Source organism: Nocardia sp. NPDC004340, assembly GCF_053602575.1.
In genome coordinates this window covers 112,961-227,119 of record NZ_JBSGDW010000010.1, presented here as the reverse complement: position 1 = coordinate 227,119, position 114,159 = coordinate 112,961, and the positions used below count along the sequence as shown (strand labels likewise).

The following is a 114,159-nucleotide window of genomic DNA, read 5'->3' as shown; positions in this document are numbered from 1 at the left end:
GGACCATCTGGTGGCGACCATCGACGCCTATCGCGGCATGTATCGCTGACTCTCCCACCGGCCCGGTTGCGGCGTGGATGCGGGCGACCGCGGTCACATCGGGTTGCGAGGCGCGGCGCGGAGGTGTTTACTCGCTGACGCAAGGTGCCGTCGTTAGCTGAGGCTCCTTCACGGATACAGGCCGGCGATCCCGAACGTCGAGAGACGCCCCGGATCAGGACAGGCTTCCCCGAGCTAAGGGGATGCCCCGACCGGCTCCCGCCCTGGTGGCGGGTTACGCCGTGGAGTGCTGAAGGTCTTACGAGGGGTGGTACCCGTGCCGGCGATTCCCCGCCGGTCCCACTCCCCCGGCATGTACGCGACCTGGTGGTCGCGCTGCGCCTGTGTGTCGAGGAGGTGGTGGTCGTGCCCGATGGACCGGACCGAGTTCCGTTAGCCAATCGTTCACCAGGCGACACTCCATTAATCCTCCGGCCGCTGCCGCACACCCGGTAGCGTCCGACTTCGAGTGCGCCGTCATCCGCTGGGAGATCGAGATGACCACCTGGGAAATGCTGCTCCGCCTGGCCACCGGTGTCGGGTTGGGCGCGATCATCGGATTCGAGCGCCAGTTCCGGGCTCGCATGGCCGGGCTGCGCACCAACGCACTGGTCGCCGCCGGTGCGACCCTGTTCGTGCTGCTGTCCGCGCACGGCTTCAACGGCGCCACCGCCGACCCGACTCGCGTTGCGGCGCAGATTGTTTCGGGTATCGGCTTCCTGGGCGCGGGCGTGATCCTGCGCGACGGGTTCAATATCCGCGGCCTCAATACCGCTGCCACGCTGTGGTGTTCGGCCGCGGTCGGCGCGCTGGCGGGTGCGGGCATGTACTCGACGGCCGCGGCGGGCACGGTCGCGGTGGTGGTGGTCAATACCGCGCTGCGCACGGTCGCCCGGTCGGTGGATCGTCCGCTCGCCGACGGCACCGACGCGCAGGACGCTCTGTACGCCTTCCACGCCGACACCGACGACGCGCACGAGGCACAGGTGCGGGCGTTGCTGGTGCAGTCGTTGACGCGCACCGACTTCCGGCTGGTGTCCATCTCCAGTCATGACACGTCCCCGGGGCGGGTGCAGGTGCGGGCCGAGCTCACCGGCGATCGTCGCGACGATCGCCAGATGGAGTCCGCGGTGAGCCGTCTGAGCCTGGAGCCGTCGGTGACCAGCGTCGGCTGGCGCACGGTGCCGCGGCCGGTGGAAGCCGAGCAGTGAGCTCAATCGAATTCGACAGTGTCCCGACGCGGGATTCATCTTGTCGTACAGGAGGTTCGGCACCCATCGGGCCAAACCAGAAACCGGAGGTTCTATTTCCCCTTCCAACATATAGCGCACCCGGGGGCTTGCCGCAAGGCCGGGGGCATGCCGCAGAATCGCTGCTCGTAGTCGATCAACCGCGGAAAACAGGAGTGTGGATTGCGAGTCATGGACACCGATGTGATCATCGTCGGCGCCGGCCCGACCGGGCTGATGCTGGCCGGTGAACTGCGCCTGGCCGGAGTACGGCCGCTGGTGCTGGAGCGGCATCCGCAACTCTGGGATGTGCCGAAGGCCAGTGGGATCGGTGGCCGGATTCTGGATTTGCTGCGGTATCGCGGATTGCTGGATCGGTTCGAGGCCGCCAGCGCCGATCCGTATCCGCCGTTGCGGTTGCCGTTCGGCGGGATGCACATGGACTTCACGCGGATGGCGGAAGCGCCGATGAAGGTGCTGCCGATGGCACAGATGGAGATCGAACGACTGCTCGCTGAACGCGCCGGCGAATTGCGGGCGGAGATCCGGCGTGGGCATCGAGTGGACGTGGTGCGGCAGGACGATGAGACGGTGACCGCGGAGGTGACCGGGCCGGACGGGGCGTACACGGTGACGGCGCGGTATCTGGTCGCTTGCGATGGTGGGCGCAGCCGTATTCGCGAGATGGCGGGAATCGTTTTCTCCGGCACCACTTATCCGGAGGTCGTGCGGCTGGCTCAGGTGTCGGTGGGCGACGGCGTGACCGTGTACGAGAACGGCGACCTCGAGGTGCCCGGATTCGGGCGGGTCGCAGCGGGATTCACCCGGACCGAGAACGGTCAGCTGGCCTTCGCGAGCACGCCGGACGGAGCGCTGCACCTGTCGACCACCGAGGACGAGACCGCGGAATACGACGACGATGTACCGATGACCCTGGACGAACTGCAGGACAGCGTTCGCCGGGTGCTGGGTGCGGAGATTCCGATGAGGGACGCGAAGCGGTTGTCGCGCTTCACCTTCAAGGATCGGCAGGCCGAACAGTACCGGGCCGGGCGGATCATGGTAGCCGGTGACGCCGCGCATCTGTTCCCATCCACCGGTGTCGCGCTCAATGCGGGCATGCTCGACACGGTGAACCTGGCGTGGAAGCTGGGCGCCGAGATCAATGGCTGGGCGCCGGAAGGTCTGCTGGACACCTACCACGAGGAGCGGCACGCGGCCGGTGCGCGCACCCGCATGCAGGCTCGGGCGCAGGTGGCGTTGCGGCGTGGGCAGGATGCCGCGTCCGAAGGCCTGCGGCAGTTGTTCCAGGAACTGACCACCGACGAGCCGGCGTTGCGGCGGGTGGGTGACCTGATCGCGGGCAACTGCACCCGGTACCCCCAGTCCGGATCCGACCGGCACGCCCTGATCGGCGCTTTCGCGCCCGATCTCGTGCTGCACACCGAGCAGGGCGAGAGCAGCGTCGCCGTGCTCATGCGCACCGCCCGGCCGATTCTGCTGATCCTCGCCGAGCGCCCGGAGCTTCGGGAGATCGCCGAAGCCTGGCAGGACCGCGTCGAAATCCACACCGCCACAACGGAGGAGCGGCCCGAGGCCGCGCTGCTCATCCGCCCGGACGGCCACATCGCCTGGGCCGCGCCCATCGAGGAACCCGCCGGATCTGCCGCGGAATCGCTGCGCGAAGCGCTCGGAGGTTGGTTCGGTGCACCGCTGACGGCGGCCGTTCAGTAATCCAGAATCGGCGGCTGCGATCCTGAACGCCGCATCGCAGCCGCCGCAGCGGCGATCTCAGCAATAGCGGATGCTCTGCACCACACCAGGTTCCGGCCACCGGGCCAGGTTCAGACCATGGCCGAGGGGATGACGGAGGTGAGCCCGCCGTCCACAAGCAGATCCTGGCCGGTGATGTAGGAGGCGTCAGCGGAGGCCAGGAACGCGACCGCAGCGGCCACATCGCCGGAGGTGCCGATGCGACCGAGCGCCACCCGCGAAGCCGCCTCAGCTTGGGTCTCCGGCGTGGTCTCGGCACGGAAGGCCGGGGTATCGGTGTAGCCGGGGCTGATGGAATTCACCCGAATCCCCTTGGGCGCCAACTCCGCCGCGAGCGTACGCGCCAGCGAATCGATCGCGGCCTTGGTGGCGGTATAGAGAGCGGTACCAGGCGCACCCCGATAGGTGGCGAACGAGGCATTGATGACGATCGCACCACCCGCCGACATCAACGGCAGCACGTGCTGGATGGTGAAGAACACCGACTTGAAGTTGAGCGCCACAATCCGATCGAACTCATCGGGAGTGACGCCGGTGAACGACTGAAACGCCCCAACCCCCGCATTCACGAACGCCACATCCAGCCGCCCGAACCGCTCTGTGGCAGTATGGGCCAGCGCAGCAAGATCCTCGCTGCCGGTCACATCGCCAGGGACGGCGATGGCACGCTCCCCCAGCTCAGCGACAGCTGCGTCGAGCCGGCTCTTGTCCCGCCCAGTGATGATCACCTCCGCACCTTCGGCAATGAGGCGCTGCGCCGTGGCCAGCCCCATGCCACTACTACCCCCGGTGATGAGTGCGATCTTGTTCTCGAAGCGGGATCCTTTGTGCGTCATGCCTTCAGCGTGCCGGGCGACGCAGTGGGCAAACAGTGCGTGCTTATCGTGGGTGTGACACCACCACCTTCACGTGGCTGCGCTCCTGCTGGATGGCCCCGACGCGCCAACAGCGAGTGAGTCAGAGCCAGGGTGAGGGTGTGCCGCGGCCTCCGTGTCCGCCGGTGGGTGCGATGTCGGTGATTCGGGCGAGGTCCGCGGCGCTGAGGTTGAGGTCCGCGGCCGCGATGTTGTCGGTGACGCGGTCGGGATTGCGAGAGCCGGGGATCGGGACGATGTAGTCCTTCTGCGCCAGGAGCCAGGCCAGCGCCAGCTGGGACACGGTGGCGCCGTGGGATTTCGCGAGCTCGGTGAGCTGCTCGACGATGTCGATGTTGGCGGCGTAGTGCTCCGGGCTCCACCAGGGCAGTCGGCGGCGGAAGTCGGTGGGGTCGTAGTCGTCGATCGGTTGCACGGCGCCCGTGAGGAAGCCGCGGGCGAGCGGGGAATAGGCGACGAATCCGATGCCGAGTTCCTCGAGCAGCCCGAACAGCGGTTCGGCGTCGCGGGCGAAGATCGAGTACTCGGTCTGCAACGCCGAGATCGGGTGCACCGCATGGGCTTTGCGGATCTGTTCGGGCCCGGCCTCGGACAGTCCGAGGTATTTCACCTTGCCCGCCGCGACGAGCTCGGCCATGGCGCCCACGACGTCCTCGATCGGGACCGCCGGGTCCACGCGGTGCTGATACAGCAGATCGATGCTGTCCACGGCGAGGTTGCGCAGACTGTTCTCCACGACCTCGCGGATGTGCTCGGGGCGCGAATCGGTGCCGAACTCGCGAGTGAACCCGAATTTGGTGGCGATCACCACCTCGTCGCGCACCGGGGCCAGGGCGCGGCCCAGCAGCCTCTCCCCCTCACCCCACCCGTACATCTCGGCGGTGTCGAAGAAGTCGACGCCGAGCTCGTGTGCTCGCCGAATCGCGGTGACCGACCGCTCGTCGTCGAGAGCTCTACCGCTTCATCGCCGCTCAGGAACTCGACGCCGTCGCCGAGGCCACCCGCCTGGACCCGACCGACCTACCGGGCTACGCGGGCCGCATCCACGACTACTTCACCGCCCACCGCGAGAACCTTCTCCTGATGCGCTGGGGCCAACTCGAATTCGCCGGCACCGATCCCGACGACGCCACCCGCGACACCGTGATCCGCAAGACCGCGCAGATCCGCCGCGCACAGCAGGATGGACACCTCGATCCGTCCTGGGATCCACTCGACATCCTGATGTTCGTCAATCAACTCGCCATGGCCTGGGCCGACCAGCCGGGCCTGAACAACTCCGCCGCCACCGGTACGCCGTCGGAGTTCGCCCTCGCGCGCCGCGCGGCCATCGTGACCGCTGTCGAAAGACTTTTCCCCGCAACCCGTTCCACCACAGACGACCGCCCGGACCCCTAGACGTTCATCCAGGGCGCGCCAGTCGACATGCCCGTCACGCGGGTGGTGCCAGGCGGAGGCGGTGGAGGTGGTCGAGGGCTTCGGCGGTGCCGGTGCTCGGGCGGGGGTTGTAGAGGACCATGTGTTGGCCGGGGCGGTCGGCGAGGGTCAATGTGGTGGTGTCGAAGTGGAGTTCGCCTACTTCGGGGTGTTGGAGGGCGTTGACTGCTTGGGTGGGGGTGCCGACGTCGTGGCGGGACCACAAGGCCGCGAATTCGGGGCTGCGGTGGGCCAGGTCGGTGATGATGGCGTCGAAGCCGGGGTCGTCGGGGCAGGGGGCGGTGTCGGCGCGGTAGGCGGCGACGACGGCGGGGGCGGCCTGCTGCCAGTGGTCGGTCATGGCCAGGTAGCGGGGGTTGGTGAAGTAGGTGATGAGGCAGTTGTGGCCGGGGCCGTCGTAGCCGAAGACGGCGCGGGCGGCGTCGTTGTAGGCCAGGACGGTCCAGTAGCGGTTGCGCAGGACGGCGGGGCGGGTTCCCCAGGCGTCGAGCAGGTTGCGGGTTTCGGGGGTGATGTCGCTGCCGGTGTCGCCGCCGCGGCAGGGCGGGTTGAGGCCGGAAAGGATATAGAGGTGGGCGCGTTCGGTGTCATCGAGGAGCAGGGCGGCGGCGATGGCGTCGAGGACGTCAGTGGAGACGGTGATGTCGCGGCCCTGTTCGAGCCAGGTGTACCAGGAGACGCCGACTCCGGCGAGGAGGGCGAGTTCTTCGCGGCGCAGGCCGGGGGTGCGGCGGCGGCCGGCGGTGGGGAGTCCGACCTGGTCGGGGGTGATGCGGGCGCGTCTGTCGCGCAGGAACTCTCGCAGTTGGTCGCGGCGCGCACCCGGGGTGGTCATATCTCACGCTAACAATCACGGGGGCCCCTTTCGTTCCGGCGGCGGTTAGCATGTGACCGGATTTCGGGTTTCGAGGGGGTGCGATGCGGCAGATTCTGGTGGCGGCGCTGGTGGCGCTGGTGGTGTCGATCACGGTGACGCCGTTGCTGATTCGGCTGTTCACGCGGCAGCGGTGGGGGCAGGCGATCCGCTCGGACGGCCCGTCGAGTCATCTGTCCAAGCGGGGCACCCCGACCATGGGCGGGGTGGCGATCCTGGTCGCGATCTGGTGCGGGTACGGGGCGGCGTCGCTGGTGGGGCGGCATTTCGACGGGCGGGGCGCGTCGGCGTCGGGGCTGCTGGTGCTGGGGTTGGCGACGGCGTTGGGCGCGGTGGGGTTCGCCGATGACGCGATCAAGTTGTCGCAGCGGCGCTCGCTGGGGTTGACGGCGTCGGGCAAGATGGTCGGGCAGTTGTGCGCGGCGGTGGTGTTCGGGGTGCTGGCGTTGCGGTTCCGCGGCGGGTCGGGGCTGACGCCGGGCAGCAAGCAGATCTCGATCGTGCGCGACATCTCGACGGTGTCGCTGGCGGTGGCGGGGTTTCTGCTGGTGGCGTGCATCATCGTGGTGGCGTGGTCGAACGCGGTCAATATCACCGACGGTCTGGATGGTTTGGCGGCCGGTTCGGTGGGGTTGGCGCTGGGTTCGTATGTGCTGATCACGTTCTGGCAGTATGCGCACGCGTGCGCGACCAGGGCGGTGCCGGGCTGCTACACGGTGCGTGATCCGCTGGATCTGTCGGTGGTGTGCGCGGCGGGCGCGGCGGCGTGCGTGGGATTCCTGTGGTGGAACGCGGCTCCGGCGAAGATCTTCATGGGCGACACGGGGTCGCTGGCATTGGGCGGACTGCTGGCCGGGTTGTCGATCACCACGCGCACCGAACTGCTGATGGTCGCGGTCGGCGCGTTGTTCGTGGCCGAGATCGCGTCGGTGGCCTTGCAGATCGTCATGTTCCGCACCACCCGCACCCGGGTGTTCAAGATGGCCCCGTTCCATCATCATTTCGAGCTGACCGGCTGGCCGGAGACCACGGTGATCATCCGGTTCTGGCTGCTGGCGGCGATTTCGGCGGCGACGGGGCTGCTGTTCTTCTACGCCGAGCACCTGGCCTCGTCGGGGCCGCGGCGCTGAGAAACGCGAAAGCCCACCCGGGACAAGGGTTTCCGGGTGGGCTTTCGACGGTGTCAGCTCAGTGCACGACCGCGGGTGCGTCGGCCGCGGCCGGGGTCGCCGGTTTGGTGCGCGGCAGGAAGAACGCCGGGATCAGCGTCGCCAGCAGCAGCACGGTGGCCACCACGAAGGTGTGGGCGAACGCCTGGGCGGCTTGATCGAAGCCGTCGGCGAGGACCTGCGGCGGAACCTGCTGGGAGATGCGCGGATCGTAGTTCGATCCGATGGCCATCTTGGCTTCGGGCCGGTGGTTGAGCAGGGTGGTCAGCACCACGGAAATGGTTGCGGTGCCGATGGATCCGGCCGTCTGGTTGACGATGTTCATCAGGGTGGAACCCCGCGCGACCTCACCGTGGGTGAGGGTCTGGATGGCGGCGGTCATGGTCGGCATCATGGTGCAGCCCATGCCCAGACCCATGATGAACAGCACCCCGCACAGCATCGGGTAGGGGGTGTCGGCCTTGACCTGCGTCAGCGCGGCCATCGACAGCGTCATGATCGAGATGCCGGTGAGCACGATCTTGCCGGGCCCGATCTTGTCGACCAGGCGGCCGGCGATCGGCATGGTCAGCATCGCACCCAAGCCTTGCGGTGCGATGAGCAGACCGGCGGCCAGGGTGGATTCACCGCGCACCTGCTGCAGATACGAGGGCAGCAGCAGACCGGAGCCGAAGAACGCCATGGCGAACAGGGTCATGGTCATGACCGCGTAGCGCAGCGATTTGTTCTTGAACAGCCGCAGGTCGATGAGCGGGTGTTCGGTGCGCAGCGCGTGGAAGACGAACGCGATCAGCAAACCCGCGCCGACGATGGCGGGGATGAGCACCTTGGCCGACTTGATCGTGCCTTCACCGGGGATCGAGGACACACCGAACAGGAAGGCGGCCAGACCGGGCGAGGCGAGCAGCATGCCCAGGAAGTCGAAGCTCTGCGACGGTTCGGGATTGTCGCGCGGGAAGATCGTGTAGGCCAGCACCAGGGCGATGATGCCGATGGGCAGGTTGATCAGGAAGATCCAGTGCCAGCTGAAGGAGTCGATGAGCCAGCCGCCCAGGATGGGGCCGCCGATGGGGCCCAGCAGCATGGGCACGCCGAGCACGGCCATGACGCGGCCGATGCGGGTGGGGCCCGCGGCGTGGGTCATGATCGTCATACCCAGCGGCATGAGCATGCCGCCGCCGAGACCCTGAATGACGCGGAAGGCGATGAGGGACTCGATGTTCCAGGCCGTCGAGCACAGCACCGAGCCGATCACGAAGAACACCAGCGCCATCATGTAGAGGCGTTTGGTGCCGAATCGGTCGGCGGCCCAGCCGGTGAGGGGGATGACGGTGGCCAGCGCGAGGGTGTAGCCGGTCATGGACCAGGCGGCGATGGCGTAGGTCGTGTTGAAGTCGTGCTGGAAGGTGGGGATGGCGACGGTCACGACCGTGACGTCGAGGATCGACATGATGGCGCCGAGCACCACGACACCGGCGATTTTGAAGACGCCGATGTCCAGCTTGTCGTCGGCGGAGTCGGCCGCCTTGGTATCCGGAGGGGTGGTCACCGCTTCAGCCTGCCAGCCGGTCGGCCGTGAAACCAGCACATTTTTCTCTCGGTGCCCATGCGCAGGTCCTCTCTACCGCGGACAGGTCGCTTCGGAGTCGGATTCCCAAAGCATACCGAGCAGTAGCAACCTTGGAGCAAGTTCGTGGCGGACCGCCGAACCCTACGCGCACCGCGCGTACCCTGGCGTTCTCAGCGAAGTACGGCGAGGAGAACACTCTCGATGACCGACCCGGTAGTGGGCCTGACCGGTACGCTGACCTCGCCGATCCGGGGCGAGGGAGCTCTGGGTGAGGTGCAGGTCGCCATCCGAGGGGGAACCGAGCTCTACATCGCGCGTGCCCGCGAGCCGCTGTCCGCCGGTGCGTCGGTGCTGGTGGTCGCCGTTCATCCCGGTCGTGTCGTCGATGTTGTTGCGTGGGTCCCGCTTCCGGGCGATTGATTGTTCGGAAATGGTTCGAACCACGTTCGAGGGGAGTCACACACGATGCTGGGTTATCACGTACCCGATCCCGATGAGGCAATGCTGGTCAGCGGTGGCCGTCACGGCAAGGACGGCGGCGCGCCGTTCCGGGTGATCATCGGTCACGGCGCCTGGGTGGTGCCGTTGTTCCGCAAGGTGCGGTATCTGTCGCTGGCGATGTTCGAGGCCGAGATCGGGGAACGCTGCGTCACCAAGCAGGCCATCCAGCTCGATGTGCGGGCGGTGATCGCGTTCAAGGTCGCCAATGACGAGCAGTCGATCGTCAATGCGGCGCAACGGTTCCTGTCCGAGCAGGAGAAGGAGATGAGTGTGCTGACCGGGCGCATCTTCTCCGGTCATCTGCGCTCGATCGTGGGGTCGATGACGGTCGAGGAGATCATTCGCGAGCGCCAGAAGCTGGCCGACGAGGTGCTGGTGGCCTCGAAGGTGGAGATGAGCAATATCGGGTTGTGGGTGGACTCGTTCCAGATCCAGCACATCGACGACGGCAATCTGGGCTACATCACCGCCCTGGCCGCCCCGCACAATGCCGCGGTGCAGCGGGACGCGCAGATCGCGCAGGCCGCCGCCGCCCAGCTGGCCGCCCAGGCCGAGCAGGAGTCCCAGCGCAAGCAGGCCGAATACCAGCGCGAGACCGCGATCCTGCGCGCGCAGTATCAGCGCGATATCGACAAGGCCAATGCCGAAGCCGCGCAGGCGGGCCCGCTCGCGCAGGCCACCGCCATGCAGGAGGTGCTCGCCGCCCAGGCCGAGCAGGCGCGCAAGCAGGCGGAGCTGCGGGAGCAGCAGCTGCAGGCCGAGGTGGTCAAACCCGCTCTGGCAGAGGCGGATCGGGTGCGCATTCTCGCCGAGGCCGAGGCCGATCGCACCCGGATCCAGGCCGAGGCGGCGGCGTCGAACAATCGGATCGCGCTCGATCAGCTGTTGATCGAGCAGTTGCCCGAGATCGTCAAGCAGGCCGCGGGCGGGCTGTCGAAGGCGAACCTGACGGTGCTCAATGGTCCCGACGGGGTGTCGGAGATCGTCAACGGGATGGTGGGCCAGGGGTTGACGGTCTTCAATTCGTTGCAAAAGGCACTTTCCTCCAACAATGATCAGCCCGCGGACTAGAGTGACCGCCAGAGGGACGCGGCGACGAGGAGCGGGTGTTTAGGTGTCCATCGGGAAATTGGTGTCGTTCGACAGCTCTCGGGGTTTCGGGTTCATCCGTCCGGAAGACGGCGGCCCGGATGTGTTCGTGCATGTCAACGACATCGGGTTGGATGAGGACGAGCTGCGCCAGGGGCGGGTTTTCGAATTCGATGTGACCGAGGGTGATCGGGGTCCGAAGGCGATCAATCTGGCGGTGGTGCCCGGTCAGGCGGCCGCGCCGGTGCGGCACAAGGCCAAGGAGCATCGCGCGGCGGGCCAGATGACCGCGGCCGAGCATCGCCGGTTGATCACCGAACTGCTGTTGGACGCCTCGCCGCAGCTGACGGCGGCGGAGATCATCACGATTCGGGATCGGCTCACCTCCTTTGCCGACGCGCACGGGTGGCTCGAAAACTGACCGGTTCGCATTACGATCGGTCTCGGATCCGCCGCGAACCGAGGAGGCCGTGTGCTGTTGCCCGTCATGCCGCCGGTGAAACCGATGCTGGCCAAATCGGTGTCGGAGCTGCCCCGGGATCCGGGGCTGCGGTTCGAACCGAAATGGGACGGCTTCCGCTGCATCGTGTTCCGCGACGGACCCGAGATCGAGCTGGGTTCCCGCAATGATCGGCCCCTGACCCGGTATTTCCCCGAACTGGTGGAACTACTGGGTCAGGCGCTGCCGCCGCGGTGCGTGGTGGACGGGGAGATCGTGGTCGTCACCGAGAACGGCCTGGATTTCGACACGCTGCAGCAGCGGCTGCATCCGGCGGCGTCGCGGGTGAAGAAGCTGGCCGCGGAGACCCCCGCCAGTTTCGTGGGCTTCGACCTGCTGGCGTTGGGTGACGAGGATCTGACCGGGCGGCCGTTCGCCGAGCGGCGCGCACTGCTCGAGACGGTGCTCGACGGCTCACATCCGGGCACGCATCTGACGCCGATCACCGATGATCCCGATGTCGCCGCGGACTGGTTCACCCGGTTCGAGGGCGCGGGGTTCGACGGGGTGATGGCCAAGGCGTCGGATCTGGCGTATCTGCAGGACAAGCGGGTAATGCTCAAGATCAAGCATGAGCGGACCGCCGACTGTGTGGTCGCCGGGTTCCGCTGGCACAAGGACGGCCAAGGGGTGGGATCGCTGCTGCTGGGCCTGTTCGACGGCGAGGGCAATCTGCATCATGTCGGGGTGGCGTCGTCGTTCACCGCGGCCCGGCGCAAGGAACTGGTCGACGAGCTGGCCCCGCTGCGGGAGAACGCCCTGGAGAACCATCCGTGGCGTTCCTGGGCCGATGCCGCCGCCCAGGCCAAGGCCGACGGGAAGATGCCGGGCGGGGTGAGCCGCTGGACCGGCGGCAAGGATCTGTCGTGGGAGGCGTTGCGGCCGGAGCTGGTGGCGGAGGTGCGCTACGAGCATGTGATGGCCGGGCGGTTCCGCCACGGCGGGCGGCTGGCGCGGTTCCGCAGTGACCGCACCCCCGAATCGTGTACCTACGCTCAGCTCGACGAGGTCGCGCCCGCCGAGCTGGCCGATATCTTCGCCGAGGCCAGAAACTCGAAAGGGACCGCGCGGTGAGTGATTCGGTGCAGATCGAGGTCGCCGGGCGCACGGTGCCGGTGTCGAATCCGGGCAAGGTGTATTTCTCCAAGCGCGGGGACACCAAGCTGGATCTGGTGAATTACTATCTGGCCGTTGCCGATCCGATCATGCGGACCATCGGCGGGCGGCCGGTGCTGCTGGAGCGCTACCCGGACGGGGCGTCGGGCAAGTCGTGGTTCCAGAAGCGGGTTCCGTCCTCGGCGCCGGACTGGTTGCAGACCACGGTCGTGTCCACCCCCAACGGCACCACCAGTGACGCGCTGGTCGCGGTCGATATGGCGCACATCGTGTGGGCGGTCAACCTGGGCTGCTTGGGTTTCCACGTCTGGCCCACCCACGCCGGCGCCGAGGCGGCGTCCACGTTCCCGCCGGTGCTCGACGCGGCGGGGAATGTGCTGCCGCCCACCGGTGTCACCGATGAGCTGCGCATCGATCTGGATCCCTCCCCCGGCATCGGTTTCGACGATCTGCGGGCCGCGGCGTTCGCGACCCGCGAGCTGTGCACCGAACTGGGTATCGATGTGCGCGTGAAGACCTCCGGTTCGCGGGGCCTGCACCTGTACGCGATGTTGAAGCCGGAATGGGACGGCTACCAGGTTCGGGCGGCGGCGGTCGCGCTGGCGCGTGAACTCGAACGCCGCCACCCCGACGACATCACCGCCGCGTGGTGGAAAGAGGAGCGCGGCTCGCGGGTGTTCGTCGATTTCAACCAGAATGCCCCGCACAAAACGGTTTTCGGCGCGTGGTGCGCGCGCCCGAAGGTCGGCGCGCAGGTCTCGACCCCGATCTCCTGGGACGAGCTGGCCACGATCGTGCCCGATGACCTGACCATCGCCACCGTCCCGGCCCGTGTCGCCGAACTGGGCGATCCGTGGGCCGACCGCACCCCGCAGTCGCTGGCTCCGCTGTTGGAGATGTCGGACAAGGACATGGCCGCGGGCTTGATGGACGCCCCGTGGCCGCCGGTGTATCCGAAGATGCCCAATGAGCCGCCGCGCGTGCAGCCGAGCAAGGCCCGCAAGGACGCCGACTAGCTTCCGGGCGGCTCGTCACAGCACCGCCGCGGCCGTCACCGCCGATCCGACGAGGAACAGTGCCCACCCGCGGGCGCGACGCCGACGGGTGGCGGGCATGGGCTAGGCCGAGAGTGTCTGCGCGGGTGCGTGTTCGGTTCCCGCGCACCAGATCGTGCGGATGGCGCGGGTGGCGGTGATGTCGGCGAGGGGGTCGGCGTCGAGCAGGACCAGGTCGGCGCGCAGGCCCGGGGTGATGGCGCCGCGGTCGGTGAGGCCGAAGTGGCGGGCGGGCAGCGCGGTGGCGGCGTTGAGGGCGTCGGCGGGGCTGAGGCCGGCCCGGACGAGGAGCTCGAGTTCGTGGTGCAGGCTCGCGCCCTGGGGTGGGTGGACGGGGATGCCGGTCATCTGGTTGGCGTCGGTGCCGGCGAGGATGGGGACGCCCGCGGCGTGCAGGACGCCGACGGTCTTCAGTGACGCGGGGAAATACTGTGCGACGCCGTGGATGTCGGCGACGCCTTCCATCATGACGAGGGTGGGGATCACCACGTGGGCGCCGGTCGCCAGGCGATCGATGTCGGCGGCAGGCAGGCGGGCGCCGATGGGGACGTGGGTCAGGGCGTCGACTCCGGCGTCGATCGCCATGGCGTACGCGCCGGGGGTGGAGGTGTGGGCGACGACGGTCAGGCCGCGGGCGTGGGCGGCGGTGACGACGGCCTTGGTGGTGTCGGCGTCGGGCCCGCCTTCGCCGGGGGCTTCCAGGACCAGCTTGATGTAGTCGCTGCCGGTCGAGACGCGCTGCGCCACCATGGCTTCGGCGTCGTCGGGGTGAGCGATGCCGGCGACGTCGGCGATGCCGGGGACGTGGGCGTGCACGCCCGCGGAACCGATGATCGGCGCTCCGGCGCAGCGCAGGGTGGTCGTGGCGGTGCGGGCGCGCGCCTGCTCGATCAGGGCGGTGTCGACCGATCCCATGTCGAGTGCGGTCGTGACGCCGTGGGCGGCATAGGTATCCAGCGCGTGCGGACTGTCGAGGTGGATGTGGGCGTCGATGAGGCCCGGGATGAGGATGGCCCCGTCGGCGTCGAGGTGTTCGGCGCCGACGGGGTCGGTTCCGATGACGGTGCCGTCGATGACGACCGTGGTCGGTGCGGTGATGGTGTGGCCGTCGAAGATTCGGACGTTTCGGATGGCCAGCTTGTGGTTCGACTCCCCCTGCATGCAGCCAATCTAGAACCCGTTGCAGCAGTGGGCAAGATCGACTCGCGGGTCAGGCGGCTCCGGCGGTGCGCTCGACGGCGAGTGCGGCGGGTTGGCGGGCGCCGCGCAGGATCAGGTGCAGCAGGGCCACGAAAAGGGTTTGGTCGACCGGACTCCAGCCCGCGGACATGCGGTTGTGCACGAATCCGACGGCCACACCGGAGTCGGGGTCGGCCCAGCCCATCGATCCGAACAACCCCATGTGCCCGTAGCCGCGCGGGGCGTGCGGGGACGGGAAGCTGTGGTAGCCGACGTGCCAGAACGGGATGACCAGGGCGCGGTCGAGCTGGTAGGTGCGGATTCGTTGCAGGCCCCGAACGGTTTCCGGCGACAGGTAGGTGCGGCCGTCGACGGTGCCGCCGCCTGCGAGGGCGCTGTACATCTTGGCCAGGGCGGGCGCGGTGCACACGGCATTGCCGGCGGGCAGGGCGGTGTCGAGGATGGTGGGGCGGTCGCCGCGGAAGATCGATTCCAGGCCGGGGACGTAGATGGAGGAGATCGGGGAGCGCAGCAGGCGCGGCAGTTGCGGGACGGCGGTGGCGACCGGGCCCGGAATGGTGTGCTCGGCCAGGTTTTTCAGCGATCCGACCAGGTCGGCGGGGCGGGTGCGGGATCCGGCGGGTGGGCGGCCCAGGTGGATGCCGTCGACGCCGAGGGGTTCGGCGACCTCGCTGCGGTAGAGGCGGGTCATGTCGTGGCCGGTGATGGCGCGGGCGAGGCCGGCCATGAGCCAGCCGATGGTGAGTGCGTGGTAGATCGGTTTGCCCAGCAGGTGATCGGGTTTCGCGGCCGCGAGGCGTTGTTCCATGAGTTCGTGGTCGAGGACTTCGTCGGGGGTGACGGCGGGCAGGCCCGAGAGTCCGGCGCGGTGGCTGAGCAGTTCGGTGACGGTGATCCGGCCTTTGCCGTTGGCGGCGAATTCGGGCCAGTACTCGGCGACGGGGGCGTCGTAGTCGAGCAGGCCACGATCGGCCAGGCGCGCGAGGACGGTGGCCGAGACACCTTTGGACGCGGAGTACACCATGGCGCCGGTGTCGGCGGTCCAGGGTGTGCCGTGGGCGTCGGCGGCGCCGGCGTGGATGTCGACGACCAGTTCGCCGTCCTGATACACCGCGAGTGCGCCGCCGTTGCCGCGGCGTCCGGCCAGGACGCGGGCGAATGTCCGTATGGCGGAATCGAATCGGGGGTCGGCGGCGCCGTGTACTCCGGCGGGCAGTCCGGCAGCGGTGGCGGAGCTGTGGGTCGTCATCGATCCACGGTAGCGGCGCCACCACCACCCCGGCAAGGTGTGTCTGGGACAATTTTGGCGCGGGATTGGGGGTTTCGGACCTGGCGAAGTGGGAACCGTTATGCGCCCGGTGAACCCAGGGCGGTGCGCAAGGTGTCGCGGAGCCAGCGTTGGGCGGGGTCCGCGTCGAGGCGGGCGTGCCAGCGTAGCCGGATGTCGACTTCGGGCAGGGGCGCGGGGATGTCGAACCAGCGCAGGCCCAAGGTGTCGCCATAGTGGGTGGCGAGGCGGTGCGGGACCAGCCCGACGTAGGGGGTCTGTGAAACCAGCAGGGCGGCAAGGGCGGAGGTGGGCACGACGGCGGCGACGTGGCGGCGCAGACCTTCGGCGGTGAGCGCGTCGTCGAGGGGGCCGCGGGCGCGGCCGCGCCGCGACGCGGACACGTGCGGGTGTTTGCAGAGTTGGGCCAGGGTGGGGCGGCGGCGCCGGCCCAGCGGGTGCTCGGCGCGGACGATGCCGACGAGGTGTTCGCGGTAGAGCTCGGCGGTGTGGATGTCGGGGGCGGCGGCGGTGTCGACGCCGATGTCGAGGTCGATGGTGCCGTCACGTAACGCTTCGAGGCTTTCGTCGCCTTCGGGGACGAAGCGCAGGACCACGCCGGGTGCGGCGGCCGCGGTGGCCGCGACGGCGGCGGTGACCAGGGTCGCGGCGACGCCGTCGTTGATGCGGATGGCGAAGGTGCGCTTCAGTGCCGCGAGGTCGACGGTGCGGTCGGCGCTGATGAGGGCGGAGGCCTCTTCGAGGAGGGACCGGACGCGGGGTGCGGTGCGCAGCGCGAACGGGGTGGGGGCCATGGCGCGCCCGGCTCGCACCAGGATGGGGTCGCCCATGGCGCGGCGCAGTCGACCCAGGGCGCGGCTGGTGGCGGGGATCGACAGGTGCAGGCGTTCGGCGGCCGCGGTGACGCTGGCGTCCTGGAGCAGGGCGTCGAAGACGCGCAACAGGTTCAGGTCGAGCTGCTCGGTCATTGTTGCATCGTATGCAACTCTGGGTTACCGAAGTTGCGTCGCGCGGATGTAAGCCTGGTCCATAGCGTGCACTGTATGCAAACAAACCTTCTCCCCCAGGCCGTGACCGCGCCCAATGCGGTTGTCCGGCGGGGGCTCGTGTCGTTGATGTGCGCGTGTGTGGTGTTGGTCGTGGGGATGGTGGCCGCGATCAATCTGGCCGTTCCGATGCTGGCGGCGAGTCCGCTGCGGCCGTCGGCGTCGTCGCTGGTGTGGATCGTGGACACCTACGTGATCGTGTTCGCCTGCCTGGTGATTCCCGGTGGCGCGGCCGGTGACCGGTTCGGGCGCAAGGGGGTGCTGCTGGCCGGGCTGGGATTGTTCGCGGTCGGCGCGCTGGTCTCGGCGCTGGCGCCGTCGGTGGGCGTGTTGCTGGCGGGCCGGGCGATCACCGGCGCCGGGGCGGCGGCGGTGTTGCCCAATACGTTGGCGGTGTTGTTGCACGCGGTGCCGGCCGATCGCAAGCCCGCGACGATCGCGACGTGGGCGTCGATGACCGGGATCGGCGGCGTGCTGGGCAATGTCGGTGGCGGCGCGGTCCTTTCGGGCGGATCGTGGCGGTGGCTGTTCGTGGCCGCGGCACCATTGGCGGGGGTGCTGGCCGCGTTGGTGGCATGGGTCGCGCCGGTGTCGGGCCGCCACGATCGCCGTTTGGATCCGGTGGGCACGGTGTTGCTGGTCGCGGCGTCGGTGGCGCTGCTGGTCGGGATCGTGGAGGGTCCGGTCGCGGGTTGGGGCAGTGTCGTGGTGGTCGCCGGATTCGGGTGCGCGGCGGTGCTGTTCGCGGTGTGGACGGTGGTCGAGTTGCGGGTGGAGCATCCCTTGCTGGATCCGCGACTGTTCGCGTCGCCGGGGTTGCGCAGCGCTTGCCTGGGCATGACCGCGGTGTTCTTCGGGATGTTCGCGCTGTTCTATGTGAACGCGTCGTTCCTGCAGTACGCCAAAGGGTTCGGGGTGCTGCGCACCGGGCTGGGCATCATTCCGTTGACGGTTCCGGTCATCGTGGGCGCGCGCCATGTCGGACGGCTGTCGGGCCGGATCGGGGTGGATGCGACGATCGCGATCGCGTTCGGTTTCGTCGGCGGCGGCCTGCTGGGTCTGTCCACCACCGGCCTGCACACCTCCTACCTGGTGTACGCGGTGTGGCTGGTGGTCACCGGAATCGGTGTGACGCTGGCTCTTCCGACCTTGTCGGCGGCGATCACCGGCGCGTTGCCGCAGTCGCTGGCCGGGGTGGGTGCGGGATTGCAGGCCACGACCCGCGAGTTCGGGAGCGCGTTGGGTGTCGCGGTGATCGGCACGGTCCTGACCTCCCGTTTCGTGGCCGCTCTCCCGTCGGAGGTCCGCGCGGGTGGCGCGCACACCGTGGCGCAGGCTCGCGCGTTCGCGCCCGAGCGTGCCGATGCGATTGTCGCGGCGTTCGTTTCGGGCGCGGATGCCGGATTCCGGGTGGTCGGGGTGGCGGTGCTGGTGTCGGGTGTGCTCGTGCTCGGGCAGGCGGTGATGTCGCGTCGCGTGGCCCGGTAGCCGCGATCGGCGGTGGTGTCGGTGCGGTCTGCGACAGTGGCGGGTATGGATTCGGTGGCGTTCGGTGATGCGGAGGCGTTCGATGCCTGGCTCGAGGTCAATCACGGACGCGCGGAGGGGGTGTGGATTCGGATGGCGAAGAAGGGATCGGGGATCGCGTCGCTGACCGAGGACGAGGCGGTGGATGTGGGGTTGTGCTGGGGCTGGATCTCCGGGCAGCGCAAGGGCCTCGATGGCGAGTTCTATCTGCAGAAGTATGTGCCGCGGCGGCCCGGAAGCTTCTGGTCGCAGGTGAACGTCGACAAGGTGGCGGCGTTGACGGCGGCGGGGCGGATGCGGGGGCCGGGGCTGGCGGAGGTGCAGGCGGCGCGCGCGGACGGGCGGTGGGCGGCGGCGTATCCCTCGCAGGCGAACTTCACCGTGCCCGAGGATTTAGCGGCGGCCTTGGCAGGGCGGCCGCGGGCGCGAGCCGCGTTCGAGGCGCTCGACCGCACAGGCCAGTATCTGATCGTGTTGGACGTGCTGCGCACGAGAACGGCGAAAACGCGGGCTTCCCGGCTGGAGAAGGCCGTGAGCGGGCTCGAAAACCAGTGAAAGCGGCTGATTCCGGGCGACAGGCATCATGTCTGTCGCCCGGAATCGGTGTCAGTCCCGGTTGGTGGTGAGAACGGGGGCCAGGGTGCGCAGGACCGCGGTGGCGTCGTCACCGAGGACCTGGATGGCGACGTGGTCGGCTCCGGCCTGCAGGTGCTGGTTCAACCGGTCGGCGACCTGGTCGGTGGTGCCGTGGGCGACGACGGCGTCGACGTAGCGGTCGCTGCCGGGGGCGGTGAGGTCGGTGTCGTCGAGTCCGAAGCGGCGCAGGTTGTTGGTGTAGTTGCTCAACCCGAGGTAGAAGCCGGCGCGGTCGCGGCCCTGGGTGCGGGCGCGGGCCGGGTCGTCGTCGAGGACCACTTTGTGTTCGACCGCGAGCAGGGCCTCGGGGCCGAGGATGCCGCGCAGTTCGGCGGTGTGTTCGGGGACCGTCAGGTAGGGCAGCGCCCCGGCGGTGCGGTCGCGGGCCAGGCGCGCCACCCGCGGACCGAGTGCGGCCAGAGCGCGACCGTGCTGGGGGACGCCGCGGGCGTCGAGGACGTCGAGGTAGTCGACCAGCGCGTCATAGGGTTTGGTGTAGTCCGCGGTGTGTTCGCGGTGGCCCGCGCCGATGCCGAGCAGGAAGCGGCCGGGGAATTTCTCGTCCAGGCGCAGGTAGGTGTCGGCGGCGGCTTCGGGCGCCGAGGCCCACACATTGACGATGCTGGTGGCGACCACCAGTGATTCGGTCGCGCCGAGCAGTTGCTCGTAGCCGTCGAAGTCGGCGGGCGGGGAGCTGCCCAGCCAGATCGTGCCGTAGCCGAGTTCCTCCATCTCCCGCGCGGATTCCGGGGTGAACTGCGGATAGGGCTGCCACACGCCGAATGTTCCCAAGCCGTCGAATGCCATACCGGGCCTCAACGGTTCATGATCGGATTGCATTCCCCGGCGCGAAATCTTCCCGGTGCGACCCCGAATTCGCGTTTGAACGCTTTGGCGAACGCGTATTCGGAGGCGTATCCGGACTTTTCGGCCACGACGCGCAGCAGCAGGTCGGTGTCGCGCAGCAGCCGGGCCGCGCCGGTCATGCGCCACCAGGTCAGGTAGGTGAGCGGGCCGATGCCCAGGGTGGCGGTGAACCGTTGCGCGAACACCGATCGCGACACGCCCGCGCGGTCGGCCAGCGATTGCACGGTCCAGGGCTGACCGGGGTCGGCGTGGATGGCTTGCAGCGCGGCGTGCACGGCCGGGTCGCGCAGCGCGCCGACCCATCCGGTGTCGGAGGGGTGGGCCTGGTGCCAGGCGCGCAGCAGGAACAGCAGCAGCACTTCGAGCAGGGGCGCGATGGCCCCGGATCCGTCGGCGGTGTCGAGTTCGTGGCCGAGCAGGTCGATCGCGGCGCGCAGCGGGCTGTGGTGGCCGACGCGGGCGGGCAGATGGATCACATCGGGCAGTTCGGCCAGCGCGGGGTGCGGGCGGGCGTCGTCGAGAGAGTAAGCGCCACACAGCAATACGGTGTCGGGTCCGGCCGTGGCGGGGCCGGGGTCGCTGTCGGGGCGGTCGGCGATGGCGTGGCCGCGGCTGCGGGGCATGAACGCGACGTCACCGACCTGGAGGTGGATCGGGTCGCCGTCGTCGGGCAGCAGCCAGCACGAACCCTGCAGCACGACATGGAAACCGGCGCTGTTGCCGGCGGCGGGAAAGTGGGTGCGCCAGCTGCCGTGCCGGACGGTGCGGTTGGAATGCGGTGTGCCCAGCCGCATCGCGGCGACCGCGTCACTGAGGATGTCCACGAATCCCACCGTACCGGCGGCGCCCGCGGCCCCGGACGATCGGACATCGGGACCGGACTTTCGAGCATGGATCGTCCGAGTTGCCGTGCCTAGCGTGGGTTGCGAGCCGATTCCCGGCCGCATCCCTTCACCCGATGGAGTTGTCCCTCATGCGTATTGCCGTGCACGGCGCGAGCGGTTTCACCGGTTCGCTCATCGTCGCCGAACTCGCGCGCCGCGACCTGTCCCCCATCCTGGTGGGCCGCGACGAGACCCGGTTGCGGGCCGTCGCCGCCCGCACCGGGGTCCCCGACGCCGAGATCCGGGTGGCCGCCCTCGACGACACCGCCGCCCTGGCCGCCGCCTTCGCCGACAGCGACGCCGTCGTCAACGCCGCCGGACCGTTCACCCTGTGGGGCGAGCCGGTGGTGCGGGCCGCGATCGCCGCCCGCCGCCATTACATCGACACCACCGGCGAACCCGGCTATCTGCACACGATCCTGTCCACCTATGACGAACCCGCGAAACAGGCCGGGGTGGCGGTCGTTCCGGCCGTCACCGATGACGGGGTGCCCGGTGACCTGATCGCCGCACTCACCGCCGCCCGCCTCGACGCGCCGCTGCGGGAGGTCCGAATCGCCGATCTGCGCCGCCCGGGCGCGGCCTCGCGCGGCACGGCCCGGTCGATGGCCGCCATCGCCGTGCTCGATCAGGTCGAATACCGCGACCGGACATGGCAATCGGCCAACGCATCGGCCACCACCCTCAGCGAGCCCGGCGAACCGGACCCGGTGTCGGTGACGCCGCTGGCATTGCCGGGCGTCTACACCATCCCCCGCCACCTCGACACCCCGATCGTGCACGGGGTGATCCGCACCGAGATGGGTGAGATCTTCGCGGGCCTGGGTGGTGACGTCGCCGAGACGATTCCCGAGATCCCCGACGCCGACGCCTTGGCCGCGTCGCGCTGGCTGGTCCTGGCCGAGGCGACCGGTGTCGACGGCAGCCGGGCGCGGGGCTGGGTGAGCGGGTTCGACCCGTACGCGGCCACCGCGGTCATCGCTGTCGAGGCCGCACGCCGTCTCGCGCTCGACGGCGCTCCGGCCGGAACCCTCGCGCCCGCGCAGGCTTTCGACGCCGCGAGCTTCCTCGACCATCTCGCCACCACGGGGGTGCACTGGCAGGTCGAGGAGCTCACGAGCGTCTAGGGCTTCTCGCGTGCGCTAGGGGTTCGCGTCGACCTTCGGGAACGTCTCGGCCACCAGCGTGGTGAGGGCGTCGGCGAGCAGGTGGTGCACCTGCTCGCGGGTCAGGCTGCCGCGCACGATCCACTCGCGCCCGGCGGCCTTGACCAGACCGCCGTAACAGCGCACCAGCGCCCGCAATTCGGCCGAATGCAGCGAATCGTCGAGACCCATCATCGCCACCATGCGATCGGCTGCGGCGTAGTCGGCCTCGTCGAGGATGCGCTGCACCTCCGGATCGTCGCCGACGCCTTCGTGGCCGGTGACCTTGACCCAGGTGCTGCCGTGCTCGCCGATGGTGTCGAGCAGCCACGCCACACTGGCGTCCACTCGTTCCCGCAGCGATCCGGTGGGCACCGCCATCTTCTCCGGCCGCGGCAGCGTAACCATGCGGCGCACTACCGCCAGGTACAGGTCGCGCTTGTTGCCGAAGTAGTGGTTGATCAGCCCGCGCGCCACCCCGGCCCGCTGGGCCAGCTCGGCGGTCGACACCGCCGCGTAGGGGCGCTCGCCGAACATGTCGATCGCGCAGGACAGGATCTGCGCGCGACGTTCGTCGGGCTCGAGGCGGCGACGGCGCGTGGCGCCGTCGTCTGCCGAAGGGTCGGAGTTACCGCCGGGCCGGGGTGGCGCGGTGGGGTCGGAGTTACCGCCGGGCCTTGGCGGCGCGGTGGGGTCGGAGTTACCGCCGGGCCTTGGCGGCGCGGTGGGGTCAGAGTGAGCGGGCAATGAGATCCTTCATCACCTCGTTGGCTCCCGCGAGGATTCGCAGGACCCGAGCGCCGGTGTACAACTGCGAGATCGGGTATTCGGTCATGTATCCATAGCCGCCGAAGAACTGCAGGCAGCGATCCACCACATTACCGAGTTGATCGGTCAACCAGTATTTCGACATGGCCGCGGTGGGGATATCGAGCTCCCCACGCAGGTGCTTGCTGATGCAGTCGTCGAGGAACACGCGTCCGACCTTGGCGATCGTCGCGCACTCGGCCAGTTCGAAGCGGGTGTTCTGCATGGCGTAGAGCGGCTTGCCGAACGCCTCGCGGCCCTTGGTGTAGTCGACGGTCAGCTGCACGGCCTTCTCGGTCATGGCGACCGCGAGGATGGCGGTGACCAGGCGTTCCTGGGCCAGCATCTGCATCATCTGATAGAAGCCCTGGCCCTCGGCCTGCCCGAGCAGGTTCGACGCGGGCACCCGCAGGCCGTCGAAGAACAGCTCGGCGGTGTCCTGGGCCTTGCCGCCGATCTTGGACAGGATGCGGCCACGCTTGAAGCCGGGGGTCTCGTCGGAGACCTCGGCGAAGATCAGCGAGACGCCGGCCGCGCCCTGGGTGGGGTCGGTCTTGCAGGCGATGATGATGCCGTCGCACAGCCAGCCGTTGGAGATGAAGATCTTCGAGCCGGTGATGACGTACTCGTCGCCCTCGCGCACCGCGCGGGTCTTGATGTTCTGCAGATCCGAGCCGGTGCCGGGTTCGGTCATGCCGATGGAGAGCACCATCTCGCCGCTGGCCGCCTGGGGCAGCACCCGCCGTTTGAGTTCCTCGGAACCGAATTCGTGGATGTAGGGCGCGATGATCGAGGAGTGCACCGACATGCCCAGGGAGCCGTCCCCGGCGTGGGTCTGGGCTTCGATGATGGCCGCCTCGTGGGCGAAAGTGCCGCCGCCACCGCCGTATTCGGTGGGGATGGCCGCGCACAGCAGGCCCAGTTCGCCGGCCCGGTTGTAGAGGGCGCGGTCGGGGTGGCCCTGTTCGATGAACTTCTCGGTGTGCGGGATCACCTCCTTCTCGAAGAAGGTGGTCGCCAGAGTCCGTACCGCCTCGACCTCGTCGTCGCTCCATGCGGGGCGTGCCATCGCAGATCCTTCGCTTGCCTGAACGGGGGTGCGCAAATGCGCCTCGCCCCTAGGGTGCACGGCTATTGGCGTGGTGTCAACAACGTGTCAATACTCGGCCGACCGGGCCTGATTCACCTCGGCGAACGTCGTGAAAATCGGCACGTCCGGATCCGCGGCGATCCCCTGACGCCGCAGGAAACCATCGATCAACCCCCACGCCAACTCCGTGGCCTGCCCCACGAACTCCGCGGTCTGCGCCGCTGACGGCGTATCCGAATCCGACAGCCACAGATCGGTGATCGACACCATCGCACCGGTCAACGCGCGCGAGAGATAGTCCAGCCCCGCCGTGTCCAAGGGCACCGCCTCGGCCACCGACCGCGCCAGCTTCTCCAACCGCAGCGCCGCCTCACGCCCCAGATCCAACTGCAGCACCCCCGAGCCCGACTGCTGGATCACCGGGGCCTGCCCCAGATACCGGAAAACGTTGGGATGCTCCAGGATTCCGCGCGCGTACTCACCGAACACCCGCGTCAACGCCACCCGCGGCGGCTGCAGCATCAACGTCATATCCGCGCCCGCGGCCGCGAACGCCCGCCGCGACATGCGCGCCGCGATCTCGGTGAACAGATCCCCCTTGTCCGCGAACTGCCGGTACAACCGCGGCTTGGTGATCCCCGCCTCGCGCGCGATGTCATCCATGCTCGGGCGCGGACCCGCCCGATCGATCACCCGGATCGCCGCGTCCACGATCTCCTCACGCGACACCAGCCGAGTCCCCCCGGCACTGCTACGAACCACCCGCGCAGCATACATGTACCGCCGGTACGGCAGGTCCGCACGACAATCCCACTTGATTTCGGACCGATCGTACTGCCAGTATCGAATCCCGTACCGGCAGTACGCACAACCGGAAAGACGACGATGTCCGACCCAGCCCGCCAACTCGGCGACACCCTGCGCGCACCCCTGCCCGCAGCCTTCGACCAGCTCCCCGACAGCGACCTGGCCGAACTCCACCGCCTCCTCGAAGCCGCCAAGACCCACCGCCGCGACACCCTCGACGCAGCCCTCGGCTCCTCCCTCGACTTCGTCCCGCGCCTGCTGCGCCCCGCCGTCAAGAAAGCACTGGGTCTATGAGCGACCACCTCGCCGCCGTCGCCGAAACCACCAAACTCGCCCGCGTCCTGGGCCTCGACGACCCCACCGAACTCGACTTCCTCGTCGACCTCCCACCCGCCGCCCTGCGCGAATACCGCGAACGCGTCACCGACCTGCTCTTCGACCGCGACGCCAAACGCATGAAGGCCATCGCCACCGCCAGCGCCATCGTCCCCGTCGCCATCAGCTCCAAGATCGCCGAACGCGCCTTCGGACCCATCCTGTGCGCCGCCGTCGCCAGCGCCGTCGAACCCCGCCGCGCGGTCGACATCGCCAAGAACCTCACCCCGGCCTTCCTCGCCGAAGCCGCCGTCCAACTCGACCCCCGCCGCACCGCCGCCATCATCACCGCGGTCCCCGCCACCCTGGTCACCGACGTCGCACGCCAACTCCTGTCCCGCGGCGACCACATCACCATGGGCCGCTTCGTCCACGTTATCCCCGAACCCGCCCTGCGCGCCGCCGCCCCCGTCATGAGCGACCCCGACCTGCTGCGCATCGGCTTCCTGCTCGAGGACAAAACCGCCCTCGACCGCGTCCTGCACATCGTCGCCGACCGCGTCCCCGGCATCATCCGCGCCGCCCACGACCAGCAGATGTGGGCCGAAGGCATCGACCTGCTCGACAACATCGCACCCCACAACCGCGCCTGGATCGGCGACATCACCGCCGGCCTCGGCGTCGACGTCCTCGACGGCCTCATCACCGCCGTCGCCGAACTCGACGCCTGGACCACCCTGCTGCCCATCACCAGCGCCATGAGCCCCGACAGCCTGCGCCTGTTCGCCCAACGCCCCGCCATCCACGACGAACACATCCTCACCGCCATCATCGACGCCACCGCCACCCACGACCTCTGGCCCCAAGCCCTCCCGCTCGTCGACGCCGCCCTCACCCCCGACACCCCGGACACGGTGTGGCACACCCTCGTTCAGGCCCGCGACCAGATCCCCGCGGACCTGCTCACCCGGCTCGCCGACCGCGCCCGCGAACTCGGCCACGACCACCACGCCACCCAGCTCGAACCCCTCGGCATCGCCACCACCTGACCCCGCCGCCACCCACCACGCCCGGCCCCAGGTCACGGCCGGGCGACCGTCACACCCGGCGCTCTGGGAGAATGGCTCGGTCCACCGCCCCGCACACGAAGGATCACCGCAGCTCCGATGGCCGAGCAGACCACCCCGACCGACGCCCCGGCCATCGACCCCGCCGACCTGGCCACCTGCCTGCGCGTCCTCGAACAAGCCGGACAGCTCGACAAGGACCACCCGGACTCCGTCGCCGTGCAGCGCGCCGTCGGGCACATGTTCAAGAAGTTCAAGCGCAACAAGCGCATCGCCACCCGCGACGCCATCGCCACCGCCGACAAGGAAGTCGTGGCCGCCACCGCCACCGGCTCACCCAACCGCATCGACGACGAAACCGCCGGGATCCCGATCAGCTCCGCCACCGAAGGCGGCAGCGCCGGAACCCTGCTGCGGGCACGGCCCTGCTACATATGCAAACAGCGCTATACCCGCGTGGACGCCTTCTACCACCAGCTCTGCCCGGACTGCGCCGCCAAGAGCCACGCCAAGCGTGACGCCGGCACCGACCTCAGCGGCAAGCGCGCCCTGCTCACCGGCGGCCGCGCCAAGATCGGCATGTACATCGCGCTGCGCCTGCTGCGCGACGGCGCCCACACCACCATCACCACCCGCTTCCCCAACGACGCAATCCGCCGCTTCGCCGCCCAGCCCGACAGCGCCGACTGGCTGCACCGGCTCCGCATCATCGGCATCGACCTGCGCGACCCCGCCCAGGTCGTCGCCCTCGCCGACGACGTCGCCGCCCAGGGCCCGCTCGACATCCTCATCAACAACGCCGCGCAGACCGTGCGCCGCTCGGTCGGCGCCTACAGCGCCCTCGTCGAAGCCGAGAACGGACCGCTGCCCGCCGGCGAACTGCCCGACGTGATCAGCTTCGGCAAGACCATGCAGGCCCACCCCACCGCGCTGACCGCCAGCCTCACCCCCAACCTCACCGCCGCCGACATCACCGACCTCGCCCTGATCGCGGGATCGGCCACCCCCGAACGCATTTCGCAGGGCGTCGCCATCGACGCGGGCGGCCTGGTGCCCGACCTCGCCCACACCAACAGCTGGGTGCAGAACGTCGGCGAGGTCGACGCCACCGAACTGCTCGAGGTGCAGCTGTGCAACTCGGTCGCGCCGTTCATCCTCATCTCCCGACTACGCCCGGCCATGGCCGCCGCGCCCGCCCGCCGCAAGTACGTCGTCAATGTCTCCGCCATGGAAGGCGTCTTCGCCCGCGGCTACAAGGGCGCGGGCCACCCGCACACCAATATGGCCAAGGCCGCGCTGAACATGCTGACTCGCACCAGCGCCCGCGAGATGTTCGAGTCCGACAAGATCCTCATGACCGCCGTCGACACCGGCTGGATCACCGACGAGCGACCGCACTACACCAAGATCCGGCTGGCCGAGGAAGGCTTCCACGCACCCCTCGACCTGGTCGACGGCGCGGCCCGCGTGTACGACCCGATCGTCCGTGGCGAATCCGGTGACGACCTGTACGGCTGCTTCCTCAAGGACTACGAACCCTCCAACTGGTAGCCGACTCCCTTACCGACCCAGCCCCCTCCCCTCCTTGCTGTCTTTGAAGGCGAGGGGTTGTTTCTCGACCATTTTCGCGAAGGTGAGCATTCATGTTTAGATGCGCATATGTACGTAATCACATGACTTAATTGTCGAAATCAGCTCCCCCGAGCATCGGGCGGCCGCCAGAATTGGACGAGAAACTCCCCTACCCTGCGGGTTTCCCGAATTCGATCCACGTGCGCTCCCCCACCCCGCGTTCCCACCGCGGCCCATAATCGACACACGCACTCCCCCACCAGGACGGGTGATCTCATGAGCGCTAAGTCTGTGGCTGATGCATTGCGGGAGCGGTTGCCGTTCCTGCGCTGGTCGGTGATCCGATTCGCCTTGGGCGGGCCGACTTTCGTACGCACGGGTCAGGTCGGCGATGGCCGGGAGGAGGCGGCGCGGGCGTACGTGCTCGCCCACGGGACGGTCGGCGATCCGGACAGTGTGCTCGCCGCGTACGACGGCTTCGCGCGGACCCGCAGCATGCTGGTGAACGTCGGCGACGAGAAGGGGCTGATACTGGACGCGGCGGTGCGCCGAGCCAGTCCCGCGTCGGCCCTCGAATTGGGTGGTTACTGCGGGTACAGCGCGGTCCGGATCGGGCGGGCACTGGCGCCGGGCGCGCGGCTGGTGTCGGTGGAGCTCAATGCCGACAACGCGTCGATCGCGCGCACGTTGCTGGCGCACGCGGGGCTCTCCGATCGGGTCACCGTTGTCGTCGGCACGATCGACGACGGCGGCGACACTGTGAAGCGTCTGGTATCCGAGCACGGATTCGGCCCCGGCACACTCGATTTCGTCTTCCTCGACCACGACAAGAAGGCTTATCTGCCGGACCTGAAGACGATCCTGGAGGCCGGCTGGCTCCACCCGGGCAGCCTCGCCGTCGCCGACAATGTGCGCATTCCAGGAGCACCGGACTACCTGCGGTACATGCGCGAGTCCGAGGGCGCCACGTGGCGCACCGTCGAGCACCACACCCACGTCGAATACCAGTCGCTCCTGAGAGATCTCGTACTGGAGTCGGAGTACCTGGGCTGACCCGCACCTATCCTGGGGTCATGGTCTACCGGCTGCTGGCCGACGCGACCGCGGTCGTGCACTTCGCGTTCGTGGCCTATGTCGTGGTGGGCGGCTTCATCGCCTGGCGCTGGCCGCGCACGATCTGGCTGCATCTGCTCGCCTTCGGGTGGGGGTTCAGCACCGTGCTGTTCAAGGTCGAGTGCCCGCTGACGAATCTGGAGAACTGGGCGCGCCACCGAGCGGGCGAGGCGGGGTTGCCACCGAGCGGGTTCATCGACCACTACATCACCGGCGTGCTCTACCCCCGCAGCGCGTTGACAGAGGTACGGCTGCTGGTCGTGGTGTGTGTCGTCGTCTCCTGGGTGGGTCTCTACCTGCTGTCGCGGCGGCGGGCCGTCGCCTCGGGGCCTTGATCGCGCGGATCGGTGTCGTCGCCGGCCCGCGCGATCCCGGCCCGAAGTCGTCTATCCCGCGTGGGCGTCAACCAGTTCGGTGACGGCGGCCCAGGCGTCGAGATCGTCGAGGCGCGCGGCGAGGGCGCTGCGCATGCTGTCGGATCCCGCGACGCCGAGGGCGAGGCGGCGAGGCGGATTGTCACTGGCAACGGCGGTTCGGATGCCCGCCGCTACGCGCTCGACAGCGGAGAAGGCCTCGGCGGGCAGAGCCCCGATCGCCTGTTGCAGGGTACGGACCGTCTGGTCGTAATCGGCGTGGGTTGCCGTCGCCGCGGCGAGGTTGGACAGGAACGGTGTCGCGACCAGGCCGGGCTGGACGAGAGTGACGTGGACGTCGAGTGGCGCCAGTTCGGCGGCGAGCGCGTCGGAGAGCCCCTCGACGGCGTACTTGGTCGCGGCGAGCAGCCCGACGCCAGGATCGGCGGTCTGACCGTAATAGGACGAGCCTTGCAGAATGTGCCCCGATCTCTGATTCCGCAGCACCGGCAGTGTGGCGCGCAGGACGTTGAGGACACCGAAGACGTTGGTGTCGAAGATCGCCCGTGCTTGCGTGTCGGAGGCTTCCTCGACCGCTCCGAAGAGCCCGTAGCCGGCGAGGTTGGCGACGACATCGATACGGCCGAAGCGAGTCACGCTCTGCCCGACCGCCTTCGCGACGGCCGTCTCGTCGCGTACGTCCGCCTCGATGGCGAGCAGCTGGTCGGATTGCGCCAGTCCGGCAAGGGTTTCGGTGTGGCGAGCCACCGCGACAACGGCTTCACCGGCCGCCAGCGCCTGAATTGCGAGTTCGCGGCCGATGCCCGAGGAGGCGCCGGTGATGAACCAGACTCGCGAGGTAGTTCCTTCATTCGTCATGTTGCGACCGTAGCGGTTTAGAACGCAACTCTTCAAGAGGTTGCCGCGAACAAGTTGCGACCGAATGAGCTAACCTCGATCAGGCGTTGATATCGTGAAGGCATGGAGACACCGCGGTGGAACGACGATGCGGCTGCTCTGGTGTTGACGTTCGTCAACACCAGAGCTGACGGCGCGGGGAACGTCGAGATCTTCGGCACGGCTGCGGGATTCGCGCGGTGGGCGACCCAGCGCGGCCTGCTCGACACAGCCACCGTGGTGACCGACTCCGATGCGGTGGCCGCACGCGAGCTGCGCGACGCACTGGTCACGACATTGCTGACGCACGCGGGCGATCCGGATATCGGTGACGCGCAGGTCGTCGAAGCGGAACGGTACTTGCGGCAGGCCGGTATCCGGTATCCGCTGACGACGGTCGTCACCGCGCAAACGGCACAACTTCTCGCCGGCTCGTCCGGTGTCCCGGGCGTTCTGGGCAGTGTTCTCGCTGCGGTGACCGAGACGGCGCAGCGCGGGGACTGGATGCGGATCAAGGCATGCTGCAATCCCCCGTGCCACTTCGGCTTCGTCGATCGCACCCGCAACCGGGCGGCACGCTACTGCAGTCCCGGGTGCGGATCGCAGGTGTCGATGCGCGCGCTTCGGCAACGACGCAAGCAGGCCGATCCGGCCGCCGCGGGCGAATCCGCTTCGGGGCGTGCATAATCGCGCTGGTTGTCGAAGTGACTTAAGGGGTTTTCATGGGTGGCTCATCGATCGCGTCGGTGTTCCTGCAGCGGGTGGTGTATCCGGTGCGCACGGCGATCAGCACCGTGCGGGGAATCGGGACCTTCACCCGCACGGGCCAATTCGGTGACGGGCGCGAGGCCGCGGTGCGCGATCACGTGCTGGCCCATGCCGAGCAGGGCAACCCGGACAGCGTGCTGGACGCAATCGACCGGTTCGCGCGCACGCGCACCAATCTGGTCAACGTCGGCGACGAGAAGGGCCTGCTGCTGGATGCCGCGGTGCGCCGGGCGAATCCGACGCTGGCACTGGAGCTGGGCACGTACGTCGGCTACAGCGCGGTTCGCACGGCGCGGGTGCTGCCCGAGGGCGCGCGCCTGATCTCGGTCGAGTTCAGCGCCGCCAATGCCGAGGTGGCGCGCGCCATCATCGCGCACGCCGGGTTCGCGGATCGGGTGACGGTGGTGGTCGGCACCATCGGCGACGGCGGGGACACCATCCGCACGCTCGCCGAGGAGCACGGGATCACCGAGGGCGCGGTCGATTTCGTCTTCGTCGACCACGACAAGTCGGCGTATCTCGCCGACCTGAAGCACATTCTCGACGCGGGCTGGCTGCACCCGGGCACCATCGTGGTGGCCGACAATATGCGCATTCCCGGCGCGCCGGACTACCTGGCCTACATGCGGGAGGCCGAGGGCAAGTCCTGGCGCACCGTGGAGCACGACACCCACATCGAGTACCAGTCCCTGCTCAAGGACCGGGTGCTCGAGTCGGAATACCTGGGCTGACGGCGAACTCGCCGCGGCGGCGAGAGCGCCGTCCGCGGCAGCCCGGCCGACTCACCTCGAGTGGCCGGGCGACGCCGTGGCCAGCGCGCGGGTGATCGAGTCGGCGAGGGCCTTGATGTTCTCGGGCAGATCCAGATAGAAGTGGCCGCCTTCGAAGGTGGCGAGATCGAAATCGGCGGTGGTGAAGTCGCGCCACTGCCCGGCCTGGTCGGCCGAGGTGGTCGGGTCCGAGGAGCTGATCAGCGCGGTGATCGGCGTGCGCAGCGGTGCGCCGATCTGGTGGCGGTAGGTCTCGACCGCGCGATAGTCGGTGCGGACCGCCGGGAGGACCAGATCGGCCAGCCCCGGCTCGTCGCGCAGGATGCGCACCGACGCCGGATCGTTCGACAGGCGTTCGAGTTCGGCGATGAGGCCCTCGTCCGGGCCCTCGTGCAGGCGCCCCGCCTCCTCGTGCACCGGTGCGGGACGGCCGGAGACGAACAGGTGCGTAACCTCGCGCCCGCCCGCCTCGACCCGGCGAGCGGTCTCGTAGGCGACGGTCGCGCCCATACTGTGCCCGAAGATGGCCAGCCGCACGTCTTTCGGCCACGCCAGCAGGTCGGTGGCGGCGTGCCCGGCCAGTTCGGTGAGCGCGGGGACGGGCGGGTCGCCAAGACGGTCCTGTCGCCCGGGGTACTGCACGCCGAAGACCGCGGTGCCCGCGCCGAAGCGCTGGGCCAGTTGCCGATAGGCGCCCACGGAGCCGCCGCCGGGCGGGAAGCACACCAGCACGGTCTCGGGGGCGGGATCGGGCCTCAGTTCGCGCAACCAAGTGGTTCCGGGGAGTCGATGGGCGCTCATCCGAACGAGTATGCCCCGAGATCTCGCGTCGGGCTCGCACGTGGTCCCGGAGTTAGAGTCGGCTCGTGGCCACCTATGACGCACTGATTCGCGACTACGAGACCGGAATCGGGGTCGCCGGGACACCGGTGCCGCCGCTCGATCCGGGTGCGAATCTGGCTGCGACGCTGCCGGTCTGGGCGCTGGCGGGTGGCGCGGTCGCGGCCTTCGCCGGTGCGGCCGACCGGTGGCGCGACGTCTGCGGGGTCACGCCGCTGCGCAGCGTCGTCGACCCCGGCCGTGTCGCGGCGGCCTTCCAGAGCGAGAAGCTGCTGCGGATCGATGGGCGGCAGCCGCGAATGTTCGCGGAGTTGTCGGGCTTCTTCCGGACCGCGGACGGCTGGGTGCGCACGCACGCCAACTACCCGCACCATCGGACGCGCCTGCTGGCGGCGCTGGATCTGCCCGCCGAGGCCGGGCCCGAGGATTTCACCCGGCGGGTCGCGACGCTCACGGCCGCCGATATCGAACAGCGCGCCGTCGAGCACGCGGCCATCGCGTTCCGGGTGCGCACCGAGCAGGAGTGGGCCGACAGCCCGCAGGGCAAGGCCGCCGCGTCCGGCCCGCTGGTGGCGCTCGACGCCCGCGACGATCGGGGCGCGCTCGACTCACTCAGGGCGGCAACGGCGATGCTGCCACTGCGCGGGGTCCGGGTGCTGGATCTGACCCGGGTGATCGCCGGTCCGGTGGCGACGCGGGCGTTGGCCCTGCTGGGAGCCGATGTGTTGCGGATCGACCCGCCGGAACTGCCGGAGATCGACTGGCAGTTCCTGGACACGTGTCAGGGGAAGCGTTCCACTGTAGTCGATTTGCACACCGGACTTCCGGTCTTCCGCGAATTGATCAGCAATGCAGACATAATCATCTCGGGTTACCGACCGGGCAGCTTGGAACGACTCGGAGTGCGGCCCGGCGATATTCGACCGGGAATTGTGCACGGCCGAGTTTCGGCGTGGGGCGAACAGGGTCCGTGGGGAGATCGGCGCGGTTTCGACAGCATCGTGCAGGCCGCATCCGGAATTTCTCTGATCGAAGGCACGCGGGATAATTCACGCATCGAACCGGTCATGGGCGCCCTCCCGGCACAGGCCCTCGACCACGCCAGCGGGTACCTGCTCGCGGCGGGCGTGCTGGACGCCCTGTGCGCGCGTCGCGCCGACGGTCGCGGACGCGATGTCCGGGTCGCGCTGGCTCGCACCGCGTCCTGGCTGATCACCGCGCCGGGCCGGACGCCCGGGCACGCGCCGGCGCAGGTCCCGGATCCGCGCTACGCGGTGACGCACGCCGCGGTGGACACCGCGGGCCCGGCATTGAGCGAGTATCCGGACTTTCCGTGGCCCGCTCCGGCCTACGGATCGAGCGTTCCCGAATGGAAAGCCCGACCGGACGGTTCGTAACTTCGCCGAATGTATACAAGCTGCTGCACGCACACCCGTAAGTGCATCCGCGAAATAGTCGAATTGCCTTGCAATGCAGCGTTTTCGACACACCCCACTTGTCCCACGTACGGCGTTAATAAATGAGACCCTGAAACCGACATCAAAATTGTCGACCCGTATGTCGACATGCGGATGGAGGACGTCACCGTGGACACACCTGCTCCCTTGCTCACCGCCGCCAGCGACGCCGGCGCCACCAAGGTAGGGAGACGGGAATGGGCCGGACTGTCGGTGCTCGCACTGGCGTGCCTGGTCTACTCGATGGACCTGACGGTCCTGCACCTGGCGGTACCGCAGATCAGCGAGGTCCTGCGGCCGACCGGTTCCCAATTGCTGTGGATCATCGACGTTTACGGATTTCTCGTCGCGGGTTTGCTGCTCACCATGGGCACCATCGGCGACCGCATCGGACGCCGCCGGTTGCTGATGGTCGGAGCGGCCGCGTTCGCGGCGATCTCGGTGATCGCGGCCTTCGCGCCGTCCGCGCCGGTGCTCATCGCCTGCCGGGCGCTGCTCGGCGTCGCCGGAGCCACCCTCGCGCCCTCCACACTCTCGTTGATCTTCACCATGTTTCGCGACCCGGGGCAACGGTCGGTGGCCGTCGGGGTGTGGGTGGGCTCCTACTCGGTCGGCGGCTCCATCGGGCCGCTCGCGGGCGGGCTGATGCTCGAGCACTTCTGGTGGGGGTCGGTGTTCCTGCTCGCGGTGCCGGTCATGGTGCTGCTGATCGTGCTCGCGCCCCGAGTGCTGCCCGAATTTCGCGATCCCGACGCGGGCCGCCTCGATCCGGTGAGCGCCGCGCTGTGCACGGCAGCCGTGCTCTTGGTGGTGTTCGGCATGAAACAGGCCGCGCAGGACGGACCCGGACCCATCGCGCTGGCGGCGCTGACCACGGGCATCGCCATCGGGGTGATCTTCGTTCGGCGGCAGCTCAATACGCCGGAGCCGATGCTGGATCTCCGCCTGTTCCGACTAGGCAGCTTCCGGACCGCGCTGACCATCAATATGGTGGCCATCTTCGTCGCGTTCGGATACGCCCTGTTCGTGGGCCAGTACTTCCAGCTGGTCCTGGGCATGTCGCCGCTGCGCGCCGGCCTGGCCACCATCCCGGCCGGCCTGGGCTTCATGGTCGGTTCGCAGCTGGGGCCGCGCATCATGAAAGTGGTGCGGCCCGCGTACATGATCGGCGCAGGCATGGCCCTGGCCGCCTGCGGACTGCTGCTGCTCACCCAGATCACCACCTCGGGCGGGGTGGAGCTCACCATCGTGGCGTCGCTGCTGGTGTCGTTCGGTCTGGCACCGGTTTTCGGAGTGACCACCGAGCTCATCGTCGGCACCGCGCCGCCGGAGCAGGCGGGGGCGGCCTCCGGGCTCTCGGAGACCGGGGCCGAATTCGGTGGCGCGCTCGGGATCTCCATCCTCGGCAGCATCAGCATCGCCATCTACCGCAGCCAGCTCAATGCCGGTCTGCCCTACGGCATGTCGGACCCCGATGCCCGCGCGGCCCGCGACACGCTCGGCGCGGCGCTCGAGGTGGCCCGCACCATGCCGGGCAAGCTGGGCAGCACCGTCGCCGAGGCGGCCAAGCACGCCTTCCTCACCGGCATGCACCTGACCGCGGCGATCGCCGCGGGGGCCGCCTTACTGCTGGCCGTCATCGCCGTCACCCGGCTGCGGCACGTACCGCCGAGCTGAGATCACTTCCCGCGGATCGCCGCGACCGCGGTCGTCAGTTCGTCGCCGTCGATCCAATCCGCGCCGGGCGCGATGATCATTTGCACGGCCAAGCCCTGGAACAGCACGAACAGCAGCTTGGCGACCGCGGCGGCCTGATCGTCGCTCAGGTCGGTATGCACCGCCTGAACCGAGGCCGCGATTTCCCGGTGCGCCTCCGCGCTCGCCTCGGCCATGAAGACCTGTTGCGCGGGATCACGCGCGATCTGCAGACCGTTCTCGGTGCTGAGCAGCAGGCCGTCGCGATTGCTCTGGATCACGTCGACGAAGCCGTTCCAGGTGGCGGCCAACGACTCCCAGAGGGTGCGCCCCTCCCCCGCGTCGCGAATGGCCGTCTCCATGCCGTCACCGATCTCGGTGCCGACGCCCATGGTGATGGCCTCGGTGACCAACTGGTCCTTGGAGCCGAAGTGATAGCCGATGGCGGCGAGGCTGACACCGGCGGCGGTGGCGATGTCGCGGGCGGTCACCTTGGCCAGGCCGCGCTCCAGGACGGCCTGACGCGCACCCGCCAGCAGGTCTTCTCGATTTCCCATCCCCCCACCCTAGCAGCGTCTTAGACATTCGTTCCAGACACCCGTATAAAAGTCGGGTGGCATCCGTCCGGCTACCCTCGGACCTGTGCGGCAGAAGATCCTCATGGACAACGACACCGGCATCGATGACGCCCTCGGTCTGCTCTACCTGCTCGCCTCCCCCGAGGCCGAGATCATCGGAATCGCCTCCACCGCGGGCAATGTGCCCGCACCGCAGGTCGCGGCCAATAATCTGGCGCTACTCGAGCTCGCGCGGGCCCCGGAAATCGAAGTGGCACAAGGGGCGTTGACGCCCCTGGCGGTGCCGCTGCGCACCACCGAGGACACGCACGGGCCGCAGGGGGTCGGGTACGCCGAGCTGCCGCCGAGCAAGCGGACCCTGTCGAATCGGACGGCCGCACAGCTGTGGGTCGACCTGGCCCGCGAGCACCCCGGCGAGATCGTCGGCCTGTGCACCGGTCCGCTCACCAATCTCGCATTGGCGCTGCGCATGGAACCGCAACTGCCGCAGCTGCTCCGGCGGCTGGTCATCATGGGCGGGGCGTTCAATCACCCGGGCAACACCACCCCCACCAACGAGTGGAACGTGCACGTGGACCCGGAGGCGGCCAAGGAGGTCTTCGACGCCTTCTCCGCCGCGCCCGCCGACCGCCGCCCGATCGTGTGCGCCCTCGACATCACCGAGACCATCGAGATGAAGCCCCCGCACCTGGCGCTGCTGGCCGAACGGGCCGGCAGCACACCGGTAGAGCTGGTCACCGAGGACGATCCGCCGCACACCCGGTCGAAGGCGAGCAATCCGCTGGTGCGGTTCCTCACCGACGCGGTGCGCTTCTATTTCGACTTCCACAAGCTCTACGACCAGGGCTATCTGGCGCACATGCACGACCCGTTCGCGGCGGCGGTGGCACTGGACCCGAGCCTGGCGGTCACCAAGCCCGCGACGGTCGACGTGGAGTTGACAGGAACCCTCACCCGCGCCACCACGGTGGCCGACTGGGCGGGGATGTGGGGCCGGGAACCCAACGCGGACATCGTGGTCGCGACCGGGCCCGAGGAGTTCTTCGAGCGGCTGATCGGCCGCGTCGGCGATTACGCGCGAACGGTGTTCGCGGAAGGAGATACCGACCGGTGACCGGCGGAACAGACCTCGACTACGTCACCGGATTCCGCGAGCGGCTCGGGCTGCCCGGAATCATCGACGTGCACACGCATTTCATGCCCGAGCAGGTGCTGCGCAAGGTGTGGACCTACTTCGACACCGCCGGACCGCTGGTGGGCCACCGCGAATGGCCGATCACCTACCGCGACGAGGAGCAGGTGCGGCTGAAGACGCTGCGGGGGTTCGGGGTCAGCGCCTTCACCTCGATGATCTATCCGCACAAACCGGACATGGCGGCCTGGCTCAACAGCTGGTCCGCCGACTTCGCCGCCCGCACGCCGGACTGCCTGCACACCTCGACCTTCTATCCGGAGCCGGGCGCGCCCGAATACGTGCGCGCGGCGCTGGAGGCCGGAACGCGAATCTTCAAGCTGCACATCCAGGTCGGCCACTACCACCCGGCCGATCCGCTGCTGGACGAGGTATGGGGCCTGATCCAGGACGCGGGCACGCCGGTCGTGATCCACTGCGGATCCGGGCCCGCCGCCGGGGAATTCACCGGTCCCGAGCCCATCGAGGCCCTGCTGCGGCGCTTCCCGCGACTGCGGCTGATCATCGCGCACATGGGCGCTCCGGAGTACGGCGAGTTCCTCGACATCGCCCAGGCTCATGACGGCGTCCTGCTCGACACCACCATGAACTTCACCGATTTCTTCGAGGCCGCCGACCCCTTCCCCGCCGCCGAACTCCCCCGCGTCCGCGATCTCGGCGACCGCATCCTGTTCGGCAGCGACTTCCCGAACATCCCCTACCCGTACGGGCACGCGCTGTTCGCACTGGAACGCCTGGACCTCGGCGACGACTGGCTGCGCGCGGTCTGTCACGATAACGCGGCACGCGTGTTCCCTCTCGGATAGCACCTCACACCCTGGCGATATCGAGAAAGGCGGGCCGGTCATGCGGTTGGTCGCGGAAATCCTCGTCGGATTGCTCGCCGCGTTGCACGTCTACATCCTGGTCATGGAGATGTTCCTGTGGACCACGCCCCGGGTTCGCGCGAGCTTCGGCACCACCGCCGAGTTCGCCGAGGAGACCAAGGTGCTGGCCGCCAATCAGGGCCTCTACAACGGTTTCCTGGCCGCGGGCCTGATCTGGGGCCTGATCGCGTCCGATCCGGTCGGGCAGGCCGCGAAGATCTTCTTCGCGGCCTGCGTGGTGGTGGCCGGACTCTACGGCGCGGCCACCGCGAGCCGGCGGATCCTGTTCGCCCAGGCGGTGCCGGGCGCGATCACGCTGGCCGCGGTGTTGCTGGCCGGGTAGCGGCTAGCCGCCGGAGACGCTGAGCGCGATCTTGGCGTTGCGGCCCGGCCGTTCGCTGGCCGCGGCCGCCTCGGCGGCCTGCTCGAGCGGGTAGGCGGTCTCGACGGGCAGATCCAGCACGCCCTGCGCGGCCAGCGTGACCAGTTCGGTGATGAGGCGGCGGCGCTCCTCGCCGCCGATCTCCTCGGCCCGCTTGGAGCCCCAGAAGCCCTTCACCACGGCCTGTTTGAAGATGATCGGGCCGGGGTTGAGCACCAGCGGCTGACCGGAGAGCGCACCGAAGGTGATCAGCTCGCCGCGCGGAGCCAGCACCGTGAGCAGATCATCGGCGGCCTTGCCGCTGACCTGGTCGACCGCGCGCACGATCGGCTCACCACCGGTGACCTCGGCGGCCCGCTCGACCCAGTCCGCGGACTCGGTGTCGAGTACCGGTTCGAAACCCAGCTCCCGCAAGGACTTCGCCGCGGACTCGCTGCGCACCAGATTGAGCACCCGCACGCCGCGGGCCCGGGCCATCAGGTTCAGCAGGCGACCGACCGCACCGTTGGCGGCATTGATCGTGATCCATTGCCCGGGTTCGACATTCAGGTCCTCGAGCAGCATGAGCGCGCTCAGCGGCATGGCCAGTAGCTGGCTCGCGGTCGCGTCGGACACCGAGTCCGGCACCGGCACCACCCCGCCCGCCTTGGCGACGAAGTACTCCGCCCACGCGCCCTGCACACCCGAGACCGTCACGCGCTGACCGGCTTCCAGGCCGGTGACACCCTCGCCGAGGGCGTCGACGCGGCCGACGGCCTCGGTGCCGGGGACGGCGGGCAGCTCCGGCCGGTAGCCGTAGATGCCGCGAATGATGGCCAGGTCGTGATTGTGGATCGGGGCCAGGGTGGTCGCGATGCGCACCTCGCCCGGGCCGGGTTCGGGCACCGGCCGTTCGGACGTGGTCAGCACGTCCTTCGGCTCGCCGAATGCTTCGATGACCACCGCGCGCATGGGAGCGTTCATCAGGGGTTCTCCTTCGATCGGGGGTGGGCGGCCAGGGCCGCGGTGAGCCGTTGCAGGGTCGTCCGCAGGTCGGCCAGTTCGGTGGTGGACATGCCGGAGATCTCCTCGGCTCGTCCCGGGATGTGGCAGGCGGCCGCGCGCAGGTCGCGGCCGCGGTCGGTGAGGCTGATCCGGACGCGACGTTCGTCGGTCGTGGAGCGGCGGCGGGTTACGAAGCCCGCCGTTTCGAGGCGCTTCAACAAGGGTGAGAGCGTGCCCGAGTCCAGGTCCAGTGCCGCGCACAGATCGCCGACAGTTCGCTCGTCGCGCTGCCAGAGCGCGGCCAGGACCAGATATTGCGGATAGGTGATGCCGAGCGCGTCGAGCTTGGACCGGTACAGCCCGGTCATCGCCCGCGACGCCGCGTACAGCGCGAAGCACAGCTGGTTCTCCAGTGCCTGCTCATCGGTCACGTACAACACGGTAGCCAGCAATTAGATTGTGAACAATCTATCTGCCGGTCTGGTCCGTCACACCGGCGGCGCGGAGACGATGCATGGCGATAGCTATCGGGTTTGTCCGGCAAACCGCGGACATTCGGGATACGTTGCCCTGGAACGCGTTCCAATAGAGGCACGCCGAACAGCGGGGAGTTGCAAATGACGCATGAGGTAGTGAGCCGGATCGAGGAGCTGTCCGGACAGCTCGCGGCGACTGCCCCGGAAACCGAGCGGCTGGGGAAGCTCTCCGACGAGAGCGTGAAGCTGCTCCGCCAGACCGGCATCATGCGGATGCTGCAGCCGACCGAGTACGGCGGCCTGGCCGCGCACCCGCGCGACTACGCCGAGGCGGTCATGGCCGTGTCCAAGCACTGCGGCTCCACCGGATGGGTGACCGGCGTGGTCGGCGCGCACCCGTGGGAAATGGCGCTGATGGACCGCCGGCTGCAGGACGAGGTGTGGGGCGAGAACCCCGAAGCCTGGATCGCCTCGCCGTACGCGGTGATGGGCGTTGCGAAGCAGACCGACGGCGGTTACACGCTGAACGGGCGCTGGGCCTTCTCCTCCGGCACCGACCACTGCGACTGGATCTTCCTGGGCGCGTTGCTCGCCGACCCCGAGGGGAATCCGGTGATGCCCCCGTCCGTGCTGCACGTGGTGCTGCCGCGCAAGGACTACACCATCGTCGATGACTCCTGGGACGTCATCGGGCTGCAGGGCACCGGGTCCAAGGACATCATCGTCGACGGCGCGTTCATTCCGGCCTACCGGACCATCGAGATGGAGGCGGTCGCCGAGGGCGAGCTGGCCGCTGAGCGCGCGGGCCGCACCGACACCGTCTACAAACTGCCGTTCTGGTCGATGTTCCCCCTCGGCATCACCGCCGCGGTCATCGGGATCGCCGAGGGCGCGCTCGCGGCCCACCTCGACTACCAGCGCAATCGCGTCACCGCCACGGGCACCCTGATCAAGGACGACCCGATCGTGCTGTCGGCCATCTCCGAGGCCGCCGCCGACATCGCCGCCTCCCGCGGCCAGCTGCTCGACGGCATCAGCCGCCTCTACGATCTCGCCGACGCCGGTAAGCCCATCTCGTTCGAGGACCGATCCGTGGTGCGCCGCAATCAAGTTCGCTGTGCGTGGCGGGCGGTGGCAGCGGTCGACCAGATCTTCGCGCGCTCGGGCGGCAACGCGGCGCGGCGGCAGAACGTCATGCAGCGGTTCTGGCGCGACGCGCACGTGGGGTTGCAGCACGCCATCCACACGCCCGGATCGATCTACCACTCGACGGCGCTGACCACGATGGGCCTGGAGCCCGAGGGCCCGCTGCGCATGATGATCTGACGTCCTCGACGCGGTCCGATAGCTGTACGTATGCGGCTGTCGGACCGCCCGTCCGTTACCCGTTTCCGCCCGCCGCGAAACCGTCCGCGGAGAACACGCGTGCTGATGTCAAAAAATCGAGGTCAGCGGCGGGATACTCACTGTCATGCATCGGCTGACGCGTTCCCTCGTTGCCCTGATCGCCATATTTGCCGCGCTGATGCCAGCGTCGGCGCACGCCGACCCCGGCGGAGGTTCCGGCATCGTGGACGTGCGGCCGCTCGGCGGACGCCAGTACGAGGTGACCGTCTACTCCGCGGCCATGGGACGCAATATCCCGGTCTGGGTGTCGCACCCCGATGCCCCGGCACCGGCGCTGTATCTGTTGAACGCGGTCGACGGCGGGGAATCCGGCGGCCCCTGGTCCAATCGCACCGATGTCGCCGAATTCTTCTCGGACAAGCCGGTCAACGTCATCACCCCGATCGGCGGGCGCGCCAGCTTCTACACCGACTGGATCTCCGACGATCCGACGCTGGGCCGCAACAAGTGGTCCACCTTCCTGATCCACGAACTGCCGCCGCTACTGGAGTCCCACTTCCAGATGACCGGGCGCAACGCGATCGCGGGCGCGTCCATGTCCGCGACCTCGGCGCTGAATCTCGCCATCGAGGCGCCCGGCATGTACCAGGCCGTCGGGGCCTACAGCGGCTGTCCGCGCACCACCGACGCGGTGGCGCGCAATTTCGTGCGGTCCGAGCTCGGGCTGTTCCGGGCCAATGCCTTCAATATGTGGGGGCCTGACAACAATCCGGCCTGGGACGCCCACGACCCCGTGATCAACGCCGACCGGCTGCGCGGGGTGGCGCTCTACGTCTCGGCGGGCAATGGCGCGCCAGGCGTGCACGATTCCCTCGCGGATCCGAGCATCGCCGGGAACGTGGCCACGCTGACCGATCGCATGGCGGTGGGCGGGGTCATGGAGACGGTGGTCCGCGGCTGCACGGACTCACTGGTCACCCGGCTCGGGGAACTGGGGATTCCGGCACAGGTCGCCTACCGGAACGGCACGCACGCCTGGCCGTATTGGCAGGATGACGTGCACGATTCCTGGCCGCTGATCGCCGACGCCCTCGGGGTCTAGCCGGCGGGCGTGACAGGCCAGGTGATTTCGAGGTCCTGAACCTCGAAGCCCTGCGGGAAGCGATAGGTGCGAGGCATACCGGCCCGGCCGCCATGGCGTTCGTAGAACGCGATGGCGGCCGTATTGTCTTCCAGCACTTCCAGATACACCGGGTGGCCGGGGAATTCGGCGGCGGCCCACTCGAATCCGTGACGCAGCAGCCGCGTCCCGATGCCGCCGCGCTTGAGAGCCGGGCCGACATGCAGATTGTCGATCAGGACGCGACCGTCCGGTTGCAGCGCCAGATAGATGAATCCCAGCAGTTCCGAACCGGATTCGGCGACGAAGAGGCTGCCGGGCGCGACCTCGGCGGTCAGCCGGGACAGCCACATGGCCTTGTGGTCAGCGGCCAGCGCCCCGTCCAGATACGCCCCGGGCATGATCCCGACGTATGCGGTGCGCCAGCTGGCGGTGTGCAGCATGGCGACCGCGTCCGCGTCGGAGGCGAGACCGGGGCGGATCCGGATGGTCATGGCGATCAGGGCCGTTCGTCGAAGGCCCGCAGGATCTCCTCGGCGGCCAGCGCCGGGGTGAGGGAGCCGTCGCGAATCTGCTTCTCCACCGGGGCCTTCAGGGCCTTGACGGCCGGGCTGTCGGACAGGCGGCGCAGCAGGTTGTCGTGCACCATGGTCCAGGTCCAGTCGACCTGCTGGCGGCGGCGCTTCTCGGCGAACTCCCCCGCCTCGGTGAGCACCCGGCGGTGGGTGAGCACGGCGTCCCAGAACGTGTCCAGGCCGGTGCCGTTGAGGCCGGACATGGTGAGAACCGGTGGCCGCCACAGCGATTCGCGCGGGTGCACGAGCCGCATGGCGCCCTGCAGTTCGCGGGCGGCGGCCTTGGCCTCGAGCTCGTGGCGGCCGTCGGCCTTGTTCACGGCCACCAGGTCGGCGAGTTCGAGCACGCCCTTCTTGATGCCCTGCAGCTGGTCGCCGGTGCGGGCCAGGGTGAGGAAGCAGAAGACGTCGACCATATTGGCGACGGTGACCTCGGACTGGCCGACGCCGACGGTCTCCACCAGGATCACGTCGTAGCCCGCCGCCTCGAGCAGCACGATGGTCTCGCGGGTCGCCTTGGCGACGCCGCCGAGGGTGCCCGCGGTCGGCGAGGGCCGGATGAACGCGTCGCGCTGCACCGACAGCCGTTCCATGCGGGTCTTGTCGCCCAGGATCGAGCCGCCGGTCAGGGTCGAGGACGGGTCGACGGCCAGCACCGCCACCCGATGGCCCTGGCCTATCAGGTACATGCCGAGCGCGTCGATGAAGGTCGACTTGCCGACACCGGGAACGCCGGTGATGCCCACGCGATTGGACAGCGCCTTGCCCGCGTCGGGGGTCAGCTTCAGCAGCAGCTGCTGAGCCAGTTCCCGATGGTCGCCCCGGGTGGATTCGACGAGGGTGATGGCGCGGGCCAGGCCGGCCCGCTCCCCCGCCCGCACCTGCGCGGCCAGCTGGTCGACGTCGATCACCCGGCGCGCCACGGGGGTGGCGGGCCGGACGCCGGGGCCGGGTCCGGGGACCCCGACACCGGCGGTGGTGCCGAGCCGGGGGTGGTTCTCGCCACCCCCGGTCGCGCGTGCGGCGTCGCTCATTCCGTTGCGCCGCTGCCGATCTCGTGGCCCAGCTGTGCGGCCAGCTTGCCGATCAGGTCGATCGCGGCGTCGGCGATGATGGTGCCGGGGCCGAAGATGCCCGCGGCGCCGGCGGCGTACAGCTCGTCGTAGTCACCGGGCGGGATGACGCCGCCGACGGTGACCATGATGTCGGGCCGGCCGACATCGGCCAGTGCCTGCCGCAGGGCGGGCACCAGCGTGAGGTGGCCCGCGGCCAGCGACGAGACGCCGACGACGTGCACGTCATTGTCGGCCGCCTGCTGCGCCACCTCCTCGGGGGTCTGGAACAGCGGGCCCACGTCGACGTCCATGCCGAGGTCGGCGAAGGCGGTCGCGATCACCTTCTGGCCGCGGTCGTGGCCGTCCTGACCCATCTTGGCGATCAGGATGCGGGGGCGACGGCCCTCGGCTTCGGCGAACTCCTCGACCAGTTCGATGGCCTTGCTGATATTGGTCACCTTGCCCGCCTCCTCCCGGTAGACGCCGGAGAGCGTACGGATTTCGGCCTGGTGGCGGCCGTAGACCTTCTCCAGGGCATCGGAGATCTCACCGACGGTGGCCTTGGCGCGGGCCGCCGCGATGGCCAGGGCCATCAGGTTGTTCTCCATGCCGCCCTCGGTCGAGGCGGCCGCGCGGGTGAGCTCGGCCAGCGCCTGCTCGACCGCGGCCGAATCACGTTCGGCGCGCAGCTTTTCCAGCTTGGCGTTCTGCTCGGCGCGCACGCGCGAGTTCTCGACCTTGAGGACCTCGATCGGGGTGTCTTCCTCGACCAGGTACTTGTTGACGCCGATCACCGGCTGCTGGCCGGTGTCGATGCGGGCCTGCGTACGAGCCGCGGCCTCCTCGATGCGCAGCTTCGGGATGCCCTCCGAAATCGCCTGCGCCATACCGCCGTGCGCCTCGATCTCGGCGATGTGGGCGCGGGCGCGCTCGGCCAGCTGGTGGGTCAGCCACTCCACGTAGTACGAGCCGCCCCACGGGTCGGCCGGACGGGTGGTGTTGGACTCCTGCTGGATGAGCAGCTGGGTGTTGCGGGCGATGCGGGCGGAGAAGTCCGTCGGCAGGGCCAGCGCCTCGTCGAGCGCGTTGGTGTGCAGCGACTGGGTGTGACCCTGGGTGGCGGCCATGGCCTCCACGCAGGTGCGCGCGACATTGTTGAACACGTCCTGCGCGGTCAGCGACCAGCCCGAGGTCTGCGAGTGGGTGCGCAGCGCGAGCGACTTGGAGTTCTTCGGCTCGAACTTGGCGACCAGCTCGTTCCAGAGCAGGCGGCCCGCACGGAGTTTCGCGACCTCCATGAAGAAGTTCATGCCGATGGCCCAGAAGAACGACAGGCGCGGCGCGAACTTGTCGACCTCCATGCCCGCGTCCAGACCGGCCTTGATGTACTCCACGCCGTCGGCGAGGGTGTAGGCCAGCTCCAGGTCGGCGGTCGCGCCGGCTTCCTGGATGTGGTAGCCGGAGATGGAGATCGAGTTGAACTTCGGCATCTTCGCGGAGGTGTAGGCGAAGATGTCGGAGATGATCCGCATCGAGGGCTTGGGCGGGTAAATGTAGGTGTTGCGGACCATGAACTCCTTCAGAATGTCGTTCTGAATGGTTCCGGCCAGCTGCTCGGGCGCGACGCCCTGCTCCTCGGCGGCGACGACGTAGAGCGCCAGGATCGGCAGCACCGCGCCGTTCATGGTCATCGACACCGAAACCTGGTCCAGCGGAATCTGATCGAACAGTTCCCGCATGTCGAGGATGGAGTCGATGGCGACACCGGCCATACCGACGTCACCGGTGACGCGCGGGTGGTCCGAGTCGTAGCCGCGGTGGGTCGCCAGGTCGAAGGCAACCGACAGGCCCTTCTGACCCGACTGCAGGTTGCGGCGGTAGAAGGCGTTGGAGTCCGCGGCGGTGGAGAAGCCCGCGTACTGGCGGATGGTCCACGGCTGGTTCACGTACATGGTCGGGTAGGGACCGCGCACGAACGGCGCGATGCCGGGCACGCTGTCGAGGGGGTAGCCCTCGGCCACGATGGCGTCGCGGTCGGCCTTGGTGAACACCGGCGGCACGTCGATGCCCTCGGGGGTCGACCAGGTCAGCTGCTCGGGCGCATAGTGATTGGCGGTCGCGGCGGTCTTGACGAACTCCTCGACCTGCGCGGCGCTGACCTCTGCGGGGGCGGTGTCGCCCTCGGCCAGCGGTACTTCGGCGAAATTGCCGATCCGGTGCTTGATATCGCTCATCTCTACGCTCCCAGCTTCTCCAGCAGACCGGACAGAGCCGCCACCGCATCCATGCGCGCGGTCACGAAACCGTCGGGGCGCTGGGCGCCGGTCAGGTCCGCGACCGCCTTCTCGGGTCCGGCCAGCAGCACGGTGGTGACACCGGCCGCCCGCAATTCCTCCACCGCCGCGGCGGCGTCGGTGCCGTACCGCTTGTCCGACCCGCACAGCACCGCGATCGACGGACCGGCCTCGGTGACCGCCTCGATGCCGCCGGAGGCCAGCAGGTTGGTGGAGAAGGTGACACGAACATTGTTCTCCGACACCGGGCCCAGCGGAACCAGGCGCACCCGCGGGCGGTCGCCGTTGGCGGCCAGGTAGACGTCGGAGCGGTTGCGCAGCGCCTCGAAGGCGGCGCCGTAGCGGGCGGTCTCGTCGGCGCGCGCGGCCTCCGACAGCGGCTTCTCGCCCAGGTTCGGGAACTCGTTGACACCGGTGACGGCCGTCTTGCGGTGCGCCACATCGGAATCGCGCCGGGCCTTGGTCTCGCCGATGCGCTCGGCGAGCAGACCCGCCTGCAGCGCGGCCAGGTAGCCGCCGGCGGCCTCGATCTCCTGCATGAACTCCCACGCCTTGGCGGCGAGCTCATCGGTGAGCGACTCCACGTACCAGGAGCCCGCACCCGGGTCCTGCACGTGGCCGAGGTGGGATTCCTCGAGCAGCAGCAGCTGGGTGTTGCGGGCCATGCGCTCGGAGAACGCCTGCGACACCTCGAGTTCCCCGGCGGGCAGGGCGGCGTCGAAGGGCAGCACGGTGACGATGTCGGCGCCGCCGACGCCCGCGCCGAACGCGGCGAGCGTGGTGCGCAGCATGTTCACCCACGGGTCGCGCTGGCTCATCATGGCCGCGGAGGTCACGGCCTGCTGCGGCGCGTTGCCGGCGGACGGAGCGCCGCAGACGTGGGCCACGCGGGCCCACAGCTTGCGGGCGGCACGGAACTTCGCGACCGTCTCGAACTGGTCGTCGGTGGCGGCGAAGCGGAACTCCAGCTGCCCCAGCGCATCCACGATGTCGGCGCCCGCGTCGGTGAGCGAGCGCAGGTACTCCAGGCCGGCGGCCACGGCCGCGCCCAGCTCCTGCGCGTCGGAGGCGCCCGCGTTGTGGAAGGCCACGCCGCACACGGTGATCGCGCGGATGGTCTCCGGGCGGGCCACCGCCTGCTGGGCCAGCGCGACCGCGCCGTCCAGGTCGATGGCGGAGGTGCCCGCGAACAGGCTCGTCAGCGGGGTCGCGCCCAGCGAGACGCGGATGTCGGCGCGGTTCGGGACCGTGGTCGCGTTGGCCGCGGCGTAGGCGTCGAGCACCGAGAACAGCTGGGCGGCGGCCTCATTGGCGGCCGGACCGGCGTCCAGGGTGAGCGGGGCCAGCTCGAATAGCAGGCCCCGCAGCGCGGTGGCCAGGCCCTCGACCGGGACGCCCCGCTCGGCGACGCCCAGCTGCACGGCGCTCACGCCGTTGTCGAGCGCGAACAGGATGTCGGCGTTGACGGCCTTGGCGTCCTTACCGGCGAACTTCTGGCTCACGAACCAGCCGCGGTGCACGTCGCGGGTGGCGTCGCCACCGCGCACGTAGGGGAACTGCCCGGGCAGCGGCTGCTCGGGCAGTTCGTCACGGCGCGTGTAGAGCGGGTTGACCGTCAGACCGTCATAGGTCGTGACCGCGAGCAGCTGCTCCGGCTCGTCCGGCAGTTCGCTCGCATCCACCCTGCGGGCCTTCGCCAGCACCCCGGCGACACCCTTGCGCCAGGCGGCATACTCGGGCACCGGATCGGTGTCCGAGTCGGAAGCAATCGGCATAGCTGCTGTTCCTTCTTCCACTCCCTGACCGCGGTGCCCGTTGGGCCGGCATTCGCGCAGATCAACGGTCACTTTGGTTAACGAGCATTCCTCGTCTTTCCCCTGATGCTAGCGGCACCCCGGTAATTGCCGTCTCCGGAGTCTCGCTACCAGCGGGTAACCTGGCGCGGTGCCAACAACCGTGAGCTCCCCGCTCGAGCGCGTATCCGGGCTGCTCAACCGCCTGCGCCAACCCCGCACCCTGGCCTTGCTGATCGGCTGCGGACTACTCTTCGCGCTCGCGGCCTTCGCGCCGCATCCGGCACCCCAGCAGATCCGGCAGTGGGCCGATTCGGTCGGGCCGCTGCTGCCGCTGGTGTTCTTCGCGGTGCACACACTGGTGTGCGTAGCGCCGTTTCCCCGAACGATTTTCACACTCAGCGCGGGCATGCTGTTCGGGTCGACGGAGGGGCTGACACTCGCCATCACCGCCACCACGGTGAGCGCGGTGCTGGCATTGTGGCTGGTGCGCGCGCTCGATCACGAGCGAGTCCGAGCCCGGCTCACCCATCCGACGGTGCGGGCGGTCGACGCGCGGCTCGCGCGGCGGGGCTGGCTGGCGATCGGATCGTTGCGGCTCATCGCCTTCGCGCCGTTCTCGATCGTGAACTATTGCGCGGCACTGTCTTCCATCCGGTTCACGCCGTACCTGGCGGCCACCTTCCTCGGCATCATCCCGGGCACGGTGGGGACCGTGCTGCTCGGTGACGCGCTCACCAATCGGACCTCCCCCGCGCAGATCATCGTCACTGTCGCATGCCTGGCGGTGGGCGTGATCGGCCTGGTCGTGGACGCTCGCATGACGGTCGGTCAGGTGGACCCGACCTAAGAAATATTGCACCCACTCGATATATTGATTTCGACACGGCCGGCGCGGGTCGGTGACCCGGAGGCCGGTCAGTCTCGCGCTGTGGCCCGGTCGGATACGAGGTGGGTGTCCAGGTACTGGCGGACCATGGTGGTCAGGGCGGCCAGCCGCATGGCGTCCAGTTCCGGCTGCGGGAAGGTGCCGGTGTGGATGGCGAAGCCGTCGAAGCAGAACACCACGATCGAGCCCAGGGCCAGGTTCTGTTCGGGGGTGAGTCCACGGGTGGCGGGCAGGCCACCGCCGGAGAGCAGGGCCGCGGCGTACTCGTCGCGGACCGCCGAGAGGTGTTCGCGCAGTTGCTCATCGGTGCGGGCCGCGATGGTCAGCTCCAGCCACACCGTATTGATGGGGTCGCGGGCGGCGTCGAGCCAGATCGCCAGCACCGCGTCGACGTCGCGCGGGTCGGGCAGCTCGGCCACGTTCGCGCCGAAACGCTCGATCTGGCGGCGACCGACCTCGGCCGCGGCGGCGGCCACCAGGTCGAACAGCGAGTCGAAGCGGCCGAACAGTCCACCGTGCGAGACGCCGGCACGCCGGCACACCTCGTTGACCGTGAGCTTGGAGTAGCCCTTCTCGACGATCGCCCGAATGGTGGCCTCGATCAGCGCCTCTCGCGTCTCGGCGCGCCGCTGGGCCTGAGTCCGCCGTACGGCCGTCACGACACTCTCCTCCAGGCTCAGCACATATCCGATCAACCGATCGTTTTCCTGCGACCACGCTACCAACCTGCCCCCACCTGCTCACAGTCCACCGGCCACCCGCGTGATCCGCGCGAGGACGGTGAGGTCCCCTCCTCCCCACCGCCCTCGCGTCTTCCATGGTCGGCCGCCGCGCCTGCCCCGGGCAGCCTGCCGATACCACTGATCAACGTGGTGCCTGCACCCCCTCACGGGCAAGGGGCACACCGGGATTGGCGCATCCGGATCCGCGGCGGCGTGATCGGGTAGCGCGGTACCCGTGCACGGGGGCGACAGCCGGAGGATCCTTGGATACCGTGAGTAGTACAGCGGTCACGGTCGTCGTGGCCGAGGATTCGATGCTGATCCGCGACGGGGTACTGCGGGTACTGGCCACCGACGACAGCATCGAGGTGGTCGGCACCGCCACCGATTTCGACGCCACCGCCGCACTGGTGCACCGGCACGAACCCGACGTCCTGATCACCGATATCCGCATGCCGCCCACCGGGACCGACGAAGGCATCCGACTGGCCCGGCAGCTGCGCGCCACCGGGCGGCGCACCGGCGTCATCGCCCTGTCCCACTACGCCGAACCCCGGTACGCGACCGGACTGCTCGACGGCGGGTCCGCCGGGCGCGGATACCTGCTCAAGGAGCACATCGCGCATTTCGACCAGCTGCTCAGCGCGGTGCACGTGGTCGCGGGCGGCGGATCCGTGCTGGACCCGGTGATCGTGGAGACGCTGCTGTCGCGCCGCCGCGAAGACGAACTGGTCGGACGCCTCACCGCCCGGGAAAAGCAGGTGCTCGCCGAGATCGCGGGCGGCGGTAGCAATCGGGCGGTGGCACAACGTCTTTCGCTGTCACAACGCGCGGTCGAGAAGCACATCAACTCGATCTTCGCCAAGTTCGGGCTCACCTCCGATCCCACCCTGGACCAGCGGGTCACCGCGGTGCTGCTGTATCTGGCGGCGCACTCCGGGTAGGGGTGTGTGCACCCTTTCCCGAAGCCCGCCCCGCGTCGCACCATGACAGGCATGGGGCGCACATGACCGAGCAGGTGCAGGTGTGGATCGTCGACGACGGGCCCACCTTCCGGCGCGCGGCCGCGGCGATGGTGGCCGCGAGCGCCGGATTCGTGCTGGCGGGCGAGGCCGACAGCGGCGAAGCGGCCCTCGAACTGACCCGCGGCGCGGGCACCGGACTGGTGCTGATGGACATCCACATGCCCGGCATGGGCGGCATCGAGGCCACCCGGCGGCTGCGGCGGGCGCATCCCGGCGTGGCGGTGCTGCTCATGTCGACCTACGACACATCCGATCTCCCCCACGAGGTATACCGGTGCGGCGCAGCAGGTTACGTACACAAGGAGACGCTGAGCCCGCAGTTGCTGCGCAGCATCTGGAGCGGGCTCACGCCACCCTCGACACCGGCGGGTTGAACGCCGGGAGCGGCGTGGACTCCGACGGCACCGACGTCCTGGCCCGGATCCGGTTGCGGCAGCTCATCTTCGCGCTGCTGATCGCGAACGGCGTGCTCATGGCACTGACCGTGGCCGTGGCGATCGGGCGGCCGACGATCTGGGTGTTCGCGATGCTGGCGCTGCTGGCCGTCGAATGCGCGGTCTTCGTGGTGACGCTGCGGATCGCCGCGCGGGGCGCGTTCGAAGCGGCCATCGCCACGTTCTCCGTATGCATCTGGACCGGAGCGCTGGCCGCGTCGTGGCTGTCGCCGTTCACCCTGCCCCTGCACGTGGTCGCCGCGATCATCCCGGCCATCAGCGCGATCCCGTACGTGCAGCGCCGCCGTCTGCTGCTGTACTGCCTCGCGACCCTGGCCACCACCTTCGGGTGCGCGGCGCTGGCGCTGCCGGTGGTCGCCTCGGTCGTCGCGCCGATGGTCGCCGAATACTTTGCCACCATCGGGTTTCCGGCCGTGACCGCGCCGATCCTGCTGGTGGTCTGGCACACCGCGGCCACCATGGGCGATATGGCGGTGATCGCGCGCCGCAATGCCGACGCGCTGCGCTCCTCCCAGCGGCTGCTCGCCGAACGCGCCGACCAGCTCACCTCCTCACGCGCGCGCCTGGTGGCGGCCACCGACGCCGAACGGCGGCGGCTGGAACAGGATCTGCACGACGGGGCGCAGCAACAGCTGGTCGCGGTGGCGATCACGCTGCAGCTGGCCCGCCAGACCGTGGCCGCCGATCCGCCCGCGGGCGTCGAATTGATCGGAGAGGCAGGCGAACTGCTGCAAACCGCGATCGCCGAGATCCGCCGCCTCGCCCAGGGCATCTACCCGCCGCTGCTGGCCCGTGAAGGCCTGCCGGGCGCGCTGCCCGCCGCGGCCGCCCGCTCCCCCATTCCCGTACGGGTGCGTGCCGACCGGATCGGGCGGTATCGGCCGGACATCGAAACAGCCCTCTACTACTGCTGCCTGGAAGCGTTGCAGAACAGCGCCAAACACGGCGGGCCCACCGCCACCGTCACCATCGCCGCCCATCAGGGTGACGCCGGGCTGGTGGTCACCGTCACCGATACGGGCGGCGGGTTCGACCCCGATCGCGCCACCGACGGCACCGGGCTGACGAACATGCGCGACCGGCTCGCGGTGATCGGCGGCAGCTTGCGCGTCGACGCCCGCCCGGGCACCGGCACCCGGCTCACCGCCACGGTTCCCACCCGGCCGCTGGCGGACCCGGTTTCAGAATCACGCTGATCCTGGCCCTGTTCGGCGCGATGCCGCCCCGACAGGATCGGGCCGGACGGTTTCGGTCTCGCACCGGCGCCGCAGGCCCACCCGTCGGACAGAGAGGCGCACCCACGTGAGTCCCCACCACGTGCCCGGAACACCCGCATGATCAGTATCGGCGCGACCCGATCCACGACCACCCCCGCCGACCGGGCCCGAATCACCCTGCCCGCCGGACCGATTCGCGGCCTCGCCGTGCGCGCGGCATCGCTGGCCGGATTCCTGGCCCTGTGGTGGGCCGTCGCCGCCGCGAAACTCGTCGACCCGCAGTTCCTGCCGGGCCCGCAGGCCGTGTGGGACGCCTTCGTGCGCGCCAACAGCTGGCATCAGCTCGCGCCCGGCGTCCCGCGCGAGGTGCCCGGCGAGCAGAACTACTTCCTGTGGGAACACCTGCTGGCGAGCCTGCAACGCATCGCCGCGGGTGCGGGCGCGGCCGTGATCCTCGGTCCGATAGCCGGTTTCGCGCTCGGCACCTCCCGGACGCCGGCGACCATCGTCGGGCCCTACCTCAACTTCGTGCGGACGCTGCCGCCGCTGGGCTACATCGGGCTGCTCATCGTCTGGTTCGGCATCGGCGATACCTCCAAGATCTGGTTGTTGTTCCTGGCCGCCTTCCCGCCCATCGTGATCGCGACCATGGCGGGCGTGCACCAGGTTTCGGCCGACCGGATCAATGCCGCCCGCTCGCTGGGGGCCGACCGGGTGCAGGTCGTCACCCGGGTGCTGCTGCCCGCCACCCTGCCCGAGGTCATCGGCGGGATCCGGGTCGCGGTCGGATTCGCTTGGACCACCGTGGTCGCGGCGGAGCTGAACAACGGCATCCCCGGTATCGGCGGGCTCGCCTTCCTAGCCGGTCAGCAGCTCAATACCGCGCTGACCATGGCCTGCATCATCGTCATCGGTCTCACCGCGCTCACGCTCGACGCGGTCATCAGTCGGATCGGCGCGCTGGTCGTGCCGTGGAAAGGCCAAGCATGAAACGCGTTGCCCGTTCAGTACGCGCAGCCGCGGCCCTGGCGGTCGCCGGGCTGCTCACCGCGTCCCTGACCGCGTGCGTCCAGTCCGGGCGCACCGATCAGTCCCGCGGCGGCGGGGAGCAGGTGGCGTGCCCGGTGGCGGTGGACGAAACTTTTACCGGCACGGTGCGACTCGGCTATCAGGAGATCCCCAACGGGGACCTGATCGTGAAGGACGCGGGACTGCTCGAGACCTGCCTGCCCAAGGCGACCATCACGTGGAGCAAGTTCGCCTCCGGCGCGACCGTGATCCAGGCGTTCGGGTCGAACTCCCTGGATCTGGGTCTGCTCGGCAGCGCGGCCGCCGCCCGGGCCCTGTCCGCGCCGCTGAACATCGGCATGAAGGCGGTGTGGATCCACGACGTGATCGGCGCGGCCGAATCGCTCGTCGTGAAGGACCCGGCCATCACCTCGGTGGCGGGCCTGCGCGGGAAGAAGGTCGCGGTCCCGTTCGCCAGCACCTCGCACTACAGCCTGCTCGCGGCGCTCACCGCCGCCGGGGTCGAGCGCGACGTGACGCTGGTGAACATGCAGCCCGACGCCATCGCCGCGGCCTGGCGGGGCGCCGATATCGACGCGGCGTTCATCTGGGAGCCGACGCTGTCGGAGCTGGTGAAGAACGGGCACGTGGTCACCACCGCCGCCGAGACCGCCAAGGCCGGCAAGCCCACCTACGACCTGGCGGGCGCGCGCACCGAGTTCGTGACGGCCAACCCGCGCTTCCTGGAAGTGTGGACCGCGGCGCAGAACTGGGCGGTCACCCTCATCAACACCGCGCCCGACAGCGCCGCCACCCGGATCGCCGCGCAGCTCGGCGTTCCGGTCGCCGACATCCGCAAGCAGCTCGGCGAGTACGGCTACCTCGACGCCGCGGCCCAGGCCGGTCCGGCCTACCTGGGCAAGCAGCTGGGCGCGGATCTGAAGGCCTCGGCCAACTTCCTGTTGAGCCAGGGCGAGATCCAGGGCCTGGCGGCGCCGGAGGCGTACGCCGGGGCGGTCCACGCGGGGGCGGCCACCAAGGTCAGCGCGAAATGACCGCCGTGGTCGACCAGCGCGACCGGGTGGTGCTGACGGAGGTCTCCAAGACCTATGACACCCCGACCGGCAGCACCGTCGCGCTGTCCCCCACCGATCTGGTCATCGAGCCCGGCGAGTTCGTGAGCGTCGTCGGGCCGTCCGGATGCGGCAAGACCACGCTGCTGCAACTGCTCGGCGGGTTCCTCGAACCCAGCATCGGAACCCTGCTGGTCGGTCAGGACCGCGTCGACGGGCCGAGCCCCGAACGCGGAGTCGTCTTCAAGTCGCCCACCCTGTACCCGTGGCTCACCGTCCGCGGCAATGTCGAGTTCGGCCCGAAGTGTCGAGGCGTGGACAAGAAGGCGCGGCGGGTCGCGGCGGACCGGCTGCTCGCGCTGGTCGGGCTCGGCGACGTCGGCGGCAAGCGGCCCTACGAGCTGTCCGGCGGGATGCAGCAGCGGGCGCAGATCGCGCGGGTGCTGGCCAACGATCCGCGCATCATCCTCATGGACGAGCCGTTCGGCGCGCTGGATCAACTGACCCGCGAGCGGTTGCAGGTGGAGTTGCTGCGCCTGTGGCGCGAGGCCGGGAAAACCATTGTGTTCGTGACCCATTCGGTGGAGGAAGCGGTATTCCTGTCCACCCGGGTCCTGGTCATGAGCGCCCGGCCGGGCGCGTCATCGTGGACCGGGCCATCACCCTGCCCGGCGACGACACGGGCGGTGCCCGAGAGTTAGCTGTCACCGCGACGCCCGAATTCCAGGCTCTCGAGATCGAATTGGCGCAGGCGATCTACGAAGCCCACGCGTGATCGCATGGAATACGACAATGGCCCGTGCCGCATCGTTGCGGCACGGGCCATTGTGAATTCCGGCTGAGCGGAACGCCTATTACAGGTAGGCGCCGCACACGGGCCAGGCGCCCCGGCCCTGGCCGGCGAGCACGTTCTCCGCGACGCGGATCTGCTCTTCACGGCTGGCGTTGGCGGCACTGCCCGCGCCACCGTAGGCGTTCCAGGTGCTCTGGGTGAACTGCAGGCCGCCGTAGAAACCGTTGCCGGTGTTGGCGCCCCAGTTGCCGCTGCTCTCGCACTGTGCGACAGCGTCCCAGTTGCCCGAGGCGGCCGAGGCGGTCGCCGTCGACAGCGCGAACGGGACGGACACGAGCGCGCCCACAGCCGCGGTGGCGGCGGCGATACGAGTGCGGGTGGTGAGCTTCCGGTTGCGATGCATAAGTTTGTTTCCTTGCCCCGCTCCCACCGGCCCGTGCTGCTCGCTGCGGGTCCCCGTCCCCAGGGGTATCGGTTGCTCTCGAATCGCGGGACGGAGTTGCCGGTGTTCGTCGATTCGAGCTGGAGCCCGGGTTTCTCCGAGCCGCTAGCGACGGTAACGGAAAGATCTCCGCAAATCACGTATCGATCACAAGCAGTTGACGAAACGATTGCGACAGCACTTTATGTGGTTTACGCAGTTCGACGCGGAGAGTCGGAGAATGACATTTCTGGAATTCAGGCACGAATTTGTGAGCGAGGTCACGCATAAAAGGTGACCCCCATCGCGTAATACAAACGCGACACAGAACGATTCGCGCGCGAAAACGCGGCGTGACCGGCTCGGATCGTGCTGCGCGCAACCGTTGCCCCAGGTCAGAGCACTAGGGATAGTGCCTGGAACGTCGTTTCGGGTCCCCCAGGAGGAACCATGGCCGCCATCGATGAACCCCGGTCCGGAGCCCGCGCTGTCGACCGCGCGATCCACGTCCTGAACTGCCTCGAGGGCGACGATCCCGAGCTGTCGCTGAGCGAACTGGCCCAGCGGGCCGCGCTGCCGGTCAGCACCACGCACCGGCTGGCCCAGGCGCTGGTCCGGGGCGGGCTGCTCGAGCAGGACCCGGCCACCGACCGGTATCGGGTCGGACAGGGGCTGGCCACGCTGGCCCGGCCCGCGCTGGCCCGCCTGGGCCTGGACTCGATCGCGCCGCACCTGTACGCGCTGGCAGCGGGCATCCGCATCACCGTCAGCGTGAGCGTGCCCGAGGCCGACGACGCGGTCACGGTGTTCCAGGCCCGCCCGCCCGTGCACTTCTGCCACCATCAGGTGCCGCGCGCCCGGCAGTCGCTGCACGCCAGCGCGACGGGCCACGCGTTGCTCGCCTACTCCGCCGGCCGGGCCGCAGCCGATGTCGACCTCGACCGGGTCCGGCACCGGGGGTTCGCCAGCGAGCTCATCGAGACCGAGGATCCGATCCGCGCGCTCGCGGTGCCCATCGTCGGACCGCACCGGCAGGTGCGGGGCGCGCTGGCGGTGCAGGCCCGTTCGGCGCGCTTGGATGGCGAGCTGATCCGTGCCGTCGTCCCCGCCATGCGCATCGCGGCGGGGCGGATCGCGCCGTTGTTCCAAAACACCGGCGACACAATGCTTTCCGCCGCCGAGTTTCGCTCACGCTGATTTCCACATCGTGAAATGGCGGTTGCCGGGGCCTCCCGGCCATCGCAGCATGTGAGCACTCCGATCGACCGTCCCCACCCCCCGAAGAGGAATCCCCATGCGGCTCTGTTGTCGTCCCCGCCACGAAACCCATTCCGCGACGGACACATTCACCGAAAGACATCCCCATGGCCTTCTCTCTCCGCCCCGCGCGGGTGCGACGCGCGGTCGCCGCCGCGATCGCGGTCACCAGCGCGGCGGTCCTGCTCACCGGCTGCGCCAAGACCGACGCGGGCACGACCGCCGACGGTAAGACCGTCGTCCGCTATCAGGGCAGCACCGGCCAGGTCACGGCCTTCGAGCTCGCGGCCGACCTCGGCTACTTCACCAAGATCGACCTGCACTGGGAGGGCGACACCACCTCCGGCCCGGCCAATATCCAGGCCGCCGCCACCAAACAGGTCGAATTCGGCAGCGCCTTCAACGGCGCGGTCATCAAGCTCATCGCGGGCGGCGCGCCCGTCACCTCCGTGCTCAGCTCCTACGGCGCGGACGAACTGAACTTCACCGGCTACTTCGTGCGTGACGATTCCCGCATCACCTCGGCGCGCGACCTCATCGGCAAGAAGGTCGGCGTCAACACCCTGGGCGCGCACCACGAATTCATCACCCGTCAGTGGCTGCACGATCAAGGGCTCAGCGACGCCGAGATCAAGCAGGTGCAGCTGGTCGTGCTGCCGCCCGCCAATACCGAGGACGCGCTGCGCAACGGGCAGATCGACGTGGCCGCGCTCGGCGGCGTCTTCCGCGACACCGCCATCGGGCGCGGCGGGATCCATCCGCTCTACACCGACAAGGATCTGTTCGGCCAATTCGATTACGGCACCTATGTCTTCCGCAACGACTATCTGAAGTCGCACGCCGACGCGGTGGCCGACTTCGTGCAGGGCACCGCGCGCGCCACCCGCTGGCTGCAGGTGACACCGCGTGACGAGGTGGTGGCAAAGTTCGCCGACATCATCCACAAGCGCGGGCGCAACGAGAACACCTCGCTGCTGCAGTACTACAAGAGTTCCGGCGTCCCGGTCCCCGGCGGCGTGGTCGCCGAACGGGAGCTGCAGATCTGGATCGACTGGCTGGTCCGCAATGGCGAACTGCCCGCGGGCAAGCTCGCCGCCAAGGACCTCTACACCAACAAGGACAATCCGTACGCCAACGGGAAGTACCCGGCGACCGGCGGCCCGAGCGGCGAGGCGGTGACGAAATGAGCACGGCCGCGGTCAAACTCGCGCTGTCGGGGGTCCGGAAGGAATTCCCGGTGCGGGGCGAAAAGGAACCGCTCACCGCGATCTCCGATATCTCCGTCGATGTCCGGGACGGTGAGTTCCTGGTCCTGGTCGGGCCCAGTGGTTCGGGCAAGTCCACCCTGCTGGACCTGCTCGGTGGGCTGGATCGGCCGACCGCCGGGCAGATCCTGCTCGATGGCGCACCCGTCACCGGGCCGGGGCTCGATCGCGGCATCGTGTTCCAGCAGTACGCGCTGCTCCCCTGGCGCACGGCCCGGGCCAATATCGAATTCGGGTTGGAGGCCAAGGGCATTCCCCGCCGCGCCCGCAAGGGAATCGCCGAACACTATCTGGAACTGGTCGGACTGGCCGGATTCGGCAACCGGTACCCGCACGAATTGTCCGGCGGCATGAAGCAGCGCGTCGCCATCGCCCGCAGCCTGGCCTTCGATCCGGAAGTGCTGCTGATGGACGAGCCGTTCGCCGCGCTCGACGCCCAGACCCGGGAGTCGTTGCAGGACGAGCTGTTACGGATCTGGCGGGCCACCGGCAAGACGGTGCTGTTCATCACCCACGGCATCGACGAAGCCGTCTACCTCGGGCAGCGCGTCGCCGTACTGACCTCGCGGCCCGGGCGGATCAAGGCCGTGGTCGATATCGACCTGGACCGGGCAGCCGACCCGGATGTGCGGTCCAGTGAACGGTTCCGCGAACTGCGCCACCACGTGTGGTCGCTGCTGCACGACGAGGTCGCGCGGGCCCAGGACCTGGAGCAGGCCGCGCTCACCGCCGATCGGAGGAATTCCCATGTCTAGCGCTGTGCAACTGGTCGACGCACCCGTCGAGATCCCGTCCCGCACCGCCGATCGCGCGACGCCGCGGCCGAAACGGGCCGCCTCGGTTCTGCCCACGATCGCCCGCATCGGCTGGCGGATCGGCAAACCGGCCGTGGTGATCGCGGCGTTCCTCGCGGTGTGGGAGGCCGCGCCGCGGCTGGGCCTCGTGGACGAGATCTTCCTGCCGCCGTTCTCGACGGTGGTCGGGGCCGGGCTCGAGCTGATCCGCAACGGTCAGCTCTGGGAACACGTGTCCACCAGCCTGACCCGCTCGCTCATCGGCTTCGCCATCGCACTCGTGACCGCGATTCCGGTGGGTGTGGCGATCGCCTGGTACCGGCCGGTCGCGGAATTCCTGAACCCGGTGCTGGAACTGTTCCGCAATACCGCCGCCCTCGCCTTGCTGCCGGTGTTCATCCTGATTCTCGGCATCGGCGAGACCTCGAAGATCGCGCTGGTGGTGTACGCCGGGTTCTTCCCGATCCTGCTCAACACCATCAGCGGCGTGCGGACGGTGGACCCGCTGCTCGTGAAATCGGCCGTCTCACTCGGCTTCTCGCCGCTGCGGCTCTTCCAGAAGGTGATCCTGCCCGCAGCCGTGCCGTCCATCTTCACCGGTATCCGGATGGCGGCTTCGGGCTCGATCCTGGTGCTCATCGCCGCGGAGATGTTCGGGGCGCGGGCCGGGCTCGGGTACCTGATCACCGCCGCGCAGCAGAACTTCCAGATTCCGGACATGTACGCCGGGATCGTCGCCATCGCCGTGGTCGGGCTCACCTACAACGGTGTGCTCGTGGCCATCGAACGGCGGCTCTCCCGCTGGCGCGCGCACCGCTAGCCGCCACCCCTGACACCATCGAAGGATCACTCCCCTATGTCCGACCCCCGCAAGACCTTCCATCTCAACGCCTTCCTCATGGGCGTCGGCCACCACGAGGCCGCCTGGCGGCATCCCCGCACCCGCGAACACCAGGTGCTCGAGGTCGGCCACTTCCAGGAGCTCGGCCGCATCGCCGAACGCGGCCGGCTCGACTCGGTGTTCTTCGCCGACGGGCTCGCGGTCGGGCCGCGCATCAAACGCAACGCCCTCGCCGTCTTCGAACCGGTCACCCTGCTCGCGGCCATCGCCACCGCCACCGAACACGTGGGCCTCATCGCCACCGCCTCGACCAGCTACAACGAACCCTTCAATCTGGCCCGCAAATTCGCGTCCCTGGACCACATCAGCGGCGGGCGCGCGGGGTGGAACATCGTCACCTCCGGCAGCGAGGACGAGGCGTTCAACTTCGGCTTCGACGCCATCCCCGAACACGCCCGCCGCTACGAGCGGGCCGAGGAGTTCGTCGATCTGGCCGTACAGCTGTGGGACAGCTGGGAATCCGACGCCGTCGTGCTCGACCCCGAGACCGGCGTATTCGCCGACCCGGACAAGGTGCACACCCTCGACTACCGCGGCGAGCGATTCCGGGTCCGCGGGCCGCTGAACTCCCCGCGCAGCCCGCAGGGGCGGCCGCTGCTCGTGCAGGCCGGATCCTCTGAGAGCGGAAAGGAATTCGCGGCCCGCCACGCCGAGGCCGTGTTCACCGCTCAGCGCACACTCGCCGAAGGCCAGGCGTTCTACCGGGACCTCAAGGCCCGCCTGCCCAAGTACGGGCGGTCCGCCGACGACCTGAAGGTACTGCCCGGCCTGGTGCCGTTCATCGCCGGCACCGAGGCCGAAGCGCGGGCGCTGGAACAGGAATTCACCGACCTCATCTCCCCCGACTACGCCCTGCGGCAGCTGTCGACGCTGCTCGGCGTCGACCTCACCGAACACGCCCTCGACGCGCCGCTCCCGCCGCTGCCCCCGGAAAGCGAGATCGAAGGCGGCAAGAGCAGATTCACCCTCGTCAAGGAGCTCGCCGAGAAGGAGGAGCTGACCGTGCGCCAGCTCATCGGCAAGCTCGGCGGCGGCCGCGGCCACCGCACCCTCGCCGGCACCCCCGAACAGATCGCCGACGACCTGCAGACCTGGTTCGAGCAGGGCGCGGCCGACGGCTTCAACATCATGCCGCCGTACCTGCCCGGCGGGCTCGAGGACTTCGTCGACCAGGTCGTGCCGATCCTGCAGCAGCGCGGCCTGTTCCGCACCGAGTACACCGCCACCACGCTGCGCGGCCACTACGGCCTCGCCCCGGTGGAAAGCCAGTTCACTCCCGTCCGCACCCAGGCCACCGCCTGACCCCCGAAAGGAAACCCCTCATGACCACCGTCACCGAGCACCCCGTCGGCACTTTCCAGATCACTCCCGTCGCCGGGCACATCGGCGCCGAGATCAGCGGCATCGACCTGCGCGACGACTTCACCGACGAGCAGATCGCGGTCCTCACCGCGGCACTGCACGAATACAAGGTGCTGTTCTTCCGCGATCAGCGCATCGGGCACGCCGAGCAGATCGCCTTCTCCCGCCGCTTCGGCGCGGTCACGCCCTCGCACCCCTACGACGACGACGCGCCCACCGAGCACCCCGAGATCCTCGCCGTCGACAGCCGGCTCTACGAAAAGCGTTTCGGGAAGAAGAAATTCAGCTACACCAACCAGTGGCACACCGACATCTCGCCGCTGATCAACCCGCCCGCCGCCTCCCTGCTGCGGGCCGACATCGCGCCCGAGCGCGGCGGCGACACCCAGTGGACCAATCTGGCGGCCGCCTATGCGGGACTGCCGGATTCGCTCGCGACGCTGCTCGACGGCCTGCGCGCCGAACACCGGTTCGGCGGCAAACTGCCCGTGTGGGACGCCGACAGCGACTACGCCAAGCGCGTCGCGGCGGCGCCGCTGGTCACCGAGCATCCGGTGGTCCGCGTGCACCCGGTGACCGGGGAACGCGTGCTGTTCGTGAACCCCGGCTTCACGACTCGCATCGTCGGCCTGAGCCCGCGGCAGAGCGACGCGCTGCTCGAGCTGCTGTACGCCGAGATCGCCGACCCCGCGTACACGGTCCGATTCCGGTGGGAGAAGGGCAGTGTCGCGTTCTGGGACAACCGCGCCACCGCGCATCTCGCGCCCAGCGACCTCGACCATCTCGACGTGACCCGGGTGCTGTACCGCACCACCCTCGAGGGTGAGGTGCCCGTGGGCGTCGACGGCGAGCCGTCGCGCTCGATCTCCGGCGAACGGTTCGACGGTTCCACGAACTGACCGCTACCGACGACGAGGCCCTCCCGGCACTGCCGGGAGGGCCTCACTCGATGTCGCGATCGGGAAATCCGTCAGTGACCCTGGGGACGCGGCGGCTGCGGCGGGTTCTGCCAGCGCTGGTCCGGCGGTTCCGGCCGGTACTGCGGCTGCACGGGCGGAGTCGGACGCTGGGTGTGCGGCAGCTGCTGCGGCGCGACCGTCGGCGGCAGGCTCATCGGCTCGACCGGGGTGCGGGCGTCGGCCTCCGCGGCGCGCACGGCCTGCTGGGTGGCCGGGTCGGTGGCCGTATCGAACCAGTCGGCGACCTCGTCGGAGTCGTCCTCGGTCGAGGATTCCGCGCCGTCAGGGGCCGGCTCGTAGCGGAAGACGCCGTCCTCGCCCTGCTTGCCGAAGCCGCGCGCGAACCCTTCGAGGGCCTTGCCGAAGTCGCTCGGCACCAGCCACACCTTGTTGGCGTCACCCTTGGCGACCTGCGGCAGGGTCTGCATGTACTGGTAGGCCAGCAGCTCGGGGGTGGGCTTGCCGTTCTTGATGGCGGCGAACACCTTCTCGATGGCCTTGGCCTGGCCCTGCGCCTGGAGATACGCGGCCGCTCGCTCACCCTGGGCGCGCAGGATGCGGGACTGCCGCTCACCCTCGGCAGTCAGGATCATTCCCTGCTTGGAGCCCTCGGCCGCGAGGATCTGCGCCTGCTTCTGGCCCTCGGCCGTCTTGATCGACGCCTCACGCTGACCTTCGGCGGTGAGGATGATGGCGCGCTTCTCGCGGTCGGCCTTCATCTGCTTCTCCATCGATTCCTGAATCGACGGCGGCGGATCGATCGCCTTCAGTTCCACGCGCGACACCCGCAGGCCCCAGCGACCGGTGGCCTCGTCGAGGACGCCGCGCAGTTCACCGTTGATCTGATCGCGAGAGGTGAGGGTTTCCTCGAGGGTCATGCCGCCGACCACGTTGCGCAGCGTGGTGATCGTCAACTGTTCAACGGCGGCAATGTAATTGGAGATCTCGTAGACGGCGGCCTGCGGGCTGGTGACCTGGAAATAGACCACCGAGTCGATCTGCACGGTCAGGTTGTCCTTGGTGATGACCGGCTGCGGCGGGAAGGACACCACCCGCTCGCGTAGGTCCACCTTCGCGCGCACCCGGTCCGCGAACGGCACCAGGAAGGTCAGCTGCCCGGACACGGTCCGCGAATAGCGGCCCAGCCGCTCGATCACGGCGGCCTCCGCCTGCGGCACCAGCGCCACCGACTTGAAGACCACCACTACGACCAGAAGTATGAGTACGACGGCGACTATCAGTACAGCCATCACTGCCCTTTCATGACGACGGCGTGCGCGCCGTCGATCCTCATGACGTACACGGTCGAACCGACGGGATAGGTCTCCGAGGCGTCGTACGGGCGCGCACTCCACACCTCTCCGCCGAGCTTCACGCGACCACCGTGCTCGTCGACCGTTTCGAGCACCTTGGCGGTCTTACCCGGCAAAGCGTCCACCCCCGTCTGATGCGGTGGCGGAGTCGCGTAGCGCCGCAACAGGAATGGGCGCACCAGCGCCAGCAGCGCGATCGAGGTGACACCGAACACGACCGCGTCCACCAGCACCGGGGCCCCCGTGAGCGCGTTCACGCCCGCGGTGATGAGTGCGGCGACCCCCAGCATGATCAGCACAAGAGTGCCCGTGAGCATCTCGGCCGCCGCGAGCAGGATGCCCGCGACCAGCCAAACTATTGCGGCCACGCCACAACAGTAACTGTATTTGCGGGGCCCGGCTGCTATTCGTGATCACTCCGAGCCCCGCGACCGGGCACATCGGACACCGATCAGCGGAATCCGTGCACAACCTGCCCAGCAGCCGCCCCGACCGCCGGAATGGGCGCGGCGCGAGCGGGATTCCCGTCCGCCGCCGGTAACCTCGACGCGGTGAGTGGGCACCAGAAGTACGGCGACATCTTCACCGGGCACGCACGGAAAGAGAAGCGGGAGGTGCCCCGCGTGGTCGCCGAACGCGACCTCGTCGCCGAGGACGCGGCCACCGGATTCTGCGGCGCCGTAGTCGGTTTCGACCGCAGCTACGACGGCGAGTTCGTCAAACTCGAGGACCGCGCCGGACGCGTGCGACTGTTCGCGATGCGAGAAGCCGCCTTCCTCATCGACGGCCAGGCGGTCACCCTCGTCAAGCCGACGGCCACCGCACCCACGAAACCCACCCGATCCGCCTCCGGATCCACCCGCGTCGAAGGCCACACAGCGCGCGTCGCCCGCGCCAGCCGCATCTGGGTCGAAGGCATCCACGACGCCGCCCTCGTCGAACGCGTGTGGGGCCACGACCTCCGGGTCGAAGGCGTCGTCGTCGAACAACTCGAGGGCCTCGACCACCTCGGCGCGAAACTCGCCGAATTCCAGCCCGGACCGAACCACCGCGTCGGCGTCCTCGTCGACCACCTGGTCACCGGCTCCAAGGAATCCGGCCTCACCCAGGGCCTCGGCCCGCACGTCCTCGTCACCGGCCACCCCTACATCGACGTGTGGCAGGCCGTTCGGCCCAAAGCCGTCGGCATCCCCGCCTGGCCGGACGTACCCCGCGGCGAGGATTGGAAGACCGGCATCTGCCAACGCCTCGGCTGGGGCACCCCGCAGGACGGGTGGCGGCGCGTCTACAACGCGGTCAACTCCTACCGCGACCTGGAAACCCCCCTCATCGGTGCGGTCGAACGACTGATCGATTTCGTCACCGAGCAGGAGTAGCCCGCCAGTTATCCTCGAATACATGAGTTCCCCAAGCGCCTCGCTCACGGTCTGGGCCGGTTCCTGGCTGGCAGGCTGTAGCGCCCCCGACGATGTGCTCGACGAACTGCGCGCTTGGGCTCCGCGACAGACCGTGGCCGCCGGAGACCCCGTCACCGGCGGGCACACGGGGCTGCCGTGGGCGTCCGACGAAGACCCCGCTTCGGTGGCCGGGGCGGGAATCATGGTGCTGCTCAAGATTATTCGCGAGGCCTACACCGGGCCGGAGGCACAGGTTCGACTGGTGCTGCCGATTCCGGGAGATGTGCGGGGCATACCCGTTGGCACCGAGTTCGCGGCCGCCGCAACCGAAGCCGAGGAAGGCATTCTCGTCGGAGCGCCCGGAACCAATGGGACCGGACTCGTACCGGTGTGGACCGATGAGGACGCATTGCAGTGGCGGGTGTACTCCACGCCCATACCGCTGACTCTCGCGCCGGAAATGCCGTTGGGTGAGGCCGAATACACGATGCGGGAAGCCGTTCGGGATGCGGCGGACGCGTTGGCACAGATGCACACCACCCGACTCGGGTCGGGCGGGGTGCCGCCTCGGGATCTGGTGGAGGCCGAGTTGGCCGGGCATTCCCGGCACAAGTACCCGGATTCGATGCCTTTGCGGGCGCGGCGGATTCTCGACACCGCCGATCAGGTCGCCGCGATCCTGACCGTCGCCGAGCGGGAGCCGGCTTCGGCGCCGACCTCGGCGACCGCGGTGGCTGCTCAGGAGGCGTTGTTGCGGCCGCTGTGGAATGCGATTCGGGCCGCGCGGCTGGCGGCTGTGCACGCTCGCTGAGTGTCCGATTCGTTCAAGAGAATGCGGGCGGGCCGGGCCTAGGGTTCGGGCATGGGTATTCGACTGAATGTGATCGGGATCGTGGTGGCGGATATGAGCGCGTCGCTGGCGTTCTATCGGCGGCTCGGGGTGGGGTTCGCGGATGGGGCCGAGACGGAGCCGCATGTCGACGCGGAGCTTGGCGGGGGTGTGAAGCTGATGCTCGATACCGAGGAGACGGTTCGGTCGTTTCGGCCGGATTGGGTTGCGGTGCCTGGGGCTGGGCGGATCGGGTTGGCCTGCGACTGTGGGGATGCGGCTGGGGTGGATGCCAAGTTCGCGGAGTTGGTGGGGGCTGGGTATCGGGGTGAGTTGAAGCCGTTCGATGCGTTTTGGGGGCAGAGGTATGCGACTGTGCTTGATCCGGATGGGCATGGGGTGGATCTGTACGCGGCGTTGGGGTGAGGCGGCTCAAAGCTCGAGACTCAAAGACAAAGAGACCAAAAGATAAAAGACGCCTGGAGAAGAAGAGAAAAGACAAAGAACGAAGAGCTGAAGAGCTGAAGACGCCGGAGCGGTTGGTCTCTGAAGGGTGATGCGTGCAGTCTGTGGGCTGGGATCGGCGGGAAGCGGATCCCGGCCCGGCGTCAGCCCAGGTCCGGCAGGGCAGGCGAGGTGACCACACTCCGCGTTGCTTTGCGCACGCCGGCAGGACACGAGCAGCTCGGTGTCACGCTGCCCGTGAGCGCCACGTTCGGCAGCTGGAATCGATGGCAGCGGCGATCGCCTGCCCCACATGATGGCGGTCGTTGACGCGCGGGGTGCCGGCGGGATCAACACTCTTCGGCGCAATCCACCCTGTCCGACCAGGGTGGGGCGAGTCTTTACCCATCACAACGGTTTTCCAACCATCCGGGCTGTCGTTGACCAGCGCGTGGCAGTGGTCGCACGCCAAGGTCAGGTTGTTGATGTCGGTCGGCCCGCCTGTGGCCCAGTCGGTGACGTGGTGGGCGGCGCACATGTTGGCGGGTTGTTCACAACCCGGTCGAGTGCATCCCCTGTCGCGGGCCAGGAGCGCCAATCGTTGGGCGCGGTTGGCGGTGCGGCGGGAGCGACGCAGGAACAGCGGCATTCCGTCCCCGTCGAGGACCGCGATCACCGGTCGGGTCCCTTCGGCCATCTTCAAGGCTTCGTTGATGGAGATCTGGGTCCCGGACGCGGTGGTTGCGACGCCGGTGCCGTTCTCCAGGTCGGTGAGGCTCATGGTGAGCACGACCTCGACGGGCAGGCCACGGTGCATGCCCAGGGTCCGCATGTTCACCCCCGGCTGCACCAACGCCAGCAAAGCATCGTGGGTCCGCTGCCCGGCATCACGACGATCACGACGCGCAGCAGCATCGAGCACACTGTCCGCGATGAACCCACCCGCGGCGGAAGGGCTTTCCGGATCCTCGACATTGCACATCCCAGGCCGCGCGAGCTTCGCGAACACCGCATCCAGGCACGCACGCAGCTCAGGGGTGATCCACCCTTCGATCCGCGTCATCCCATCCACACCCGGGCGACACAAGGTGATCCCGCGACGGCGGCGACGGTCAGCGTCGGAAACAACCTTCCCATCGGGATCCAAGCGGGCAAGGATGTCGCGCCCGATCTTCAACAAGTCATCGGGCCACCCATTGCGCGAGTAGTCGACCAGGATCTGCTCGGCCTCGGCCCGCGCTTCAGCAGGCACATCAAGAGGCAGGTGGTTCATCACGTCCATGATGTGGCGCACGTGATCACGCGAGATCTCGCCCGCAGCAAACACTTCGGCAGTCACCGGCAATACCGGTGGTGCGACGTGCCCGGTCTGCTGCACGAATTCGCCACAGTGGTGGGTGATCTTCACCCGCACCGACGCGTCGTAACGGGAGAGCCCGAGGGTGTGGCGCAGGAACGGCACCATCTTCCCGGCCCCGCTACGTGAATGCAGCGAACGCTCCCCCGCTTCGACAATCAGCGGAGTATCCAACGCGGCGAGCTGACGCTTGCAGGTTTCAATCCTCTGCATCAACGTCACAATGTCCTCGTCGGAAAACCCCGACATCTTCCCGCCTTGAATGGATTCCGACAGGGTCGAGACCGCGGCCGCCAGTTCAGCGATACCGCAGTCGTCGAGTGTCACCCCCATCGAATTCATGCATCAATTCTATCGCCGATTCATCGCACACACGCTCGAATCACGAAGTGATATAACAATATTCAGAACGACAGCGGTTCCAAATCCAACCCCAGCAACTTCATCGGCGACATGCCCGAGAACTCTCGAACATCCCGCGTCAAATGCGCCTGATCCGCATAACCAGAAGCGACCGCTACGTCCGCAAGCCCCATTCCGCCGCGCGCCAATGCCAACGCGCGCTGCATCCGCAAGACCCTCCCCAGCGTCTTGGGCCCATACCCGAACGCCGCAAGGGATATTCGATGCAACCTGCGCGGCCCCGTCCCCAACTCTGCCGCAATGGCCGCGACCGAGCTGCCCGATCTCAGCGATGCCACCAGGAATCGCACCACGGGATCGACGGCATCGGTTCGGCCCGCGCGCCAGCGAGCGATCGCTTCCAGCCCGACGGCCGGACTCGACGCTTGTGCGACCAACTCCGAAGCCGTGCGCAGATCGGCGGGCGACCATAGGTCGGCGAGATCGGCCCTGGCGTCGCGGAGTTCGTACGCGGGCACCCCGAGGAGTGACGGCGCCGTCCCCGGGTAGAAGCGGATCCCCGCTATCCGGTCCGCGAAGCCGGGCGGCGGACGGTAGGCCCGAGTGTCCGGGCCCGCCACCGACAGTCGGCCGTCGAGCCACAGCAGATCCATGCAGCCGTCCGGCAGCACCGGCGAATCGGCGGCGGAGATGCCGACGCGACACCAGACCACCGCGCCGCCAACACTCGACGGCCGCTCCCGATAACCTTGCAGGGCGCGAACAGTCGTCATGACACACGCACCCGACCGGGCGCTGACCTCGAAATGTGCTGAAAATCAGCAATATTCGGCACCTCGTGCACTGTTGCATGAGATGCCTTCTTGCACTGCGTGCAATATTGCACGTTATGTAGTCGCGGGTTCGGAGCTGTCGGAGACCTCGACGACGTGCTCCTTCTGTCCCGGCTTCCACACCGTCACTTCCATGCGCCCGTCGACGATCTCCACCGACGAAGCCCCGGTCAGTTCCACCGCGTAGAAGGGCTCGAACTTGCGGCCGCGCAGGTCGAACCCGCTCTCGGCGAAGAGGTCTTCCGCCCAACGGCGTTGCAGCTCCGGATCCTGCACATCACGCACACTGCCGAAGATCTTCACGTCGCCGTCGCTAACCTGAGTGTCGACGGTCGCCGTGTGCAGGCAGAAGCGCGGGTCGCGGGCCAGGTCGGCGAACTTCGTGGTGCCCGGCATGCCCACGAGCCAGAGCTCACCCTCGAAGATGCGCGGTTCCAGGGGGCTGATGCGCGGTGAGCCGTCTTTGCGCAGGGTGGCGAGCATGCAGAGGTTGCCGGTGGCGGCATGACGACGGGTGAAGATTCCCGAGATGCGAGGGGCGGCCGCAGCGAACTCGTTCCAAGACGTCATGACCGCGACCGTACGCGGAGGGTCCGACATGTCCGGCCACCGAAACCCGGCCCTTTCTGTTTGAATGGCCCGATGTCGTACTCCCGCCGGCTCGCCGTCCTCGCCGCGGCGCTCATCGGCTGCGCAGTGCCCGCCCCCGCCCATGCCGTCGTCGGCGGCACCGAGGCAAACGCCGGCGACTATCCCTGGCTCGCCGCGGTCGGCACACCCCTGTTCCTCCCCCGCGCGTCCGGCCAGTTCTGCGGCGGCGCGCTCATCGCACCGGACAAGGTGCTCACGGACGCGCACTGCGTGCAATTCGCACAGCTCTTGCCGCAGGCGCTCACCGTCACCTTCGACCGCAGCGATCTGGCCTCACGTGACGGCACGACCGTGAAAGTCACGGCAGTCCGTCTGCACCCGGACTTTCGCTCCGACACCGTCGACGGCGTCGATGTCTACCATCACGACCTCGCGATCCTGACGCTCGCGCAGCCGCAGTCCCGCCCGACCGTTCCGATCGCCGCACCCCGGGGCGATACGGGCACCGTGCTCGGCTGGGGCGGCACCTCCGATGGCGATCTGTTCAACACCGTTTTGCGGCAAGCCACGGTTCCCATGGTGTCCGACGCCGCCTGCGCCGCCGCCTATCCAGGTGCCTTCGACGCCACCGAGATGGTGTGCGCGGGCTCCACCACGGCCGACACCGGCGAATTCGACAGCGGCGGACCACTGCTCATCGACGGAAAACTGGTCGGTATCACCTCGTGGGCCCGTGGCGTCGCGCTCGACGGGTACCCGGGTGTGTACTCCCGGCTGCCCGCGGACTTCTGAGCGCGACCCACACTTCTGAGCGAACCCGTACGGGCAGGACACCCCTGCCCGGCGTCCGGTTGTCCGACAACGAGGAGTTTCATGCACGGCGTGCCCCGGCACACCCCTGTCGCTGAAGTCGACTGGCCAGCGCTGGAGCACGCGTACGGCGACGCGAGCGACGTACCCGGCTGGATCGACGGACTGACCGAGGCGGACACCGTCGAGGCGGCGCTGCACGAGTTGTGGGCGGCGGTGCTGCACCAGGGCACCCTCTACGACTCCACCCCACCGGCGATGATGGCGATCGCCGCACTACTCGGGGCACGGCAGACCGCGGACGCGGAGAACACGGCGTGGCTGCTTCTGATGTTCGCCGACACGGTCCGCGACTACGAACAGCTGGACCTGGACGACGCCGAGACGGCCGCCATCGTCCGGTCCGCCCGAGACTCGTTGACTGCGATCGCCGCCCTGGTACAGCCGCTGATCTCCGACGACGGCCCCGAAGCGGCCGCCGCGGCGCTGCTCCAAGCCGATTCACGCGCAGTCGATTCCGCCGTGCCGCAGATGCTCGCGGCGCGGGCGGGCGTCAGACCCGCGGGACTGGTCGAACAGGCCTGCGTTGCCACGCTCACGACTCTCGGGGCCGATGTCGCGGCGGTGCTCGCCGACGGGGATCCCGGCCTCGCCATGGCGGCCACGCTCGCTCGGATCGGGGCCGGGGACGGCGCGACCGCCGACCTGGACTTACTGGTGGCGGGGTGGGAACTCGCCGTCGAGGTCGCGCCGAACGTCGCGTTCGGTGTCGACAATCTGCCGGAGTGGTTGAGCGCGGTCGACTCCGGCGCGGCGGCCCATGTGCTCGCGGCGCTGCCGACACCGGACGAGGCGACGATCGCGGGACTCGTCGAGGTCGTCCTCGGATCCCGGGGCAATGCCGCCGCGGCGGTTCGCCGCTTGCTGGCTCTCGCGGCGCTGCCCGACTCCACGCCGGAAACGATGATCGCCGCACTGCGCCAATGCCCGCCGACGCCCGAGGTCCGGGACGCACTCGCCGCCCTCGCCGAACGGGTCACGACCGGTGGCATTTCCACCTTCGGGTCGACCGCGTTTCACACCGATGCTCGCGCGGATGCGGCTTTCGCCCTGCTACGCGCGGGCGACGGACGATGGTCGCGCCCGATGGCCCGAGCCCTGCTCACCAACCCGGCCGCGCGCGGCCTCATGGTGGCCACCTCGGCATCCGGACGATCCGCGCTCGGCCACGCACTCGTGAGCGAACAGGCACCCCCGGCAAGCATGCTGGTCGCTTCGATCCTGCAGGCGCTGCGGCAGAATCCGCCGACCGAGCCATCCCAGGACGGAGCCGGACACCTCGTCGCGTTGCTCGCCAGCTGGCCCGCCGAGGCCACCGCCGACGCGCTGCCCGCGGTCCGGGAGCTCCTGGAGGTCGCGCCGAAACAAGCGGCCGGCGCACTCGCGGCGTGGGGCGATACCGCCGGCATCGACCACGTTCGCACGGCGAGCCACGGCGGGGACGCGACCGTTCTGCTGGCTCTCGCACGAATGACGCGGGACCCGGCCGACTTCCATCGTGTCCTCGACGCCGACCTCCGCTATACGGAGTCCGCCGTCCTCGAGCACTGGGCCGACCGCACCGATCCCCGGTTCCTCGACTGGTGTCGCGGCCTCGTCGGCACCGAAGTTGCGGTCAGCGTGTTCGAGCGAGGCAACCAGGTCACCGCTCTGCGCATCCTCGCGGACCTCGACTCGGGCCACGTCGCAACCGGCTGGCCCGCGCTGCGCGGCATTATCGACGCCGGTACCGAACCGATCGAAGACGCTATCGGGCTGGCGCTCGATTGGCGTGCCAGGCAGCTACTTCCGGCCGAGGCCGTGACCGACCTCGACGCGCTGCTCGCCGATCTGGTCGTCACCGACCGCAAGAACTACAACGGCCCGCTCGTCAAAGCCAGCGTGGTGGCCGCGATCGCACTCCTCGACCTCGGGCTGCCACTGCCCGGAACTCCCGCACGCATCACGAAAGTCGTGGCGCGCGCGGTAGCCGACAGCTGGGCTCGCGACCTGGGGCTCCGACTCACCGAGCGACTCACCGCCGCGCCCGCGGTCGTCCGCCGCTCGGTCGCGACGAAGCTCCGCACCCTCGCCGACCGCGACGAACGCTTCCACTCCACGGGCGATATCGCCGTCGAGGATGAACGGGCCCTCGCCCGCCTGCGCCCGATCCTGCACACTCTCGAAACCTGCTGACCTGGACCAGCAGAGCCTCAAGCCTTGGCGGCCGATTGGTCGAAGACGAAGACGCCGGCCGGATCATAGTGTTTCGCTATGCCACGCAATCGAGCGGAATTGTCGCCGTAATAGGCGGTCGCCCAGTTGGTTAGGCCGGGGTCGATGTAGTTCACGAATGCAGTGTTGCCGGTCAAGGCGCCGAGGCCGTCACGCACCTCATTCACGGCGGTCCGTGCCTCCGGTGTGGTGGCACCGACATAAATCTGTGCGGTGGCCAATGCGCCTCGGTAGGGAAAAGCCGTGTCCTTCGCGCCGATTCGCGCGGGTGCGCCGGACATGCTGTCGAGGAGAACATCCATCCCGCTGCGTCCGGTCAACAATGCGGTCAATCGGCTCGGGTCCGCCAACGGTTTCGTCAGCACTCGCGAGGACGCGGTGAACGACTCCCGTCCGAGCACTCCCCCGCCATTCCAGTCCGGTCGGCACTGCTCGACCGAGTAATTCGCGCAACCGCCGAAGTACTTCATCGCCGAGAGGTAATCCTTGGAAATCGAATACCGGTTGGACGGTTGTGTCTTCGTGGCCGCCACCAGTTTGTCGAGGAGGGCATTCATATTGCTCTCCGAGCCGACATAACATCCGTTGATCCGGCACGTCGGCGGGCTTCCGGCGGAAATGCCCAGGGTGGACCAGAATTCGTCGGGTGCGGAGGCCGTGAACGTCTGCCAGGCCCCGAGCACATCCGTCAGTGACCCGGCCGGGAAGCGGACCTGGAAGACGGCCAGTTGCGGTGCCGCGACGGTCTTGAAGGTGAAAGAGGTGACGATGCCGAAGTTGCCGCCGCCTCCGCCGCGCAGTGCCCAGAACAGGTCGGGCTCGGAGGTCGTCGAGGCGGTGCGCACGGTGCCGTCGGCGGTGACGACCTGTGCCGAAATCATGTTGTCGCAGGTCAATCCGTACTTTCCGGTCAAGACGCCGAGGCCGCCGCCCAGGGTCAGGCCTGCGATGCCCACCGTCGGGCACGAGCCCGCGGGCAGGCAGCGACCGGCCTTGGCCAGGCCGGAGTACACATCCATCAGCCGGGCGCCCGCGCCGATGACCGCGGTGCCGTCCGGTTTCACCTCCACACCGCTCATGGATCCCAGGTCGACGACCAGGCCGTTGTCGGGTGTCGAGTATCCGCCGTAGCTGTGTCCGCCGCTGCGCGCGGCCACCGGGATCCTCGCGCTCGCCGCGGCGTTCACGCACGCCTGCACATCGGATGCGTTGGTCACCTGAGCGACCGCCGCCGGACGGCGACTGTCGAACACCGGATTGAAGGCCAGTTTGGCTGTTCCGTAACCGGAATCGGACGGCAGGTTCAGCGTCCCGGCCAGTTTCTGCCGCAGACCTTCCCAATCGGCCTGCCCGGCAGGTGTTTCCGCACGTGGCATACCTTCCGGTTCGCAGCCGGTCACCGAACTCAATCCGGCCAGACCGACTCCGAGCGCGGTCGCCCGCAACAGGTTTCGACGATTGATCGCCATGACGGCGCACCTCCCCCGAGGTCACGCCCGACTGCCCGGGCGCGATAACGAACCACAACGGTTCGTTATCGCGCCTCGCGACCGATGCGTTTACGCCAGCATGCCGTCGGCGAGCCGCGCCCAGTCCGAGAGAACCTGCTTGCGCCGCAGACGATCTCGACCGACCATCTCGTCCAGGGTCGCGCCGCGCACCAAGTTGATGGTGAGCCAGAAGGCGGCTTCCAGACGCTCGCGCGGGACGTCCACGAAACGGCCGCAGGCGTCGAGCAGTTCGGCGGTCAGGTCGTGCTGCACGCGCAGCATGTTGCGGCGCAGGTCCTTGTCATTGGCGATGCCGACGTACAACTCCACCGCGGCTTTGCCGAGCTTGCCCGCGAACGGCGCGGTCACCAGCTCGACCAGCACCTCGCCCGGCGACGACGCCCCCGGCAGTGTCCGCTCCCGCCGTCGCAGCGCCTCGCCCTGCCGCTGCGTCAGATGCTCGATGGTCTGTGCGAACAATTCCTGCCGGGTGTGGAAGTGGTGCAGCTGCGCACCCCGGGTCACCCCGGCCCGCGCGGTGATATCCGCGATCGACGCGCTCGCGTACCCGACCTCGGCCAGGCTGTCGATGGCGGCGTCGAGCAGCAGGGCTCGGGTGCGGAGGCTCTTCTCCTGGTGCTTGTTCGGGGGTAGACCGGATACCACCTGGTCAGTCTAGCCGCCTTGCGAAATTGCGTGCTCCCTTGCACGCAATTGGGTGTCGGTCGTACTGTGACCTCATGTCCGTCGATCGTTTGCTGCCCACGTCCGAAGCCCGCGACCTCATCGAGCTCACCCGCGATATCGCGGACAAGGTGCTCGAACCGATCGCGGCCGAGTACGAGAAGCAGGAGCGCTATCCGGACGAGGCGTTCCGGGCGCTCGGCGCGGCGGGGCTGCTGAGCCTGCCGTATCCGGAGGAGTTCGGCGGGGGCGGCCAGCCCTACGAGGTGTACCTGCAGGTGCTCGAGGAGCTCGGCGCGCGGTGGGCGGCGGTCGCCGTGGCGGTGAGCGTGCACAGCCTGTCGTGCCACCCGCTGTTCGTGTACGGCACCGACGAGCAGAAGCAGCGCTGGCTGCCGGACATGCTGTCGGGCAATCTCATCGGCGCGTACAGCCTGTCCGAATCCCATGCCGGTTCCGATGCCGCGGCGCTGCGCTGCCGGGCGACCGAGACCGAGGGCGGCTACCGGATCACCGGCACCAAGGCGTGGATCACCAACGGCGGCAAGGCCGACTACTACACCCTGTTCGCCCGCACCGGCGAGGGGTCGCGCGGCATCTCCTGCTTCCTGGTGCCCGCCGGCACCGAGGGCCTCACCTTCGGCAAGCCCGAGGAGAAGATGGGTCTGCGCGCGGTCCCCACCACCAGCGCCGCCTACGACGACGCCTTCGTGCCCACCGAGCGCCTCCTCGGCGCGCCGGGCCAGGGTCTCCCGATCGCGTTCAGCGCCTTGGACTCCGGCCGCCTGGGCATCGCCGCCGTCGCCACCGGCATCGCGCAGCGCGCCCTCGACGACGCCGTCGCCTATGCCAAGCAGCGCGAAGCCTTCGGCCGCGCCATCATCGACCACCAGGGCCTCGGCTTCGTCCTCGCCGACATGGCCGCCGCCGTCGACTCCGCCCGCGCCACCTACCTCGACGCCGCCCGCCGCCGCGACGCCGGACTCCCCTACTCCCGCCAGGCCAGCGTCGCCAAACTCGTCGCCACCGACGCCGCCATGAAGGTCACCACCGACGCCGTCCAGGTCCTCGGCGGCTACGGCTACACCCAGGACTTCCCCGTCGAGCGCTACATGCGCGAAGCCAAGATCACCCAGATCTTCGAGGGCACCAACCAGATCCAGCGTTTGGTCATCGCTCGGTCGCTGGCCAGCGACTGAGCGTCCGAACGGCAGGGTTCAGCCGTCCCGCGCGGGGACGCGGGACGGCGGTGAAAGACGGTCAGCAGCTGCCGAATTGGCACCACAAGGGCGACTGCTGGTAGCTGCCGCGGTTCTGGCCGCCCCAGTTGTCGTCGTAATCGCGGTGCCAGCCCCAGCCGTTGTCGCGGTCGCGGTACTCCCAGTGGCCGCGATTGTTGTCGCAGTCGCCGTTCTGCCAGCGGCCTCGGTTCTGTTGCCAGCCCCAGTTGCCGTTGTGGTCGCAATCGCTGTACCAGTTGTTGTCGTGGTCGGACTGGGTCAGCGGATCGGACAAAGTCAGCGGCTCGGACAAGGCGGGGGCGGCGAAGCCCAGGGGAAGGGCGAGGAGCGAGCCCAGCACGACCGCCCGGGCCAGCCGGTGGCGTGCGGATGTCCTCTCGGAGATGGTCATGGCCATACCTCGGGTCGGGCACGGCCATAAAGGCGTCAGGAAGGTGCACCCTCGACCCGCGTGGAAAACCACGCACACTGCGCTCTACTGGCGGATTCGTGACCGTGGCACGGGATCCGGGGCCGCCGGTCGCGGCCCACGGAAGATCGATGCTCGGTCCGGCCTCAGTCTAATCCTGGGATCAAGCGAAAAGAAGGGCCTCACCGGGGCGAATGCCGCGGTGAGGCCCTCCTTTCACTGCTATGCCGTGGTCTCGCGGCGGGGCAGCTTCCAGCCCGGACGCGGGAAGTGGCAGGTGTAGCCGTTCGGGTAGCGGACCAGGTAGTCCTGGTGCTCCGGCTCGGCGTCCCAGAACGTGCTCGCCGGGGTCACCTCGGTGACCACCTTGCCGGGCCACAGGCCCGAGGCGTCCACGTCGGCGATGGTGTCCTCGGCGACCCGCTTCTGCTCGTCATCCAGGTAGAAGATGGCGGAGCGGTAGCTCGAGCCGATGTCGTTGCCCTGCCGATCCTTGGTGCTCGGATCGTGGATCTGGAAGAAGAACTCCAGCAGCGCACGGTAATCGGTCTGCGCCGGGTCGTAGACGATCTCCACGGCCTCCGCGTGGCCGGGGTGATTGCGGTACGTCGGGTTGTCGTTGCGGCCGCCGCTGTATCCGACCCGGGTGTCGATGACACCGGGCTGGCGCCGGATCAGATCCTGCATGCCCCAGAAACAACCACCGGCCAGAATCGCCTTGCGAGTGTCGGTCACGCTTCCTCCTTCGTGAACAGCGTCTTGTACTGTCCGTAGCCTTCGGATTCCAGATCGTCGAGATGCACGAACCGCAGCGACGCCGAGTTGATGCAGTAGCGCAGCCCGCCCGCGTCGCGCGGGCCATCGGGGAACACATGGCCCAGATGGCTGTCACCGTGCACCGACCGCACCTCGGTGCGCACCATGAAATGGCTGACGTCGCGCTTCTCGGCCACATTCGTCGCGTCGATCGGCCTGGTGAAACTCGGCCACCCCGATCCGCTCTCGAATTTGTCCGTCGACGCGAACAACGGCTCCCCGGACACCACGTCCACGTAGATACCGGGCTCGTGGTTGTCCCAGTACTCGCCGGTGAACGCCCGCTCGGTGCCGTTCTCCTGGGTGACGTGATACTGCTCGGGCGACAGCGCCGCCACCGCCGCCGGATTCCGGTTGTACTCCCGTGCCACATGACCTCCTTGGTAGGCCTCAGCTACAACCCACCCTGCCCGACGGAAAGTCCGTCCGCGAGCCCGCGTCATACTTCTGTCACCTTTGGGCATACTCACGAAGGTGAGCGCACCCGGGAACGAGACCGACGACGATCAGGTACCCGCCTGGGCCCGGCGCACGGCCGGGGAATCGCGCTGGGCGGCCACCGCGGCAGTAGTCGGGATATTGCTGGTGCAATACCTCCTACCGCCCGAATACTCGGCCGGGCCCAACTGGGTCGTGCCGATCGTCGGATTCGCGTTGCTGATCATCCTGATGATCGCCAACCCGGTCCGGCTCGACCGCGAGGACGAACGGCTGCGGCGATTCAGCCTGCTGCTGATGGGGCTGCTCGGTTTCGGCATGGTGTGGTCGGTGTCCCACCTGGTGAAATCGCTGATCAACGGCACGGCCGCCGACAATGCCGCCGGACTGCTCGGCTCGGGCGCGGCCGTGTGGCTGTCCAATGTGCTCGTGTTCGCGCTCTGGTACTGGGATTTCGACCGGGGCGGCCCGGCGGCGCGCGCCCACGCCCGCAAGCCGTATCCGGATTTCCTGTGGGTCCAGATGCAGAATCCGAATCTCGCCGACCCCGACTGGGAACCGCAATTTCCGGATTATCTGTATCTGTCGTTCACCAACGCGACCGCCTTCAGCCCCACCGACGTGATGCCCATGACCCGCTGGGCCAAGCTCCTCATGATGGTGCAGTCCGGCATCTCCCTCGTCACCGTGAGCCTGGTCGTCGCCCGCGCGGTGAACGTCCTGAACTGACGGGCGAACCCGTCAGCGGTTGAAGAACATATCCGCGACCAGCATGACCACCGCGATGGCGACGAACGCCGCGGCGAACATGATGGATTGGCCGATGGTGCCGACGATGCCGGCGGCCAGGAACAAGGTCAGCACGGGGGCCCAGACGAACATGTCCGGGGCACCGAAGGTGCGCTGTGGCTTGCGGGCGGCGGTGCCGCCCGAGGCGGGCTGACGGCGTTGCGGGGTTCCGCGTCCGGGTGTAGTCACCTGGGCGAGACTACAATTCGGCGGCCGCCGGTGCCACCGCGGGCCTGCGGGGCGGCAGAGCGCAGCAGCCGACCACGCACGGCGCGCCGTCGACGGTGCAGCCCAGACCGGTGATGTCGCTCAGACGCGCCGGGGCGGCGGCGGACAGGTACTCCTGCACCAGATCGGCGACCATGCGCGCGAAACGCGGGTCCGGGCCGGGGGTGGCGGCGCGGGCGAAGGCCATACCCAGTTCGGCGGCACGCTCTTTCGCCTCGTTGTCCAGGTCCCAGATGACCTCGAGGTGGTCGGAGACGAAACCGACCGGGCACACCACCACGGAGTCCACGCCCTGTTCGGCGAGCGCGTCGAGATGGTCGACGATGTCGGGGTCCAGCCAGGGCACCTGCGGCGGGCCCGAGCGCGACTGCCACACCAGGTCGTGGGCCTCGAATCCGGTTGCCGCCGCGCACAATCGGGCCGCCTCGGCGACCTGACGGCTGTAGAGACGCTGTTCGGCGGGCGGACCGGAGGCGATATCGGCGGAGACCGGCACGGAATGCGCGGTGAAGACCAGGCGGGCCGAATCACGCTTGTCCTGCGGCAATTCCGCGACCGCCGCGCGAATCGCGTCCGCGAACGCCTCGACGAACAGCGGATGATCGAAATATTGGCGCAGCTTCACCAATTCGGGGGCATCGGCGACCGCGGCGCGGGCGCGCGTGATGTCCTCCTGGTACTGCAGGCAGCCCGAATACCCGCCCCACGCGGAGGTCGGGAACACCAGCGCCGAGCGAATCCCGTCGGCGCGCATGCCCTCGACGGTTGCCTCGACCATCGGGTGCCAGTTGCGATTGCCGAAATACACCGGCAGATCGATACCGCGCGCGGCGAATTCGGCCTCGATCGCCTTGATGATGTCGAGGTTCAGCGCATTGATCGGGGACACCCCGCCGAAGTGCAGGTAGTGCTGCGCGACCTCGGCGAGGCGTTCCGGCGGCACGCCCCGGCCCCGAGTGACGTTCTCCAGGAACGGCATCACGTCCTCGGGGCGCTCGGGACCGCCGAAGGACAGCAGTAGCAGGGCGTCCACTTCACGAGCCGCGGGCTCACCCACTACCGCTCTCCTCCTGGGAAATCGAACCGCTGACGATCAGTTGGCGCCGAAACCGGATTCCGGGAACCAGGTGTTGTGGCTGGCGCCGCCGTCGACGTAGATGATCGAACCGGTGGTGCCGGGCAGCCAATCCGACAGCAGCGCGCACACGGACTTGGCGACCACGGTCGGGTCGTCGACGTCCCAGCCGATCGGAGACGCGCCGTCCCAGTACTCGTTGAGCATGTTCAGCTGCTTGGCGTCATCGGTGGCGGTGCCGGCGATGGCCTTGGCCGCGAGGGTCTTGATCGGACCGGCCGCGATCAGGTTGGAGCGGATCTTCTTGGCGGCGCCCACCTCCCGCGCCACGTAGCGGTTCACCGACTCCAGGGCCGCCTTGGCGACACCCATCCAGTTGTAGAACGGCATCGCGGTGCGCGGATCGAAGTCCATGCCCACGATGGAGCCGCCCTCGTTCATGGCGGGGAGCACGGCGCGCGCCAGCGAGGCGTACGACCAGGCCGAGATCTCGAACGCCTTGGCCGCGTCCGGGCCGGGGGCGTCGAGGAAGTTCACCGCGTCCGGGCCCATCAGGGTCTTGGGCGCGAAGGCGATCGAGTGCAGCACGCCGTCGATGCCCTCGGGGGCCAGCTCACGCAGCTTCGCCGGCAGCTCGGCCAGGTTCTCCTCGCTGGTGACGTCCAGACCGATGGCCGGGGGCACCTCCTGCGGCAGACGCTTGGCGATGCGGTCGATGAGGCGCAGCCGCTCCGGGATGCCGGTGATGATCACCTTCGCGCCCTGCTCCTGCGCGACCGCGGCCGCGTGGAAGGCGATGGACGAGTCGGTGATGATGCCGGTGATGAGTACGGTCTTGCCTGCGAGCAATCCAGCCATGGGGTGGTGGGTTCTCCTCGTTCGAAATGTCAGGGGCGAGAGCGGGTTCGGGTGGGCCTAGTGGCCCATGCCCATACCGCCGTCGACGGGGATGATCGCGCCGGAGACGTAACCGGAGTCCTCGGAGGCCAGGAAGCTGACCACGGCGGCGACGTCCTCGGGCTGGCCGAGACGCTGCAGCGGGATGAACTTCTTGGCGGTGTCGCGCAGGTCGTCGGGCAGCTCGGCGGTCATGTCGGTCTCGATGAAACCGGGCGCGACCACGTTGGCGGTGATGTTGCGCGAACCGAGCTCGCGGGTCACCGAGCGGGCCAGGCCGACCACACCGGCCTTGGAGGAGGCGTAGTTGATCTGGCCGGGGCCACCACCCAGACCGACGACCGAGCCGAGGAAGATCATGCGGCCCCAGCGGGCGCGCAGCATGGCACGGTTGGCGCGCTTGGCGCAGCGGAAGGCGCCGGTCAGGTTGGCGTCGATGACCCGGGTGAACTGCTCCTCGGTCATGCGCATCAGCAGCGTGTCATCGGTGATGCCCGCGTTCGCGACCAGTACCTCGACCGGACCCTGGTGCTCCTCCACCTCGGAGAAGGCCCGATCGACCGATTCGCTATCGGTCACATCGCATTTCACGCCGAAGAAACCCTCGGGAACGCCGGACCCGCGGTGGGTGACGGCGACCTTGTGTCCGTCGGCGAGCAGGCGCTGGGCGACCGCGAGCCCGATGCCGCGATTACCGCCGGTCACCAGGACCGACCGGGATGTGATGTTCGACATAGACGCAAACCTATCTGTTCGTGTTCGGGACTCGGCGCGCGGTACCGATTTACGGCAGACGCTGACGATAGAGCAACGCGGCCACCAACCCGGCGGCAGTCACCACCAAACCCAGCAGCAACCACGGGCGGCTGGCGTCGGCGACGGTCGTCTCGAAGCCGATCTGCTCTTCCAAGTGCGCGTAGACGTTCTTGAGTTCTTCCAGCGTGGAGGCGGTGAAGAACTCGCCGCCGGACAGTTTCGCGATCTCGCGCAGCGAATCGTCGTCCACCGGGACGCGGACCCGCTGCGAGCCCTTGCCGTCCTGGTCGGGGATCTCCACGGTGCCCCACGTGGTGCCGAACGAAATCGTCGACACCGGAATGCCTTTCTCCTTCGCCAGACGCGCGGCGGTGAAGCCGTGGCGGGGATTCTCGACATCCTTGTCGTCCGGGACGGTCTGCTTGCCGTCGGACATGAGCACCACCTGGGCCGGCGGCGGCTTCTCCGCACCCGGCAGCACCGAGGCCAGGGTGTCGATGGACTGCAACGCGGTCAGGATGCCCTCACCGGTCGCGGTGCGCTCGGCCAGCTTCATGGTGTCGATGGCGGCCTTGACCGCCTCCCGATTCGTGGTCGGCGACACCTGCACCGACGCGGTGCCCGCGAAGGTGACCAGACCCAGGTTGATGCCCGGCGTCAGATTGTCCGCGAATTCCTTGGCGGCCTTCTTGGCCACCTGAATCCGGCTGGGCGGCACGTCGGTGGCCTCCATCGACAGCGACACGTCGATCACCAGGATCACCGTGGCGCGGTTGCGGGGCACCTTCTTCGCCGCGGTCGGACCGGCCGCGGCGAAGGTGAGGAACATGAGGCCCACCAGGGTCACCGCGACGGGAATGTGCCGCCACGGTTTCGGCTGCTTGGGCGCCACCTTCTCCAGCATCTCCATATTGGAGAAGCGCAGCATCTGTTTGCGACGCCGCTGCTGCATCAGGATGTAGATCAGCGCCGCCAGCGCGATCACGGCCAGGAAGGCCAGCCAATACTGGTAGGCGAAATGCGAAAGGCTGAAGGTCAGCTCGCCGATAGTCACTGCCGCGGCACCCGTCCGGCATTCGGGGCGCCAAAGGTGTGGCGCCGGGTGGACACGAATCGAACCACGTCCGCGATCCAGTCGCCGTCGGTGCGCAGGGTCATCACCGGCGCACCACAACTGCGCAACGCCTGCTCGACCTGATCCCGATGGCCTTGCGCGGCGCGCGCGAAATCGGCGCGAAGCGTGGGGGTCACACTGAATTCCCGGGTCCGTCCGGTCTCCGGGTCGTGCAGGACCACATCGCCCAGATCCGGAAGCTCCAGATCACGCGGGTCCAGTACTTCGACACCGAGCAGGTCGTGGCGGCCGGAGATGGCGCGCAGCGACCGCTGCCAGTCGATATCGCCGAGGAAATCGGAAATGACCACGGCCAGACCGCGTTTGCGCTGCGGTCTGCGCAATGCCTCGATCGCGTCGCGCAGGTCGCCTCGGACACCGTCCGGGGCGTGCGGGGTGGTCGCGATCTTGCGCAGCATGGACTGCTCGTGCACCCGGCCGCTGCGGGCCGGAATGCGGATCAGCTCATTGCCATTGGTCACCACCGCGCCGATCCGGTTGCCGCCGCCGCTGGTCAGATGCGTGACCGCGGCCGCCGCGGCGACCACCAGATCCCGCTTCTCGCACAGCGCGGTACCGAAATCGAGGCTGGCCGACAGGTCGACCACCAGCCAGGTCTCCAGCTCGCGGTCGGCGATCATCTGCCGGACGTGCGGGTGGGTGGTGCGGGCGGTGACCGACCAATCCATCTGCCGCACATCGTCGCCCGGCTGATACATGCGGGCATCGCCGGGCTCGGAGCCGGGACCGGGGATCAGGCCCAGGTGGTCACCGTGCAGCACGCCGTCCAGGCGCCGCCGCACGGTGAGTTCGAGCGTCCGCAGCGCCGCCGACAACCGCGGGTCGGTGAGCTGACCCTGCCGGAACGAGGGCGGGGCGTGCGGGGAGTCGCTGGGAGTTGAGATCGTCACGGGCGCAGTCGATTCCGTGGCCACCTACTTCGGCTGCGGCTGACCGGGGACGCCGGGCATCTGACCGTTCGGAGGCTGCGGGATGCCCTGCTGCGGCGGCTGCGGAATACCCTGCGCGGGCACCCCCGGCTGCTGCGGGATGCCGGGCTGCGGCATGGCGGCGGGCACCGGGGCGGGCGCGCCGGCGGAGGCATTGGCCGGGGCGTTGGCCTGGGCGGCGACCTGCGGCAGGCCGACGGTCTGCAGCACGCGCTTGATCACGTCGTCCGGGCTGACCTCGTCGGCCAGCGCGTCGTAGGACAGCACCAGGCGGTGACGCAGCACGTCCGGGATCACCTCGACCACGTCCTGCGGGACCACGTAGTCGCGGCCGCGGATCAGGGCCACCGCGCGGGCGGCGGCGATGATGCCCAGCGAGGCGCGCGGGGAGGCACCGTAGGAGATCCAGCCGGCCACGTCCTGCATGCCGAAGTCGGCGGGCTTGCGGGTCGCGGCGATCACCCGGACCACGTAGTCGACCAGGGCGTGGTGCACGAAGGTGTTGGCAGCGACGTTCTGCAGCCGCACCAGCTCGGCCGGGTCCAGCACCCGCTTGGGCTCCGGCGGGGTGACACCCATCCGGTAGATGATCTCGCGCTCCTCCTCGACCGAGGGGTAGTCGACGACGACCTTGAACAGGAAGCGGTCGCGCTGCGCCTCGGGCAGCGGGTACACGCCCTCGGACTCGATCGGGTTCTGAGTCGCCATGACCAGGAACGGATTCGGCATCGGGTAGGTCTTGCCACCGATGGACACGTGCCGCTCGGCCATCACCTCGAGCAGTGCGGACTGCACCTTGGCGGGCGCGCGGTTGATCTCGTCGGCGAGCACGAAGTTGGCGACCACCGGGCCCAGCTCGGTGTCGAACTCCTCGCGGCCCTGCCGGTAGATGCGGGTACCGACGAGGTCGGTGGGCACCAGGTCAGGAGTGAACTGCACGCGCGAGAAGCTGCCGCCCACCACGGTCGCGAAGGTCTCCACGGCCAGGGTCTTGGCGATACCCGGCACACCTTCGAGCAGCACGTGCCCCTTGGCGAGAACACCGACCAACAGCCGCTCGACGAGCCGATCCTGACCGACGATCACACGTTTGACTTCGTAGATCGCCTTTTCCAGGGTCTGGACATCGCGCTCGAGGGTGCTCGGAGCCGAAGGTGCGTCCTTCACCGTGCTTACCCCGCTCACACCGTCAGTCGAAGTCACCAACATCCCCGCTTTCGCCTTGGTCCTGTGCGTTCCGCCCCAACTATTCCAGGTATCTCGCGCGATTGCCGCACCCGCCCGCGATCGGGGCGCGAATTTCGGCCGCGAAATCCGGGATTCGGCTATTTCCTGGCCGTGGTCGAGCGCTCCAACACCAGTTCCACGGCCTCCGCGACCGCCGTGTGACCGGCCGTCAGTTCCAGGATCACCCGGTTCAGCGCCGGGCGGTGCAGGGCCACGTCGATGAAGGCGGCCACGTCGTCGCGGCGGACATCGCCGTATTCGATCGCGAGTCCGGCTGCGACCAGGCCGGTTCCGGGCTCGTCGCGCAGCGTGCCGGGGCGGACGATCAGCCAGTCCAGATCGGTGCCGACCAGATAGGCGTCGGCGGTCTTCTTCACCCGCATGTAGTGCTCGAAGCCGGGGCTGGTCTCGCGGTCGCGGCCCGCGTCGGGGAACACCGAGACCAGGACGAAACGGGCGACTCCGGCGAAGCGGGCGGCGTCGGCGGCCTTCTCCAGGCCGCGGCCGTCGATCAGGCTGGTCTGGTCCATGCCCGTGCCGTGCGCGCCCGCGGAGAAGACGATGGCGTCGTGGCCGTGGAACTTGGCGGCCAGCTCGTCGACCGAATCGGCGATCAGGTCACCGTGCAGCGGGGTCGCGCCGGTGGCGGCGATGATCTCGGCCTGCGCGGGGCCGCGGTGCATCCCGGTGACCTCGTCACCGCGGGCGGTGAGCAGGGTCGCCAGGCGGCGGCCGATGCCGCCGGCCGCGCCGATCTGGAACACCTTCACGATGACTCCTCTCGTAGGCGGTACCGGTCCAGCTTCCCACCCCCGCCGCGGCGATGGCACGCAGGCATTTCGGGCCGGTGTCGAGAAAGTTTCCGGACCCTGGATCGCTGGGACGGAAGTGCGCCTATTCTTGCGAATGTCTCTGCCGCCGACCGTTTCTCCGCCGGTAGCGTTATCCGTATCGGTCGACGGTGTCCGGTGATACGGGATGTGGTGTGCAGTGTGGGATTTCGAAGTTTCGCCCGGGCAGTCCATCGGCGAAACGGTGTTGCAGGAACTGCGGGAGCGGGCCGCCTCGGAGGGAGTCGCGCTACGGGTAGGTGTGGTCGTCGAGCACAATGACTCGGTGCTGATGCTCGAGCACGAGGAGCACGTCGAAGGGCGCAGTCCGCTGCACCTACCGGGCACCGTGGTGCGCCCGGGCGAGTCGCTGGCCAGCGCGGTGGTGCGGGCGGTGCGCGAGGAGACCGGTCTGGCGGTCACCGATATCGTGCGCCACCTCGGCAGCTTCGACTACCTGTCCAGCGCCGGGAAACCGGTGCGCCGGGAGCATTTCGCCGCGGTGGTGGCCAGCGCCGGACCGGTGCGGGTGACCAACTACGCCGAATACCGGTGGGTGCCGCTGACCGGTGACCTGCCGGTGACCTCGTCGATCCGGCGCATCCTCACGACCTATCAGGAGTAGCCGGGTCCGCGCCGCGCCCGAGATACGACAGGGCCTGCGCGGCAACGTGATCACGCAGGCGTGCCACCGCGGGAGTCGGGCGGTGGCCGCCCGAGACCAGGCCGATGCTGCGATCCCGCGCATCGGCCAGGGCCACGCGTGACAGGCCCGGGTGGTCGACCTCCGGGGCGGGCAGCACCGCGATGCCGAGATTCTGGGCGACCAGGGCGCGCAGCGTCTCGAACTCGGTGATCTCGAAGCCGACGCGCGGGGTGAATCCGGCCTCAGCGCACCAGGAGTCGACCAGGCGACGCAGGTGGTAGGTCGGCGGGTTCGCGATGAACGGCTCGTCGGCCAGTTCGGCGAGTTCGACCTCGGTGCGGGTTGCCAATGGGTGGGCGTCGGCTACGTACAGGTGCAGGCGCTGGTGGCCGAGGATGATCGCGGGCAGGTCGTCGGGGGCCGGGATGGTGACGGCCAGATCCAGGCGGCCGTCGCGGACCATGTCGGTCAGGGCACTGCCGTGAGCCTGCACGAGGTGCAGGCGGATGCGCGGTGCGCCCGCGTGGAAATCGGCCAGAAGTGACGGGATGCTGACCGGGCCGAGGGTGAACGGGAAACCGAACCGGACCAGGCCGCTGTCGGGGTCGGCGTCGCTGCGGACCACGTCGACGGCGTCGGTGAGGGCCTGGACCAGGCCACGGGTGCGTTCGTGCAGTTCTTGACCGGCGGCGGTGAGGGCGATGCGGCGACCGACCGGTTGGAAGAGTTTCACCCCGACCGCCTGCTCGACCGCCTTCAACCGGCGACTCACCGACGACTGCGGTACGCCCAGGAGCTGCGCCGCCCGCGTGACGTGCCCCTCCCCCGCGGCCGCGTCGAACGCCGCGAGCAGCGGGATCAGGGCCTCCACCTGCGACGACGGCAATTCATCCATATTCGGATCATAGCCGCGCGGAATGAGCATTGGACGGATGGATAAGCGCGGCGTGACGATGACGGAGTACCCGCCGACCAGGAGGTCACGCAGATGGACGAGCCCACCGCACCCACCGAAACCACCACGGACACAGAGATTCTCGACGTCGTATTGATCGGTGGCGGCATCATGTCGGCCACCCTCGGCGCGATGATCGCGGCGCTGCGACCGGATTGGTCCATGACCCTGCTGGAGCGGCTCGACCGGGTCGCGGCCGAGAGCTCCGATCCGTGGAACAACGCGGGCACCGGGCACTCGGGCCTGTGCGAACTCAACTACATGCCGGATCCGGACGATGGGGGCAAGGCGGCCGAGATCGCGTCGATGTTCGCGCTGTCGCGGCAGTTCTGGGCGGGACTGGCCGAGCGGGGCGCGCTGGCCGACACCGGATTCGTCACGGCGACACCGCATATGGATGTGGTGTTCGGCGAGCGGGATGTCACCTATCTGCGCCGGCGATTCGAGACCCTGCGCATCCTGCCCGCGTTCGCGGCCATGGAGTACAGCGAGGATCCCGCCGTCATCGCGGACTGGGCTCCCCTGCTCATGGCGGGCCGGGACCCGGGGCAACCGGTGGCGGCCACCCGGTTCGAGGCGGGCACCGACGTCGATTTCGGGGCGCTGACCGGGTCGCTCGTGCGGGCCATGACCGACGCGGGCGCGCAGGTGCGCACCGGTCACGAGGTGCGGGGACTGCGCCGCGACGCCGACGGGATCTGGACCGTGACGGGACGGGATCGGAACGGCAAGCGGCGCTTCACCGTCCGCGCCCGTTTCGTGTTCGTGGGAGCGGGCGGATACGCGCTGAAGCTGCTCCAGCGGGCCCGCATCCCCGAGGTGCGCGGCTACGGCGTGTTCCCGGTCGGCGCGCAGTTCCTGCGGACCGACAACCCCGAGGTCGTGGCCCGGCACGAGGCGAAGGTCTACAGCCAGGCTCTGCTGGGCGCTCCCCCGATGTCGGTGCCGCACTTGGACAAGCGCAATGTCGGCGGCGAGTCGTCGCTGCTGTTCGGCCCGTACGCGACGTTCAGCACGCGGCTGCTCGAGCACGGCAAACTGATCGACCTGTTCACCACGTTGCGGCTGACGAACATCGTGGTGCTGGTGGCGGCGGGACTGCAGAATCTGCCGCTGGTCCGCTATCTGATCGGCGAGTTGCTCGCGACCCGGCGGCGCAAGTTCGCTCAGCTGCAGCGCTTCTACCCCGAGGCCGATCCGGCCGACTGGTATCCCGTCCAGGCCGGACAACGCGCGCAGCTGGTGAAGCCCGACCTCGACCGGGTGGGCGTGCTGACCATGGGCACCGAACTGGTCACCGGCGCCGACGGCACGATCGCGGGCTTGCTGGGCGCGTCCCCCGGCGCGTCGACCGCTCCCGCGATCATGATCGAACTCCTCGAACGGTGCTTCCCGCAGCAGCGTTCGGACTGGGAGCCGGGCCTGCGGCAGCTGGTGCCGGGCTACGCCGAGGGCTCGAACTCCCAGAGCACGGGCCCCGACGCCGCGGTGGGGATCGGGAAGTAGCAATGATGATCGGCCGGATCGACCACCACGGTGTGCGCGCCGTCGGCCAGGTGCTCGGCCCCGATGGGAGCCGGGTGCCCGGTGCGGGCGTCGAACGCACTGACCCAGCCGCTCTCGGCGGCTACATAGATGCGCTGCGCGCCGGGATCGTAGGCGAGTACGTCGGGGGTCCGGCCGACGCTGTTCCGGTCGGTGACAGCGTGTTTCGCCAGATCGACCGTGACGAGCGTGGCGTTGTCCTCACAGCCGACGAACATCAACCGCCGGGCCGTGTCCAGCGCCTGACCGTGCGGTCCCGAGCAGCCGGGCGTCGGAATGCGGTCGGTGACCGACAGCGCGCCGGGGTCGACGACCGCCAGATCGCCTCGGCCCTGCACCGCCACGATCATGCGGTCGGGACCCGGGTCGTAGACGACATTGCCGGCTTCGCCGCCCAGAGTGACCGTGCCGCGGAACCTTCCGGTGTCGGCGTCGACGACCGACTCGCTGCCCGCGCGCTCATTGGTGGTCCAGACCGCGTCGCGCACCGGGTCGTAGGCCAACCCGTCCGGATACGTCCCGGTCGGCGCGGTGAACAGCACCGACCCGCTGTCCTCGTCCAGGGCGACGAGCTGATCGCGCCCCGTCACCGTCGCGTACACCCGGCGCTTCTCCGGAACGACCAGCACGCCATGGACATCCGGGGTATCGGCGATCGTGCGCACCACGCGGTGCGCGCGGACGTCGACCTCGACGATCTCACCGGCCCCCATGTGCGCCAGGAACAGCAGCCCACGACCGGAATCCAAGCTCGCGTAATCGAATCGGGCCGAGCCGCCCGGCAGGGAAACCTGGGCGACCTTCCGCAGCGGCAGCGGTCCGCCGGTGGTGGCCGGGCCGGATGAGCAGCCCGCGACCAGTGCGATCGCGGTCAGCGCCCACCCGGCTCGTCTCGACCACATCCGGCTCACCTCACGCGGGTCAGCAGACGCCGCGGAACAATTCGGCGGCCGCGTCGGCGGCGGGCTCGATCAGCCGGGGATCGTCGTAGAAGTCGATCTGGCCGACCGAGTCCAGCCACAGCTCCGATTTCGGGGATGCCACCCCAGCGTAGAACTTGTGCGCCCACGGCGGGACCAGGGCGTTCTCCGAGTGCACCAGCAGGAACGGCACCGACAGCCGGGCCGCCGCCTCCTGGGCGTCGAAACCCGCGGTGTGCTCGAAGGATTCGACGGCGAAACCGTTCGTGTAGTTGGGGACCACGCCGCGCGGGGTGCCGTAGTACTCGAACGCCTCGGTCAGGGGCATGGCCACATCGCCGTTGTCGGCGGCCACCGCCGGGATGGTCTCGACCTCGCCGGTGGCGAGACGGCGCTCCCGAGCCAGGCGGCCGCGCTCGACCACCGCCGGATCGGCCGGGTTGGCGGCCGCGTCGGCGTACACGCCCGCGACACCGGCGAAGGCGCGCAGGCGCGAGTCGTCGGCGACCGCGCGGGCCATGTAGCCGCCGCCGGCGCAGACGCCCAGCGCGACCACGGACTTACCGGTGAACCGCGCGTCCGCTTCCAGCGCCGAGACGGCGGCGCTGATGTCGGCGGCCTTGCCCAGCGGGTCCTCCAATTGCCGCGGCTCCCCGGCACTCTCGCCGAAGGTCCGGTGATCGAAGGCCAGGGCGGCGAAACCGCGGCGCGCCAGCGCCTCGGCGTAGACGCCCGCCGCCTGCTCCTTGACGGAGGTCAGCGGGCCGGTCGTGACCACCACACCGGTGGGCTCGCCCGCCGGCAAGTACAGCGTGCCGACCAGTCGGTCTCCGGCACGGGTGAAAGTGAACGGAACTGTGCTGACAGTCATCTGGTGCTCTCGTCCTCGAAGTCGTCGCATTACGGTGAAACAAGACGGTAGGCGCGGACCCCCGCCACCGATAGAAGGCACTTCGAAGTGCCCTTCCGAACGGAGGCGCGATGGACCTGGTGATCCCCGACGTACTCGAGGAATCCTGCACCACCCGCCAGGCCCTCGAACGCCTGGCCGCCAAGTGGCGAATCCTGCTCATCTACGCCCTGCTCGACGGCGCCCAGCGCCCGGCCGCGCTGCGCCGCCGCCTGCCCGGCATCACCCAGAAGGTGCTCACCGAAACCTTGCGCGGCATGGAATCCGACGGGCTCGTCGAACGCCACGTCTTCAAGGAGACCGCCCCGCAGCACATCGAGTACTCCCTCACCGAACTCGGCAAGTCGCTGCAGACCCCGCTCGCCGCCATCTGCGCCTGGGCCGCCGACCACCCGTGACCGAACGGCCGGCGGGCCACACGACGCGGTCGAACCACATCGATAAATCGATGGGCCCCAACGGTTTCACGTTGTATTCGAGATACCAGTGCCGCCACTCGGCGGCGGTGGCCGCCGCGGACACCAGCGCGGTGCGCGAGATGCGTTCCTGTGCACGGCTTCTCGCGTCCAGCTCGGCGAGTTCCGCATTGTTCCGGGCCGCGCTGTCGAGGACACCGCGCAGTTCGGCGGTGCGGCGGTAGATCCCGGCGATGACCTCCGCCAGTGCGGCGACGCGGGGCGCGAGGGGACACTCCCCCACGCCGAACCACGGGCGATCGTCGAGCGCGATCTGCGCGTCGTCGCCGACCACCGCGATGTCGAGGACGGTCTCGAGCAGCGCGGTCTTGTTCCCGACGCTCGCGTACTCGGTCTCCACCGAACATCCCGCTTCGCGGGGCCGATTGACAGGTTGCGCCATGTTCGCCAGTGACCCTCTCGTTGAGGGTTCAGAGCTCGGGAGAGGTCAGCTCTCGATCTGGTCTCGGCTCGCCGATCTGCAATTTTCACGACTAAAATACCTAAATATCGCAGGTCAGACCCCATGAAGCAACGCTCGCCCATACGGATTCCGTGCTGTGAGGCACAACCTTTTCCAACATTTTGATCAATAAACCGACCGGTTGCGGCATCGGGGCGCAGAATCATCCTGGACAGTCGCTTTTCGAGTAGGGAAGTTCGACATGGTCTCAGTCGACACTGCGATCAAGGGCATACTGGACAGTTTTCCGGGAGGTTGGAGGGTGATTCGGGGGTCGGGGTGGACGCGATGTAGCGACCGAATGCCGGGCATCAGGCGCCGAGGTTGGCGCATACGAACCGGTTGGTACTCGCTGTAATGATCTCGGTGGCGGACCCGACGTACACAGCAATGCGGGTGTCGGAGTCACACCTTGCCGCCATATTCCATGGTCCCCGGGCCGGGCGCGTGTGAGCGCATCCACAACCGGCCCTCGGGCGTTTTGAGTTCCTGACATCACGTTGTTTGCTGGAGGTCGAAATGCGCCAATTGCACAGTGGCATCGGAAGCAATCCTGACCAGCCAGAATCGTTGCCAAGCGGCACATTTCATTCATCACACGAGGTCTTTCCGCTCACATCCGCGCAGCGGGGAATCTGGTTCGCCCAGCATCTCGCGGTCAACACACCCATATCCGTCGCCCAATACGTCGAGATCGTCGGCGAATTGGACGCCGAACTCCTGGCCGAAGCCTGCCGAACGGCCGGTCGGGAGTTCGGGTCGGGGCATACTCGTCTGGTCGAGATCGACGGCGAGCCATTCCAGTACGTCGACGCCGAGAACGGCGCCTCGGTGTGGGTCGAGGATTTGCGACAGGAAGCCGATCCGGTGGCGACGGCGCATCGCAGGATGACCGAGGACTATTCCGCTCCTCTGGATCTCGTGCGTGACTCCCTGGTGACCGCCATTGTCTTCCACGTCGGCGACGACCATTACCTGTGGTACCAGCGGGCACACCACATCGCGCTCGACGGATTCGCCGCGGTGACCATGCTCCACCGCATGACCGAGCTCTACAACGCGTGGATCACGTCCGCGGAGCCCCCGGCGTGCGCGGCCCAGGACCTGCGGCTGGTCGCCGAACAAGATCTCGCGTACCGCGATTCGACGCGGATGGAGAACGATCGCGCCCACTGGATGGAGCATCTGGCGGGCGCGCCGGCGGTCGCCAGTCTGGCGGCCCACGTCAACAGGCCCACCATTCATCCGACGCTCGTCAGCACCGAACTCGCCGACGACACCGCGCATCTGCTCGACACCGTCGCGCTCGACCACGACAAGAGCGTCACCCCGATCATCGTCGCCGCGTTCGCGGCCTATCTGGCGAGAATGACCGGCAACGACGAAGTTCTTCTGAGCCTGCCCGTGTCGGGCCGGCATTCCGCGGTATTGCGGCGTTCGGGCAGCATGGTGGCCAATGTGGTCCCGTTGCGCATCCAGGTCGCGGATCGCACCGTCGGCGAACTGATCGCGGCGGTGAAAAGCGAATTGACGAGCGCCCTCCGGCGGCAGCGGTATCGCCAGGAGGACATATTCCACGACATGGGAATCGCGCGAGACGAGGCCGCCTCGTTCGGCCCCGCCGTGAATCTCATGATGGTGGAGAACGAAGTCGTCCTGGGCGAGACCACGGGCCGTTTGCACGTGCTCACCTCCGGCCCCACCTCCGACCTTTTCGTCAACATCTACCCGGGCGCGGGCAAAGAGAGCACGCTTATCGACTTCCAGGGGAATCCGAATTCCTACAGCCACGACGAACTCGCCGGTCACCATCGGCGATTCCAGATGTTCCTGCACGAATTCCTGGCGGTCGGATCCGACGGCCGGGTCGGCGGCCTGCCGCTGCTCGACGTCCAGGAACGCGACGAGCTGCTGCCCGTGCGCGGGCCCAGCGCCGTCGACACCCGCCTGCTGCCCGACATGCTGGCCGAGAGCGCCCGCCGGAACCCCGACGGCTGCGCGATCAGCTCCAACGGCCGGAGCATGACCTACGCCGAACTGGACTCCCAGTCGTCGCGGCTGGCCCGGCAGCTGATCGCGCTGGGGTGTGGCCCGGACACGGCGGTGGCGCTCATGCTGCGCCGGTCGACCGATTCGGTGGTGGCGACCTGGGCGGTCGCCAAGAGCGGCGCGGCCTTCGTGCAGATGGCCCCCGACTACCCGGCCAAGCGGATCGAACACATGGTCACCGACAGCGGCGCGACCGTGGCGATCACGGTGAACGCGCTGCGCGACACCCTCCCGGCGGACCTCCGTCAAGTGGTGCTCGACGACCCCTCGACCCTGGCTCTGTCCGACGCCGCGGACGGGCCGATCTCCGACCTCGACCGCAGCCATCCGCTGCGGCCGTCCAATGTCGCCTACATGACCTACACCTCGGGTTCCACCGGAAAACCGAAGGGCGTGCAGGTCACGCACACCGGGCTGGCGAATCTGGTCGCCGACCGCGCGGCCACGTTCGGCATCGACACGACTTCCCGTGTGTCGTATGCCCTCTCCCCCAGTTTCGACGCCTCCCTCGAACAGTTCCTGACCTGCTTCGCGACCGGGTCCACGCTGGTGGTCGTGCCGCCCGAGGTGGTCGGCGGCGACTCGCTCACCCAGCTGCTGGCCGACGAGCACGTGACCCACCTGACGCTGACGCCCACCATGCTGGCGACGGTGGATCCGGAGCTGCCGACCGATGTGCGCGTGGTCGTGGTGGGCGGCGACGTCTGCCCGCCGCATCTGGTCGAGCGCTGGACGCTGTCGGCGGCCATGTTCAACGAGTACGGGCCCACCGAATCCACCGTCACCGCCGCGGGCGCGATGCTGAAGCCGGGCCAGACTCATACGATCGGCGGCCCGATCCGCGGCGTGGAGGCCATGGTCCTGGACCGGGCCTTGCAGCCCGTGCCACGGGGCACCGTCGGCGAGTTGTATCTGGCCGGACCGGGATTGGCCCGCGGCTACAACCACCGATTCGTCGAGACCGCCGCCCGGTTCGTCGCCGACCCGTACGGCGGCACCGGTGCGCGCATGTACCGCACCGGCGATATCGCGCGCTGGACCGGCCGGAACGGCGACACCTCCCTCGAACTGATGGGCCGCAGCGACTTCCAGGTCAAGATCCGCGGCTACCGGATCGAGCCGGGCGAGGTCGACGCCGCGCTCTCCACCCACGAGGACGTCGATCTGTGCGTCACCGTGCCCGCCCAGAACAATGTCGGCACCACCGTGCTGGCGTCGTATGTCGTGCCGGTGGACGGCCGCGGTATCGACCCGGCCGAGATCCTGCACTTCGCCCACGAAACGCTGCCGCCACACCTGGTTCCGGCGATCGTGATACCCCTGGACAGCCTGCCGATGAACGCCTTCGGCAAGGTGGATCGCCGCGCGTTGCCGAAGCCCGAGTTCGGGACCGCGGCCTCCGGGCGGGCCCCGGCGACCGAGCGGGAGAAGACGATCGCGGCGCTGTTCGCCGAGGTGCTCGGTGTGCCCCGGGTCGGGGCCGACGACAGCTTCTTCGTCCTGGGCGGCGACAGCATCCTGTCGATCCGCCTCGTGGCGCGCGCCAAGGCCGAGGGTCTGAGCTTCTCCACCCAGGACGTGTTCGTGCACAAGACGGTCGAGGGGCTGGCGGCCGCCGCCACCGAGGTCGGCGACGAACCCGGGCTGGCCGAGCTGCCGGGCGGCGGCGTCGGGCGAATGCCGTTGTCGCCGATCATGCACGCGATGCTCGATCGCGGTCACTACAACCGGTTCGCACAGGCCGCCCTCGTGGAACTCCCGGACGGAGTCGATCGAGCGGGTCTGGTGCGCGCACTGGGCGCCCTCATGGACCGCCACGACATGCTGCGCGCGGTCCTGCGGGGCGCCGGAGCGGACGGATACGTCGAGGTCCTCGAACGGGACGCGGTCGACCCGGACGCCTCGCTGCACGAGGTGCGCCTCGGCCGACGCGACTCCGACGAGATCGACCGTCATCTCCAGGATGCCGCGGATCGATTGGACCCCGGCAACGGCGCACTCGTTCGAGCCGTGTGGTTGCGGGACGACCCCGCTTCGGGACCCGACCTGCTCTGGCTGGTGATCCACCATCTCGCCGTCGACGCGGTGTCGTGGCGCACCGTGCTCACCGATCTCGCGCAGGCCTGGACACAGAGCGGCGAGCCGCAGTGGGGTCCGACCTCCACGTCGATGCGGCGGTGGGTGCACGGTTTGGCCGAGCAGGCACAGAGTAGACGCGGGACCGAACTCGCGCACTGGAAAGACGTTCTCGCGCACGAGGATCGACTACTCGGCTCGCGTCGCCTGGACCCGAACGTCGACACCGGCGCCACCGCGGGCCGGATCCACGAACGAATTCCGGCGGCGGTGACCGAGGCGGTCCTCACCACCATCCCGGACCGATTCCATTGCGGCGCCAACGATCCGCTGGTCGCGGCCCTGGTGCTGGCTCTGGCGGAGTGGCGACGCCGACGCGGCGTGACCACGACAGGCGAGTCCATCCTCTTGGAAGGCCACGGCCGCGAGGAGCAGGCCGTCCCCGGCGCGGATCTGGGCGCCACCGTCGGCTGGTTCACCACCCGCTTCCCGATCCGCATCGAGTGGGACGACCTCGATCTCGACGACGCCCTGGCCGGCGGCCCGAACGCGGGCCGGGCGATCAAACTGGTCAAGGAGCAGCTGCGGGCGGTGCCGGGCAACGGCATCGGCTTCCCGATGCTGCGGCATCTCGATCCCATGGGCCGCGCCGAGCTGGCGCACCTGCCCAAACCGCAGATCAGCTTCAACTACCTCGGGCGCGTCGGCTCGGGTGAGCGGTCCGGGCCGTGGGCCCCGACCACCGAGTTCACCGCGCTCACCGGCACCAGCGATCCGGCCATGGCGCTGGCCGCCCTGCTGGACGTCAACGCCATCGCCGAAGCGGGCGCCGACGGGCTCGAGCTCGCTGTGACCTGGGAATTCGCGTCGCAGGCGCTGGCGGCCGAGGACGTCGAGGAGCTCGCCGACCTGTGGACTCGCGCGCTGGAGGCGCTGGCCGATCACGTCCGGTCCATGACCACGCGCAGCTACACGCCCTCCGACTTCCCGCTCGCCCCCGTCGCCCAGGACCAGATCGACCGGTGGCTGCGCGAATACCCGTCGATGACCGAGGTGTGGCCGCTGACCGCCCTGCAGTCCGGGCTGCTGTTCCACACCATCTACGATCGCGGCGGCGAGGACGGCTACATCGTCCAGGCCGCGCTGACCTTCGACGGTCAGGTGGACGGTGAGCGGATGCGGCGGGCCGCCCAGGTGCTGCTGGATCGGCACGACAGCCTGCGGACCGCGTTCGTCGAAACCGACGCCGGACCACGTCAGATCGTGTTGCGCGACACCACGGTCGAGTGGGCCGAGTCGGATGTCAGCCTGGTCGACGAGCAGGACGAAGTGCTGCGGGACATCGCGCGCATCGCCGCCGCGCCCTTCGATCCGGCGCGTCCGCCGCTGGTGCGTTTCCATCTCGTGCGCACCGGTGTCGAGCAGTTCCGGTTGCTGGTGACAAATCACCATCTGGTGCTGGACGGCTGGTCGATGCCGTTGCTCATCCACGAGTTGCTGACGCTGTACAGCTCCGACGGCGACACCGCGGACCTCGCGCCCGCGCGGTCGTTCCGCGAATACCTACGCTGGCTCCAGGAGCAGGACGCCGACGCCACGGCGTCCGCGTGGCGGGACATGCTCGCCGGGATCGACCGGCCGACGCGGGTCACCAACGGTCCGGAGCGGACGGTCACCTCGGACGCCGGCGAGGTGGGTCTGAACCTCGATGCCGCCACCTCCGCCGCGATTCTCGACCTCGGCCGCACGCACGGCGTCACCCCCAATACCGCCCTGCACGTGGCCTGGGCGCTGCTGGTGTCCGTGCTGGCCGGACGGCCGGATGTGGTGTTCGGCAATACGGTCTCGAACCGTCCGCCGCGAATTCCGGATGTCGAGCGCATGGTCGGGCTGATGGTGAACACGCTGCCCGTGCGGATCCGGCTCGAGCCCGGCGAGACCGTCGGCGACCTGCTGGTGCGGGTGCAGTCCGAGCAGGCCGCGATGCTGGATCACCAGCACATCGGCTTGGCGGAATTGCAGCGGGTATCCGGGATCACCGACATGTTCGACACCGCGACGGTGCTCGAGTCCTACCCGTTCGATCGGGAGCTGCTGGCCCACGACCTCTCGGCCGCTGGTTTGCGGCTGGTCGAGATCGACGCGCACGACGCGACGCCGTTCCCGTTGAGCCTGCAGGTGACCCCGCCGCGCCCGGGTGGCGACAGCGAGGCGGATGCCGGAACCTATTCGGTGACACTGAAATTCGCCACCGACCGCTTCGACGACATTGACGCCCACCAGCTGCTGGGTCGCTTCGAGCTGATGCTCATGCAGCTCGTCGACGATCCGGCCGCCACGGTCGCCTCGATCTCACCCTGCTGGGATTCCGAGCGCGCCAAGCTGTTCTCGGTCACCGGCGGCGAGCCCGCCCCTGAGCGGGTGCTCCGCGACATCCTGTCCGCGACCGCTCGCCGGTACCCCGACGCCGCGGCCATCCGGTACGGCGACACCACGTGGACCTATCGGGAGCTGGACGAGCGCGCCGACGCGTTCGCCCGCCGGCTGATCGCCCACGGCGCGCGTCCCGAGTCGACGGTGGCGCTGGTCCTGCCCCGCTCCGCCGAGCTCTTCGTCGCGATCTGGGCCGTCGCCAAGACCGGCGCCGCCTTCCTGCCCTTGGATCCCGGCAACCCGGCCGCGCGGATCGGCGAGTTGCTGTCCGCCTCGAACACCCGGCTGGGCGTCACGACAAGCGCTGTCGCGCAGCAGATTCCAGCAGACGTGGACTGGCTGACGCCGGACCTTTCGACCACCGACGCCGATGAGCTCCTGCCCCACCCGTCCGAGGTGGACCTGACGGTCGACCACGCGGCGTACGTGATCTACACGTCCGGCTCGACCGGCACCCCGAAGGCGGTCCACCTCAGTCACCGGGGTCTGGCCGATCTGGTCGCGGCGCAGGCCGACTCGTTCCGACCTACCCCGGATTCGCGGGTGTTGCAGGTCGCCTCGCCCGGATTCGACGCCTGCGTGTCGGAGATGCTGCTGGCGCACAGCAGCGGCGCGTGCCTCGTGGTCGCCCCGCCGGAGGTGTACGCGGGCATCGACCTGGAGGAACTGCTTCGGTCGCAGCGGGTTTCGCACGCGATCATCACCCCGTCGGTGCTGAACACCATGGATCCGTCCCACCTGCCGTCGCTGACCACCCTCGCGGTGGTCGGTGAGGCGGTCGGGCCCGACACCGTGAACCGGTGGGCCCCCGGCCGAAGGCTCATGAACCACTACGGTCCGACCGAATGCACGGTCTGGGCAACGGGATCCGACGATCTCGCCGCCGGTGACCCCGTCACGATCGGCGGCCCCATCCTCGGCGCGTCCGCGCTGGTGCTGGACCCGTGGCTGCGACCGGTGCCGGTCGGCGTCGCGGGCGAGCTGTACGTCGGCGGCCCCGGCCTGGCCCGCGGCTATCGCGACCGCCCGGAGGTGTCGGCGGCCCGGTTCGTCGCCGACCCGCGGTCGACCCGCGGTGAACGGCTCTACCGCACCGGCGATTCCGTGCGGTGGGTGCGCGCGAACGGCCGGCTCGCGCTCGAGTACCTGGGCCGCATCGATCAGCAGGTCAAGATTCACGGCCTGCGCATCGAGCCCGGCGAGATCGACGCCCACATCGCGCGCCACCCCGCCGTGTCCAGCGTCGCCACCGTGACCGTCGACGGGCCCACCGGCGAACCGCTGCTGGTGTCCTATGTGGTGGCCGCGCCCGGCGAATCGGTCGACGTGACCGCCATCGAAGGCGATCTGGCGGGCAGCATGCCGCGCTACATGAATCCCGCCGCGATCGTGCGGCTCGAGGAGATGCCGCGCACGCCCACGGGCAAGGTCGACCGAAGAGCCTTGCAGCAGCGCGCCTTCGAGGTGGGCGCGACCGGCGGCAGAGCGCCGTCGACCCCCGCCGAGCAGGTGATGGCACGGCTCTTCGCCGAGGTGCTGCACCTGGAGTCGGTGTCCGCCGACAGCAACTTCTTCGCCCTCGGCGGCGACAGCATCGTGTCCATGCGGCTGGTGGCGCTGGCCAGGAACGCCGGGCTCACGCTCACTCCGCGAGATGTCTTCGAGGGCAAGACGGTTGCCGCCCTGGCCGCGATGGCCGACGCCGAGTCGACCCCGAAGACCGTCGAGGAGCCCCCGCAGCCGGCCACCGCGCATCACGCGTATCGCGCCGTGGGCACCCAACTCGTGAAGCTCACCCGCCAGGACATCGATCAGCTCGAGCGGCAGTACCCCCGGCTCTCCGATGTCTGGCCGCTGTCGCCCATGCAGTCCGGCATGCACTTCCACACGATGTTCGATCCGGACGCGGACGACGGCTACACCGTCCAGACCATGATCGGCTTCTCCGGCGCCGTCGACGCCGACCGGCTGCGGCGGGCCGCGCAGGCCCTGGTGGACCGGCACGACATCCTGCGGGCCGCGTTCGCGGACACCGCGGCCGGCCCGTGCCAGGTCGTGGTCGATCATGCCGAGATCCCGTTCCGGGTGGTCGATCTCGCTACCGGCGGCGACGAGGACGGCCCGGCCGACCCGGCGGCGATCGCCGCGGCGGACGCGGCCGAGAGCTTCGACCTGGCGGCCCCGCCGCTGCTGCGCCTGACCCTGATCCGGCTCGGCGCGGAGTCCTACCGGCTGCTCGTCACCAATCACCATGTGATCCTGGACGGCTGGTCGATGCCGCTGCTCATGGCCGAGCTGCTCGACTACTACGGCTCGCCCGACCACATCGACGCCGCCGGACCGGCCCCCACCTACCGCGACTACCTGGCCTGGCTGGGGCGGCAGAACACCTCCGAGTCCAAAGCGGCCTGGGCGCGGGAGTTCTCGGATGTCGACGCCCCCACCCGGGCGTCCCGCGACGCCGACGCGGGCCCGACGTCCTCCGGCGAGGTCGGCGCCGAGCTGACCGAGGACCGCTTCGGCGCGTTGCGCCGGGTGGCCGCAGACGCGGCCGTCACCCTCAATACCGCCGTCAACGCGGCGTGGGCCCTGAGCCTGCGCGTGCTCACCGGTGAGACCGACGTGATCTTCGGCGCCTCGGTCGCGGGCCGGCCCCCGGAATTGCCGATGGTCGACCAGACGCTCGGCATGTTCCTGAACACGATTCCGGTGCGCGTCCCGCTCGATCCCGCCATGACGGTGCACGAATTGCTGAGCGAGATGCAGTCGCGGCAGGCCCGCATGCTCGAGCACCACCACATCGGCCTGCCCGAGATCCACCGCAGCGCAGGCCTGTCGGAGCTGTTCGACACCGCCATCACCTACCAGTCGTTCCCCGTCGACCGCTCGGCCCTGCAACACCTCGTCGATTCCGCGGGCCTGCGGGTGACCGATCTCGACGGCGTGGACGCCGCCCCGTACCCGTTGAGCATGGTCGTGGAACCGATGCAGTCCGAGCGCGGTGAGGCGAACGGTCTGAAGATCATCCTGCGATTCCACGAACGGGTCTTCGACCACGACTCCGCGCGTCGCATTCTCGACCGCTTCATCGACCTGCTGGGCCGGATCGGCTCGCACGCCCACACCCGGCTCGGCGAACTGCCCCTGGACCGGGAACCGCTGCCCGCGTGGCCGGAATCGGCTGCCGAGGTGGCGATCCCGGAGACCTTGGATCGCATCCTCGCGGCCTCGGTGATCGCCGATCCGGATACGGTCGCCGTCCGCTGCGGCGCGGATTCCCTGACCTACCGCCAGCTCGACGACCGATCCACCCGGCTGGCTCGAATCCTGTTGCGGCGCGGGGCCCGACGCGGCCAGGTGGTCGCCTCGGTGCTGCCCCGCTCGCTGGCGGCCACGGTCACCCTGTGGGCGGTGGCGAAGACGGGTGCGGCGATCCTGCCGATCGATCCGACGCTGCCCGCCGAGCGGATCGAGTTCCTGCTGTCGGACTCGGGCACCGTGCTCGGGCTGACCGACGGGTCCGTCCGCAAGCGCCCGCCGGACGGCGTCGACTGGCTGCTGCTGGACGGAGCCCAGGCGCTGCACGCGCTGGACTCGGTGTCCGGCGCGCCGATCACCGATGCCGAACGCGGAGCGCCGATCCGGCGCGAGCAGATCGCGTACGTCAGCTACACCTCCGGCTCGACCGGAACGCCCAAGGGCGTGCTGGTGAGCCATCGCGGCCTGGCCGATATCGTCGTGGCGCAGCGGCGGCGGTTCGGGGTGGACCCGATGTCGGTGGTGCTGCAGGTCGCCTCGCCCAGCTTCGACGCCTCGGTGTTCGAGCTGCTCATGGCGCACGGGTCGGGCGGCCGGCTGGTCGTCTCCCCCGGCGAGATCTACGCCGGGCCCGACCTGGCGGAACTGATCGCCCGCGAACGGGTTTCGCACGCCGTGGTGACCCCCTCGGCGCTGGCGACGGTCCCGACCGCCGGCCTGGACGGGCTGCGGCTGCTGGCGACCGCCGGTGAGCCCCTCGGACCCGAACTGGTCGAGCGGTGGGCCCCCGGGCGCACCATGGTCAATCTGTACGGGCCCAGCGAGACCACCATCTGGGCGACGGCCACCGACGCGCTGACGCCGGGCGCCGCCATCACGATCGGCCGACCGGTCGGTCCCGTCGCGGCCGTGGTGCTCGACACCTGGTTGCGGCCGGTGCCACACGGTGTCGCGGGTGAGCTGTATCTGTTCGGCGCGGGCCTGGCCGACGGCTACGTCGCCAGGACGGCCTTGACCGCGGCCCGCTTCGTGGCCTGCCCGTTCGGCGATCCCGGCCGCCCCATGTACCGCACCGGTGACGTGGTGCGCCGCACCACCGGCGGCGAGTTCGAGTTCCTGGGCCGCAACGACTTCCAGGTGAAGGTGCACGGCACCCGCATCGAACTCGGCGAGATCGACGCGGCGCTGGGCGCGCGGCCCGAGGTCGCGTACGCGGTCACCGTGCCGCGCCACGATCCCGGTCGGCCGGTCCGGCTGGTGTCCTATGTCGTGCCCGCGGCCGGGGTCCAGCTCTCGGGTACGGAATTGCGTGCGGCGCTGGCCGAGTCGCTGCCCCGGATCATGGTGCCGTCCGCGGTGATCGTGCTCGACGAGGTACCGCTGACCGCCAATGGCAAACTCGATCGCGAACGACTACCCGAGCCGGTCGCGGTCACCCGCGTATTCCGGGCCCCGACACCGGGTGCCGAAGAACTGGTCGCGCGGATCTACGAGCGGGTCCTCGATGTGGCCGGTGTCGGCGCGGACGACGACTTCTTCGAACTGGGCGGCGATTCGCTCAGCGCCTCGCTGGTCGCGGGACGGCTGGGCGCGGCCCTGCAGGTGCAGGTGCCGGTGCGCTCCATCTTCGAAGCGCCGTCGGTCGCCGAATTGGCAGCCCGCACCTGGACATTCAGTGACTCGGACCGGCTGCCGCTGCTGCCCGGGACCCATCCCGACCCGGTGCCGCTGTCGCTGGCCCAGCAGCGGATGTGGTTCCTCAACCGCTTCGAGCCCGAATCCCCGGCCTACAACATCCCGGTCATGCTGCGGTTGTCGGGATCGCTGGACACCGAGGCCCTCTCGGCCGCGCTCGCCGATGTGGTCACCCGCCACGAGGTGTTGCGCACGGTCTATCCCGAATTCTCCGGTGAGCCCCGGCAGGTCGTGCTCGACGAGCCCGCGACCGCGGTCGAGCCGAAGCGCGTACCCGAAGAGGTCGTCGCCGAGGTGGTCGGCGAGTTCGTACGCCGAGGATTCGACGTCACCGCGAACGTTCCGATGCGGGTGGGCCTGTTCGAACTCGCCGAACACGACGACGGCACCGGCGAATTCCTGCTGGTGCTGGTGGTCCATCACATCGCCGGTGACGGCCAGTCGATGGGACCGCTGGCCCACGACGTGATGACGGCCTACGCCGCGCGCACCGCCGGGCACGCGCCCGAGTGGAAGCCGCTCACCGTGCAGTACGCCGATTTCGCGTGGTGGCAGCGGGAGATGCTCGGCGCCGCCGACGATCCGGCCTCGCTGATGTCCGCCCAGCTGGAGTACTGGCGGACCACCCTCGACGGCGCGCCGGACCGGTTGGATCTCCCCGCCGACCGCCCGCGCCCCGCCGTCGCATCCCTGGCGGGCGGCCGGGTGCCGGTGCGGATCGACGCGGACCTGCACCGGCAGCTGGTCACCCTCGCCCGGTCGCGTGGAGCATCGCTGTTCATGGTGATGCACGCGGCGCTGGCAACGGTTCTGGGACGGCTCGGCGGCGCCGACGACGTCGTGATCGGCACCCCCGTCGCCGGGCGCGGCGAACCCGGTCTGGAGCAACTGGTCGGCATGTTCGTGAACACGCTGGCCCTGCGCACCCGGGTCGACACCACCGAGCGGTTCGCCGAACTCCTGATGCGCGCCCGCGACACCGACCTGCTGGCCTTCGAGCACGCCGACGTGCCGTTCGAGCGGGTGGTGGAGGAGCTGAACCCGGAGCGATCCGCGGCCCGGCATCCGCTGTTCCAGGTGGCCCTGGCGTTCGAGAATCTGGCGGCGGTCGAGGTGGCGCTGCCCGGCGTCCGCATCGCCCGCGCCGAGGTCGACACCGGGGCGACCCAGTTCGACCTGCAACTCGTGCTCTCCGAGGCGGCCCCCGAGGCCGGTGTCGCACAGGGCATCTCGGGCATGCTGACCTTCGCCCGGGACCTGTTCGACGAGTCGACCGCCGCGGCGATCGTGCGCCGGCTGGTGCGGGTCCTCGAAGCCGTCGCCGCCGACCCGGCCGTGGTGGTCGGCGATATCGAATGGCTCGACGCCGACGAGCACGCCGCGCTCACCTCCCGGGTCGGGGCACGCACCGGCACCAGGCCGGAGCCGTCCGGACTGCTGCCGGAGGTGTTCGACACCGCCGTCCGGAACAACCCGCACGGCATCGCCGTCGTCGCCGGGGACACCGCGTTGACATACGCGCAACTCGACGAACGCTCGAACCGGTTGGCGCGGTTGCTGATCGACCGTGGCGCCGGACCGGAGACCCCCGTGCTGGTGGCGGCCTCACGCTCGCTGGAGACCGTGGTCGCGTGGTGGGCCGTGGTGAAGTCGGGCGCGGCTTTCGTCCCGGTGGACGCCGGATACCCGGAGAGCCGGATCGCGCAGATGGTGTCGGATTCGGCTGGGACACTGGGTGTCACGGTGTCCGCCGTCTCCGGCCGGCTGCCCGAGTCGGTGGACTGGATCGTGCTCGACGACGCCGCTGTTGCCGAGCGCCTCGACGGGTTGGCGAGCGGGCCGGTCGGCGATGCCGACCGGCTCCACCCGATGCGCGCCGAGAACGTGGCCTACGTGGTCTTCACCTCCGGATCGACCGGAAAGCCGAAGGGCGTGGCCGTCACCCACAGCGGTGTCGCCGACTTCCTCGCCTCGTTCCGCGCCGACTTCGATCTCGGGCCGACCTCCCGGGTGCTGCGGTTCGCGTCGCCGTCATTCGACGCCGCCCTGCTGGAGACCCTGATGGCGGTCAGCGGCGCCGGTGCGCTGATCATCGTGCCGACCGGCATCTACGGTGGCGCCGAGATGACGGAGTTCCTGCGCGAGGAGCGCGTCACCCACGCCTTCATGACCCCCGCCGCGCTGGCGTCGGTGGATCCGGCCGGGCTCGACGACCTGCGCGTGGTCATGTCCGGTGGTGACGAGGTGTCCGCGGAGCTGGTGAACCGGTGGGCCGGAACCGATCTCGCGGGCGTCCGGGTGTTCCGGGAACTGTACGGCCCGACCGAGACCACGATCGTGACCACCGCGACCGGTCCGCTGTGGCCCGGCGACCGGCCGACGATCGGTGTTCCGTTGCAGGCCGTGCGGGCGCTGGTCCTCGACGCCCGGCTGCGGCCGGTGCCCGTCGGGGTGGCCGGCGAGCTGTATCTGGCGGGCCCGTCGCTGGCGCGCGCCTATCTGGACAAGCCCGCCGCCAGCGGGTCCCGGTTCGTGGCGCACCCGTTCGGGGAGCCCGGCAGCCGCATGTACCGCACCGGCGACGTGGTGCGATGGAACACCGAGGGCGATCTGGAGTTCCTGGGACGCAACGACTTCCAGGTCAAGATCCGCGGCTACCGGGTCGAGATGGGCGAGATCGACGCGGTCCTCGACGCGCGGCCGGATGTCGCCTACGCAATCACCACGCCGTGGCGCACCGACACCGGGCCCGCCCAGCTGGTCACGTACGCGGTCCCCGAAGCCGGGGCGAGCCTGTCCAGCGAGGAGCTGCGCGCGGCCTTGGCCGAGGCACTGCCGTCCTACCTGGTCCCCGCCGCGGTGATGATCCTCGACACCATCCCGCTCTCACCCAACGGCAAGCTCGACCGTTCGGCGCTGCCCACTCCCGTGGTGCAGGCCAAGCGATTCCGGGCCCCGTCATCCCCCGCGGAGGAGATCGTGGCGGGCATCTTCGCCGACGTCCTCGGCATCGACACCCCCATCGGCGCCGACGACGACTTCTTCGAACTGGGCGGCAACAGCCTGGTCGCCACCCGCGTCGCCGCCCGCATCGGCGCCGCGCTCGACGAAACCATCCCGGTGTCGACCATCTTCGAGGCGCCGACCGTGGCCCGGCTGGCCGCCCGCGCCGAATCGCGGGCCAATACCGGCCGAATCGCGTTGACCGCACAGCAACGGCCGCAGCGGATTCCGCTGTCCTACGCCCAGCAACGCATGTGGTTCCTGAACCGGCTCGAGCCCGACTCGGCCGCCTACAGCATCCCGATCGTGTTGCGGCTCACCGGAGAACTGAACCTCGACGCGCTGCGCGCGGCCCTCACCGAGGTCGTCGACCGGCACGAGGTGCTGCGGACCGTCTACCCGTACGCCGAGGGCGAACCGTCGCAGGTCGTGCTGCCCACGGCACAGGCCGTCACGCACATCACACCGATCCCGGCCACGGAATCGGAGCTGGCCGAGGCGATGTCGGCGCTCGTCGCGACGCCCTTCGACGTCACCGTCGACGCGCCCCTGCGGGTCCGGCTGTTCGAACTCGGGCAGCACGAATGGGTGCTGGCCGTGGTCGCGCACCACATCTCCTGCGACGGCTCCTCGCTGGTCCCGCTCGCCCGGGACACCATGACCGCCTACGCCGCCCACCTGACCGGGGAGTCCCCGGAGCTGCCCGAACTTCCGGTGCAGTACGCGGACTACGCGATCTGGGAGCGCGCGGTGCTGGGCACCGAGGACGATCCCGACTCGCTGATCCGAGCTCAGATCGACTACTGGACGCTCGAATTGGCGGAACTCCCGCCGCTGCTGGAGCTCCCGACCGACCGGCCGCGGCCGCCCGTGCAGACCTACGCCGGCGCGACCGTACCGATCAGCATCGACGCCGACCTGCACACCGGACTGCAGCAGGTCGCGCGGGAGCACAATACGACGCTGTTCATGGTGGTCCACGCCGCGCTCGCGGCCACGCTGGCCCGGCTCGCCGATATGGACGACATCGCGATCGGCACCCCGTACGCGGGACGCGGCGAGCCCGAACTCGACGACCTGGTCGGCATGTTCGTCAACACCCTGGTGTTGCGGACCCGGCTGGCGCCGGAGATGACCCTCACCCAGCTGCTCGAGCATGTGCGCGGCACCGACCTGGCCGCCTTCGGGCACGCCGACGTGCCGTTCGAGCGGCTGGTGCAGGAGCTGAATCCGATGCGGTCGCACGCCCATCACCCGCTGTTCCAGGTGATGCTGGCGTTCCAGAACCTCGACAAGAACGAATTCGAATTGCCGGGTCTCTCGGTCTCGGGCGTCACGCCCGACGCCGACACCGCGCTGTTCGATCTGCTGGTGTCCGTGCAGGATTCCTACGACGACATCGGCGAACCGGCCGGAATCACCGGCGCGGTGACCTACGCGAGCGACTTGTTCGACGCGTCGACCGCGAGCACCATCGCCGATCGGCTGCTGCGGCTGCTCGGCGCCCTGGCGACCGACGCGACCCAGCCCGTGTACGACGTGGACCTGCTCGGAGCCGAGGAGCGGGACACCGTTCTGCGGCACTGGAATTCGACCGAGCGCGAGCTCCCCGGCGACGAGACGCTCGCCTCGCTGTTCACCGACTCGGTGCGGGCCCACGCGGACCGGACCGCGATCGTGACCGCCGACGAGTCCCTGACCTACGCGGAATTCTCCACCCGGGTCAACCGGCTGGCGCGGTGGCTGATCGGCCGCGGCGTGGGCCCGGAATCCCTGGTGGCGCTGCGGATGCGGCGGTCCCTGGACCAGGTGATCGCCATGTACGCCGTGCACACCGCGGGCGCGGGCTACGTGCCCATCGATCCGGACCTGCCCGACGATCGCATCGAGTACATGCTGTCGATCGCCACGCCCGCGCTGGAGCTGTCGTCCCTCGACGGCCTGGACCTGTCCGGATTCGACGACGGTCCGGTGACCGACGCCGACCGGATCGTGCCGCTGCGACCGCACAACCTCGCCTACCTCCTGTTCACCTCCGGGTCGACCGGTCGGCCGAAAGGCGTGGCGGTCACCCATGGTTCGGTGGTGAACCAGGTGCGGTGGCTCGGCGGCACCTACGCGTGGTCGCCCGACGACGTGGTGCTGCACAAGTCGCCCGCCACCTTCGACATGTCGGTGTGGGAGCTGTTCGCGACCCTCGCCATGGGGGCGCGCATGGTGATCGCGCGCGCCGACGGGCACTCCGATCCGCTGTACCTCGCCGAAACCATCGCCGCCCAGCGGGTCACCATCACCGCGCTGGTGCCGTCGATGCTGGCGGTGTTCGCCGACGCGGTCCCGGCCGGATCCCTGGAATCGGTGCGGACGCTGCTGGTCGGCGGTGAGGCGTTCGGTCCCGACGTGGTCGCCGAGGCCCGGCGCACCATGCCCGGGGTGGAACTGCACAACCTGTACGGGCCGACCGAGTTCACCGTGTGCGCGACCTCGCACCCGGTCAAGGACACCGACAGCGGGAACATGCCGATCGGCGCACCCGCCTGGAACACCCGCGCCTACGTCCTCGACAGCCGGTTGCACCCGGTGCCTGCCGGTGTCGCGGGCGAGCTGTACCTCGCCGGCGTCCAACTCTCGCGCGGCTACCAGTCGCGGCCCGGCCTCACCGCGGAACGGTTCGTGCCCGACCCGTTCGGCGACGGCGGACGCCTCTACCGCACCGGCGACCTGGTGCGCTGGAACGACGACGGTGAACTGGAATACCTGGGCCGCAGCGACTTCCAGGTGAAACTGCGCGGCCTGCGGATCGAACTCGGCGAGATCGAGGCGGTCCTCGCGGAGCACCCGAGCGTCGCCCGCGCGATCGCGCTGGTGCACAACACCGGTGCGGCCGAACACCTCGTCGGGTACGTGGTGCCCGCCGCGGGCGCGACCATCGACACCGCCGCCGTCCTGGCGCACGCGGCGGGCGCGCTGACCGACTACATGGTGCCCACCACCGTGATGGCCCTGGACAGCATGCCGCTCACCGTGTCCGGCAAGCTGGACCGGAAGCTGCTCCCGGAGCCGGTGCTCCCGGTCGGCGAGTTCCGCGAACCCTCGTCGTGGCTGGAGGAAGAAGTCGCCCGGGCCTTCGGCGCGGTGCTCGGCGTGGACCGGGTCGGCGCGGACGACGACTTCTACGCCCTCGGCGGCAACTCGCTGAAGTCGGTGCAGGTGGTCACCCACCTGCGCAAGGAGATCGACTACGAGGTGCCGATCCGGTGGATGCTGTCCGATCCCTGCCCGGCCGACCTGGCCAAGCGGATCGAATCCGGCATGCGCTCCGGCAGCACGATCGACGGCACCGCGCTCGGCTTCGACGTGCTGCTGCCCATCCGGACCGGCGGCGACCAGCCTCCGCTGTTCTGCATCCACCCCGCCCTGGGCCTGTCGTGGTGCTACCACACCTTCGACCGGTACCTCGCCGGCGATCGGCCGATCTACGGCATCCAGACCCCGCAGATCACCGGCGAGGACCCGGGACCGACCACGATCGTGGAGATGGCGCGACGCTACTTCGCGGAGATCCGCGCCGTGCAACCCCACGGCCCGTACCACCTGCTCGGCTGGTCGCTGGGCGGCGCGATCGCCCACCAGATCGCCGTCGAAATGCGTGCCGCCGGTGAGGAAGTCGCGCTGCTGGCGCTACTGGACGCCGAGGCGAGCGGGATCGACGAATCCACGCTGCGCACCGTCACCGCGGGCGAGCTGATCAGCAACCTGGGTCCGGTCATGGGCGTCGACTACGTCAGCCCCGACGCGACCGCCCAGGAGGCCGCCGACCTGATCGAACAGCACCTCGGCACCGCGATGGGCATCGACGCCGAGCAGATCGAGCGACTGACCGACGCCTACAACCTGGCGATCCGGGCCGCCAGCACCTGGCAGCCCACGGTCCTCGACGCCGACATGCTGTACTTCACCGCCACCCGCGACCGGCGGGCCGACGCCACCGGACACGCCGGATGGGCCGACGTTGTCAGCGGCCGGATCTCGGCCTTCGACATCGATGCGGCCCACCTCGCGATGACCGACCCGGGCGCGGTCGCCCAGATCGCCCACATCCTCAACACCCACTTGGAGCGCTGAGGACGCTCGTTACTCCAGTGCGGTGGACACGCCGGCCCCGTCGTCGACCGGCGCGTCCACCGGCAGCGGCGACGTGAGGCCCACGATCGCCCCGACCGACGCCCCCAACGCCGCGCCCAGCACGGCCGCGGGTCCGGCCACGACGGCCACGCCGACAGCCGCCCCGACGAGCGGTCCGACCACCAAACCGGTAGGCAGGAACGGGATTCCGGCGACGAATCCGAGACCGGCGCCGACCAGTCCGGTGACGATCGCCAGCGGCGCGGACACGCCCGCCCCGATCCCCGCCCCGATGGCGGCGCCGACGCCCGCGTCGACCACGGTGACACCGCACCGCTGCGCATCGACCGGAACGGACGCGCACAGCGAACCCACGAACTCCGGATCCACGCCCGGCAGCGGCTCCGCCGCGTCGATCGCGGGCAGATCGATCGCAGGTAGTTGACCGTTCATTAGCCAATCCGGTGGCGCCGGTAGCGCGGCGGGCGGCGGCGCGTCATTCTCCGGCGCTGCCGAGGCGACTCCGGTGCCGAGCAGCACGGCGAACGGCAAAGCACCCGCAATCAACAGTGGTCGCGACCGGATCCACCAATTGGCTTCCAGCATTCCGCACCTCCTGAGCGAAAAACTGCTCTACATCGAGCAATTGCCTGATGCCCTAGAGATCTTAAGCGGAGCGCATGGCGAAATAAGGACGAAACTCCAATATCAAATCACAATCAGCAAATCCACCGTCACACCCCATATTCCGCGCCCTCCCCCCACCTTCGGCGCGCCGCCGGCCGACCTCCCGCGGGCTCGTGCCCACAATTAGCCACCCACCCGATACACCACCACGGGCGGCGAATTCTCCTGTCCACCAGCCGATGCGATGGCGGATATCTGTCACCATCGATATATGTCGCAACACAGAGAAGCCGTGGAATCGGCGGACGGCACCCGCATCGTCTTCCACTCCCGAGGCGACGGCCCGGCCCTGGTTATCGTCCCCGGCGCACTGGTCACCCTCGACTTCTATTTCCAGCTGGCAGAATTGCTGGCCCCGGCCTACCGGGTCCTCGTGGTCGAACGACGAGAATACGGCGAGAGCGGGAACGGCCCGCGCCCCGCCGAATTCACCGCCCAGGCCGCCGACCTGGCAGCGGTGCTCGCGACCCTGGACGACCCCGCCTTCGTCTTCGGGCATTCCGCGGGCGGCCTGGTCGCCTTGCACGCACTCCACCGGGACCAGTCGATGGTCCGTCGCCTCGCGCTCTACGAGCCCCCGGTGTCCCTCGCCGGTCCCCCGCTGGCATCGACCCTCGACACGATCCGCGACCATATGGCCGCCTCGCACCCTGCGGACGCGATCATCGAATTCTTCACCGCCATTGTCGAACCCACCCCGCCCCGCGCGGCCTTGCAGCCCCTCGCCGACACCTTGGCCTTCCGAGCCTCGGGCCTGGTGGCCGACCTCGAATGCCTGACCGCCATGAACGCCGACATCACCCCCTGGTCGGCCATCGACATCCCCGCCCTCCTGCTCGCGGGCGGGCTCACCGACCCCTACGGCACCGAGAGCGTCGGACTACTCCAGGCGACGCTCCCGGATGCGCGCACCATCACCCTGCCGGGGCAGTTCCACCACCCCCACGACGCCGCCGCGGTGGCCGCGACACTTCGGGAGTTCTTCGTCTGAGCAGGCGTGTTGACACCGCTTACATTCGATCCTAGCCTGATGTTAACACCGCATACATCAGAGCGAGGAACCCGAGAACATGCCATCGACCTCCCCGGACACAGCCAAGGTCTCCCTCGACGGCCGCGTCGTCACCGTCCCGAAAGGCGGCATGTACGACACGTACCGCATGCGGCCCGACCTCGACGCCATCGCGGCGGATCCACGGGTGAGCAGCGTGGACTTCTTCCGCCGAATGCCCAAGACCGAGGTCGACTCCCTCATCGGCAAGACGTTCACCCCGAACTTCTACTACCGCATCTCGACCGCCCGGCTGGTGATGCTCGCCCGCACCCGCACCATCCGGGGCCGACTCCCCCGCGAGCTCGCACCGCTCGAGGTCGTGCCCGGCATCGGGATCGTCTCGCTCATGCTGTTCCGCTACGACGTCTGCGATATCGACTTCTACACCGAGGCGGCGGTCGGCATCGCGGTCCGCCCGGCCCGGCACGGACGCCTCGGCACGGTGGACCTGCTCGCCGGACTCGCCGACGACCATCTGCACTCGTATGTGCTGTCGCTCCCGGTCAGCAGCGAGATCGCCCAGGTGCGCGGCCACGACGGCTACGGATTCCCCAAGTGGGTCACCGATATCGACATCGACATCCGGGCCGATCGGACCACCGCCCGGGTGGCGAACGACGACGGCGGCACCGATATCGCGCTGTCGGTGGCGACACCCGCGCAGACCACCCACCGCACCGGAGCACAGGTCTCCTCGCTCACCTCCTACACCCGGATCGACGGGGCGTGGCACTCGACGCTGAGCCAGACCAACACCCTGGCGGCCGGCAGCTCCCTGCTGCCGCGCGGCGTCGACCTCGAACTCGGGACCGGCCGCATGGCAGCGGATCTGCGGTCGCTGGCACCGTTCCGGACCATTCGACTCGATGTCATGACCGAAGGCCAACTCGCCCTCCACATGCCGGTCCCGACCTCGGTCCCCACCCTCGGAGCAGCGTCATGACCCTCGAGTACGCCTCGCCCAACCGCGCAGCCGGTGGCACCGGCCACCCGTCCCCTGCCCCGGCATCGACCGCCGAGCTCATCCCCCGACTCGCCGCCCGGGTCGCCGCAGCACCCGACGCTGCCACGGTGACCAAGACGATCCCATACACGGGCACCGCCTTGACCGAGCTGCCAGTGTCGACGAACACCGACGTCGAAGCCGCGTTCGCCCGCGCGCGGACCGCGCAGAAGCGGTGGGCAGCAACGTCTTTCCGGGAGCGCAAGGCGATCATGCTGCGCTTCCACGATCTACTGCTCGAACGTCAGCACGAGGTCCTCGACCTGATGCAGGCCGAGAGCGGCAAGACGCGGCGCGACGCCTTCCTCGAAGTCGTCGATGTGGCGATCGTGGCCCGCTACTACGCGCGGCGCGCCGCGGGGCTGCTCGCACCCACGCGCCGCCGTGGCGCGATCCCGCTGCTGACCCACACCACCGAGCTGCGCCACCCCAAAGGCGTTGTCGCCGTGATCTCCCCGTGGAATTACCCGCTCAGCATGGCGGCGACCGACGCGATCCCAGCGCTGCTCGCGGGCAACGCGGTGGTCCAGAAGCCCGACACCCAGACCGCGCTCACCGCGCTGTGGGCCCTGGACCTGATGCGTGAGGCCGGTCTGCCCGACGACGTGTGGCAGATGGTGGTCGGGCGGGGCAGCGATATCGGCGACACGCTGATGGACAACGCCGACTACATCATGTTCACCGGCTCGACGGCCAGCGGCCGCCGCATCGCGCGCGACGCCGGTGAGCGGCTCATCGGGGCATCCCTGGAACTGGGTGGCAAGAACGCCATGTTGATCCTCGACGACGCCGATATCTCTCGGGCCGCCGCCGGCGCGGTCAATGCCTGCTTCCCGTCGGCGGGTCAGCTCTGCGTCTCGATCGAGCGCCTCTACGTCGCCGAATCGATCCGAGTGGAATTCGTCGCCGCCTTCGTCGCCCGCACACGCAAGCTGAGCACCGGCGCGGCGTACGACTTCAGCCGCGATGTCGGGTCGCTCACGACCACTTCGCAACTGGAGTCCGTCACCGCGCACGTCGACGACGCGGTGGCCAAAGGGGCGACGGTGCTGGCGGGCGGCCGGGCTCGACCCGATCTGGGTCCGCTGTTCTTCGAGGCGACGATTCTCACCGATGTCACTCCCGAGATGACGCTCTACGCGCACGAGACCTTCGGTCCGGTCGTGTCGATCTACTCGTTCGACGATCTCGACGACGCGGTCGAGCGGGCCAATGCCACTCCCTACGGTCTCAATGCCAGCGTGTGGACTCGCGATGGCGCCAAGGGCCGGGCCGTCGCGGCCCGCCTGCACGCGGGGACTGTCAACGTCAATGACGCGTTCGCCGCCGCCTGGGGCAGCATCGACGCGCCGATGGGCGGGGTGGGCGACTCCGGACTCGGGCGCCGTCACGGCGCCGAGGGCATTCTCAAGTACACCGAGGCACAGACCATCGCCCACCAGCGCGTCATGGGATTCACCCCGCCGGGCGCCGTGCCGTATCGGGCGTGGGCGGGCGTGCTCACCACGTGGCTGAAGGTGATGAAGCGCTTCGGCGTCCGGTGAATCGCCCGCC

At 69.1% G+C, this 114,159-nt stretch carries 101 protein-coding genes and 1 riboswitch (1 of these 102 running past the window's edge); of the genes, 55 read left to right on the top strand and 46 right to left on the bottom strand.

All coding sequences use genetic code 11. The features are described from left to right. The 3 genes from ACWEOI_RS30685 to ACWEOI_RS30675 all read left to right on the top strand — a co-directional run. On the top strand, positions 1–49 hold the 3' end of the coding sequence (locus ACWEOI_RS30685; RefSeq protein WP_433673138.1) for a TetR family transcriptional regulator. Its footprint begins 572 nt before the window's first position; the window shows 49 of its 621 coding nt (coding positions 573–621); its start codon lies off the left edge, out of view; it ends in the stop codon at positions 47–49. A 93-nt stretch (positions 50–142) separates the two neighbouring features. Beyond that, positions 143–316, top strand: a riboswitch (M-box (ykoK) riboswitch). A gap of 220 nt (positions 317–536) precedes the next feature. Next, on the top strand, positions 537–1,250 hold the full coding sequence (locus tag ACWEOI_RS30680) for an MgtC/SapB family protein (protein ID WP_433673137.1): 714 nt from the start codon (positions 537–539) through the stop codon (positions 1,248–1,250). A 210-nt stretch (positions 1,251–1,460) separates the two neighbouring features. Further along, a complete protein-coding gene (locus tag ACWEOI_RS30675) occupies positions 1,461–3,002 on the top strand; it encodes an FAD-dependent monooxygenase (RefSeq protein ID WP_452361830.1) in 1,542 nt (513 codons plus the stop codon). A 110-nt stretch (positions 3,003–3,112) separates the two neighbouring features. Here the strand turns inward: ACWEOI_RS30675 and ACWEOI_RS30670 are convergent, their stop codons facing one another. After that, the gene (locus tag ACWEOI_RS30670) at positions 3,113–3,877 is read right to left on the bottom strand and encodes an SDR family NAD(P)-dependent oxidoreductase (RefSeq protein ID WP_452361829.1); all 765 of its coding nucleotides are present in this window, start codon (positions 3,875–3,877) and stop codon (positions 3,113–3,115) included. A 121-nt stretch (positions 3,878–3,998) separates the two neighbouring features. Beyond that, positions 3,999–4,838: an aldo/keto reductase gene (locus ACWEOI_RS30665; protein WP_452361834.1), complete on the bottom strand. Its 840-nt coding sequence runs from the start codon at positions 4,836–4,838 to the stop codon at positions 3,999–4,001. Between the two features lie 41 nt (positions 4,839–4,879). On the opposite strand from ACWEOI_RS30665, the gene ACWEOI_RS30660 reads away from it, so the two are divergent. Beyond that, entirely contained in the window at positions 4,880–5,314 is a 435-nt protein-coding gene (locus ACWEOI_RS30660; protein WP_452361833.1) for a TetR/AcrR family transcriptional regulator, read from the top strand. A gap of 34 nt (positions 5,315–5,348) precedes the next feature. Here the strand turns inward: ACWEOI_RS30660 and ACWEOI_RS30655 are convergent, their stop codons facing one another. Then, positions 5,349–6,188 carry a helix-turn-helix transcriptional regulator gene (locus ACWEOI_RS30655; protein ID WP_452361828.1) on the bottom strand — a complete coding sequence of 280 codons (840 nt, stop codon included), beginning with the start codon at positions 6,186–6,188 and terminating at the stop codon, positions 5,349–5,351. Positions 6,189–6,271: 83 nt separating this feature from the next. On the opposite strand from ACWEOI_RS30655, the gene mraY reads away from it, so the two are divergent. Continuing rightward, a complete protein-coding gene (mraY, locus tag ACWEOI_RS30650; protein ID WP_452361827.1) occupies positions 6,272–7,357 on the top strand; it encodes a phospho-N-acetylmuramoyl-pentapeptide-transferase in 1,086 nt (361 codons plus the stop codon). 58 nt (positions 7,358–7,415) lie between these two features. On the opposite strand, the gene ACWEOI_RS30645 is transcribed toward mraY, so the two are convergent. Continuing rightward, on the bottom strand, positions 7,416–8,945 hold the full coding sequence (locus ACWEOI_RS30645) for a DHA2 family efflux MFS transporter permease subunit (RefSeq protein ID WP_452361826.1): 1,530 nt from the start codon (positions 8,943–8,945) through the stop codon (positions 7,416–7,418). A gap of 222 nt (positions 8,946–9,167) precedes the next feature. On the opposite strand from ACWEOI_RS30645, the gene ACWEOI_RS30640 reads away from it, so the two are divergent. The 5 genes from ACWEOI_RS30640 to ACWEOI_RS30620 are packed head-to-tail and all read left to right on the top strand — an operon-like array spanning position 9,168 to position 13,187. Beyond that, positions 9,168–9,386, top strand: a complete 219-nt coding sequence (locus ACWEOI_RS30640) for a hypothetical protein (protein ID WP_357082152.1) — start codon at positions 9,168–9,170, stop codon at positions 9,384–9,386. 45 nt (positions 9,387–9,431) lie between these two features. Beyond that, positions 9,432–10,538: an SPFH domain-containing protein gene (locus ACWEOI_RS30635; protein WP_452361825.1), complete on the top strand. Its 1,107-nt coding sequence runs from the start codon at positions 9,432–9,434 to the stop codon at positions 10,536–10,538. Between the two features lie 43 nt (positions 10,539–10,581). Then, positions 10,582–10,977, top strand: coding sequence for a cold-shock protein (locus ACWEOI_RS30630; RefSeq protein ID WP_357082156.1), 396 nt, complete (start codon positions 10,582–10,584; stop codon positions 10,975–10,977). Positions 10,978–11,028: 51 nt separating this feature from the next. Further along, positions 11,029–12,129: an ATP-dependent DNA ligase gene (locus ACWEOI_RS30625; RefSeq protein ID WP_452361824.1), complete on the top strand. Its 1,101-nt coding sequence runs from the start codon at positions 11,029–11,031 to the stop codon at positions 12,127–12,129. Further along, positions 12,126–13,187 carry a DNA polymerase domain-containing protein gene (locus ACWEOI_RS30620; RefSeq protein WP_452361823.1) on the top strand — a complete coding sequence of 354 codons (1,062 nt, stop codon included), beginning with the start codon at positions 12,126–12,128 and terminating at the stop codon, positions 13,185–13,187. Before ACWEOI_RS30625 ends, ACWEOI_RS30620 begins: the two co-directional genes overlap by 4 nt. Before the next feature lie 102 nt (positions 13,188–13,289). Here the strand turns inward: ACWEOI_RS30620 and ACWEOI_RS30615 are convergent, their stop codons facing one another. The 3 genes from ACWEOI_RS30615 to ACWEOI_RS30605 all read right to left on the bottom strand — a co-directional run bounded on the left by ACWEOI_RS30615 (position 13,290) and on the right by ACWEOI_RS30605 (position 16,682). Then, entirely contained in the window at positions 13,290–14,387 is a 1,098-nt protein-coding gene (locus ACWEOI_RS30615; RefSeq protein WP_452361822.1) for an amidohydrolase family protein, read from the bottom strand. 49 nt (positions 14,388–14,436) lie between these two features. Then, the gene (locus ACWEOI_RS30610; protein WP_433673126.1) at positions 14,437–15,675 is read right to left on the bottom strand and encodes a serine hydrolase; all 1,239 of its coding nucleotides are present in this window, start codon (positions 15,673–15,675) and stop codon (positions 14,437–14,439) included. A gap of 98 nt (positions 15,676–15,773) precedes the next feature. Next, positions 15,774–16,682, bottom strand: a complete 909-nt coding sequence (locus ACWEOI_RS30605; RefSeq protein ID WP_452361821.1) for a LysR family transcriptional regulator — start codon at positions 16,680–16,682, stop codon at positions 15,774–15,776. A 159-nt stretch (positions 16,683–16,841) separates the two neighbouring features. Between ACWEOI_RS30605 and ACWEOI_RS30600 the strand changes: the two genes are divergently transcribed. After that, entirely contained in the window at positions 16,842–18,248 is a 1,407-nt protein-coding gene (locus ACWEOI_RS30600) for an MFS transporter (RefSeq protein WP_452361820.1), read from the top strand. 45 nt (positions 18,249–18,293) lie between these two features. Then, positions 18,294–18,842 (top strand): YdeI/OmpD-associated family protein, encoded by a 549-nt coding sequence (locus ACWEOI_RS30595; protein WP_433673123.1) that lies wholly within the window; start codon positions 18,294–18,296, stop codon positions 18,840–18,842. Positions 18,843–18,893: 51 nt separating this feature from the next. Here ACWEOI_RS30595 and ACWEOI_RS30590 read toward each other — a convergent pair whose 3' ends face one another. Both ACWEOI_RS30590 and ACWEOI_RS30585 read right to left on the bottom strand, forming a co-directional pair. Then, the gene (locus tag ACWEOI_RS30590; RefSeq protein ID WP_452361819.1) at positions 18,894–19,730 is read right to left on the bottom strand and encodes an LLM class F420-dependent oxidoreductase; all 837 of its coding nucleotides are present in this window, start codon (positions 19,728–19,730) and stop codon (positions 18,894–18,896) included. 8 nt (positions 19,731–19,738) lie between these two features. Further along, positions 19,739–20,614: a cupin domain-containing protein gene (locus ACWEOI_RS30585; protein WP_433673121.1), complete on the bottom strand. Its 876-nt coding sequence runs from the start codon at positions 20,612–20,614 to the stop codon at positions 19,739–19,741. A 149-nt stretch (positions 20,615–20,763) separates the two neighbouring features. Here ACWEOI_RS30585 and ACWEOI_RS30580 point away from each other — a divergent pair, with 149 nt between their 5' ends. Continuing rightward, complete coding sequence (locus tag ACWEOI_RS30580) at positions 20,764–21,801, top strand: saccharopine dehydrogenase family protein (RefSeq protein ID WP_452361818.1); 1,038 nt, start codon at positions 20,764–20,766, stop codon at positions 21,799–21,801. A 15-nt stretch (positions 21,802–21,816) separates the two neighbouring features. On the opposite strand, the gene ACWEOI_RS30575 is transcribed toward ACWEOI_RS30580, so the two are convergent. The 3 genes from ACWEOI_RS30575 to ACWEOI_RS30565 all read right to left on the bottom strand — a co-directional run bounded on the left by ACWEOI_RS30575 (position 21,817) and on the right by ACWEOI_RS30565 (position 24,478). Next, a complete protein-coding gene (locus ACWEOI_RS30575) occupies positions 21,817–22,377 on the bottom strand; it encodes a TetR/AcrR family transcriptional regulator (RefSeq protein ID WP_357083974.1) in 561 nt (186 codons plus the stop codon). Between the two features lie 172 nt (positions 22,378–22,549). After that, positions 22,550–23,695, bottom strand: a complete 1,146-nt coding sequence (locus ACWEOI_RS30570; protein WP_433673119.1) for an acyl-CoA dehydrogenase family protein — start codon at positions 23,693–23,695, stop codon at positions 22,550–22,552. An 87-nt stretch (positions 23,696–23,782) separates the two neighbouring features. Beyond that, positions 23,783–24,478 (bottom strand): TetR/AcrR family transcriptional regulator, encoded by a 696-nt coding sequence (locus tag ACWEOI_RS30565; protein WP_452361817.1) that lies wholly within the window; start codon positions 24,476–24,478, stop codon positions 23,783–23,785. A 123-nt stretch (positions 24,479–24,601) separates the two neighbouring features. On the opposite strand from ACWEOI_RS30565, the gene ACWEOI_RS30560 reads away from it, so the two are divergent. The 5 genes from ACWEOI_RS30560 (at position 24,602) to ACWEOI_RS30540 (ending at position 28,925) form a co-directional block, all read left to right on the top strand. Then, on the top strand, positions 24,602–24,817 hold the full coding sequence (locus ACWEOI_RS30560) for a hypothetical protein (protein ID WP_379099041.1): 216 nt from the start codon (positions 24,602–24,604) through the stop codon (positions 24,815–24,817). Continuing rightward, entirely contained in the window at positions 24,814–25,887 is a 1,074-nt protein-coding gene (locus ACWEOI_RS30555) for a hypothetical protein (protein WP_452361816.1), read from the top strand. The genes ACWEOI_RS30560 and ACWEOI_RS30555 overlap by 4 nt, the downstream gene beginning before the upstream one ends. A gap of 117 nt (positions 25,888–26,004) precedes the next feature. Continuing rightward, complete coding sequence (locus ACWEOI_RS30550; RefSeq protein WP_433673116.1) at positions 26,005–27,456, top strand: SDR family NAD(P)-dependent oxidoreductase; 1,452 nt, start codon at positions 26,005–26,007, stop codon at positions 27,454–27,456. A gap of 297 nt (positions 27,457–27,753) precedes the next feature. Then, entirely contained in the window at positions 27,754–28,530 is a 777-nt protein-coding gene (locus tag ACWEOI_RS30545) for an O-methyltransferase (RefSeq protein ID WP_452361815.1), read from the top strand. Between the two features lie 20 nt (positions 28,531–28,550). Then, positions 28,551–28,925 carry a DUF2784 domain-containing protein gene (locus tag ACWEOI_RS30540; protein ID WP_433673114.1) on the top strand — a complete coding sequence of 125 codons (375 nt, stop codon included), beginning with the start codon at positions 28,551–28,553 and terminating at the stop codon, positions 28,923–28,925. A gap of 51 nt (positions 28,926–28,976) precedes the next feature. Here ACWEOI_RS30540 and ACWEOI_RS30535 read toward each other — a convergent pair whose 3' ends face one another. Continuing rightward, positions 28,977–29,822: an SDR family NAD(P)-dependent oxidoreductase gene (locus ACWEOI_RS30535; protein WP_452361814.1), complete on the bottom strand. Its 846-nt coding sequence runs from the start codon at positions 29,820–29,822 to the stop codon at positions 28,977–28,979. A 102-nt stretch (positions 29,823–29,924) separates the two neighbouring features. Between ACWEOI_RS30535 and ACWEOI_RS30530 the strand changes: the two genes are divergently transcribed. Further along, a complete protein-coding gene (locus tag ACWEOI_RS30530; RefSeq protein WP_452361813.1) occupies positions 29,925–30,527 on the top strand; it encodes a CGNR zinc finger domain-containing protein in 603 nt (200 codons plus the stop codon). A gap of 35 nt (positions 30,528–30,562) precedes the next feature. Continuing rightward, complete coding sequence (locus ACWEOI_RS30525) at positions 30,563–31,339, top strand: O-methyltransferase (protein ID WP_452361812.1); 777 nt, start codon at positions 30,563–30,565, stop codon at positions 31,337–31,339. Positions 31,340–31,390: 51 nt separating this feature from the next. Here ACWEOI_RS30525 and ACWEOI_RS30520 read toward each other — a convergent pair whose 3' ends face one another. After that, on the bottom strand, positions 31,391–32,179 hold the full coding sequence (locus tag ACWEOI_RS30520) for an alpha/beta fold hydrolase (RefSeq protein ID WP_433673110.1): 789 nt from the start codon (positions 32,177–32,179) through the stop codon (positions 31,391–31,393). A 65-nt stretch (positions 32,180–32,244) separates the two neighbouring features. On the opposite strand from ACWEOI_RS30520, the gene ACWEOI_RS30515 reads away from it, so the two are divergent. Both ACWEOI_RS30515 and ACWEOI_RS30510 read left to right on the top strand, forming a co-directional pair. Next, the gene (locus ACWEOI_RS30515; RefSeq protein ID WP_452361811.1) at positions 32,245–33,615 is read left to right on the top strand and encodes a CoA transferase; all 1,371 of its coding nucleotides are present in this window, start codon (positions 32,245–32,247) and stop codon (positions 33,613–33,615) included. 174 nt (positions 33,616–33,789) lie between these two features. Further along, on the top strand, positions 33,790–35,352 hold the full coding sequence (locus ACWEOI_RS30510) for an MFS transporter (protein ID WP_452361832.1): 1,563 nt from the start codon (positions 33,790–33,792) through the stop codon (positions 35,350–35,352). Between the two features lie 2 nt (positions 35,353–35,354). Here the strand turns inward: ACWEOI_RS30510 and ACWEOI_RS30505 are convergent, their stop codons facing one another. Further along, complete coding sequence (locus ACWEOI_RS30505; RefSeq protein ID WP_452361810.1) at positions 35,355–35,927, bottom strand: TetR/AcrR family transcriptional regulator; 573 nt, start codon at positions 35,925–35,927, stop codon at positions 35,355–35,357. 103 nt (positions 35,928–36,030) lie between these two features. Here ACWEOI_RS30505 and ACWEOI_RS30500 point away from each other — a divergent pair, with 103 nt between their 5' ends. Genes ACWEOI_RS30500 through ACWEOI_RS30490 form a run of 3 tightly spaced genes read left to right on the top strand, consistent with a single transcriptional unit; the run spans position 36,031 to position 38,349 of the window. Continuing rightward, positions 36,031–37,062, top strand: a complete 1,032-nt coding sequence (locus tag ACWEOI_RS30500; RefSeq protein ID WP_433673348.1) for a nucleoside hydrolase — start codon at positions 36,031–36,033, stop codon at positions 37,060–37,062. After that, entirely contained in the window at positions 37,059–37,946 is an 888-nt protein-coding gene (locus tag ACWEOI_RS30495; protein ID WP_452361809.1) for an amidohydrolase family protein, read from the top strand. Before ACWEOI_RS30500 ends, ACWEOI_RS30495 begins: the two co-directional genes overlap by 4 nt. 40 nt (positions 37,947–37,986) lie before the next feature. Further along, positions 37,987–38,349 carry a DUF1304 domain-containing protein gene (locus tag ACWEOI_RS30490; protein ID WP_433673106.1) on the top strand — a complete coding sequence of 121 codons (363 nt, stop codon included), beginning with the start codon at positions 37,987–37,989 and terminating at the stop codon, positions 38,347–38,349. A 3-nt stretch (positions 38,350–38,352) separates the two neighbouring features. Here ACWEOI_RS30490 and ACWEOI_RS30485 read toward each other — a convergent pair whose 3' ends face one another. Beyond that, positions 38,353–39,351, bottom strand: a complete 999-nt coding sequence (locus tag ACWEOI_RS30485) for a zinc-binding dehydrogenase (protein ID WP_452361808.1) — start codon at positions 39,349–39,351, stop codon at positions 38,353–38,355. After that, positions 39,351–39,803: a transcriptional regulator, SarA/Rot family gene (locus tag ACWEOI_RS30480; RefSeq protein WP_433673104.1), complete on the bottom strand. Its 453-nt coding sequence runs from the start codon at positions 39,801–39,803 to the stop codon at positions 39,351–39,353. The genes ACWEOI_RS30485 and ACWEOI_RS30480 overlap by 1 nt, the downstream gene beginning before the upstream one ends. A gap of 186 nt (positions 39,804–39,989) precedes the next feature. Between ACWEOI_RS30480 and ACWEOI_RS30475 the strand changes: the two genes are divergently transcribed. Continuing rightward, the gene (locus tag ACWEOI_RS30475; RefSeq protein WP_433673103.1) at positions 39,990–41,174 is read left to right on the top strand and encodes an acyl-CoA dehydrogenase family protein; all 1,185 of its coding nucleotides are present in this window, start codon (positions 39,990–39,992) and stop codon (positions 41,172–41,174) included. Positions 41,175–41,319: 145 nt separating this feature from the next. Then, the gene (locus ACWEOI_RS30470; protein ID WP_452361807.1) at positions 41,320–42,297 is read left to right on the top strand and encodes an alpha/beta hydrolase; all 978 of its coding nucleotides are present in this window, start codon (positions 41,320–41,322) and stop codon (positions 42,295–42,297) included. Here the strand turns inward: ACWEOI_RS30470 and ACWEOI_RS30465 are convergent. The 4 genes from ACWEOI_RS30465 to ACWEOI_RS30450 all read right to left on the bottom strand — a co-directional run bounded on the left by ACWEOI_RS30465 (position 42,294) and on the right by ACWEOI_RS30450 (position 48,014). Continuing rightward, positions 42,294–42,809, bottom strand: coding sequence for an N-acetyltransferase family protein (locus ACWEOI_RS30465; RefSeq protein ID WP_452361806.1), 516 nt, complete (start codon positions 42,807–42,809; stop codon positions 42,294–42,296). The genes ACWEOI_RS30470 and ACWEOI_RS30465 overlap by 4 nt on opposite strands. A 5-nt stretch (positions 42,810–42,814) precedes the next feature. Then, positions 42,815–43,813, bottom strand: a complete 999-nt coding sequence (gene meaB / locus ACWEOI_RS30460) for a methylmalonyl Co-A mutase-associated GTPase MeaB (RefSeq protein WP_433673347.1) — start codon at positions 43,811–43,813, stop codon at positions 42,815–42,817. Between the two features lie 107 nt (positions 43,814–43,920). After that, positions 43,921–46,179: a methylmalonyl-CoA mutase gene (gene scpA / locus ACWEOI_RS30455; protein WP_452361805.1), complete on the bottom strand. Its 2,259-nt coding sequence runs from the start codon at positions 46,177–46,179 to the stop codon at positions 43,921–43,923. A 2-nt stretch (positions 46,180–46,181) separates the two neighbouring features. After that, positions 46,182–48,014, bottom strand: a complete 1,833-nt coding sequence (locus ACWEOI_RS30450) for a methylmalonyl-CoA mutase family protein (protein WP_433673099.1) — start codon at positions 48,012–48,014, stop codon at positions 46,182–46,184. Between the two features lie 169 nt (positions 48,015–48,183). Here ACWEOI_RS30450 and ACWEOI_RS30445 point away from each other — a divergent pair, with 169 nt between their 5' ends. Beyond that, the gene (locus tag ACWEOI_RS30445) at positions 48,184–48,882 is read left to right on the top strand and encodes a TVP38/TMEM64 family protein (RefSeq protein WP_452361804.1); all 699 of its coding nucleotides are present in this window, start codon (positions 48,184–48,186) and stop codon (positions 48,880–48,882) included. Between the two features lie 68 nt (positions 48,883–48,950). Here ACWEOI_RS30445 and ACWEOI_RS30440 read toward each other — a convergent pair whose 3' ends face one another. After that, a complete protein-coding gene (locus ACWEOI_RS30440) occupies positions 48,951–49,580 on the bottom strand; it encodes a TetR/AcrR family transcriptional regulator (RefSeq protein ID WP_452361803.1) in 630 nt (209 codons plus the stop codon). A 335-nt stretch (positions 49,581–49,915) separates the two neighbouring features. Between ACWEOI_RS30440 and ACWEOI_RS30435 the strand changes: the two genes are divergently transcribed. The 6 genes from ACWEOI_RS30435 (at position 49,916) to ACWEOI_RS30410 (ending at position 55,122) form a co-directional block, all read left to right on the top strand. Then, the gene (locus tag ACWEOI_RS30435) at positions 49,916–50,587 is read left to right on the top strand and encodes a response regulator transcription factor (RefSeq protein WP_452361802.1); all 672 of its coding nucleotides are present in this window, start codon (positions 49,916–49,918) and stop codon (positions 50,585–50,587) included. Positions 50,588–50,649: 62 nt separating this feature from the next. Beyond that, positions 50,650–51,042, top strand: a complete 393-nt coding sequence (locus ACWEOI_RS30430; RefSeq protein ID WP_452361801.1) for a response regulator — start codon at positions 50,650–50,652, stop codon at positions 51,040–51,042. Continuing rightward, a complete protein-coding gene (locus tag ACWEOI_RS30425; RefSeq protein ID WP_452361800.1) occupies positions 51,039–52,319 on the top strand; it encodes a sensor histidine kinase in 1,281 nt (426 codons plus the stop codon). The genes ACWEOI_RS30430 and ACWEOI_RS30425 overlap by 4 nt, the downstream gene beginning before the upstream one ends. 138 nt (positions 52,320–52,457) lie before the next feature. After that, entirely contained in the window at positions 52,458–53,330 is an 873-nt protein-coding gene (locus ACWEOI_RS30420) for an ABC transporter permease (RefSeq protein WP_452361799.1), read from the top strand. Next, positions 53,327–54,403 (top strand): taurine ABC transporter substrate-binding protein, encoded by a 1,077-nt coding sequence (locus ACWEOI_RS30415; protein ID WP_452361798.1) that lies wholly within the window; start codon positions 53,327–53,329, stop codon positions 54,401–54,403. Before ACWEOI_RS30420 ends, ACWEOI_RS30415 begins: the two co-directional genes overlap by 4 nt. Further along, complete coding sequence (locus ACWEOI_RS30410; RefSeq protein WP_452361797.1) at positions 54,400–55,122, top strand: ABC transporter ATP-binding protein; 723 nt, start codon at positions 54,400–54,402, stop codon at positions 55,120–55,122. The genes ACWEOI_RS30415 and ACWEOI_RS30410 overlap by 4 nt, the downstream gene beginning before the upstream one ends. A gap of 153 nt (positions 55,123–55,275) precedes the next feature. Here ACWEOI_RS30410 and ACWEOI_RS30405 read toward each other — a convergent pair whose 3' ends face one another. Then, a complete protein-coding gene (locus ACWEOI_RS30405) occupies positions 55,276–55,617 on the bottom strand; it encodes a transglycosylase family protein (protein WP_433673090.1) in 342 nt (113 codons plus the stop codon). 468 nt (positions 55,618–56,085) lie between these two features. On the opposite strand from ACWEOI_RS30405, the gene ACWEOI_RS30400 reads away from it, so the two are divergent. From ACWEOI_RS30400 to ACWEOI_RS30375, 6 genes are all read left to right on the top strand, one after another. Further along, positions 56,086–56,832: a helix-turn-helix domain-containing protein gene (locus ACWEOI_RS30400; RefSeq protein ID WP_433673089.1), complete on the top strand. Its 747-nt coding sequence runs from the start codon at positions 56,086–56,088 to the stop codon at positions 56,830–56,832. 167 nt (positions 56,833–56,999) lie between these two features. Then, a complete protein-coding gene (locus tag ACWEOI_RS30395; RefSeq protein ID WP_452361796.1) occupies positions 57,000–58,079 on the top strand; it encodes an ABC transporter substrate-binding protein in 1,080 nt (359 codons plus the stop codon). After that, entirely contained in the window at positions 58,076–58,912 is an 837-nt protein-coding gene (locus ACWEOI_RS30390) for an ATP-binding cassette domain-containing protein (protein WP_433673087.1), read from the top strand. The genes ACWEOI_RS30395 and ACWEOI_RS30390 overlap by 4 nt, the downstream gene beginning before the upstream one ends. After that, positions 58,905–59,771, top strand: coding sequence for an ABC transporter permease (locus ACWEOI_RS30385; RefSeq protein ID WP_452361795.1), 867 nt, complete (start codon positions 58,905–58,907; stop codon positions 59,769–59,771). Before ACWEOI_RS30390 ends, ACWEOI_RS30385 begins: the two co-directional genes overlap by 8 nt. Before the next feature lie 36 nt (positions 59,772–59,807). Beyond that, positions 59,808–61,154, top strand: coding sequence for an LLM class flavin-dependent oxidoreductase (locus tag ACWEOI_RS30380; protein WP_452361794.1), 1,347 nt, complete (start codon positions 59,808–59,810; stop codon positions 61,152–61,154). Between the two features lie 20 nt (positions 61,155–61,174). After that, positions 61,175–62,113 carry a TauD/TfdA dioxygenase family protein gene (locus ACWEOI_RS30375; protein WP_452361793.1) on the top strand — a complete coding sequence of 313 codons (939 nt, stop codon included), beginning with the start codon at positions 61,175–61,177 and terminating at the stop codon, positions 62,111–62,113. A 71-nt stretch (positions 62,114–62,184) separates the two neighbouring features. Here the strand turns inward: ACWEOI_RS30375 and ACWEOI_RS30370 are convergent, their stop codons facing one another. After that, on the bottom strand, positions 62,185–63,423 hold the full coding sequence (locus tag ACWEOI_RS30370) for an SPFH domain-containing protein (RefSeq protein ID WP_433673083.1): 1,239 nt from the start codon (positions 63,421–63,423) through the stop codon (positions 62,185–62,187). Further along, positions 63,423–63,854: an NfeD family protein gene (locus ACWEOI_RS30365; RefSeq protein WP_357082268.1), complete on the bottom strand. Its 432-nt coding sequence runs from the start codon at positions 63,852–63,854 to the stop codon at positions 63,423–63,425. The genes ACWEOI_RS30370 and ACWEOI_RS30365 overlap by 1 nt, the downstream gene beginning before the upstream one ends. Before the next feature lie 183 nt (positions 63,855–64,037). Between ACWEOI_RS30365 and ACWEOI_RS30360 the strand changes: the two genes are divergently transcribed. The 3 genes from ACWEOI_RS30360 to ACWEOI_RS30350 are packed head-to-tail and all read left to right on the top strand — an operon-like array spanning position 64,038 to position 66,138. Beyond that, entirely contained in the window at positions 64,038–64,862 is an 825-nt protein-coding gene (locus tag ACWEOI_RS30360) for a DUF3097 domain-containing protein (RefSeq protein ID WP_452361792.1), read from the top strand. Positions 64,863–64,884: 22 nt separating this feature from the next. Continuing rightward, positions 64,885–65,694: a hypothetical protein gene (locus ACWEOI_RS30355; RefSeq protein ID WP_452361791.1), complete on the top strand. Its 810-nt coding sequence runs from the start codon at positions 64,885–64,887 to the stop codon at positions 65,692–65,694. Between the two features lie 51 nt (positions 65,695–65,745). Continuing rightward, positions 65,746–66,138, top strand: coding sequence for a VOC family protein (locus ACWEOI_RS30350; RefSeq protein WP_433673080.1), 393 nt, complete (start codon positions 65,746–65,748; stop codon positions 66,136–66,138). 265 nt (positions 66,139–66,403) lie between these two features. Here the strand turns inward: ACWEOI_RS30350 and ACWEOI_RS30345 are convergent, their stop codons facing one another. The 3 genes from ACWEOI_RS30345 to ACWEOI_RS30335 all read right to left on the bottom strand — a co-directional run bounded on the left by ACWEOI_RS30345 (position 66,404) and on the right by ACWEOI_RS30335 (position 69,279). Beyond that, positions 66,404–67,855 carry a DUF222 domain-containing protein gene (locus tag ACWEOI_RS30345; protein ID WP_452361790.1) on the bottom strand — a complete coding sequence of 484 codons (1,452 nt, stop codon included), beginning with the start codon at positions 67,853–67,855 and terminating at the stop codon, positions 66,404–66,406. 62 nt (positions 67,856–67,917) lie between these two features. Beyond that, positions 67,918–68,649 carry a helix-turn-helix domain-containing protein gene (locus ACWEOI_RS30340; protein WP_452361789.1) on the bottom strand — a complete coding sequence of 244 codons (732 nt, stop codon included), beginning with the start codon at positions 68,647–68,649 and terminating at the stop codon, positions 67,918–67,920. Positions 68,650–68,763: 114 nt separating this feature from the next. Further along, on the bottom strand, positions 68,764–69,279 hold the full coding sequence (locus tag ACWEOI_RS30335; protein WP_452361788.1) for a pyridoxamine 5'-phosphate oxidase family protein: 516 nt from the start codon (positions 69,277–69,279) through the stop codon (positions 68,764–68,766). Positions 69,280–69,351: 72 nt separating this feature from the next. On the opposite strand from ACWEOI_RS30335, the gene ACWEOI_RS30330 reads away from it, so the two are divergent. Continuing rightward, positions 69,352–70,092: a S1 family peptidase gene (locus tag ACWEOI_RS30330; RefSeq protein WP_452361787.1), complete on the top strand. Its 741-nt coding sequence runs from the start codon at positions 69,352–69,354 to the stop codon at positions 70,090–70,092. A gap of 81 nt (positions 70,093–70,173) precedes the next feature. Beyond that, positions 70,174–72,345, top strand: a complete 2,172-nt coding sequence (locus tag ACWEOI_RS30325; RefSeq protein ID WP_452361786.1) for a hypothetical protein — start codon at positions 70,174–70,176, stop codon at positions 72,343–72,345. 17 nt (positions 72,346–72,362) lie between these two features. Here the strand turns inward: ACWEOI_RS30325 and ACWEOI_RS30320 are convergent, their stop codons facing one another. Together ACWEOI_RS30320 and ACWEOI_RS30315 are read right to left on the bottom strand one after the other, a co-directional pair. Then, positions 72,363–73,853 (bottom strand): FAD-binding oxidoreductase, encoded by a 1,491-nt coding sequence (locus tag ACWEOI_RS30320; RefSeq protein WP_452361785.1) that lies wholly within the window; start codon positions 73,851–73,853, stop codon positions 72,363–72,365. 90 nt (positions 73,854–73,943) lie between these two features. Continuing rightward, positions 73,944–74,540 carry a TetR/AcrR family transcriptional regulator gene (locus tag ACWEOI_RS30315; protein WP_357082299.1) on the bottom strand — a complete coding sequence of 199 codons (597 nt, stop codon included), beginning with the start codon at positions 74,538–74,540 and terminating at the stop codon, positions 73,944–73,946. Positions 74,541–74,614: 74 nt separating this feature from the next. Here ACWEOI_RS30315 and ACWEOI_RS30310 point away from each other — a divergent pair, with 74 nt between their 5' ends. Then, positions 74,615–75,757: an acyl-CoA dehydrogenase family protein gene (locus ACWEOI_RS30310; protein ID WP_452361784.1), complete on the top strand. Its 1,143-nt coding sequence runs from the start codon at positions 74,615–74,617 to the stop codon at positions 75,755–75,757. A gap of 61 nt (positions 75,758–75,818) precedes the next feature. On the opposite strand, the gene ACWEOI_RS30305 is transcribed toward ACWEOI_RS30310, so the two are convergent. The 3 genes from ACWEOI_RS30305 to msrB form a co-directional block, all read right to left on the bottom strand. Then, positions 75,819–76,190: a hypothetical protein gene (locus ACWEOI_RS30305; RefSeq protein WP_452361783.1), complete on the bottom strand. Its 372-nt coding sequence runs from the start codon at positions 76,188–76,190 to the stop codon at positions 75,819–75,821. Positions 76,191–76,430: 240 nt separating this feature from the next. Further along, positions 76,431–76,943: a peptide-methionine (S)-S-oxide reductase MsrA gene (gene msrA, locus ACWEOI_RS30300; RefSeq protein WP_452361782.1), complete on the bottom strand. Its 513-nt coding sequence runs from the start codon at positions 76,941–76,943 to the stop codon at positions 76,431–76,433. Beyond that, positions 76,940–77,395 (bottom strand): peptide-methionine (R)-S-oxide reductase MsrB, encoded by a 456-nt coding sequence (gene msrB, locus ACWEOI_RS30295; protein WP_433673070.1) that lies wholly within the window; start codon positions 77,393–77,395, stop codon positions 76,940–76,942. Before msrB ends, msrA begins: the two co-directional genes overlap by 4 nt. Positions 77,396–77,498: 103 nt before the next feature. Between msrB and ACWEOI_RS30290 the strand changes: the two genes are divergently transcribed. After that, positions 77,499–78,191, top strand: a complete 693-nt coding sequence (locus ACWEOI_RS30290) for a hypothetical protein (RefSeq protein WP_452361781.1) — start codon at positions 77,499–77,501, stop codon at positions 78,189–78,191. 12 nt (positions 78,192–78,203) lie between these two features. Here ACWEOI_RS30290 and ACWEOI_RS30285 read toward each other — a convergent pair whose 3' ends face one another. The 8 genes from ACWEOI_RS30285 to ACWEOI_RS30250 all read right to left on the bottom strand — a co-directional run bounded on the left by ACWEOI_RS30285 (position 78,204) and on the right by ACWEOI_RS30250 (position 85,268). Beyond that, positions 78,204–78,440 (bottom strand): hypothetical protein, encoded by a 237-nt coding sequence (locus ACWEOI_RS30285; protein ID WP_433673068.1) that lies wholly within the window; start codon positions 78,438–78,440, stop codon positions 78,204–78,206. A 10-nt stretch (positions 78,441–78,450) separates the two neighbouring features. Next, complete coding sequence (locus tag ACWEOI_RS30280) at positions 78,451–79,536, bottom strand: ferrochelatase (protein ID WP_452361780.1); 1,086 nt, start codon at positions 79,534–79,536, stop codon at positions 78,451–78,453. 36 nt (positions 79,537–79,572) lie between these two features. After that, complete coding sequence (gene inhA / locus ACWEOI_RS30275; RefSeq protein ID WP_357082382.1) at positions 79,573–80,412, bottom strand: NADH-dependent enoyl-ACP reductase InhA; 840 nt, start codon at positions 80,410–80,412, stop codon at positions 79,573–79,575. Positions 80,413–80,469: 57 nt separating this feature from the next. Further along, positions 80,470–81,186, bottom strand: coding sequence for a 3-oxoacyl-ACP reductase FabG1 (gene fabG1 / locus ACWEOI_RS30270; protein WP_357082386.1), 717 nt, complete (start codon positions 81,184–81,186; stop codon positions 80,470–80,472). A gap of 49 nt (positions 81,187–81,235) precedes the next feature. Next, positions 81,236–82,261: a VWA domain-containing protein gene (locus ACWEOI_RS30265; RefSeq protein ID WP_357082389.1), complete on the bottom strand. Its 1,026-nt coding sequence runs from the start codon at positions 82,259–82,261 to the stop codon at positions 81,236–81,238. Then, complete coding sequence (locus tag ACWEOI_RS30260; protein WP_433673066.1) at positions 82,258–83,232, bottom strand: DUF58 domain-containing protein; 975 nt, start codon at positions 83,230–83,232, stop codon at positions 82,258–82,260. The genes ACWEOI_RS30265 and ACWEOI_RS30260 overlap by 4 nt, the downstream gene beginning before the upstream one ends. A 24-nt stretch (positions 83,233–83,256) precedes the next feature. Then, on the bottom strand, positions 83,257–84,480 hold the full coding sequence (locus tag ACWEOI_RS30255) for an AAA family ATPase (protein WP_433673065.1): 1,224 nt from the start codon (positions 84,478–84,480) through the stop codon (positions 83,257–83,259). Positions 84,481–84,596: 116 nt separating this feature from the next. Next, positions 84,597–85,268, bottom strand: coding sequence for an NAD(P)H-binding protein (locus ACWEOI_RS30250; RefSeq protein WP_433673064.1), 672 nt, complete (start codon positions 85,266–85,268; stop codon positions 84,597–84,599). A gap of 220 nt (positions 85,269–85,488) precedes the next feature. Here ACWEOI_RS30250 and ACWEOI_RS30245 point away from each other — a divergent pair, with 220 nt between their 5' ends. Beyond that, complete coding sequence (locus ACWEOI_RS30245; RefSeq protein ID WP_357082401.1) at positions 85,489–85,953, top strand: NUDIX hydrolase; 465 nt, start codon at positions 85,489–85,491, stop codon at positions 85,951–85,953. Here ACWEOI_RS30245 and ACWEOI_RS30240 read toward each other — a convergent pair. After that, the gene (locus ACWEOI_RS30240) at positions 85,934–86,869 is read right to left on the bottom strand and encodes a LysR family transcriptional regulator (protein ID WP_452361779.1); all 936 of its coding nucleotides are present in this window, start codon (positions 86,867–86,869) and stop codon (positions 85,934–85,936) included. The two genes, ACWEOI_RS30245 and ACWEOI_RS30240, sit on opposite strands and share 20 nt — an antisense overlap. A gap of 93 nt (positions 86,870–86,962) precedes the next feature. Between ACWEOI_RS30240 and mqo the strand changes: the two genes are divergently transcribed. Then, positions 86,963–88,435 (top strand): malate dehydrogenase (quinone), encoded by a 1,473-nt coding sequence (mqo, locus tag ACWEOI_RS30235; protein ID WP_452361778.1) that lies wholly within the window; start codon positions 86,963–86,965, stop codon positions 88,433–88,435. On the opposite strand, the gene ACWEOI_RS30230 is transcribed toward mqo, so the two are convergent. Then, the gene (locus tag ACWEOI_RS30230) at positions 88,372–89,376 is read right to left on the bottom strand and encodes a YncE family protein (protein WP_452361777.1); all 1,005 of its coding nucleotides are present in this window, start codon (positions 89,374–89,376) and stop codon (positions 88,372–88,374) included. The genes mqo and ACWEOI_RS30230 overlap by 64 nt on opposite strands. A 19-nt stretch (positions 89,377–89,395) precedes the next feature. Next, positions 89,396–90,265: an alpha/beta hydrolase gene (locus ACWEOI_RS30225; protein ID WP_452361776.1), complete on the bottom strand. Its 870-nt coding sequence runs from the start codon at positions 90,263–90,265 to the stop codon at positions 89,396–89,398. Between the two features lie 110 nt (positions 90,266–90,375). Here ACWEOI_RS30225 and ACWEOI_RS30220 point away from each other — a divergent pair, with 110 nt between their 5' ends. Next, complete coding sequence (locus tag ACWEOI_RS30220) at positions 90,376–90,702, top strand: winged helix-turn-helix transcriptional regulator (RefSeq protein WP_357276973.1); 327 nt, start codon at positions 90,376–90,378, stop codon at positions 90,700–90,702. On the opposite strand, the gene ACWEOI_RS30215 is transcribed toward ACWEOI_RS30220, so the two are convergent. After that, the gene (locus ACWEOI_RS30215) at positions 90,632–91,162 is read right to left on the bottom strand and encodes a hypothetical protein (RefSeq protein ID WP_452361775.1); all 531 of its coding nucleotides are present in this window, start codon (positions 91,160–91,162) and stop codon (positions 90,632–90,634) included. The two genes, ACWEOI_RS30220 and ACWEOI_RS30215, sit on opposite strands and share 71 nt — an antisense overlap. 630 nt (positions 91,163–91,792) lie before the next feature. On the opposite strand from ACWEOI_RS30215, the gene ACWEOI_RS30210 reads away from it, so the two are divergent. Next, positions 91,793–109,861 carry an amino acid adenylation domain-containing protein gene (locus ACWEOI_RS30210; protein ID WP_452361774.1) on the top strand — a complete coding sequence of 6,023 codons (18,069 nt, stop codon included), beginning with the start codon at positions 91,793–91,795 and terminating at the stop codon, positions 109,859–109,861. 9 nt (positions 109,862–109,870) lie between these two features. On the opposite strand, the gene ACWEOI_RS30205 is transcribed toward ACWEOI_RS30210, so the two are convergent. Further along, positions 109,871–110,314: a hypothetical protein gene (locus ACWEOI_RS30205; protein WP_433673056.1), complete on the bottom strand. Its 444-nt coding sequence runs from the start codon at positions 110,312–110,314 to the stop codon at positions 109,871–109,873. Between the two features lie 73 nt (positions 110,315–110,387). Here ACWEOI_RS30205 and ACWEOI_RS30200 point away from each other — a divergent pair, with 73 nt between their 5' ends. The 4 genes from ACWEOI_RS30200 (at position 110,388) to ACWEOI_RS30185 (ending at position 114,149) form a co-directional block, all read left to right on the top strand. Beyond that, the gene (locus ACWEOI_RS30200; protein WP_452361773.1) at positions 110,388–110,675 is read left to right on the top strand and encodes a hypothetical protein; all 288 of its coding nucleotides are present in this window, start codon (positions 110,388–110,390) and stop codon (positions 110,673–110,675) included. Between the two features lie 84 nt (positions 110,676–110,759). Then, entirely contained in the window at positions 110,760–111,539 is a 780-nt protein-coding gene (locus ACWEOI_RS30195; protein ID WP_452361772.1) for an alpha/beta fold hydrolase, read from the top strand. 79 nt (positions 111,540–111,618) lie between these two features. After that, positions 111,619–112,545, top strand: coding sequence for an acetoacetate decarboxylase family protein (locus ACWEOI_RS30190; RefSeq protein ID WP_433673053.1), 927 nt, complete (start codon positions 111,619–111,621; stop codon positions 112,543–112,545). Further along, positions 112,542–114,149 carry a succinic semialdehyde dehydrogenase gene (locus ACWEOI_RS30185; protein WP_452361771.1) on the top strand — a complete coding sequence of 536 codons (1,608 nt, stop codon included), beginning with the start codon at positions 112,542–112,544 and terminating at the stop codon, positions 114,147–114,149. The genes ACWEOI_RS30190 and ACWEOI_RS30185 overlap by 4 nt, the downstream gene beginning before the upstream one ends. The last annotated feature ends 10 nt before the right edge of the window (positions 114,150–114,159 follow it).

Bases quoted from the DNA above. Each gene is read 5' to 3' on its own strand.
- ACWEOI_RS30255 (WP_433673065.1), bottom strand. From the start codon at position 84,480: ATGTTGGTGACTTCGACTGACGGTGTGAGCGGGGTAAGCACGGTGAAG.
- ACWEOI_RS30530 (WP_452361813.1), top strand. From the start codon at position 29,925: ATGGAGACACCGCGGTGGAACGACGATGCGGCTGCTCTGGTGTTGACG.
- ACWEOI_RS30320 (WP_452361785.1), bottom strand. From the start codon at position 73,853: ATGGCGATCAATCGTCGAAACCTGTTGCGGGCGACCGCGCTCGGAGTC.
- ACWEOI_RS30350 (WP_433673080.1), top strand. From the start codon at position 65,746: ATGGGTATTCGACTGAATGTGATCGGGATCGTGGTGGCGGATATGAGC.
- ACWEOI_RS30615 (WP_452361822.1), bottom strand. From the start codon at position 14,387: ATGCAGGGGGAGTCGAACCACAAGCTGGCCATCCGAAACGTCCGAATC.
- ACWEOI_RS30570 (WP_433673119.1), bottom strand. From the start codon at position 23,695: ATGGCACGCCCCGCATGGAGCGACGACGAGGTCGAGGCGGTACGGACT.
- ACWEOI_RS30205 (WP_433673056.1), bottom strand. From the start codon at position 110,314: ATGAACGGTCAACTACCTGCGATCGATCTGCCCGCGATCGACGCGGCG.
- ACWEOI_RS30680 (WP_433673137.1), top strand. From the start codon at position 537: ATGACCACCTGGGAAATGCTGCTCCGCCTGGCCACCGGTGTCGGGTTG.
- ACWEOI_RS30195 (WP_452361772.1), top strand. From the start codon at position 110,760: ATGTCGCAACACAGAGAAGCCGTGGAATCGGCGGACGGCACCCGCATC.
- ACWEOI_RS30550 (WP_433673116.1), top strand. From the start codon at position 26,005: ATGGCCGAGCAGACCACCCCGACCGACGCCCCGGCCATCGACCCCGCC.
- ACWEOI_RS30505 (WP_452361810.1), bottom strand. From the start codon at position 35,927: ATGGGAAATCGAGAAGACCTGCTGGCGGGTGCGCGTCAGGCCGTCCTG.
- ACWEOI_RS30535 (WP_452361814.1), bottom strand. From the start codon at position 29,822: ATGACGAATGAAGGAACTACCTCGCGAGTCTGGTTCATCACCGGCGCC.
- ACWEOI_RS30410 (WP_452361797.1), top strand. From the start codon at position 54,400: ATGACCGCCGTGGTCGACCAGCGCGACCGGGTGGTGCTGACGGAGGTC.
- ACWEOI_RS30485 (WP_452361808.1), bottom strand. From the start codon at position 39,351: ATGAACGCTCCCATGCGCGCGGTGGTCATCGAAGCATTCGGCGAGCCG.
- ACWEOI_RS30470 (WP_452361807.1), top strand. From the start codon at position 41,320: ATGCATCGGCTGACGCGTTCCCTCGTTGCCCTGATCGCCATATTTGCC.
- ACWEOI_RS30415 (WP_452361798.1), top strand. From the start codon at position 53,327: ATGAAACGCGTTGCCCGTTCAGTACGCGCAGCCGCGGCCCTGGCGGTC.
- ACWEOI_RS30465 (WP_452361806.1), bottom strand. From the start codon at position 42,809: ATGACCATCCGGATCCGCCCCGGTCTCGCCTCCGACGCGGACGCGGTC.
- ACWEOI_RS30335 (WP_452361788.1), bottom strand. From the start codon at position 69,279: ATGACGTCTTGGAACGAGTTCGCTGCGGCCGCCCCTCGCATCTCGGGA.
- ACWEOI_RS30380 (WP_452361794.1), top strand. From the start codon at position 59,808: ATGTCCGACCCCCGCAAGACCTTCCATCTCAACGCCTTCCTCATGGGC.
- ACWEOI_RS30605 (WP_452361821.1), bottom strand. From the start codon at position 16,682: ATGACCGAGCAGCTCGACCTGAACCTGTTGCGCGTCTTCGACGCCCTG.
- ACWEOI_RS30475 (WP_433673103.1), top strand. From the start codon at position 39,990: ATGACGCATGAGGTAGTGAGCCGGATCGAGGAGCTGTCCGGACAGCTC.
- ACWEOI_RS30215 (WP_452361775.1), bottom strand. From the start codon at position 91,162: ATGGCGCAACCTGTCAATCGGCCCCGCGAAGCGGGATGTTCGGTGGAG.
- ACWEOI_RS30520 (WP_433673110.1), bottom strand. From the start codon at position 32,179: ATGAGCGCCCATCGACTCCCCGGAACCACTTGGTTGCGCGAACTGAGG.
- ACWEOI_RS30670 (WP_452361829.1), bottom strand. From the start codon at position 3,877: ATGACGCACAAAGGATCCCGCTTCGAGAACAAGATCGCACTCATCACC.
- ACWEOI_RS30220 (WP_357276973.1), top strand. From the start codon at position 90,376: ATGGACCTGGTGATCCCCGACGTACTCGAGGAATCCTGCACCACCCGC.
- ACWEOI_RS30385 (WP_452361795.1), top strand. From the start codon at position 58,905: ATGTCTAGCGCTGTGCAACTGGTCGACGCACCCGTCGAGATCCCGTCC.
- ACWEOI_RS30190 (WP_433673053.1), top strand. From the start codon at position 111,619: ATGCCATCGACCTCCCCGGACACAGCCAAGGTCTCCCTCGACGGCCGC.
- ACWEOI_RS30225 (WP_452361776.1), bottom strand. From the start codon at position 90,265: ATGACTGTCAGCACAGTTCCGTTCACTTTCACCCGTGCCGGAGACCGA.
- ACWEOI_RS30450 (WP_433673099.1), bottom strand. From the start codon at position 48,014: ATGCCGATTGCTTCCGACTCGGACACCGATCCGGTGCCCGAGTATGCC.
- ACWEOI_RS30610 (WP_433673126.1), bottom strand. From the start codon at position 15,675: ATGACGACCCACAGCTCCGCCACCGCTGCCGGACTGCCCGCCGGAGTA.
- ACWEOI_RS30400 (WP_433673089.1), top strand. From the start codon at position 56,086: ATGGCCGCCATCGATGAACCCCGGTCCGGAGCCCGCGCTGTCGACCGC.
- ACWEOI_RS30635 (WP_452361825.1), top strand. From the start codon at position 9,432: ATGCTGGGTTATCACGTACCCGATCCCGATGAGGCAATGCTGGTCAGC.
- ACWEOI_RS30490 (WP_433673106.1), top strand. From the start codon at position 37,987: ATGCGGTTGGTCGCGGAAATCCTCGTCGGATTGCTCGCCGCGTTGCAC.
- ACWEOI_RS30555 (WP_452361816.1), top strand. From the start codon at position 24,814: ATGAGCGACCACCTCGCCGCCGTCGCCGAAACCACCAAACTCGCCCGC.
- ACWEOI_RS30230 (WP_452361777.1), bottom strand. From the start codon at position 89,376: ATGTGGTCGAGACGAGCCGGGTGGGCGCTGACCGCGATCGCACTGGTC.
- ACWEOI_RS30510 (WP_452361832.1), top strand. From the start codon at position 33,790: ATGGAGGACGTCACCGTGGACACACCTGCTCCCTTGCTCACCGCCGCC.
- fabG1 (WP_357082386.1), bottom strand. From the start codon at position 81,186: ATGTCGAACATCACATCCCGGTCGGTCCTGGTGACCGGCGGTAATCGC.
- mraY (WP_452361827.1), top strand. From the start codon at position 6,272: ATGCGGCAGATTCTGGTGGCGGCGCTGGTGGCGCTGGTGGTGTCGATC.
- ACWEOI_RS30420 (WP_452361799.1), top strand. From the start codon at position 52,458: ATGATCAGTATCGGCGCGACCCGATCCACGACCACCCCCGCCGACCGG.
- ACWEOI_RS30430 (WP_452361801.1), top strand. From the start codon at position 50,650: ATGACCGAGCAGGTGCAGGTGTGGATCGTCGACGACGGGCCCACCTTC.
- ACWEOI_RS30500 (WP_433673348.1), top strand. From the start codon at position 36,031: ATGGACAACGACACCGGCATCGATGACGCCCTCGGTCTGCTCTACCTG.
- ACWEOI_RS30655 (WP_452361828.1), bottom strand. From the start codon at position 6,188: ATGACCACCCCGGGTGCGCGCCGCGACCAACTGCGAGAGTTCCTGCGC.
- ACWEOI_RS30545 (WP_452361815.1), top strand. From the start codon at position 27,754: ATGAGCGCTAAGTCTGTGGCTGATGCATTGCGGGAGCGGTTGCCGTTC.
- ACWEOI_RS30640 (WP_357082152.1), top strand. From the start codon at position 9,168: ATGACCGACCCGGTAGTGGGCCTGACCGGTACGCTGACCTCGCCGATC.
- ACWEOI_RS30675 (WP_452361830.1), top strand. From the start codon at position 1,461: ATGGACACCGATGTGATCATCGTCGGCGCCGGCCCGACCGGGCTGATG.
- ACWEOI_RS30330 (WP_452361787.1), top strand. From the start codon at position 69,352: ATGTCGTACTCCCGCCGGCTCGCCGTCCTCGCCGCGGCGCTCATCGGC.
- ACWEOI_RS30325 (WP_452361786.1), top strand. From the start codon at position 70,174: ATGCACGGCGTGCCCCGGCACACCCCTGTCGCTGAAGTCGACTGGCCA.
- ACWEOI_RS30590 (WP_452361819.1), bottom strand. From the start codon at position 19,730: ATGGCATTCGACGGCTTGGGAACATTCGGCGTGTGGCAGCCCTATCCG.
- ACWEOI_RS30305 (WP_452361783.1), bottom strand. From the start codon at position 76,190: ATGACCATCTCCGAGAGGACATCCGCACGCCACCGGCTGGCCCGGGCG.
- ACWEOI_RS30370 (WP_433673083.1), bottom strand. From the start codon at position 63,423: ATGGCTGTACTGATAGTCGCCGTCGTACTCATACTTCTGGTCGTAGTG.
- inhA (WP_357082382.1), bottom strand. From the start codon at position 80,412: ATGGCTGGATTGCTCGCAGGCAAGACCGTACTCATCACCGGCATCATC.
- ACWEOI_RS30310 (WP_452361784.1), top strand. From the start codon at position 74,615: ATGTCCGTCGATCGTTTGCTGCCCACGTCCGAAGCCCGCGACCTCATC.
- ACWEOI_RS30340 (WP_452361789.1), bottom strand. From the start codon at position 68,649: ATGACGACTGTTCGCGCCCTGCAAGGTTATCGGGAGCGGCCGTCGAGT.
- ACWEOI_RS30560 (WP_379099041.1), top strand. From the start codon at position 24,602: ATGTCCGACCCAGCCCGCCAACTCGGCGACACCCTGCGCGCACCCCTG.
- ACWEOI_RS30390 (WP_433673087.1), top strand. From the start codon at position 58,076: ATGAGCACGGCCGCGGTCAAACTCGCGCTGTCGGGGGTCCGGAAGGAA.
- ACWEOI_RS30345 (WP_452361790.1), bottom strand. From the start codon at position 67,855: ATGAATTCGATGGGGGTGACACTCGACGACTGCGGTATCGCTGAACTG.
- ACWEOI_RS30525 (WP_452361812.1), top strand. From the start codon at position 30,563: ATGGGTGGCTCATCGATCGCGTCGGTGTTCCTGCAGCGGGTGGTGTAT.
- ACWEOI_RS30185 (WP_452361771.1), top strand. From the start codon at position 112,542: ATGACCCTCGAGTACGCCTCGCCCAACCGCGCAGCCGGTGGCACCGGC.
- ACWEOI_RS30580 (WP_452361818.1), top strand. From the start codon at position 20,764: ATGCGTATTGCCGTGCACGGCGCGAGCGGTTTCACCGGTTCGCTCATC.
- ACWEOI_RS30540 (WP_433673114.1), top strand. From the start codon at position 28,551: ATGGTCTACCGGCTGCTGGCCGACGCGACCGCGGTCGTGCACTTCGCG.
- ACWEOI_RS30355 (WP_452361791.1), top strand. From the start codon at position 64,885: ATGAGTTCCCCAAGCGCCTCGCTCACGGTCTGGGCCGGTTCCTGGCTG.
- ACWEOI_RS30405 (WP_433673090.1), bottom strand. From the start codon at position 55,617: ATGCATCGCAACCGGAAGCTCACCACCCGCACTCGTATCGCCGCCGCC.
- ACWEOI_RS30395 (WP_452361796.1), top strand. From the start codon at position 57,000: ATGGCCTTCTCTCTCCGCCCCGCGCGGGTGCGACGCGCGGTCGCCGCC.
- scpA (WP_452361805.1), bottom strand. From the start codon at position 46,179: ATGAGCGATATCAAGCACCGGATCGGCAATTTCGCCGAAGTACCGCTG.
- ACWEOI_RS30240 (WP_452361779.1), bottom strand. From the start codon at position 86,869: ATGGATGAATTGCCGTCGTCGCAGGTGGAGGCCCTGATCCCGCTGCTC.
- ACWEOI_RS30595 (WP_433673123.1), top strand. From the start codon at position 18,294: ATGGATTCGGTGGCGTTCGGTGATGCGGAGGCGTTCGATGCCTGGCTC.
- ACWEOI_RS30375 (WP_452361793.1), top strand. From the start codon at position 61,175: ATGACCACCGTCACCGAGCACCCCGTCGGCACTTTCCAGATCACTCCC.
- mqo (WP_452361778.1), top strand. From the start codon at position 86,963: ATGGACGAGCCCACCGCACCCACCGAAACCACCACGGACACAGAGATT.